Consider the following 88,159-nt stretch of genomic DNA (forward strand, 5'->3'; position numbering starts at 1 on the left):
CAGCGCGAGGTCGTCGCCGAGCCGCTCGTGCCGCACCACGTCGGCGTCCCACCAGGCCGGCTCCCCGGACTCCGCGGCCCCCTCGGCGCCCGCGATCATGAGATCGGCGACGAGCGCGTACGCCTCGGTCCACGCCTTCTCCGCCTCGACGCTCCAGGCCGCCCCCGAGGCGTGCGCGAAGGCGGCGATCAGGCTGGTCCCGACGGCGGCGTACAGCGCGGGCGCGGCGAGGAACTTGCGGTGGTCGCGGCCCAGATGCCCGAGGTACTCCGCGAGGGCCGGATCCTCCAGCCGCGTCACCACCTGGGTGAGCGCGGCGAAGAGCCGGTCGCGCTGCGGCCGCATGTCCTCGGGGAAGAGGTCGCGCACGCCCGGGTTGTGCCAGAAGAGGTGCGAGTAGAAGTACGTGACCGCGTGTTCGGCCCGTCTCTCGACGACGGCGAACGTACTCCTGAGCAACTGAGGGTCCACTCGGGAGAATCTAGGCCACCCGCCTTCACGACATCGCCACATCTCCGCCGCAAGGGCGCGTCCTGCGGCTGAGGTCGGGCGCCGGCCGGCCTCGCGGTGCCGTCGCCGGCCGGTCCCGCGGTGCCGTTCCGTCCGCCCGGACGGGAGCTGTTCAGCGGGCCCGTGGCGGTGGCGCGGAGCCGTCGGGCGGTGGGTCGCGGTGTACCGCGGGGGAACCTGCCGGGGGGTCGTGCGCGGCCGGGCCGGATAGTGTCGGGGCCATGCACGACCAGCCCCCCGCGCCCGCGCCCGAGCTCTTCACCTGGGAGTTCGCGAGCGATCCGTACCCCGCCTACGCCTGGCTGCGGGAGCACGCGCCCGTGCACCGGGCGACCCTGCCCAGCGGGGTCGAGGCGTGGCTGGTGACGCGTTACGCGGACGCCCGGCAGGCCCTGGCCGACCAGCGGCTCTCCAAGAACCCGGCGCACCACGACGAGCCGGCTCACGCCAAGGGGAAGACCGGGATCCCCGGGGAGCGCAAGGCCGAGCTGATGACGCATCTGCTCAACATCGACCCGCCGGACCACACCCGGCTGCGGCGGCTCGTGTCGAAGGCGTTCACCCCGCGCCGGGTCGCGGAGTTCGCGCCGCGCGTCCAGGAGCTGACCGACCGGCTCATCGACGGGTTCGCGCGGGAGGGGAGCGCCGACCTCATCCACGAGTTCGCCTTCCCGCTGCCCATCTACGCCATCTGCGACCTGCTCGGCGTCCCGCCGGAGGACCAGGACGACTTCCGGGACTGGGCCGGGATGATGATCCGGCACGGCGGCGGTCCGCGCGGCGGGGTCGCGCGCTCGGTCAAGAAGATGCGCGGCTATCTGGCGGAGCTGATCCACCGCAAGCGCGGGGAGCCGGGCGACGACCTCATCTCCGGGCTCATCCGGGCCTCCGACCACGGGGAGCACCTCACCGAGAACGAGGCCGCGGCGATGGCCTTCATCCTGCTCTTCGCGGGCTTCGAGACCACGGTCAACCTGATCGGCAACGGGATGTACGCGCTGCTGCGGCACCCCGGCCAGCGGGAGCGGCTGCAGACCTCGCTCGCGGCGGGCGAGCGGGGCCTGCTGGAGACCGGTGTCGAGGAACTGCTGCGCTTCGACGGGCCGGTGGAGATGGCGACCTGGCGGTACGCCATGGAGCCGCTGACGATCGGCGGGCAGGAGATCCCGGCGGGCGATCCGGTGCTCGTCGTGCTCGCCGCCGCCGACCGCGACCCGGCGCGGTTCGCCGGGCCGGACACGCTCGACCTCTCGCGGCGCGACAACCAGCACCTCGGGTACGGACACGGCATCCACTACTGCATCGGTGCCCCGCTCGCCCGGCTGGAGGGCCAGACCGCGCTGGCCACGTTGCTGACCCGGCTGCCCGATCTGCGACTTGCGGCCGATCCGGCCGATTTGCGCTGGCGGGGCGGGCTCATCATGCGCGGATTGCGCACGCTTCCGGTGGAGTTCACCCCCTTGTGAACTGACGGGGCGTCATAACTGTGATATTTACGTGATCTCCGCTGCATCGACTTGTGACAGACGTTCGAATGCCGCTACGTTCACCGTCGTCTCAAGCAGTCAGGCGAAAGGCACTCCGTATGCGCTCCGGGAACGGACGACACCGCAGACCCAGGCAGGCCCCCGCGATCATCGTGGCCGCAGGCGTGACGGGTTCGGCCCTCGCGCTGCCACTGCTCGGCGCAGGGTCCGCCTCCGCCGCCGACGCGGCCACCTGGGACCGGGTCGCCGAGTGCGAGTCGGGCGGCCTGTGGAGCGCCGACTTCGGCAACGGGCTCTACGGCGGGCTCCAGTTCACCCAGGAGACCTGGGAGACCTACGGCGGCACGGCCTACGCGTCCCGTGCCGACCTGGCCAGCCGCTCCCAGCAGATCGCGGTCGCCGAGAAGGCGCTCGCCGCGCAGGGCACGGAGGTCTGGGCCACCTGCGCCCCGATCGCCAAGCTGACGAACGACGGCGCCGCCCCCGAGGTCGACCCGGGCACGAGCCCCGCGCCGACCACGCCGACCGCGCCCGCCAGCCAGGCGAAGCCGGGCGCCGCCAAGCCGGCCGGGACCGCCGCCACTCCCGGGGCGCCCTCCACCTCCACCACGCCGGAAACGCCCGATGCATCCGTTACGCCCGGTACGTCGGACTCGACGGGCGACCCGGGCTCCGTCGCCGGCGAGGCGGCCGGCCCGGGCAACGGCAAGCACCGCGGCGAGGCCGCCCGCGAAGAGGGCAATGCGGGCGAGGGGCAGGAAACCGGACGTCACGCCTCGCCGGCTGACGGACAGCCAGGCGGGTCGGCCGGCGAAGCCGGTTCGGAGGAATCGGGCACCACGGACACTTCGGGCGAATACACCGTCCAGCCCGGCGACAGCCTCTCCGAGATTGCACGGGAGAACGAGCTGCCCGGCGGCTGGACCGCCCTCTACGACGCCAACCGTCAGACGGTGGGCGCCGACCCGAACCTCATCCTGCCTGGTCAGAGCCTCGACCTGAGTGAGGAACCCGTGGAAACCCAGGGGTAGTTCGAGGACTTATGTCCGTTCTGTCCAAGTGAGACATGAGTCTCTTCGTCCCGCTTGGCGTGTCCTGTCCGCAAAGTTTGCTCCGATCGCCCCTCACCTGCGTAAACACCCCTCATGGGGGAGCAGGGAGGGGCGATTTGGCCGTTTTGGCCTTCTTTGAACTTCGTGAGGTCTGTGTCTACGGTCGGGACCGCTCGCCACCGCGGGCCCCGTCGACCGGTAACGCCGAATCCTGCCGCCGGCCGAGGGGAACAGTCGTCGCGCAAGCGCCGTAGGCAGGAGCGGGGGACCCAAGGTAAGTGCCGGTCCCGGCCGTTGAGACAGACGGCCGGAATCCCGGCTCGGGGTGAAGCCGCGTGCTCGTCACGTGGCCGGGCAACTCACATGGCCCGAACCCGACAGCTCACCTCGCAGGCGTCGGTGAGGAGAATTCCCATGCTGTTTTCCGCCAAGGGCAAACACCGCCGTTCCTCCAAGGCCACCCGCGCCATCGCTCTCGCCGGTGTGGCGGGCGTCGCCGTCGCCGCCCCGCTCATGACCGCCGGGTCCGCCTCGGCCGCGACCGCCTCCGAGTGGGACGCCGTCGCCCAGTGCGAGTCCGGTGGCAACTGGTCCATCAACACCGGCAACGGCTACTACGGCGGCCTGCAGTTCTCGGCCTCCACCTGGGCCGCCTACGGTGGCACCGCCTACGCGGCCAGCGCCGACCAGGCGTCGAAGTCCCAGCAGATCGCGGTCGCCGAGAAGGTCCTGGCCGGCCAGGGCAAGGGCGCGTGGCCGAGCTGCGGCGTGGGCCTGTCCGGCGCCGCGTACACCGGTGGCACCGCCGAGAGCGCCCCGGCGCCGGAGCGCAAGGCCGAGCAGCCGACCACCCGCAGCCAGCAGCGCACGGCCCCGAAGGCGACGCCGAAGAAGGCCGAGTCGAAGAAGACCGTCACCACCCCGACCGGCAAGAAGGTCAAGAAGGGCGACGGCGAGTACAAGGTCGCCGCCGGCGACACCCTGAGCAAGATCGCCGCCGCGCAGAAGGTCAAGGGCGGCTGGGAGAAGCTCTTCGAGCTCAACAAGGACGTCGTCGAGGACGCCGACCTGATCTACCCGGGCCAGCAGCTTCACCTGAAGTGACCCCGGCGGCCCGTGTGAGTCCGGCGGCTCACCCGGGTCCTGTGACCCTCCCGCGGTGACCACCCCGGCCCGGTGCGCCCTCCCCCGTGCGCGCCGGGCCGGGGTTCTTTGCGTTACCGATCGGTAGCTTCGGGTCCCTTCGCCCCTTTATGCATGCCCTCGGGTCCTTTTTCGTCCCAGGGGGCGGGCGCCCGGCTGGCCGGAGCCTCCGAGCCGGTTAGGCTCTTGTCGCAAGGCCAAGCGACCCTGCACGGCTCTTGCGTCACATCTAGCGTCACATCCCAGAAGGAGATGCTCGTGCCGTCCATCGACGTCGTCGTAGCCCGGGAAATCCTGGACTCCCGAGGCAACCCCACGGTCGAGGTCGAGGTCGGCCTCGACGACGGCAGCACCGGCCGTGCTGCCGTTCCGTCCGGCGCCTCCACCGGTGCGTTCGAGGCTCTCGAGCTCCGCGACGGTGACCCCAACCGCTACCTCGGCAAGGGTGTCGAGAAGGCCGTCCTCGCCGTCATCGAGCAGATCGGCCCGGAGCTCGTCGGCTACGACGCCACCGAGCAGCGCCTGATCGACCAGGCGATGTTCGACCTGGACGCCACCCCGGACAAGTCCTCGCTCGGCGCCAACGCCATCCTCGGCGTCTCCCTCGCCGTCGCGCACGCCGCCTCCGAGGCCTCCGACCTGCCCCTGTTCCGCTACCTCGGCGGCCCGAACGCGCACCTGCTGCCCGTTCCGATGATGAACATCCTGAACGGCGGCTCGCACGCCGACTCCAACGTGGACATCCAGGAGTTCATGATCGCGCCGATCGGCGCGGAGTCCTTCTCCGAGGCCCTGCGCTGGGGCACCGAGGTCTACCACACCCTCAAGTCCGTCCTGAAGACCAAGGGCCTGTCCACCGGTCTCGGCGACGAGGGCGGCTTCGCCCCGAACCTGGACTCCAACCGCGCCGCGCTCGACCTCATCCTCGAGGCCATCAAGCAGGCCGGCTACGTCCCCGGCAAGGACATCGCGCTCGCCCTCGACTGCGCCGCCTCCGAGTTCTACAAGGACGGCAAGTACGAGTTCGAGGGCAAGGCCCGCTCGGCCGCCGAGATGACCGAGTACTACGAGGAGCTCGTCGCCGCGTACCCGCTGGTCTCCATCGAGGACCCGCTGTTCGAGGACGACTGGGCCGGCTGGAAGGCCATCACCGAGAAGCTCGGCTCCAAGGTGCAGCTGGTCGGCGACGACCTGTTCGTCACCAACCCCGAGCGTCTGGCCCGTGGCATCGAGGAGGGCTCCGCGAACGCCCTCCTGGTCAAGGTCAACCAGATCGGCTCGCTGACCGAGACGCTGGACGCCGTCGAGCTGGCCCAGCGCAGCGGCTTCAAGTGCATGATGTCCCACCGCTCCGGCGAGACCGAGGACGTCACCATCGCCGACCTGGCCGTCGCCACCAACTGCGGCCAGATCAAGACCGGCGCCCCGGCCCGCTCCGAGCGCGTCGCCAAGTACAACCAGCTGCTGCGCATCGAGGAGATCCTCGACGACGCCGCGGTCTACGCGGGCCGCAGCGCCTTCCCGCGTTTCAAGGGCTGACGGCTTCACACCCGGCAGTTCCGGCCGTCCCCGCACTCGGTCCCGTACCGTGTGCGGGGACGGCTCTGCTTCCGCTACCGGGAAGCGCGCCCGGACGGAGCCCGGAACAGGGGAGGCGCAGACCATGGCAGCGAAGGACCGGGACCGGTTCTCGACCGCGACCCGGATCAGGCTGCTCGGCGAGCAGACCGCCGCCCGCGTCTACCGTTCCCAGACACGCCGCCAGGCGCGCCGCTCCCGGCTCACCGGCCGCGCGGCCTTCCTGGCCCTGATCGTCTGCTCGCTCGTGGTGGCGCTCGCCTACCCGATGCGGCAGTACGTCTCCCAGCGGAGCGAGATCGCCGACCAGGAGCGCCAGGCCGCCGAGGCCGCCGACCGGGTCGAGCAGCTGAGGGACGAGAAGGCCCGGCTCCAGGACCCGGCGTACGTCCGCCGCCTCGCCCGCGAGCACCTGCACTACGTCGTGCCGGGCGAGACCGGCTTCACCGTCAACGACCCCGACGCCGAGCGGGCCCGCCGCACCGAGCAGGGCGAGGCCGGACAGCCCTGGTACTCCCATCTCTGGGAGGGCGTCGACCACGCCGACGCGGCCCGCTGACCCCACGACGCGAGACAATGGCACCGCGCCGCGGCGCCCCGCGCGCCCGTCCGCCGGTCGCCCGACCACCGCACCGCACCGAACCGCCCCCGACGAGAAGACAGACGCAGGCATGCAAACGCCCCCTCCGCAGACCGCACGCACCGAGCCCACCGACGCGGACGTCGCCGCCTTCCAGGACCAGCTCGGCCGCCCGCCCCGGGGACTGCGCGCCATCGCGCACCGCTGCCCCTGCGGCAACCCGGACGTCGTCGAGACCGCGCCGCGGCTCCCGGACGGCACCCCCTTCCCCACCACGTACTACCTGACCTGCCCCCGCGCGGCCTCGGCCATCGGCACGCTGGAGGCCAACGGGGTCATGAAGGAGATGCAGGCCCGGCTGGGGACCGATCCGGAGCTCGCCGCCGCGTACCGGGCCGCGCACGAGGACTACATCGCGCGCCGTGACGCCATCGAGGTCCTGGAGGGCTTCCCGAGCGCCGGCGGCATGCCGGACCGGGTGAAGTGCCTGCACGTCCTCGTCGGACACTCGCTGGCCGCCGGCCCCGGCGTGAACCCGCTGGGCGACGAGGCCCTCGCGATGCTGCCCGAGTGGTGGGCCAAGGGCCCCTGCGTCACGCCGTGCGCCGACAAGGACGCGGAAGAGGAGGGGAAGTGACCCGGGTCGCGGGCATCGACTGCGGTACCAACTCCATCCGCCTGCTGGTCGCCGACGTCCACCCCGAGACGGGTGAACTGGTCGAGCTGGACCGGCGGATGACGATCGTGCGCCTCGGCCAGGGCGTCGACCGGACCGGCCGGCTCGCCCCGGATGCCCTGGAGCGCACCTTCGCCGCGTGCCGCGCCTACGCCGAGGTGATCCGGGAGCTCGGCGCCGAGAGGGTCCGCTTCGTGGCCACCTCCGCGTCCCGCGACGCCGAGAACCGCGATGAGTTCGTCGCCGGGGTCAAGGACATCCTGGGCGTCGAGCCCGAGGTGATCACCGGCGACCAGGAGGCCGAGTTCTCCTTCACCGGCGCCACCGGCGAGCTGTCCGGCACCGAGAAGTACCTGGTCGTGGACATCGGCGGCGGCTCCACCGAGTTCGTCGTCGGCAACCGCCACGTCGAGGCCGCCCGGTCCGTCGACATCGGCTGCGTCCGGCTGACCGAGCGGCACGTCCGCAGCGATCCGCCGGACGCCGCGGAGGTCGACGCGATCCGCGCGGACGTCCGGGCCGCCCTGGCGCTGGCCGAGGAGACCGTCCCGATCGCCGCGGCCGGGACCCTCGTCGGACTGGCCGGCTCGGTGACCACCGTCGCCGCGATCGCGCTGGGTCTGGAGGAGTACGACTCCGAGCGGATCCACCACTCCCGGATCTCCCGGGAGCAGGTCGCGGCCGTCGTCGAGCGGCTGCTCGCCTCCACCCACGAGGAGCGCGCGGCGATCGCCGTCATCCACCCGGGGCGGGTCGACGTCATCGCCGCCGGGGCGCTGGTCCTGCTGGAGATCATGGAGCGGACCGGGGCCCGCGAGGTCGTCGTCAGCGAGCACGACATCCTGGACGGGATCGCTCTCTCCGTGGCATAACGGGCGCCCGCCGACGCGGCCCGGGAGGGCCCGCGGGGAAAGTTCGTGAAGTTCTTCACAAGGAAAAGAGTCCCCGTGGGGGCCGCAGAGGGCCATTCGGGCCTCCACGGGCCCTGCGGGGACTCTTTCGTAGGTGCGGGGGCCGCTTCGCACCATGTTTCCATCGCGTGAACGCACCCTGTGGTTCAGCGTTAACGAGTGCTCTCCAGGCCAGTTCACAAGGGGTGAACAACGTCCGCCCCGACCCCGTGGTTCCTTTGCTGCCCATGACCTGGGTCACGTGGGGCGCGGAGTGTAGCAGAGGTACCCGGAGAGCTTGTGAAGGGGCGCACGAGCGACCCCCCTCGGAGGGGTGGATACTCGATGGCATGAGCACCACGGAGCGTCCCAGGATCCTCGTAGTAGGCGGTGGGTACGTAGGCCTGTACGCAGCTCGACGCATTCTCAAGAAGATGCGTTACGGAGAGGCGACCGTCACGGTCGTCGACCCGCGCTCGTACATGACGTACCAGCCCTTCCTCCCCGAAGCCGCCGCAGGCAGCATCTCCCCGCGTCACGTCGTCGTCCCGCTGCGACGCGTCGTGCGCGGAGCCGAGGTGCTCACCGGTCGCGTCACCACCATCGATCAGGACCGCAAGGTCGCCACGGTCGCGCCGCTCGTCGGCGAGGCCTACGACCTGCCCTTCGACTACCTGGTCATCGCGATGGGCGCGGTCTCCCGCACCTTCCCGATCCCCGGCCTCGCCGAGCAGGGCATCGGTATGAAGGGTGTCGAGGAGGCCATCGGCCTTCGCAACCACGTCCTGGAGCAGCTCGACAAGGCTGACTCCACGACCGACGAGGAGGTCCGCCGCAAGGCGCTGACCTTCGTCTTCGTGGGCGGCGGCTTCGCCGGCGCGGAGACCATCGGCGAGGTCGAGGACATGGCCCGCGACGCGGCGAAGTACTACACCAACGTGAAGCGCGAGGACATGCGCTTCATCCTGGTCGACGCCGCCGACAAGATCCTTCCCGAGGTCGGCCCGGAGCTGGGCCGCTGGGGCAAGGAGCACCTCGAGGGCCGCGGCATCGAGATCTACCTCTCGACGTCCATGGACTCCTGCGTCGACGGCCACGTCGTGCTGAAGAACGGCCTCGAGGTCGACTCCAACACGATCGTCTGGACCGCCGGCGTGAAGCCGAACCCGGCGCTCGCCCGCTTCGGCCTCCCGCTCGGCCCCCGCGGCCACGTGGACGCCCAGCCGACCCTCCAGGTCACCGGCACCGACTACATCTGGACCGCGGGCGACAACGCCCAGGTTCCGGACCTCGCCGCCCGCAAGGCCGGTGTGGAGAACGCCTGGTGCCCGCCGAACGCCCAGCACGCGCTGCGTCAGGCGAAGGTCCTCGGCGACAACGTGGTCTCCGGCATGCGGGGCTTCCCGCAGGCGGAGTACAGCCACGCGAACAAGGGCGCGGTGGCGGGCCTCGGCCTCCACAAGGGCGTCGCGATGATCGTCATGGGCAAGATGAAGATCAAGCTCAAGGGCCGTCTCGCCTGGTACATGCACCGTGGCTACCACGGTCTGGCCGTGCCCACCTGGAACCGCAAGATCCGCGTCTTCGCCGACTGGACCCTCGCGATGTTCCTCAAGCGCGAGGTCGTCTCCCTCGGTGCCATGGAGACGCCGCGCGAGGAGTTCTACGAGGCGGCCAAGCCCGCCCCCGCTCCGGCCGCCGCCGCGAGCCAGGAGAAGGCCAAGGCCTCCTAGCCCTCCCGTGGTACCAGCAGGACCCGCATGACCGTAAATGCCGAAGGGTCGTCCGCCATCCGTGGTGCGGACGGCCCTTCGGCATGTCCGCCCGGGTGTTTTGCCGACTCGTTGCGCTGGTTCGGGACTGCTTCAGCCTACGGAGGGTGTTTACGTGGTGACGAGCATTTCTGGGGCACGACATCACGGAGGTGTGCACCATGGCCGACGCCGCATCGCGGCTGACGACACTCGCCGAGGACCTGCTCGGCGTCCCGTTCCCGGTCCGCCTGCGGGCCTGGGACGGCAGTGAGGCCGGCCCCACGGGCGGCCCCGTCCTGATCGTCCGGCAGCGCCGCGCACTGCGCCGGCTGGTCTGGCGGCCCGGCGAACTCGGTCTGGCCCGCGCCTGGGTGTCCGGCGAGATCGACGTCGAGGGCGACCTGTACGAGGTCCTGGACCGGCTGGCCGGACTGGTCTGGGAGCGCGGCGAGGAGGCCAGGAGCGCCCTGGAGTCCGTCCGCGACCCGAAGGTGCGGGCCGCGGCCGGCGGCCTGCTGAGACTCGCCGGACTCCTGCCGCCCCCGGCTCCGCCCGCCGAGGAGATCCGGCGGCGCACCGGCTCCCGCCACAGCAAGCGGCGCGACAAGCAGGCGATCAGTCACCACTACGACGTGGGCAACGACTTCTACGAACTGGTCCTCGGCCCCTCCATGGTCTACTCCTGCGCCTACTGGACCGAGGGCGGCACCCTGGAGGACGCCCAGCGCGACAAGCTGGACCTCATCGCGCGGAAGCTGGACCTGAAGGAGGGCGACCGGCTCCTCGACGTCGGGTGCGGCTGGGGCTCCATGGCCGTCCACGCGGCCCGCGAGTACGGCGCCCGGGTCGTCGGCGTCACCCTCTCCCGCGAGCAGGCCGTCTACGCCCGCAAGCGGATCGCCGAGGAGGGCCTGACCGACCGGATCGAGATCAGGGTCCGGGACTACCGCGACGTCATGGACGGCCCGTTCGACGCGATCTCCTCGATCGGCATGGCCGAGCACGTCGGCGCGGTCCGCTACCGCGAGTACGCCGACACGCTGTACGGCCTGCTGAAGCCGGGCGGCCGGCTGCTCAACCACCAGATCTCGCGCCGCCCCGAACCGGACGAAGCCGCCTACCACGTCGACGAGTTCATCGACGCCTACGTCTTCCCCGACGGTGAGCTGGCCCCGATGGGACGCACCCTCACGCTGCTGGAGGACGCCGGCTTCGAGGTCCGCGACGTGGAGGCGCTGCGCGAGCACTACGCCCTCACGCTGCGCCGCTGGGTCGCGAACCTGGAGAGCGACTGGCCCCGGGCGGTGCGGAGCACCTCGCCCGGCCGGGCGAGGATCTGGCGGCTCTACATGGCCGCCTCCGCCGTCTCCTTCGAGCGCAACCGGATCGGCGTGAACCAGTTCCTGGCGGTCCGGACTCCGGGGCAGGGCACCTCCGGTGTGCCGTTGCGCCCCCGGGTCTGGGACGAGAGGCGTTAGGGCGGCGCGCGTACGAGGAAGGGCCGGGTCCCCGTCGCGGGGGACCCGGCCCTTCCTCGTGCCGGCGGAGCCGTCACTCGGCCTTGATCGCGGCCAGCATGTTCAGCTTCGCCGCGCTGCGGGCCGGCCACAGGGAGGCCAGCACACCGACGAGTCCGGCCAGCACCAGGAAGACGGCGATCCGGTCCCAGGGCAGCACCAGGGCGTAGTCCGGCAGGCTGCTCTTCAGGGTCTCGCCGATCGCCCAGCCGAGGAACGAGCCCAGCCCGATGCCGACCACCGCGCCGAACAGCGAGATGACCACGGCCTCCAGCCGGACCATGCGCTTCACCCGGCGCCGGTCCAGGCCGATCGCCCGCAGCATGCCGATCTCCTGCTGACGCTCGAAGACCGACATGGCCAGGGTGTTCACGACGCCCAGCACCGCGATGATCAGGGCCATCGCCAGCAGGCCGTACATGATGTTCAGCATCATGTTGATGACGCCGCCGAACGAGTCGCGGATGTCCTTCTGGTCCATGACCGTCATGGCCGGGTTGTCGCCGAGGGCCGTCACGACGGCCTTCTCCGCCGCGGCGGACGGGCCGCCGTCCATCTTCACGAAGATCTGCGGGATGTACGGCTTGGGGTCGTGCCGGTTGAGGATCTCGCTGTCGAGGACCAGCGGCGAGACGAACTCGCTCTCCTCGAAGATCGCGCCGACCTTCAGCTCGCCCTTCTTCTTGTCGGAGAACTCCACCGGCAGGGTCGAGCCGACCTTCCAGCCGTTGTTCTCGGCGGTCTTGTCGGCGACCGCGACCCGGCCGTCGGCCAGGGAGCCCAGCGAACCGGCGACCACATGGAGGTTGAGGACCTTCTCGACGTCACCCGGGGTGACACCGGAGACGGACGCGAAGTCGTCCTTCAGCTGGACCCAGCCGGCCTGCTGCGGCGAGACCGCCGTCGCGCCCGGGGTCTTCTCCACGGCGTCCAGCGCGGCCTGGTTGAGGCCCTCGCCGCTGGCCATGGTGATCATGTAGTCGGCCTTGATCTGGTCGGTCGTCATCCGGTCCACGGCCGAGCCGACCGTGGCACCGAGCACGGACAGACCGGTGACCAGGGTGAGGCCGATGGCGAGCGCGGAGGCCGTGGCGCCGGTGCGGCGCGGGTTGCGGACCGCGTTCTGCCCGGCCAGCGAGCCGGCCACGCCGAAGGGCTTCAGGACCGGCCGCGTCAGCGCGATCACCGGGCGGGAGAGCAGCGGGATCAGCACGATCACACCGATGAGGCAGAGGAAGGCCCCTCCGGCGATCAGCATCCGGCCTTCGTCGCCGCCCTTGCCGGCGCCCAGGACGATGGCGAGCGCACCGGCACCGGTGACGATCGCGCCGATGGTGTTGCGGACGACCAGGGACTTGGTGGTGGCGACCGCGTGGACGCTGCTCATCGCGGCGACCGGCGGGATCTTCGCGGCCCGGCGGCCCGGCAGCCACGCGGCCAGCATCGTGATCAGCACGCCGACGGCGAGGGCCGAGACCAGCGGGGTGGTGCCGACGACCAGTTCGCCGTCCGGGACCTTGAGACCGAAGGCGTTCATACCGGCCCGCAGGGCCACCGCGAGACCGATGCCGAGCCCGAAGCCGACGACGGACGCGACGAGTCCGACCAGACCGGCCTCGGCCAGCACGGACCGGGTGATCTGCTTGCGCGAGGCGCCGACGGCGCGCATCAGCGCGAGCTCCTTGGTGCGCTGGGCGACCAGCATGGTGAAGGTGTTGGAGATCAGGAAGACGCCGACGAAGAGCGCGATGCCGGCGAAGCCGAGCAGCATCTGGTTGAGCGCGCCGAGGCCGGACTCGATGTCCTTGGCCTGCTGGTCGGCGAGGGCCTGGCCGGTCTGGGCGTCGGCCGAGTCGCCGACGACCTTCCGCACGGCGGTGAGGATCTTCTCGTCGTCCGCGCCCGGCTTGCCGGCGACGGTGATGTCGTAGAAGAAGCCGGGGCGGAGGTACAGCTTCTGCGCCTTGGCGGTGTCGAACAGCACGAGGCTGCCGCCGGCGTTGACCGCGCCGTCCTCGGTGGTGAAGACACCGGCGAGGGTGTAGGTCTCGACCGGGCCGTTGGTGGCCACGCGGACGCGGTCGCCGACCTGGTAGCCGCCCTTGTCGGCGGTCTCCTTGTCGAGGGCGATCTCGTCGTCCTCCACCGGGCCGGTACCGGCGGTGAAGGCGTACGAGGCGTCCTCGCCGTTCCCGCCGGGGGCGAAGTTGCCGCCCTTGTTGGACCAGCCGGAGCCGATCAGCTTGCCGGCCTTGTCCGGGACGCCGGCGAAGCCGCTGACCCGGCCGGTGGCCGTGGCGACGCCGTCGATCGCGGCGATCTTCTGCCGGGTCTGCTCGGACAGGCCCGGCGTCTTGCCCGGGTCGGCCTGGTTCGCCGCGGCGCTGACCGAGACGGCGACGTCGTCGTAGCTCTTGGCGGACTGGTTGCGGAAGGCGCCGGAGAGCGTGTCGGTGAAGACCAGCGTGCCGGAGACGAAGGCGACGCCGAGCATCACGGCGAGCACGGTCATCAGCAGCCTGGCCTTGTGCGCGAGCACGTTGCGCAAGGCGGTACGGAACATGGTGGGTGTCCTGGAGTGGGGCCGGCCGCGAGGCGCCGGGGCGCGTCGGGCGGGGGCGGAGGAGGGCGAGGGGGGAGGACGGCGCCGCCGGGAAGGAGCCGCGCGGGCGGGGCTCCGGGCCGCGGCCCGGGACGGGCGCGGCGGGGTGGCGGCGTGGCCTCAGCTCGTACGGCCCTTGGCGTCGAAGGCCTTCATGCGGTCGAGCACGCCGTCCGCCGTCGGGGCGATCATCTCGTCGACGATCCGGCCGTCCGCGAGGAAGACGACGCGGTCCGCGTAGGAGGCGGCGACCGGGTCGTGGGTGACCATGACGACCGTCTGGCCCAGTTCGCGCACCGAGTTCCGCAGGAAGCCCAGCACCTCGGCGCCGGAGCGCGAGTCCAGGTTTCCGGTGGGCTCGTCACCGAAGATGATCTCGGGCTTGGAGGCCAGGGCACGGGCCACGGCGACACGCTGCTGCTGGCCGCCGGAGAGCTGCGCGGGACGGTGGCCGAGCCGGCCGGACAGGCCGATCATGTCGATGACCTGCTCCACCCACTGCTTGTCGGGCCGGCGGCCCGCGATGTCCATCGGCAGGGTGATGTTCTCCAGCGCGGTGAGCGTCGGGAGCAGGTTGAACGCCTGGAAGATGAAGCCGATCTTGTCCCGGCGCAGCTGCGTCAGCTGCTTGTCCTTCAGGGTGCCGAGCTCGGTGTCGCCGATGCGGGCCGAGCCGGAGCTGAAGGAGTCCAGCCCGGCGACGCAGTGCATCAGGGTGGACTTGCCGGAACCGGAGGGGCCCATGATCGCGGTGAACTCGGCCTGCCGGAAGTCCACGGTGACCCGGTCGAGTGCGACCACCTGGGTCTCGCCCTGTCCGTAGACCTTCGAGAGATCCGTGGCGCGGGCTGCCACCGCGGTGGCGCGGGGCACGGTGGTGGTGGTCTTCACGAGGAGGGACTCCTGTCACTTCGGCTGTTCGGGAACCACTCCATCGTGTCGGTCGTTCCGGCCCGGGTCGTCCGTCCACGTGCCCGTTCCCGGGGCAGCCTGGAGTCGCATCGGGGGGCCGCCCTGTCCTCCTGAGGTATGACGGGAACCCCGAGTGGTCCTCCGGGAGTGCTCCCCGACCGGGTACCCCGTGGGGGAGTGCGCCACGGGGCGGCGACTTTCCGTCATTCCGAGGTGTACACCTTTGCGCCTGCGAGCCCCGTCACAGTTTGCCGATGGGGCCCCCACCTGCACTGACACACCCTCAGACCTCAATAAAATAAGACAACATCGGGCCGCTGTTCGGCTGAACGGGGGAGGCATCCCGATAGGCTCATGTGCCAACGCGGCGACGCACGCCATGCCCGGATGGTGGAATGCAGACACGGCGAGCTTAAACCTCGCTGGCCTTCGGGCCGTACCGGTTCGAGTCCGGTTCCGGGCACAGCTCCCCCTCGTCCCGCCCTCGGGCTCGCCGTGATCGTGAAAAAGATCCTCCCCGAGCACTAGGGTGATTCTTTTGCTTCCGCATTACTCTTGACGCAAGGCTGCGCAGTGCGGCCATGGAGGAGTGAGATGAGGAGCAGTAACCCGGTCTTCTCGCGACGGGGGTTCAGCCGCGACCACGGCCCCGCCGGCTTCAACGCGCAGCAGCCGCAGGCCGGGGGCCCCGCCGTCGGGACGAACCCGTATGCCCAGGGCACCGGCAACCCCTACGCGACGAACCCGTACGCGACGCAGGACACCCAGTACGCCGCCCCGCCGCAGACCCGCGGCGACGTGATGACGATCGACGACGTCGTGAGCCGTACGGCCATGACGCTCGGCACCGTCGTGGTCACCGCGGCCCTGTCGTGGTTCCTGCTTCCGGTCGACGAGGCCAACATCGGCAAGTCGTACGGCATCGCCATCGGCGCCGCCCTGGTCGCCTTCGTCCTGGCCATGGTCCAGTCGTTCAAGCGCAAGGCCTCGCCGGCGATCATCCTGGCCTATGCCGCGTTCGAGGGCGTCTTCCTGGGCGTCATCTCCGCCGCGGTCTCGACCTACATCTCGCCCGGTGTGGTCGCGCAGGCCGTGCTCGGCACGATGGCGGTCTTCGCCGGCGTGCTGATCGCCTACAAGATGCGCTGGATCCGCGTCACCCGCCGCTTCTACGGCTTCGTGATGGCGGCGGCGATCGGCTTCGTCCTGCTGATGGCCGTCAACGCGCTGTTCTCCCTCTTCGACGGCGCCGGCGACGGCCTGGGCTTCCGCAGCGGCGGCCTGGGCATCCTCTTCGGCGTGATCGGCATCATCCTCGGTGCCTGCTTCCTCGCCCTGGACTTCAAGCAGGTCGAGGACGGCGTGACCTACGGCGCCCCGCGCGAGGAGTCCTGGCTGGCGGCCTTCGGCCTCACCATGACCCTGGTGTGGATCTACCTGGAGATGCTGCGCCTGCTGTCGATCCTGCAGGGCGACGACTGACGCACCCGCGGGCGGCCCGGTCGCCCCGTGAGCGCGTGAGCGCGTGAGCACATGACGAAGGGCCCGCCCGGCATCCGCCGGTCGGGCCCTTCGGCGTACCGGGGCGCGGGGGAGCGCGGGCCGGCTGCCAGGGTGGTGGGGGCGGGCGGCGCGGGGGCGGCGGGTGAGCGGGTCTGCGGCCGGACGCCCGAAGGCCCGCCCGGGGTGCTGCCGGGCGGGCCTTCGAGCCCTGAAGGGGACGGGGTGCGGGTGTCCGCCGGCTTCGGCGGCTTCCCGGTCAGAGCAGCCGGCGGGCCGCTCGACGAAGGTCGTACTCGTGGACGATCGCCTTCGCGTGGCCGTACGCGAGGTCGTGTGCCCCCCGGAGCCAGCTGACCTTCTCCTCGAAGCGGACGAGAGAAGGGCCTTCCTCGACGGTGCGAAGCCAGTCGGAGACTTCACGACCGGTGCAATGGGGGATGCGGGCGAGCAGGTTGCGATGGGTCTCTTCGGAGAAAGCGTGGGACATCGGCGCCTCCGGACGCGTGTTGCCGTGTGCTCCTTCCCGTCACCGTGCCTGACCGTTCGCCCGTTGGCAACAGTCCCTGGAGGGCGCGTAGGGTCGCGGAGTGCTTGATACGAGTGAACTGAACGCCGTCGTCGAGCGGTTCGCCGACCGCCTGCGGGCCGCCCCGCAGAGCCGCCTCCAACGCGGCGCCGCCGCCGAAGGACTGGAGCTGGCAAGGCAGTTGGCGCTGCGCGCGCAACGGATCGAGGAGCCGGACGGCCCCCGCCGGGTCATCCCGGACGCGGGGGTCTTCGCCGTCGCGGACCAACTCGTGGTCGCCGGGCACGATCTGGCCGAAATCCTGCGAACGGCCCCGGCCGATTCCCGGGAGAGGGAACGGGACGAGGCCGTGGGGCTGGTCCGTGAGGCGGAGCGCCGGGCGGGGCTGTAACCGTCCGCCCGGAGTGCGCGGCGCGGTGTGCGGCGGCCGCGCGCTGCGTCGCGCCGGTGCGTCGCGCCGGTCAGAGCGAGGCGATGACCCGGTCCGCCAGGATGTAGACGTTCTCGGTGTCGCCACAGGAGAAGGTCAGGGCGTAGGCGCCGGAGATGCCCGAACCGCCCAGCAGGACCGGGGTGTGGCCCGCGCGCAGGGCCTCGGCGAGGCGCTCGGCGGTCTCGCGGTGGCCGGGGGTCATGCAGAGCGTGGTGCCGTCGGCGAAGACGTACACGTCGAGGGTGCCGAGCGGTCCGGGGCGGACGTCGGTCAGCGCGGTGGCCGTGTCGGCGAGCTCCTCGAGACGGGCCACCGTGCGCTCGTGGTCGGTCACGACGGGTGTCTGCACCGGCACGAAGTCGGGGTGCGAGGGGTGCCGGCGGCGGGCGGCGGCGAGCTCCGGGGAGTCCTCGGCGTACTCGGTCAGCTCGGGGAACTCCTCCAGGACGCTCTCGGCGGCGACCCCGTCGAGCGCGGCGGCCTCGGCCTCCATCGCCTCCAGCGCCATCGCCTCCAGGCCCACGAAGTCGGCCTGACGCGGCACGAAGAAGGGGGTGTCCTCGCCGGAGCCCGACAGGCCGCCGAGCAGCGAGGGGGCGTCGGCGGAGTCCCGGGCCTCCTGGGCGGCCCAGAAGGCGCGCGCCTCGGCGAGCTCCCGCTCCCGCTCCTCGGCCAGCGCCTCGGCGACCGCGGCGCGTATCTCGGCGGCGGGCGACTGCCGGGCGTGCGGCACGGAAACGCCGTGTGCGGTGGCGAGTTCGCTACGCAGAGCGGCGACCTGCTTACGGAGACCGTGGGCAGCGTGCAGGGCGGCGGCGCCCACGGCCGTGGCGGCGGCCGTGGTCACCAGCAGGGCAAGAGACATGGCGCTCACTGACGTACTCCCGATTCCGAGTCGATCCCCCGACTTCCTACATCAGCTTGGCCTGAGGGTGTGCCTCCTGTCAGTGCATTACGTCACGAATTGGACAGGTATTTGTGCCCGGTGTTTAGTCCCGATGTGGCCGTGACCTGCAGAAACGACTCTCCCCCGGGACGTAGGTCACATCCTGGGGGAGATTCGGTCACGGCTGGGACGCGGGGCGGTTGGAATCCCCGCAGGCAGGCCATGGGAGCGCTGCCGGTGCCCGACCGCACCGAACCACCCACGACCGCCCCCGACAACGGAGCGCAGGTGCCGCCCTCGTGCCTCGGGCGACCCCTACCCTCCGCTCCGGCTCAGCTCAGCCGCTCGTTCTGTCGGGTCGCGCTGGGCTTCGCCACCGCTGCGGGCAGGTGCCGCCCTCGTGCCTCGGGCGACCCCTACCCTCCGCTCCGGCTCAGCTCAGCCGCTCGTTCTGCCGGGTCGCGCTGGGCTTCGCCACCGCTGCGGGCAGGTGCCGCCCTCGTGCCTCGGGCGGCCCCTACCCTCCGCTCCGGCTCAGCTCAGCCGCTCGTTCTGCCGGGTCGCGCTGGGCTTCGCCACCGCTGCGGGCAGGTGCCGCCCTCGTGCCTCGGGCGACCCCTACCCTCCGCTCCGGCTCAGCTCAGCCGCTCGATGACCATCGCCATGCCCTGGCCGCCGCCCACGCACATCGTCTCCAGGCCGAACTGCTTGTCGTGGAACTGCAGGCTGTTGATCAGCGTGCCGGTGATGCGGGCACCCGTCATGCCGAAGGGGTGGCCGACGGCGATGGCGCCACCGTTCACGTTCACCTTGTCCAGGTCCAGACCCAGGTCCTGGTACGACGGGATCACCTGCGCGGCGAACGCCTCGTTGATCTCGGCCAGGTCGATGTCGCCGATGGTCAGACCCGCGCGCTTGAGGGCCTGCTTGGAGGCCTCCACCGGGCCGAGGCCCATGATCTCGGGGGACAGGCCCGAGACGCCGGTCGAGACGATGCGGGCGAGCGGCGTCAGGCCGAGCTCACGCGCCTTCGTGTCGGACATGATCACGAGCGCCGCGGCGCCGTCGTTCAGCGGGCAGCAGTTCGCCGCCGTCACCAGACCGTCGGGGCGGAAGACCGGCTTGAGGCCCTGGACGCCCTCCAGGGTGACGCCGGCGCGCGGGCCGTCGTCCGCGGAGACGACCGTGCCGTCCGGCGTCGTCACCGGGGTGATCTCGCGCTCCCAGAAGCCGTTCTTGATGGCCTGCTCGGCGAGGTTCTGCGACCGGACGCCGAACTCGTCCATCTCCTGGCGGCTGATGCCCTTCAGGCGCGCCAGGTTCTCCGCGGTCTGGCCCATGGCGATGTACGCGTCCGGGACGATGCCGTCCTCGCGCGGGTCGTGCCAGGTCGAACCCTCGGACTCGGCGACCGCGGCCGTACGGGCCTCCGCCTCCGCGAAGTACGGGTTGTGCGTGTCGGGCAGCGAGTCGGAGTTGCCCTTCACGAAGCGCGACACCATCTCGACACCGGCCGAGATGAAGACGTCGCCCTCGCCCGCCTTGATGGCGTGCAGCGCCATGCGGGAGGTCTGCAGGGACGACGAGCAGTAGCGGGTGACCGTGCAGCCGGGCAGGTGGTCCATCCCCATCTGCACGGCGACGATGCGGCCCAGGTTGTTGCCCTGCTCGCCACCGGGAAGACCACAGCCGAGCATCAGGTCGTCGATGTCCCGCGGGTCCAGCTCGGGGACCTTGGCGAGGGCGGCCTGGACGATGGTCGCGGTGAGGTCGTCGGGGCGCAGGTCCTTCAGGGAGCCCTTGAAGGCCCGGCCGATGGGGGAGCGGGCGGTCGAGACGATGACGGCTTCGGGCATCACGGCTCCATGAGGGTTCTGGGGTGCGGTTCTGGCAGGACTGAAGGGGAAGTTACCTGTACGTATCGCCTCGGTCACCGTGCAGACGGTGTGATGCCCGACTCTTTTCTAAGCGAGCGCTCACTTTGTCGGGCGGGGGCGGCCCTCCGCCCGACCCCGCCGCCCCTCCGGCGGGCGCGCCCCGTCACGGGTGGTGGGCGTCCGCCTCCGAGGGTGCCGGCTCGGGCGCCGCCTCGGGCAGGCGCCGCCGCCTGCGGTGCTTGAGCAGGGCCCACGGCGCCCGGGCGCCCGTGACCTCCGTGCCCGCCTCCCGCGCGGCCTCCGCGGCGGCCTTCGCCACCGGCAGCATGTTCTCGTGGCGGTCCGGCTCCAGCCGGTCCGTGTCCGGCCACACGCCCAGCGCCGCGCACAGCGTCGGGAGCATCGCCATCGACGCCGTCGCGTACCCCTCGGCCGAGGGGTGGAAGTTGTCCACCCCGAACATCTCCCGCGGGTTCGCCGCGAACTCGGGCCCCAGCAGGTCGCCCAGGGAGACCGTCCGGCCGCCCTGCTCCACCACCACGATCGTCTGCGCGGCCGCCAGCTGCCGCGACACCCGGCGCGCCAGCCAGCGCAGCGGCTGGTAGACCGGCTCGATGGTGCCCAGATCCGGGCAGGTGCCGACGATGACCTCCGCACCCGCCGTCCGCAGCCGCCGCACCGCCGTCGCCAGGCACCGCACCGACTCCGTCGCCGGCATCCGGTGCGTGACGTCGTTCGCCCCGATCATGATCACGCACACGTCCGGCGGCCCCGCCGGAGTCGCCAGCAGCAGGGAGACCTGGCGCTCCAGGTCGTCCGAGCGCGCGCCCGGCAGCGCCACGTTCCGCAGGACCACCGGACGCTCCGCGACCGCGGCCAGTCCCGAGGCCAGCAGCGCCCCCGGCGTCTGCCCCGACCGGCGGACGCCCTGGCCCGCCGCCGTCGAATCACCCAGAAGGGCCAGCCGCAGCGGCGCGGAGGCGGGGTCCGAGGACCCGAACGAGCGCCCGTAGAGACCTTCCGCCCCGGGAGGCAGCGGTGCGACCCCCCCTCCCACCGACCTCTTCGCCAACTGGACCTCGGCCAGCAGGACGCCCACGGCGGCCACTCCGAGCAGCCCGATGCTGCCGCCGCCGTATGCCGCGCCCGCCGCGATCCGCCGTGCCACCCTCGCCCTCGACATGGGGGCAGTCACCTCCTTGAAGCCGTTCAGGATCTAACTGCCCCGTAACCCGCTCCGACTACGCATACGCTGGCTGCACCATTACGGAGACCCCGGAGATTACGGTGCAATTCCACGACTCGATGATCAGCCTCGTCGGCAACACCCCGCTGGTGAAGCTCAACAGCGTCACGGCCGGCATTCAGGCAACCGTCCTGGCCAAGGTCGAGTACTTCAACCCCGGCGGTTCGGTCAAGGACCGGATCGCCATCCGCATGATCGAGGCGGCCGAGGAGAGCGGCGCGCTCAAGCCCGGCGGCACGATCGTCGAGCCGACGTCCGGGAACACCGGTGTCGGCCTCGCCATCGTGGCCCAGCAGAAGGGCTACAAGTGCATCTTCGTGTGCCCCGACAAGGTGTCCACGGACAAGATCAACGTGCTCCGCGCCTACGGTGCCGAGGTCGTCGTCTGCCCGACGGCCGTCGACCCCGAGCACCCCGACTCGTACTACAACGTGTCGGACCGCCTCGTGCGGGAGACCCCGGGCGCCTGGAAGCCCGACCAGTACTCGAACCCGAACAACCCGCGCTCGCACTACGAGACCACCGGTCCCGAGCTGTGGGAGCAGACCGACGGGAAGATCACCCACTTCGTCGCGGGTGTCGGTACCGGCGGCACGATCTCGGGCACCGGCAAGTACCTGAAGGAGGCCAGCGGCGGCCGCGTCGAGGTCGTCGGCGCCGACCCCGAGGGCTCGGTGTACTCGGGCGGCTCGGGCCGGCCGTACCTCGTCGAGGGCGTCGGTGAGGACTTCTGGCCCACCGCCTACGACGCGTCCGTCACGGACCGCATCGTCGCCGTGTCCGACAAGGACTCCTTCCAGATGACCCGCCGCCTCGCCAAGGAGGAGGGCCTGCTCGTGGGCGGCTCCTGCGGCATGGCGGTCGTGGCCGCGCTGGAGGTCGCCAAGGACCTCGGCCCCGACGACGTCGTGGTGGTGCTGCTGCCGGACTCCGGCCGCGGCTACCTCTCCAAGATCTTCAACGACGAGTGGATGGCCGACTACGGCTTCCTGGAGGACACCGAGTCCGCCACCGTCGCCGACGTCCTGCGGCACAAGTCCGGCGGCATGCCCTCCCTGGTGCACATGCACCCGGAGGAGACGGTCGGCCAGGCCATCGAGGTCCTGCGCGAGTACGGCGTCTCCCAGATGCCCATCGTCAAGCCGGGCGCGGGCCACCCCGACGTCATGGCCGCCGAGGTCGTCGGCTCGGTCGTCGAGCGCGAGCTCCTCGACGCGCTGTTCACCAAGCGCGCCTCCCTGGAGGACCCGCTGGAGCGCCACATGAGCGCGCCGCTGCCGCAGGTCGGCTCCGGCGAGCCCGTCGCCGACCTGATGTCCGTGCTCGGTGCGGCGGACGCGGCGATCGTGCTGGTCGAGGGCAAGCCGACGGGCGTCGTCAGCCGCCAGGACCTGCTCGCCTTCCTCGCGAACGGTGGCGTCAAGCACACCGTGAAGTAGCGCGACGCGGCCCGCGCGGGTGTGTTCGCGAAACCGGTACGAGGGCGACACGTACCCGCAGCACCCGCTTAACACGCGTCCGGCACATTGGTGGATGTCGGCGTCAAGGACAACGGAGCGGCTCCCGGACCTCCTGACGACGCCGCGGACGCGGAGACCGGCCCTGACCCGGGTTCGTGTCCCTCGCGGGGACCGCCGTCGTCCCGCCCCCCAGCGATGGGGGTGCGGCGGCCCCCGCGCAATCCACCGTGCCGCCCACCCCCCGCGGGGTGGGCGGCACGTCTGTCAGAAGTCCTCGTCCCGGTCCGTGCGACGGCCCGGGAGCCGGTCCCGGAGACCGTGGACGGCGTTCACCCCCACGATGCCCACCCAGGCCACGATCAGGCCCTCCAGGTCCGCCTGGGCCGCCGCGATCGCGGAGAGCGGGACGGCCAGCACGAGCGAGACGATCCCGAACCCGTAGCGCTCGCCGAAGCCCTCGACGCGGCCGGCGGCCGGCGAGCGGCCGCCCCGGGCCGCCGAGGTCTGCTGCTCGGCCAGCCGGCGCCGCACCCGGCGGTCGATGGTGGCGTCCAGACTCTGCTCGACCTTGCCCAGGAAGGACTCGATCAGCGCGGTCTCGTATTCGGTCCCCAGCTCGCGGCGGGCGTGCAGGGTGGCGTCCAGCTCGTTCTTGAGCTCTTCGGTGCGGGCGGGGTCGCGGGAATCCATGCTCGTCACCGTACGGACGGGCGGCACCGGAGTCAGTGGGGCTATCCCCCGGTTCTTCTTGCCCTGCTGCATATCCTCATGCAGAGTTCGGGGTAGGTGAATAAACCGAAGGGGGACGGTGTGAGCGACAGCCCGGCCGGACGGCTGCAGGCGCTCTTCGAAGGGCATCGGCTGACACCGACGCAGCGGCGGATCGCGCACTGCATGGTGCGTCGTGCCGCCGACGTACCCTTCCTGTCCAGCGTCGAGCTGGCCGATCTGGCCGGCGTCAGCCAGCCGTCCGTCACCCGCTTCGCCGTCGCCCTCGGGTTCGACGGCTACCCCGCCCTGCGCCGTCATCTGCGCGAGGTCGCGCCGGAGGAGAAGAAGGCCGAGGAGCGCGCGGAGTACAACGAGTACCAGCAGGCGGTCCTGGCCGAGATCGAGAACCTCCGCCATCTCGCCGGACTGCTCGCCGACCCCGCGCCCGTGGAGCGCGCCGGACGACTGCTCGCCGCCTCCCGGCCGCTGCCCGTGCTCGGGCTGCGCGCCGCCTCCTCGCAGGCGCGCGGCTTCGCGTACTTCGCCGCCAAGGTCCACCCCGACGTCCGGCTGCTCGACGAGGGCGGCTCGATGCTCACCGACCGCGTCGACGCGGCGGTGCGGGCCGGGGCGACGGCCCTGATGTGCTTCGCGCTGCCCCGCCATCCCAGAGAGGTCGTGGAGGCGCTGGAGTACGCGCGCGCGGCCGGTCTGACCGTGGTGACGGTCGCCGAGTCGGCCTTCGCGCCCGTGGCCGCGCACAGTGATCTGCTCATCCCTGCCGCCGTCGGCACCGGGCTCGCCTTCGACACGGCCTGTGCCCCGATGCTGCTCGGCCGGGTCCTGCTGGAGGCGATGGCCGACGAACTCCCGGACGCGCAGGCGCGACTGGAGGAGTTCGACACCAAGGCGGCTGCGCGGGGCCTGTTCGTGGAGTGACCCCGCGGACGCCGCCTCAGACCTCCAGCTCGTTCTCGATCTTCTTCAGCTGGTGGCGGGCCATGGCGAGGTTCGCCCGGTCCTTGCTCAGCGCCAGGTAGAGGAACAGGCCGTTGGTGCCACGCCCCTTGAGCAGCCGGATCAGGTGGTACTGGCCGTTGAGGGTGATGAGGATGTCCTCGATGTCGTCGTTGAGACCGAGCATCTCCATCGTCCGGACCTTGGCGCGGACCACGTCGGTGTTGCCCGCCGCGGCGACGTTGAGGTCGAGTTCCTTGCCCCCGCCGATGGTGCCGAGGGCCATGCCGCTGGTGTAGTCGACCAGGGCGGCGCCGATCGCGCCCTCGATCGACGCGGCTTCCTTCAGGGACGTCTCGGTGTTCGCCATGAGTGTCGCACTTCCTTCTTTTCGTGTTCGTTTTCCGTGAGGTGTTGCCGGGGAGTGGTCTTGTCAGGGGTCAGGGGAGGTCCTTGCGTTCCAGCGCCTCGTCGACGAGCTCCCCTATCCGGGCACTGGAACGGCGCGCCTCCAGGTGGAGCCGCCCCACGTTGATGCGTGGCTCCGCGAGCAGGGTGAGGACCGCCGAGCCGCCCGCCGCGTACGTCGCGACGTAGCCGTGTTCGCCGCGCACCAGGAGCTCGCGGAAGCCGCCCTGGCCGGTGGAGTCGGTCAGCCGCAGCGCCACGCCCAGGGCCGCCGCGGTCAGCGCCGCCACGCTCTCCGCCTCGCCGTCGACCGTGTCCTGGGCGAGCACCAGGCCGTCGGCGCTCGCCGCGAGGGCTCCGGTGAGCTGGGGGAGGCGGGCACGGAGCCGTCTCAGCTCACCGAGCACCTCGGCTTCTGCGGTCATCAACTGTCTCCTCTCGGCGCGCATGCGCAGGGCACGCCTCATCACAGACTTGCCTCCAGGGCGTCACGGAGCCGGCGCAGCAGGGCGATGTCCGGGTCGGCCGCCACCTCTCCGACCCAGGACGGCAGGGTCGGCGGCGGTGCCGGTAACGGGTCCAGCGGGGTCACGACGAGGCCGGCGGCTGCGAGTCGCCGGACGTCCAGCAGGGTGTGGAAGGCGGGCCGGCCGAGCATCCGGGCGATGTCCGCCGGGGTCCGCCTGCCGTCGGCGGCGGCCAGCAGGGTGCGCTGGCGCGCGCTCACCGTCTGGCCGGGGGCCGCGGCGCGGGGCAGGACCGGGGCGGCGTCGACGGACGCGTACGGCCATACCTGGTCGAGCAGTTCGCGGCGGCGCACGCTCTCGCGCTCGATGGCCTCCGTGGAGACCGGCCGCACCGAGCCGAACCAGTGGCCGACGCCGTACCGGAAGCGGGTCGGGCCGCTGCCGGGGGCCAGGGCGAAGAAGGCGGCGTCGAAGACGGCTCCGAGGTGGCAGATCTCCAGTTCGCCGCCGTGCAGGCGGCCGCTGTCGACCAGGAAGCGGCCGACCTCGCGGCGGGCCCCGGCCCGGTCCACGGCCTCGTCCCAGCCTTCGCGGGGGAGCCGGCCGCCCGCCGTCAGCAGGACGTCGAGTCCGGGCGCCGCGGGGCTCTCCGCGTGGACCACCCGGCCGTCGATGAGGTAGAGCGTGCCGTGGTCGCGCAGCAGGGCTCCGGTGGCGCGCTCCGCGGCCAGCCGCACGAGCATCGGGGATACGGTCATCCGAGGACCAGTCTCTCGGCGAGGTCGCGCAGCCGTATCCGCGCCAGCGCCAGGTTCCCCGCGTCGCGGTCGAGCCACAGGTGCAGGAAGACGCTGCTGTCGAAGGCCGTCTCCACGAAGCGCAGGACGTGGTAGCCGCCGCGGCTGGTGACGATCAGGTCCTCGACCGGCGGGCCCTTGGGTAACTCGGCCGCCGTCTGCGGGTCCTCGCCGCTCGCGAAGGAGTCGTACTCCGCTGCCGCGCGGGCCAGTTCGGCGGTCTCGGCGGCGGTGGTCTCGTGGTCTCCGACCGGTGAGTCGCCCGCCGTGCCGAGTGCGAGGCCGCTGGTCCAGTCGACCAGGGAGGCCCCGCGAGCGCCCGGCAGGGCCATCGCCTCCAGCAGGCACTCATCGATTCCGGGCACGCGGGTTCCCCTCCCGATGCGGCGTGCGGGTGTACGGCAGTGACGGAGACGTTACTCAACGTTCCTGCCGTGGGGAGGAGTTCTGGCATTTTCCATCGGAACATGCCGCAGGCTGATTGAATGCGCTCCGCACATGAGCGGACTCGCCCGTGCGCCCCCGCGCGCGCCGGGGTGGGCGCCGTGAACGCGCCCTCACACGGCGGTCAGCCGCGGCGCTCCACGGCGGCCGCGACGTCCGTCAGGTCCTGGGCCACCGCCCTGCGCACCGCGCGGGCGCCTAGGCCGCCGAGCAGCCTGGCGAGCAGGCCGGTCGCGGCTCCGCCGGCCGGAGTCGCCGAGAACGTCATTCGTACCATCGTGGCCCCCGTCCCCGCGGGCCGGAGCGTGAACTCCGTGACGTAGTGCATGCCGTGCGAGTGCGCCTCCGTGACGTACCGGTCGGGCGGCTCGCTGGCCGTCACGTGCATCTCCTCCGTGGCCTCCTTGCCGAACATCGTGCGGGTCTCGCGCCAGCGGGTGCCGACCCCGAAGCCGCCCTCCGTGAGCACCTCGACGCGGTCCACCCCGCTGAGGACCCGATCCATGCCCTTCAGGTCGGTCAGCGCCTCCCAGACGGGTCCGGGAGTGGCCTCGATCCGGCGTTCGACGACGACGCTCTTGGTGGTCATGGCTTCATCGAACCACCGGGGCGGGGCGAGCGCTCCCGTTGCTACGGCAGCAGTGCGTCCGGCCGCTCGCCGCCGGACTCGGCGACGATCTCCCGCAGCGTCTGCGCCCGGCGCACGGTCGTGAAGGCGACCTCCTTGCCGTCCGCGTCCGCCGCCGTGCCCGCCTCGGCGACGGTGAAGCCGTGGACGGCGGGCCGGGGCAGGCTGTTGTAGGCGTAGTGGTGGGCGAAGTAGTACGCGCCGGTGTCCGGGACGGCGACCACGTCGTCCGGCCGGAGGAGCGGCAGGGCGCGTCCGGTGGCGAGCAGGTCGCCGGCGAAGCACGCGGGACCGGCCACGTCCTGGACGGTCTCCTCGCCGGCGCGGGGCCGGCCCTCGGCGTCGTACGCGAGGACCCGCAGGGGCCAGGACCCGGGGTCGTAGACCGTCCTGGTGGCGACCTGGACCCCGGCGTGGGTGACGGCGATGGGGCGGGATCCGGACGTCTTGGTGTACTCGACCCGGGCCAGGATCGTGCCGTGCTTGGCGAGCAGGGAGCGGCCGAACTCGGTCACCAGGCCGTAGCGCCCGTCGAACAGCCCCGGCACGGTGGCGGCGAGCAGCCGTGCGTACTCGGCGTACGTCGGCGTCTCCTCGTCCGAGGCGAAGTTCACCGGCAGGCCGCCGCCGATGTCGATCGTGTCGACCTGCCGCCGGCCGGCCCTGCCGTTGATCTCCTCGGCCAGCGCGTGGACGGCGCCGACGCCCTCGGCCATCAGGGCCAGCGGCATGCCCTGGGAGCCGGAGTGGGTGTGCAGCCGGCTCAGCCACGGCCGGTCGAGGGAGGCGCGGACGACGGCCTCGCGGGCGCCTTCGTCACGGAGTGCGACACCGAACTTCGAGGTGGCGGTGGCCGTCGACAGCGCACCGATCGAACCGCCTCCCACCTGCGGGTTCACCCGTATTCCGACGGGGCTCGCGGTCGGCGCGGCGGCGACGAGGGCGTCGATCCTGGCCAGTTCCTGGAGGTTGTCGGCGTTCACGGCGATCCCGAGGGCGAGGGCCTCGCGCAGCTCCCCGGTGGTCTTGGCGGGGGAGTCGAGCACGGTGCGGGACGGCGGGACGCCGGCCGCGCGGGCCAGCGCGAGCTCGCCGGGGCTGGCGACCTCGGCGCCGAGGCCGCAGGCGTCCAGCAGGCGCAGTACGGGCACGAGCGGGGCCGCCTTGACGGCGAAGGCGTGCAGCACGGGCGCGTCGGTGACGGCGGCGAAGGCGTCGGTGAGGGCGGCGGCGGAGGCGCGGATCCCGGCCGTGTCGAGGAGCGCGACGACGGGTTCGGCGGGGGAGAGGAGACCTTGTACGACGGCCGCGCGGACGGCCTGATCACGACGGTCGGAAGCCATGAGCCCCATCCCATCACCTGGCCGGGTGCACCGCAGCTGTTGACTACAAGTATTCAGCAGGCCAGGATGTGAATATCTACATCACAAGACGGTCGGTGATCGTCTCGTCGTTGTGCCGGAGGAGGCATTCCCGATGTCAGGACCCCGCCCCGTACGGGCCCCGCGCGGTACGGAACTGAGCACCCTGGGATGGCAGCAGGAGGCCGCCCTCCGGATGCTGCAGAACAACCTCGACCCCGAGGTCGCCGAGCACCCCGACAAGCTCGTCGTCTACGGCGGCACCGGCAAGGCCGCCCGTGACTGGCGCTCCTTCGACGCGATGGTGCGCACGCTGCGGACGCTGAAGCAGGACGAGACGATGCTCGTCCAGTCCGGCCGTCCCGTCGGCGTCATGCAGACGCACGAGTGGGCGCCGCGTGTGCTCATCGCCAACTCCAACCTGGTCGGCGACTGGGCGAACTGGGAGGAGTTCCGCCGCCTGGAGCAGCTCGGTCTCACCATGTACGGCCAGATGACGGCCGGTTCGTGGATCTACATCGGCACCCAGGGCATCCTCCAGGGCACCTACGAGACCTTCGCCGCCGTCGCCGCGAAGAAATTCGGCGGCACCCTCGCGGGCACGATCACCCTGACCGCCGGCCTCGGCGGCATGGGCGGCGCCCAGCCGCTCGCCGTCACGATGAACGACGGCGTCGCGATCTGCATCGACGTCGACCCGCGCGCCATCGAGCGCCGCATCGAGCACCGCTACCTGGACGTGAAGGCCGACGACCTCGCCCACGCCCTCCGGCTCGCGGTCGAGGCCCGGGACGCGCGCCGCCCGCTCTCCATCGGCCTCCTCGGCAACGCGGCCGAGCTGCTGCCGCAGATGCTCGCCGAGGGCGCCCCGATCGACATCGTGACCGACCAGACCTCGGCGCACGACCCGCTCTCCTACCTCCCGGTGGGCGTGGCCTTCGAGGACATGGCCGACGCCGCCGCCAAGGACCCGGCCGGCTTCACCACCCGCGCCCGCGAGTCGATGGCGAAGCACGTGGAGGCCATGGTCGGCTTCATGGACGCCGGCTCCGAGGTCTTCGACTACGGCAACTCGATCCGCGGCGAGGCGCAGCTGGCCGGCTACGACCGCGCGTTCGCCTTCCCCGGCTTCGTCCCGGCCTACATCCGCCCGCTGTTCTGCGAGGGCAAGGGCCCGTTCCGGTGGGCCGCGCTGTCGGGCGAGGCCTCGGACATCGCCAAGACCGACAAGGCGATGCTGGAGCTCTTCCCGGAGAACGAGTCGCTGCACCGCTGGATCAAGATGGCCGGCGAGCGCGTCCACTTCCAGGGCCTGCCGGCCCGCATCTGCTGGCTCGGCTACGGCGAGCGCGACAAGGCCGGCGAGCGCTTCAACGAGATGGTGGCCGACGGCACCCTCGCCGCGCCGCTGGCCATCGGCCGCGACCACCTCGACTGCGGTTCGGTGGCCTCCCCGTACCGCGAGACCGAGGCCATGCTCGACGGCTCCGACGCGATCGCCGACTGGCCGCTGCTGAACGCCATGGTCAACGTCGCCTCCGGCGCCTCGTGGGTCTCCCTGCACCACGGCGGCGGCGTCGGCATGGGCCGCTCCATCCACGCGGGCCAGGTCACGGTGGCCGACGGCACCCCCCTGGCCGGGGAGAAGATCCGCCGCGTCCTGACGAACGACCCCGGCATGGGCGTCATCCGCCACGTCGACGCGGGCTACGACATCGCGGAGGAGGTCGCGGACGACAAGGGCGTGCGCGTGCCGATGCGCGAGGACGGCTCTGCGTGAGCGAGACCTTCCACGCCATGTGGCGGTCGCTGCGGCCCCTCGGCCGCAGCGACGCCTCGGGCGGATACCGCCGCTACGCCTGGACCGGCGCCGACCAGGACTGCCGGCTGTGGTTCCGCATGCAGGCGGAGGCCCGCCGGCTGAACTACGAGGTCGACCGCAACGGCAACCAGTGGGCCTGGCTCGGCGACCCGGAGGCCGGTGACGCCGTCGTCACCGGCTCCCACCTGGACTCGGTGCCCGACGGCGGAGCCTACGACGGCCCCCTCGGCGTCGTGTCCGCCTTCGCCGCGCTCGACGAACTGCGCTCCCGCGGCGTCCGGTTCAGCCGCCCCTTCGCGATCACCAATTTCGGTGACGAGGAGGGCGCCCGGTTCGGGCTCGCCTGCGTCGGCTCCCGGCTCACCGCCGGACAGCTGACCAAGGACAAGGCGTTCGAGCTGCGGGACGCGGACGGGATCAGCCTCCCGCAGGCCATGGAGGCCGCCGGGTACGACCCCGACACGATCGGCGCCGACCCCGAGCGGCTCGCCCGGATCGGTGCCTTCGTCGAGCTCCACGTCGAGCAGGGCCGGGCCCTGGACCTCTCCGGCGACCCCGTCGGCATCGCCTCCGCGATCTGGCCGCACGGCCGCTGGCGGTACGACTTCGCCGGTGAGGCCAACCACGCCGGCACCACCCGCCTGGTCGACCGCCGCGACCCGATGCTCAGCTATGCCGAGACCGTCCTCGCCGCCCGGCGCGAGGCCGAACTCGCGGGCGCGGTGGCCACGTTCGGCAAGATCGCGGTCGAGCCGAACGGCGTCAACGCCATCCCCTCCCTCGTCCGCGGCTGGCTCGACGCCCGCGCGGCCGACCAGGACGCCCTCGACACGGTGATCGCCGGCATCGAGACCGCCTCCCGCGCCCACGCCGCCCGGAACGGCATCGACCTCACCGTCGTCCGGGAGTCCTTCACCCCGGTCGTCGAGTTCGCCCACGCCCTGCGGGACGAGCTGGCGGGCATCCTGGGGGAAAGGACCCCGGTCCTCGGCACGGGCGCGGGACACGACGCCGGGATCCTCTCCGGCTCGATCCCGACCGCCATGCTGTTCGTACGGAACCCCACGGGCGTCTCGCACTCCCCGGCCGAGGCCGCGGCCGAGGACGACTGCGTGGCCGGGGTCCTCGCACTCGCCGACGTACTGGAAGGGCTGGCGTGCAGCTGACGACCTACTGGGCGGAGTACGCCTGGCTCGACACCAACGTCGAGCCGGGCGTGGCCCTCGACGTGACGGACGGCCGGATCAGCGCCGTGCGCAAGGGGGTCGGAACACCCCCGCCGGGCGCGGTCGCGCTGCGCGGCCTGACGATCCCGGGCCTCGCCAACGCGCACTCCCACGCCTTCCACCGGGCCCTGCGCGGCACGGTCCAGGTCGGCTCCGGAACCTTCTGGACCTGGCGCGACGTGATGTACAAGATCGCGTCCCGGCTCACCCCGGACTCGTACCACGCGCTCGCCCGGGCGGTGTACGCCGAGATGGCGCTGGCCGGCATCACGGCCGTGGGCGAGTTCCACTACCTCCACCACGCGCCCGGCGGCACCCCGTACGCCGACCCCAACGCGATGGGCGAGGCACTGATCGCGGCGGCGGCCGAGGCGGGCATCCGGATCACCCTCCTCGACACGGCGTACCTCTCCTCCGGCTTCGGCGCCGCCCCCGACCGGCACCAGCTCCGCTTCTCCGACGGGACGGCGGACGCCTGGGCCGAGCGGGTGTCCCTGCTGAAGGACCGCGACGGGGACGACGTGCGGATCGGCGCGGCCGTCCACTCGGTGCGGGCCGTCCCGGCCGACCAGCTCGCCACGGTCGCCTCCTGGGCCGCCGAGCGGGGCGCGCCGCTCCACGTCCACCTCTCCGAGCAGACCGCGGAGAACGACGCCTGCCTGGCGGCCCACGGCCGGACCCCGACCCAGCTCCTCGCCGACCACGGCGTGCTGGGCCCGCGGACCACCGGCGTCCACAACACCCACCTCACCGACACCGACATCGCGCTGATCGGCTCGTCGGCCACCGGCACCTGCATGTGCCCGACGACGGAGCGGGACCTCGCGGACGGCATCGGCCCCGCCGTCGCACTCCAGCGGGCCGGCTCCCCGCTGTCGCTGGGCAGCGACAGCCACGCGGTCATCGACCTCCTGGAGGAGGCGCGGGCCATGGAACTGAACGAGCGCCTGCGCTCGCGCACCCGCGGGCACTGGACCGCCGCCGCCCTGCTGACGGCGGCCACCGAGGACGGTCACGCCTCCCTCGGCCGGCCCGACGCGGGCCGGATCGAGCAGGGCGCGCTCGCCGACCTGACGACGATCGCCCTCGACTCGGTCAGGACAGCGGGACCGGTGCCGCGTCTGGCAGCCGAGACGGCGGTATTCGCAGCGTCGGCAGCGGACGTCCGGCACACGATCGTGGGCGGCCGTCACGTCGTACGGGACGGGGCGCACCAGTCCGTGCCGGACGTGCCCCGGGCCCTCGCGGACTCGATCGCCGCCCTGCGCGGCTGAAGGAGACACCCCTCACCATGAACGGCCCCGCGGCAACGAACAGTCCGGTGGCGAGCTCCGCCCCCACCAGTGCGAAGAGCACCGTGGCGACGGCCGCCACCGCCATCGTCAACATCGCGAGTCTGGTCACCAACGATCCCTCCCTCGGTGATGGAACGCCCCTGGGTCTGATCCAGGACGCGGCCGTCGTCATCGAAGGCGACCGTGTCGTCTGGGTCGGTGAATCCAGAAAAGCACCCGCCACTGACAACCGGGTCGACGCCGCCGGCCGGGCGGTGATCCCCGGATTCGTCGACTCCCACTCGCACCTGGTGTTCGCGGGCGACCGCACGGCCGAGTTCAACGCCCGCATGTCCGGCCAGGCGTACGCGGCGGGCGGCATCCGCACGACGGTCGCCGCGACCCGGGCGGCCTCGGACGCGGACCTGGAGCGCAACCTCACCCGCTACCTGGCGGAGGCCCTGCGCCAGGGCACGACCACCTTCGAGACCAAGTCCGGCTACGGCCTCACGGTCGAGGACGAGGCGCGCGCCCTGCGGATCGCCGCCGCCCACACCGACGAGGTGACCTACCTCGGTGCCCACATCGTCTCGCCGGACTACGCCGACGACCCGGCCGGGTACGTGGCCCTGGTCACCGGCGAGATGCTCGACGCCTGCGCCCCGCACGCCCGCTGGGTCGACGTCTTCTGCGAGAAGGGCGCCTTCGACGGCGACCAGGCGCGCGCGATCCTGACCGCCGGCAAGGCGAAGGGCCTGCACCCGCGGGTGCACGCGAACCAGCTCTCGTACGGCCCCGGCGTGCAGCTCGCCGTGGAGCTCGACGCCGCGAGCGCCGACCACTGCACGCACCTGACCGACGCGGACGTCGACGCGCTGGCGCAGTCCGCGACCGTGGCCACGCTGCTGCCCGGCGCCGAGTTCTCCACCCGCGCCGAGTGGCCGGACGCCCGCCGGCTGCTGGACGCGGGCGCGACGGTGGCCCTCTCCACGGACTGCAACCCCGGCTCGTCCTTCACGTCCTCCGTGCCGTTCTGCATCGCGCTCGCGGTCCGGGACATGCGGATGACGCCGGACGAGGCCGTCTGGTCCGCCACCGCAGGCGGCGCCGCGGCGCTCCGCCGCACCGACGTCGGCCGGCTGACACCGGGCGCGTACGCCGACCTGGCCGTCCTGGACGCGCCCTCGCACGTCCACCTCGCCTACCGGCCGGGCGTGCCGCTGGTGGAGCAGGTCTGGCGCCGCGGGGTCCGCGCGGTCTGACCGGGCCGCGCGACGGCCGGGGTGACGCCCGGGGTGACGCCCGCACACGCGGAAGGGCCCGTTCCGGAGAACGGGCCCTTTCCGCGGGACTCTCTTCGGCGGGCGGCCGCCCGGGACGGTCCTGTCCCGGGGCCGCCGGGGGAGTCACTCCTCCAGCGTCAGGCCCTTGCGCAGCCGGGCGAGGGTGCGGTTGAGGAGCCGCGAGACGTGCATCTGCGAGATGCCGAGCTCCTCGCCGATCTCCGACTGGGTCCGGCCGGCGACGAAGCGGAGCGAGAGGATGCGCCGCTCGCGCGCGGGCAGTGCGGCGATCAGCGGCTTGAGGGACTCGACGTACTCGATGCCCTCGATGCCGTGGTCCTCGTAGCCGATGCGGTCGGCGAGCGAGCCCTCGCCGTCGTCGTCCTCGGCCTGGGCGTCCAGCGAGCTCGCCGTGTAGGCGTTGCCCGCCGTCATGCCCTCGACGATCTCCTCGCGGCTGCGGCCGAGTTCCTCGGCGAGCTCGCCGACGGTGGGCGCGCGGTCGAGCTTCTGGGCCAGTTCGTCACCGGCCTTGGCGAGGTCGAGGCGGAGTTCCTGGAGCCTTCGCGGGACGCGCACGGACCACGAGGTGTCGCGGAAGAAGCGCTTGATCTCGCCGACGATCGTCGGCATCGCGAAGGTGGGGAACTCGACGCCGCGGGTGAGCTCGAAGCGGTCGATCGCCTTGATGAGGCCGATCGTGCCCACCTGGATGATGTCCTCCATCGGCTCGCTGCGGGTGCGGTACCGGGAGGCGGCGAACTTCACCAGGGCCAGGTTGAGTTCGACCAGGGTGTTGCGGACGTACGCGTACTCGTGCGTGCCCTCCTCGAGCGCGTCGAGGCGGGCGAAGAGCGTCTTGGAGAGCGCCCGCGCGTCGACGGGTCCGACCTCGTCGAAGGGGGGCATCTCGGGAAGACCCTCGGGAAGGGTCTCGGAAAGGCCGGGGGCGGGGGCCCAAGTTGCTGCCGACGGCGCGTCGGGGGTGCGCGGGGCGTCGAGCCGGGGTGACATGGTCTCCTCCATCGTTCCTTCTCGCTGCGGTTTGCGGCGCCTCCAAAGCCGGCCGTCTCGAATGTTCCGCTACTAGCCCTACCCGGTCGGCAGGGTCGGTCGCAAGTGTCAATTGTCCGATTTGTAGGGATGTGTGGTGGAGTTCGGCTACCGGAGTGAGCCTCGAACTTGTATGGTTCTACGCACGTCAACGGGCATCCGCGACAGCGAGAAGAGGCACGGGCATGGACCGCCAGAGCGTCGGCAGCACGCAGCCGGGACGGCTGCGGGTCGAGGTTCGAACCGAGGGGGCGAGCGAAGTGCTCACCCCGGTGGGTGAGCTCGATCACCACACCGCCGAACTGTTGCGTATGCCACTTGAAAGGGCTCTCGCCGCCGGCCGCTCACGGCTCGTGGTCGACTGCTCACGGCTCGACTTCTGCGACTCCACCGGGCTCAACGTGCTGCTCGGTGCCCGGCTGAAGGCCGATGCCGCCGGGGGAGGCGTCCACCTGGCCGGCATGCGGCCCGTCGTCGCCCGGGTCTTCGAGATCACCGGTGCGGACGTCGTCTTCACCGTGCACGACTCGCTCGCCGCGGCGCTCCCCGGCTGAGCGGGTGTTTTCGGGAAACAGCCGGGCAGAAGAGCCCGGGTCGGGTGAGTTGTCCGGTGATATCGGATGAATCGGTGAGGTGAAGCGCTGATGGACACTGCTGCTGGGGGCAGGGAGGTCGAGGAGGTCGCGGGCCCGGTGTCGGGCGTCGCCGCCGATCTCGACGTACGGACGCTCGCGCTCGGCGCGACCAGTGGCACCGTTCCACTCGCCCGCGACTTCACGCGGTCGGCCCTCTACGCGTGGGGCTGGCTCCCCGCCGCGACCGCGGAGGCCCGGGCCGCCGCCGAGGACGTCCTGCTCGTCGTCTCCGAACTGGTCACCAACGCCTGCCTGCACGCCGAGGGCCCCGAGGAGCTGTGCGTCCGGCGCAGGAACAAGGTGCTGCGCCTGGAGGTCACCGACCGGGGCGCCGGCCAGCCCGCGCCCCGCGCCCCGCACCGTGCCGGACGGCCGGGCGGACACGGCATGTTCATCGTGCAGCGGCTCTGCCTCGACTGGGGCATCGAGCGCATCCCCGGTGCCCCCGGAAAGACCGTCTGGGCCGAACTCGCCTCTCCCGCGTAACTCCTGTCGGGGTGTCAGGGTGGGTCGCACCCGCCTGACGCCCGTCGCGGACGGCGGTACGCACCGCGTGTCCGACCGCTCCCGCGCCCCGGCGCCTTCCGCGCGCCCTCGCGTGCCCCGACGGCGGCGACCCCGCCCCGCACCCCCTTCCGGCCCCATCGGCCGCTCCCGCCCCGGACAGGCGTGTGCCCCGCGCGGGCACGGTCCGACGGCGTCCACTTCGCCCGTCCCCGTGTCTTCCCTCTGCAACGCCCCAGGCGTACCTTGACGCCCAATCTGATGTACCGTCAGTAACTTTGCGGTGAGGGGTGCTTGAGGTGCCGTACCGGAGGAGAACAGCTTTCGCGCTGGCAGCGGCGGCGGGCTCGGTGGTGCTGGCCTCCGCCCCCGCCGCCCAGGCCGCCGTCGTCGACGTCGACTACGCCTGCGAGACGAAGATCGGCCCCAAGGGCGCCGTCTCGCCCGTCGACATCACGGCCGTCAGGAGCGGCAGCGGCTACACGGTCACGATGTCCTTCGAGAAGGGCGTCTCCGACAGTCCCGTCGAGCTGCCGAAGGGCGTCATGACCCCGCGCGCGGAACTCCGGCTCGGCGGCGCGGAACAGGGGACGCTGAAGGTCACGGGCACGCCCAACACCGCGGCGATCCCGCCCGACACCCCGATCAGGATAGGGAAGCTGACGGGCACGTACACGCCGAAGAAGAGCGGCAAGGTCACCTTCACCGCAGGGGTGCTCACCGTCCACGCCCTCGGCATGGACGCGGCCGTCTGCACCCCGAGGAACAACCCGAAGCCCGCCCTCGAACTCCAGGTCACCGCCGCGGGCGGGTCCTCCTCGGACTCCGGCGGCTCGTCCGGCGCTCCTCAGTCCTCCGGCGGCGGGGAACTGCCGAAGACCGGCCCGCTCGACTCCGCGACGGCGCTCGGCACCCTCGGCGGCACCGTGCTGCTCACCGGCGCGGCCGGGGTGCTCTGGCTCACGCGGCGCCCGGCGCGTTGATGCGGGGCGCCTGGGCCGGGCTCGGGGCCGCCGCCGCCACGCTGCTGGGAGCGGTCGCGGCGGCGCCGGCCCCGCAGTGGAGCGCCGGACCGGCCGAAGGGCGGCCGTACGTCTACCTGGAGGGCGCCGCCGGCAGCGTCCTGCAGGACACCCTGTCCGTGACGAACCCGGGCGCGCGGCCGCTCACGGTGCGCCTGAGCGCCCGGGGCACCCCCGTCGCCTTCGCCGTGCGGACGGTGACCGTGCCGGCCAGGACCCGTGCCGACGTGCCCTTCGCCGTGACCGTGACCGCCGCCACCCCGCCCGGCGAGCACACGGGCACCCTGCTCGCGACCTCCGGCGGACGGGAGAGCCGGGTGCCGTTGCATCTGCGGGTGAGCGGGCCGAGCCTGGCGGCGCTCACCGTCGAGGACGTGACGACGGACCGCTCGGGGACGCTGCGCTACACCCTGGTGAACCGCGGCAACACGGTCCTGACGCCCCGCGTCGCGGTACGCGCCGACGGCGTCCTCGGCACCGTCCTCGACCGGCCCTCCCGCGCTCTGCCCGTCACCCTGCGCCCCGGCGAGCGTTCCGTCCGCACCGAACCCTGGCCCGATCGGCCGGCCCTCGACTCCGTCACGGTCCGGCTGAGCGTCACGGCCCCGGGCGCCCCGCAGGCGATCGCCCGGACCGAGGCCGTCTTCGTCTCCGGACCCGCGTGGGCGACCGGCACGGCGGCACTGCTCGCGGCGGTCGGAGCGGCCGCCCACGCGGCCCGAAGGCGCCGCGCCCGGCCGGGCCCGACGCCCGGGGACCCGGTGGAGGAACGCGCGCGGGCCGAGGCGACGGCGGGAGCGAACCGATGAGGGGCGAGCGCGACGGAAGCGAACGGCGCGACGGGCGCGACCGGGCGTACCTCCCCGGCGGAGCCGTCGCCAGGTCACGGGCCGACTCCCGGGCCGGCGTGGCCTTCTGCCTGCTGCTCGCCGCGCTGGTGCTGAGTCTCCTGCCCGCCATCCGGGCCGGTGCCGCACCCGCCCCCGGCCCGACCGTCGCCCTCTCGCAGGCGGAGGGGGGCACGGGCGGCGAGATCACGGTGAGCGGATCCGGCTGGAAGCCCGGGGCACTGCTCATGCTGCTGATCTGCGGCCAGTCCGCGCCGGGCAAGGGCGTCATCGGCGGCACCAACTCCTGTGCCAACACGGCCGGCCGGGCCGCCACCGTCGACGCCAGGGGCGCCTTCAGCCGGAAGATGCCGGTCGCCGAACCTCCCAAGCCCTGCCCCTGTGTGGTGCACGTGGCCGGCGTCACCGGCCAACAGGACGCCGTGGACGTGACGTTCACCGTCGCCGGGCATCCGGTCGCACCGCTGCCGGAGGCTTCCGGAGACGGCCGGCTCGCCGTGCTCGCCTCGGTCCGCCTCGACGGATCCAGCGGCGTCCTCGTGTGGTTCGGCGCGCCCGCCGGGCGGGAGGTCGTCTTCACCCTCGGCAACCTCGGCCAGACCCCGGTCAAGGACCCGGTCTTCCAGGTCGGCACCAGCCACGGCGTCTTCTCGCCGCAGTACGAGGAACGCCAGTGGCGCGGCACCATCCGGCCGGGCGGGAAGGCGACGATCAGGCTGCCCGTCGAACTGACCGCCGGCGCGCACGGCGACTACCAGGTCTCGGTCCGGTACGCGGGCAAGGTCCTGGTCGAACAGCCCTGGGGCGTCGGCCGGCCCTGGGGCGTGACGCTGTTCTGGGTGCTGCTCGCCGTGGTCGTCCCGGCGGCGCTCTTCCGGATCGGCATGGCGGTGGTGGACCGGGTGCGCCCGACCCGTGCCGGCCCCGTCGCCCGGCCCGCCCCGGCCGCCGGACACCGCCGGCTCCGCACCCCCCGGCGCGCTCCCCGCCCCGTCCCCGCAGGGGACGACGACAGCACCACGGTCCTGCCGTGGTTCACCCCGGACTCCGCACCGTCAGAGAACAGCCCGACGACGAAGGGACATTCGTGAGCACGCAACGGAGGATGAGCGCGGCGGGAGTCGCGCTGATGCTCGGCGGCGCGGGGATCCTGCTGACCGCCGGCCCCGCCCAGGCGGCCGAGGTCTCGTACAGGACCGAGTGCATACCGCCGTCCATCTCCGGCCTTCCGCCGGTGCAGGGCACCACCAAGGTGCAGATCACCGCGCCGGCGGAGGCGAAGGTCGGCGACGAGGTCGAGGTGGTCTGGAAGACCGTCGAGGCCGCGTCCAAGAACCCCGACGTCCTCGACCTGGAGAAGGACACGGTCAAGCCCACCGGGACGATCAAGGTGGGCGGCGCGGCGAGCGCCACGCTGACCGTCGAGGGGCCGCGGCAGAACCCGGCCATCCCGAAGAACAGCCCGATGATCCTGCCGGACATGAAGGGCAAGCTGAAGCTGGAGAAGGCGGGCGAGATCACGCTGACCCCGGACAAGTACACGATCAACGTCTCGAAACCGCTGTCGACGGACACCAAGTGCTCGCCGAAGGAGACGCCGGCGGCCGGTGCCACGATCAAGGTCTCGGCGGGCGGCGGCGGCGGTTCGTCCGGCGGTACGACGTCCTCCGGCGGTACGACGTCCTCGGGCGGCACCACCTCGTCCGGCGGCACGACGTCCTCCGGCGGTACGACGTCCTCCGGTGGCACCACCTCGTCCGGCGGTACGACGAGCGGTGGCGGGTCGACCGCCGGCGGCACCTCCGGCGGGGGCGGGGGGCAGACCGACTTCAAGGGCAAGGAGGTCGCGGTCCAGTTCGCCTGCCAGTCGCCGGGGCCGGCGAGCATCACCTCCAAGGTGACGATCGACGCCAAGAAGAACGGCGGGAGCTTCGACCTGACCGTCAGGACCGCCAAGGGCGTCATGGACAGCCCCGCCCCGCTCCCCGCCGGGGCGCTCAAGCCCTCGATGGCGGTCAGGATCGGTGGCGCCGACAGCGGCACCGTCACCGTCACGGGACCGGCGAACTCCACCCCGCTGGAGCAGGGCAAGCCGGTCGACCTGCCGGACATGAAGGGCACGTACAAGCCGGGCGCGAGCGGCAAGTCCACGCTCAGCCCCGGCACGCTGACCATCAACGTGTCGCTGGGCGGTTCGCCGATCGTGATCCCCTGCCAGGTCAGGGGCAGCGTCCAGGCCTCCCTCGAACTCGACACGTCCAAGCAGGAGGGCGGTGCGGCCGGCGGCGGCGACGCGGCCGCGGGCGGCGGCTCCGGCTCGGCCGGAAGCTCCGGAGGGCTCGCCGCCACCGGCGCGGAGGACGAGGGCGCCCTGCGCGCGCTCGCCCTGGTCGCGGGCACGGTGATCCTGCTCGGCGGGGCGGTGTTCACCTTCACCCCGTGGGCGCGCCTGCGGAGGTGACGTCCGGCGCGGAACGGCGGAGGGCCGCCGCACCGAATCCGGTGCGGCGGCCCTCCGTGCGTACGGCTCGGTCCGTCGGGTGCGTCAGTGGACGCTGCCCATGAGTCCCTGGACCTTCTTGCGGTACATGTAGATCGCGAAGCCCGCCAGGACCGCGAGTGCGGCCTGCATGGCGATGATCCCCGTGCCGTTGAGGTCCACACCGGCCAGCGAGAGCAGACCCGTGGTGCAGTCACCGGCGGTGACGGCGAGGAACCAGACACCCATCATCTGGGAGGCGTACTTCTGCGGCGCCATCTTCGTCGTGACGGAGAGGCCGACCGGGGAGAGGCACAGCTCACCGATGGTCTGGATCATGTAGATCGTGACCAGCCACATCGGGGAGACCTTGGTGCCGTCGCCCGCCATGTTCATCGGGACGATGAAGACGAAGAAGGACGCGCCGACGAGGACCAGACCCATCGCGAACTTCACGATGGTGTTCGGCTCCTGGTTCTTGCGGGCCAGCCACAGCCACAGCCAGGCGAAGACCGGGGCGAGCGCCATCACGAACAGCGGGTTCAGCGACTGGTACCAGGTGGCCGGGAAGCCGAAGCCGAACACGGTGTCGGCGGTCTTGTCGTCCGCGAACAGCGACAGGGTCGAACCACCCTGGTCGTAGATCATCCAGAAGACGGCGGCGGCGACGAAGAACCAGATGTAGCCGGTCATCTTCGACTGCTCGGTCTTGTCGAGGTCCTTGTCCCGCTTGATGCGGACGAGGACGGCGACCGGGATGATCAGACCGGCGAGGGTGATCGGGACGAGCGCCCAGTTCAGGGTGTAGACACCGAGAGCGATGACGACGCCGTAGAACGCGGCGGCCAGGGCGAAGACCAGGGCGGCCTTGACCAGGATGCCCTTGCGCTCGGCCGGGGACAGCGGGTTCGGGACGATGTTGCTCTTCGGGCTGAGGTTCCGGGTGCCGATGAGGAACTGGACGAGGCCGAGACCCATGCCCAGCGCGGCGAGCGCGAAGCCGAGGTGCCAGTTGACCTTCTCGCCGACGGTGCCGACCACGAACGGGGCCACGAAGGCACCGAGGTTGATGCCGACGTAGAAGAGCGTGAAGCCACCGTCACGGCGCGGGTCGTCCGGGCCGTCGTAGAGGTGGCCGACCATCGTGGAGATGTTGGCCTTGAGCAGACCGGAGCCGGCGGCGACCAGCGCCAGGCCGACGAAGAACATCGCCTGACCGGGGATGGCCAGCGAGGCGTGGCCCGCCATGATCACGAAACCGGCGATGGTGACGGTCTTGCGGGCGCCCCAGACGCGGTCGCCGAACCAGCCGCCCGGCATGGCCATGAGGTAGACCATCGAGACGTACACCGAGTAGATGGCCGTCGCCGTGGCCGCCGTCATGGCGAGGCCGCCACCCTGGCTGCCCGTAGCGGCGTCCGCGCCGCCGGAGACCAGGTACAGAACGAGAAGGGCCCGCATGCCGTAGTAGGAGAAGCGCTCCCACATCTCGGTCATGAAGAGGGTGGCCAGGCCGCGGGGGTGGCCGAAGAACGTCTTCTCGGAACCAACGGTTCCGGTGGAAGTCGTCGTCAGGCTGGACGCCATGTCGATCCTTGCTCTGTCGGGACGCGCGCCTTGTGAGCGTGGTGCGCCCGGTGGGGGAGGCCGGCACCGGCGGGAGCGTTCGCCTCCCGCCGGGATCCACGCCCCGGAAGCGTCGGTGCGCTCCGGGACCCGGCCCACAGGTCGTTCACCGTCTCCGAGGTCGGCTGTGCCCACCTCGTGCAGAAAAGAGACCCTTGGCGTGTGAAGCGAGCCAAAGGTCCCCGATTACCGCTACTGACGTCTCGCCACCATACGACACGACAGTGCCTGAAATGGAAGGACTTGAGAGATGGATCACAGGTGAAATAGGAACCACGGGGCATTGATCGAAGGTCATCAGCAGGATGGCATCCCTGATCCGGAGGGGATCGTCCGGGGCGGTGGATCACGCCCCGGCGCGTGGGCCGTGCGGACTACCATCAGCTCATGACCCGAGTACTGCTGGCCGAGGACGACGCATCCATCTCGGAACCGCTGGCCCGCGCCCTGCGGCGCGAGGGGTACGAGGTCGAGGTGCGGGAGGACGGGCCCACCGCCCTCGACGCCGGACTCCAGGGCGGAGTGGACCTCGTCGTACTCGACCTGGGGCTGCCCGGAATGGACGGCCTGGAGGTGGCCCGGCGGCTCCGCGCCGAGGGTCACACGGTGCCGATCCTGGTCCTGACGGCACGCGCCGACGAGGTCGACACCGTGGTCGGTCTGGACGCGGGCGCGGACGACTACGTCACCAAGCCCTTCCGCCTCGCCGAGCTGCTCGCCCGCGTCCGGGCCCTGCTCCGGCGCGGCGCCACCGAGCCGGTGGCGGCCCCCGCGACGCACGGCGTCCGCATCGACGTCGAGTCGCACCGCGCGTGGATGGGCGACGAGGAGCTCCAGCTCACCGCGAAGGAGTTCGACCTCCTGCGCGTCCTGGTCCGCGACGCGGGCCGGGTGGTCACCCGCGACCAGCTGATGCGTGAGGTCTGGGACACCACCTGGTGGTCCTCGACCAAGACCCTCGACATGCACATCTCCTGGCTCCGCAAGAAGCTCGGCGACGACGCGGCCAACCCGCGCTACATCGCCACGGTCCGCGGCGTCGGCTTCCGCTTCGAGAAGAGCTGACCGGCAGCCGGATGAGCCGACCGGAGCCGGATGAGCCGACCGGGGGCCGGCGGGCGGCGCGGGGCCGTCCTCGTACGCCGCGTCCGCCCGCCGGAGCGCCGTAGGCTCGTCGGGTACCCCGTACCCCCGGCCCGGAGGGCAACGTGCGCCGCCGTCTGATCAACTCCACGCTCGCCGTGGTGCTCGTCGTCATCGCCGTGTTCGGGGTCTCCCTCGTCATCGTCGAGACGCGCACCATCTCCAGCAGCGCCCAGGAGAGCGTGGACTCCGAGGCCCTGCGACTGGTCTCCATCGTGGACAGCCGGCTCATCGGGGGCGAGCCCGTCAACCCCGACATCCTCGCCGAGCAGAGCGGTGCCAAGCGGTACGCCGAGATCACCATCCCCGGCCGCGACCGCATCGAGATCGGCACGCGGCCCGGCGGCAGCGTCATCCGCTCCACCGCCGAGGGCGAGCGCGGCGAGCGCGTGGTCGTCGAGGAGTCCCGGGCCACCGTCACCGCCGAGGTCGGGCGCACGCTGCTGATCATCGGCGCCGTGGCCCTGCTCGCCGTCGTGGCCGCCGTGCTGCTCGCCGTGCGCCAGGCGAACAGGCTGGCCTCGCCGCTCACCGACCTCGCCGAGACCGCCGAACGGCTCGGCTCCGGCGACCCCCGTCCCCGCCACAAGCGGTACGGGGTGCCCGAGCTGGACCGGGTCGCGGACGTCCTGGACGCCTCCGCCGAACGGATCGCCCGGATGCTCACCGCCGAGCGCCGGCTCGCCGCGGACGCCTCCCACCAGCTCCGTACGCCCCTCACGGCGCTCTCCATGCGCCTGGAGGAGGTGGCCCTCTCCGACGACCTCGACACCGTCAAGGAGGAGGCGACGATCGCCCTCACCCAGGTCGAGCGGCTGACCGACGTCGTGCAGCGGCTGCTGACGAACTCCCGCGACCCCCGGACGGGCTCCGCCATCGCCTTCGACCTCGACGAGGTCATCAAGCAGCAGCTGGAGGAGTGGCGCCCCGCGTACCGCAGCGCGGGCCGGGCCATCGTCCACTCCGGCAAGCAGGGCATGCGTGCCGTCGGGACCCCGGGGGCCGTGGCCCAGGTCCTCGCCGCCCTGATCGAGAACTCGCTCATGCACGGCGGCGGCACCGTCGCCCTGCGCACCCGGGTCACCGGCAACCAGTCCGTGATCGAGGTGACCGACGAGGGCCCGGGCGTCCCCGCCGACCTCGGCGCGCGGATCTTCGAGCGGGCGGTCAGCGGCCGCAGCTCCACGGGCATCGGCCTCGCCGTCGCCCGCGACCTGGCGGAGGCGGACGGCGGCCGGCTGGAGCTGCTCCAGCAGCACCCTCCGGTGTTCGCGCTGTTCCTCGGCCGCGAGGTCAGCGGCCGCAAGGACGAGACGGCGCAGCGCCCGGTCCGCTGAGCACGGCCGTCAGGATCGTCCCGGGCCGCCCCGGGACGGCACGGTCCCGGGCGAGGTCAGACGCGGTCGGGCTGCTTGTGGGGCGCCTGCCGCGGCGCCTGCTCCAGGAACGATTCCGCGGTCTGCACGGCCTCGCGCGCCGGGAGCGTGCGGAAGACCCAGGTCCGGTACGACCAGAAGCGGAAGAGCGTCGCGACGGCGATGCCGAGGAACTTGAAGACGTTGCTCTGCAGCGGGGTGTCCCAGCCGAAGCCGTACGTCGCGGCGTACAGGATCCCGTTCTGGATCACCAGGCCGATCACGCTGAACAGCAGGAAGAGCGTCAGCTCCTTGGTCCGGCTGCTCTTGTCCCGGTCCTTGTACGTGAAGTACCGGAAGCCGAGGTAGTTGAAGCCGATCGCGACGACGGTCGCGATGATGCTCGCGCGGACGACCGGCACGTCCGTCAGGTGCCGTACGAGGTTGAACACCCCGAGGTCCACCAGGAGCCCGACACCACCGACCGCGCCGAACTTGGCGAACTCACGCGTGAGCCGGTCGAGCCGCGCGCGCAGTGCGCTTCGTTCACCCATAGTGATCGTTCAGCCCCGTCCGTTCGGATATGTCGACCCAGCCATGCTAACCAGCGTCCCTGTCACCTGCCTGTGGACGTGGCAAACCACGGGAAAAGGCCGCCCGCATGTGCCAAAGCACAGCCGGATGAGGCTCACCGTCTCGTGCGGATACCCTAAGAGGGTGACGTTCCCGGTAGTAGGCATGGTCGGTGGCGGTCAGCTCGCCCGTATGACCCACGAGGCGGGCATCCCTCTCGGCATCAGGTTCAAGCTCCTCAGTGACACCCCGCAGGATTCGGCGGCGCAGGTGGTGAGCGAGGTCGTCATCGGCGACTATCGCGACCTGGCTACGCTGCGTGACTTCGCTCGCGGCTGCGACGTGATCACCTTCGATCACGAGCACGTCCCGACCGAACACCTGCGGGCCCTGGAAGCGGACGGCATCCCCGTCCGCCCCGGGCCCGACGCGTTGGTGCACGCCCAGGACAAGGGGGTGATGCGCGCCCGGCTCGACGAGATCGGCGTGCCGAGCCCCCGGCACCGCATCGTGGCCGACCCGGCCGACGCGGTGGCCTTCGCGCAGGAGGTGGGCGGGTTCCCGATCATCCTCAAGACGGTGCGCGGCGGCTACGACGGCAAGGGCGTCTGGTTCGTCCGCAAGGAGGAGGACGCCCGCGACCCCTTCCTGGCGGGTGTCCCGGTCCTCGCGGAGGAGAAGGTCGACTTCGCGCGCGAGCTCGCCGCGAACATCGTCCGCTCGCCGCACGGTCAGGCCGTGGCCTACCCCGTCGTCGAGTCCCGGCAGGTCGACGGCGTCTGCGACACGGTCATCGCGCCGGCCCCCGACCTGTCCGAGGAGCTGTCCGGCCAGGCCCAGGAGCTGGCGCTGCGGATCGCCAAGGAGCTCGGTGTCGTCGGCCACCTGGCCGTCGAGCTCTTCGAGACCACCGACGGACGCATCCTCGTCAACGAGCTCGCGATGCGCCCGCACAACTCCGGCCACTGGACCCAGGACGGCGCGATCACCTCGCAGTTCGCCAACCACGTCCGGGCCGTCCTCGACCTCCCGCTCGGCGACCCGCGTCCGCGCGCGCCCTGGACGGTCATGTGCAACGTGCTCGGTGGCGACTACCCCGACATGTACTACGCGTACCTGCACTGCATGGCCCGCGACCCCCAGCTCAAGATCCACATGTACGGCAAGGACGTGAAGCCCGGCCGTAAGGTCGGCCACGTCAACACCTACGGCGACGACCTGGACGACGTGCTGGAGCGCGCGCGCCACGCCGCCGGCTACCTGCGAGGAACGATCACCGAATGAGCAGCAGCCCCGACACCACCCCCGTCGTCGGCATCGTCATGGGTTCGGACTCCGACTGGCCGGTGATGGAGGCCGCGGCGCAGGCCCTGGACGAGTTCGAGATCCGCTACGAGGTCGACGTCGTCTCCGCGCACCGCATGCCGCGCGAGATGATCGCGTACGGCGAGGAGGCCGCGGGCCGCGGTCTGAAGGCGATCATCGCGGGCGCGGGCGGCGCCGCCCACCTGCCCGGCATGCTCGCCTCCGTCACCCCGCTGCCGGTGATCGGCGTGCCCGTTCCGCTGAAGTACCTCGACGGCATGGACTCGCTCCTGTCGATCGTCCAGATGCCGGCCGGGGTTCCGGTGGCCACGGTCTCGGTCGGCGGGGCGCGCAACGCCGGCCTGCTCGCCGCGCGGATCCTCGCCGCCCACGACCCCGACCTGCTCGCCAGGATGCGGGAGTTCCAGCAGGAGCTGAACGACCAGGCGACCGAGAAGGGCAAGCGGCTGCGGGCCAAGGTCGAGGGCGCGGAGTCGTTCGGCTTCGCCAAGTGACCGCCGGCGGCGCGGCCGGGTCTGGTCCCGCCCGGGAGCGTCTCGCCGAGGCGCTCGAACTGCTCGCGGACCACCCTGTCGTGGACGGTCACAACGACCTGCCCTGGGCGCTGCGCGAGCAGGCCCGATACGACCTGGACCGCCTCGACATCGGCGCCGACCAGACCGGGTCGCTGCACACGGACCTGGCGCGGCTGCGGGCCGGCCGCGTCGGCGCGCAGTTCTGGTCCGTGTACGTGCCCTGCCGGCTCACCGGGGACGACGCGGTCAGCGCCACCCTGGAGCAGATCGACGCCGTCGACCAGCTCCTCGCGCGCTACCCGGCGGAACTGGCCCCCGCGCTGACCGCCGACGACATGGAGGCGGCGCGCCGGGAGGGCCGTATCGCCTCCCTGAAGGGCGCCGAGGGCGGCCACTCCATCAACGACTCCCTCGCCACCCTGCGGGCCCTGCACACGCTGGGCGTCCGGTACATGACGCTCACCCACAACGACAACACCGCGTGGGCGGACTCGGCGACGGACGCGCCGGGTGTCGGCGGGCTCTCCGCCTTCGGTCACGAGGTCGTCCGTGAGATGAACCGCGTCGGCATGCTGGTCGACCTCTCGCACGTGGCCGCGACGACGATGCGGGCCGCGCTCGCGACCTCGGCCGCGCCGGTCGTCTTCTCCCACTCCTCCTCGCTGGCGATCTGCGACCACCCGCGGAACATCCCCGACGACGTGCTGGCGCAGCTCCCGGCCAACGGGGGTGTGGCGATGGCCACGTTCGTGCCGAAGTTCATCCTCCCCGCGGCGGTGGAGTGGACGGCCCGCGCCGACGAGAACCTGCGCGCGCACGGCCTGCACCACCTCGACACCACCCCGCGGGCGATGAGGATCCACCGCGCCTTCGAGGAGGAGAACCCGCGTCCGGTCGCCACCGCCGCGACCGTCGCCGACCACCTCGACCACATGCGCGAGGTCGCGGGCATCGACCACGTCGGCATCGGCGGCGACTACGACGGCACGGCCTTCACGCCGTCCGGCCTCGACGACGTCGCGGGCTACCCGAACCTCGTGGCGGAGCTGCTGACACGCGGCTGGTCGCGTGCCGACCTCGCCCAGCTGACGTGGTCGAACGCGGTGCGCGTGCTGCGCGACGCCGAGGCGGTCTCGCGCGAGCTGCGGGCGACGCGAGGACCGTCGAACGCGACGATCGAGTCGCTCGACGGCCCCGGCTCCCCGGACTCCGCCGACTCCCCGGACGGGCAACCGTCCTGACGGTCCGACAGCAGAAGGCCCCGCCCCGGCGGGGCCTTCCGCGCGTCCCGGACCCGTCGCCCGGACGGAGCAATCCACCGAGACCCGGCCGGACGGCGGTGGCACGGTGGCCGTACTGCCCCGCGCCTTCGGCGGGGTGGTACTGCATCGCCGAGTTCGGAGTAACACATGGCAGGTCTGCTAGACGATCCCCACACCCTCTCCGCTGTTCCTGCCGCCGCCGGCGAGCTCGGCCCCCCTGAACCACCGCCACCCCTCGACGAGCAGGCACGCGCGCGGGCCCTGCTCGCGGGGCAGCCGGTCCTCGAGGGGCGCACGGAGTTCCCGGCGGGACTCGACCCGGAGGACTTCCCGCCGGCCCGGGCGGAGGAGGCGGGGGCCCAGTTCTGGTCCGTGCGCGTCGGACCCGACGAAGGGGTGGTGGGGGCGCTGCGCCGGATCGACGCGATCCGCGCCCTGGTGGCGGCCTGTCCCGAGGACCTGCGTCTCGCGCACACCACCACGGAGGTCGCGGCCGCCGTCGACCACGGGCGGGTGGCCGTGCTGCTCGGCCCGGTGAGCGCCGACGCGATCGGCGGCTCGCTCGCCACGCTCCGGGCCTACCACGCGCTCGGCGTACGGGCGGTGACGCTCGCCGGCTTCGACCCCTTCGTACGCGACGCGGTACGGGAGATGAACCGTCTGGGCCTGGCCGTGGACCTGTCGGGCGCGGCCCCCGACACCGTCCGGGAGGTCTTGGCCGTGGCGAAGGCCCCGGTCCTGATGACCGAGGCCGACCCGGAGTCGCTGCCGGACGACGTCCTGCGCCTGCTGGGCGCGAACGGCGGGGTCTGCATGGTCCCGGTCGCCGAGGACCCGGCCGTGACGGCCGACGTCCTGGACCGCGTCCACACGCTGGCCGGCCCGCACGGCGTGGGCATCTCCCACCCGAAGGACCGGGCGCAGGGCTACGTTCCCCTCTTCGCGGAGCTGCTCCGCCGGGGCTGGACGGCCCCGGACCTGGTCCTGCTGTCCCACGCCAACGCCATCCGCGCGCTGCGCCAGACGGAGTTCCGCTCCCGCGCGACCCGTCTCCGCGCCGCCTGACCCGTCCCCGCTCCGGCAGGGAAGGGTCCGGAACACAGCCGGTGCCCCGGGCGTCGCCGCCCGGGGCACCGGTTCGTCTCGCGGGGTCCGCACCCGCGGGACTCACGCCCGCGGGCGGCCCATCGCCCGGTACACCCAGCCCGCCTCGCGCCACCGGCCCGCGTCCAGCGCGTTGCGGCCGTCGAGGATCACCCGGGCCCGCACCGCCGCGCCGAGCTCCGCGGGGTCCAGCGCGTCGCGGAACTCGCTCCATTCCGTCAGGTGCAGCACCACGTCCGCGCCCCGCACCGCCTCCAGCGCCGACCCGGCGTAGCCCAGCGTCGGGAACAGCCGGCGCGCGTTGTCCATGCCCTTGGGGTCGTAGACCGTCACCTGGCCGCCCTGCAGGTGGATCTGGCCCGCAACGTTGAGCGCCGGCGAGTCGCGTACGTCGTCCGAGTCCGGCTTGAACGTCGCGCCCAGCACCGCCACCCGCTTGCCGAGGAACGATCCGCCGCCGAGTGCCTCGCGCGCCATCTCGACCATCTGGCCGCGCCGCCGCATGTTGATGGAGTCGATCTCACGCAGGAACGTCAGCGCCTGGTCCGCGCCGAGCTCGCCCGCGCGGGCCATGAAGGCACGGATGTCCTTCGGCAGGCAGCCGCCGCCGAAGCCGATCCCGGCCCGCAGGAACTTCGACCCGATCCGGTCGTCGTAGCCGATCGCCTCGGCCAGCTTGGCGACGTCGCCGCCCGCCGCCTCGCAGACCTCCGCCATCGCGTTGATGAAGGAGATCTTCGTCGCGAGGAAGGAGTTCGCCGCCGTCTTCACCAGCTCCGCCGTCGGGAAGTCGGTCACCACGAACGGCGAGCCCTCCCCGACGGGTCCGGCGTACACCTCGCGCAGCAGCTTCTCCGCCCGCTCGCTGCGCACGCCGGCCACCACCCGGTCCGGGTGCAGGGTGTCCCGTACGGCGAAGCCCTCGCGCAGGAACTCCGGGTTCCAGGCGAGCTCGACCCCTTCCGGCAGCAGCTCCGCCAGTCGCTCCGCCGAGCCGACCGGCACCGTCGACTTGCCGACGACCAGCGCGCCCGAGCGCACCACGCCCGCCAGCGAGGCGAAGGCGGCGTCCACGTAGGACATGTCGCAGGCGTACTCGCCGTGCTTCTGCGGCGTGTTCACACAGACGAAGTGGACGTCGCCGAAGGCGCCGATCTCCTCCCAGGAGGTCGTGAAGCGCAGCCGTCCGGTCGAGCCCTCGATGCCGTCGACGTGCCGGGCCAGCAGGTCCTCCAGACCCGGCTCGTACATCGGCACCCGGCCCGAGGCCAGCAGCTCGACCTTCTCGGGCACGACGTCGAGACCGAGGACCTCGAAGCCCAGTTCCGCCATGGCCGCTGCGTGTGTTGCGCCGAGGTAGCCGGTGCCGATCACGGTGATCTTGAGGGCCATACGGGACTCCATGTGCGTGCAGGCGGAAAATGCCTGCACGAGCATAGTCGGGCCCCGCGAGCGGGGGTTCCCGCCCTGTCGGGAACCCCACCTGGTCGCCGGCCCGCGCAGGTTCTAGCATTTGAGTTACTTAACGGTAGTTAACAGTCAAGGGGAGCTCCAGATCATGGGCAAGGACTTCGACCTGTATCGCCTGTCCGAGGAGCACGACATGCTCCGGGAGACGGTCCGTGCGCTGGCGGAGGCGAAGATCACGCCGTTCGCCGCCGCGGTGGACGAGGAGGGGCGGTTCCCCCAGGAGGCGCTGGACGCGTTGGTGGCGGCGGATCTGCACGCGGTGCACGTGCCGGAGACGTACGGGGGTGCGGGCGCGGACGCGCTGGCGACGGTGATCGTGATCGAGGAGGTCGCGCGGGCGTGCGGCAGCTCGTCGCTGATCCCGGCGGTGAACAAGCTCGGGTCGCTGCCGGTGGTGCTGTCGGGTTCGGAGGAGCTGAAGGCGAAGTACCTCGGTCCGCTGGCCAAGGGGGACGCGATGTTCTCCTACGCGCTGTCGGAGCCGGACGCGGGTTCGGACGCGGCGGGCATGAAGACGCGTGCGGTGCGGGACGGGGACTTCTGGGTCCTCAACGGGGTCAAGCGGTGGATCACCAACGCCGGGGTGTCGGAGTTCTACACGGTGATGGCGGTCACCGACCCGGAGAAGCGGTCCAAGGGCATCAGCGCGTTCGTGGTGGAGAAGTCCGACGAGGGCGTCTCCTTCGGTGCGCCGGAGAAGAAGCTCGGCATCAAGGGCTCCCCGACCCGTGAGGTCTACCTGGACAACGTGCGGATCCCCGCGGACCGGATGATCGGCGCGGAGGGCACCGGGTTCGCCACCGCGATGAAGACGCTGGACCACACCCGGATCACGATCGCCGCCCAGGCCATCGGCATCGCGCAGGGCGCCCTCGACTACGCCAAGGGCTACGTCCAGGAGCGCAGGCAGTTCGGCAAGCCGATCGCCGAGTTCCAGGGCGTGCAGTTCATGCTCGCCGACATGGCCATGAAGCTGGAGGCGGCCCGGCAGCTCACCTACGCGGCCGCGGCGAAGTCCGAGCGGGTCGACGGCGACCTGACCTTCTTCGGTGCCGCCGCCAAGTGCTTCGCCTCCGACGTCGCGATGGAGGTCACCACCGACGCCGTCCAGCTCCTCGGCGGCTACGGCTACACCCGTGACTACCCCGTCGAGCGCATGATGCGCGACGCCAAGATCACCCAGATCTACGAAGGCACCAACCAGGTCCAGCGCATCGTCATGGCCCGCAACCTCCCGTAGCGGAGAGGTGGCCGGGGGGCGCGACGGCGTCCCGCCGGCCGACCGGCCCCGCACGCGCGAAAGGGGCTCCCCGTCCCGGGGAGCCCCTTTCGCGTGTCGTCCCTCCGCGCCCGCGGGCGGTCAGCGGTCCGAGGTGACGGTCACCTTCTCGTCGTTCTGGATCTGCTGCACCAGCTGCTTCACCTTCGGCATGTCCCACTTCAGGGAGCCCTGCGGCGCCGTGCCGGAGATCGGCATGTTCATGGACTTGCCGTCACCGCCGTTGATGCCCTTCATCGCGAAGAACATCTTGCCGAGGTCGTACAGCGACATGTCCTTGTCCACGATCAGCGTGTCCAGGCCCGCGCCCAGCGTCGGGTAGAGCTTGAACGGGTTGAGGATCGTGCCCGGCGTCGCCGCCTGGTTGGCCAGGGCCGAGAGGAACTTCTGCTGGTTCTTCGTCCGGGCCAGGTCCGACTGCGCGAACGCGTACCGGGTGCGGACGAAGGCCAGGGCCTGCTCGCCGTTGAGGGTCTGCTCGCCGGCCTGGAAGTCGGCGCCGGAGTTCTTGTCCTTGAACCCCTTCTCGATGGTCATGTCCACACCGCCGAGCGCGTCCACGATGTTCGCGAAGCCGGCGAAGCCGATCTCCGCGTAGTGGTCGATGCGCAGGCCGGTGTTGAACTCCACCGTGCGCACGAGCAGCTCGGGGCCGTCCATCGCGTAGGCCGCGTTGAGCTTGGTGGCGCCGCGGGCCGCGTACTTCTTGCCGGACTCCGAGCCCACGAAGGAGGGGATGGTGACCCAGGAGTCACGGGGGAGCGAGATCATCGTGTTCCCGCTGCCGCAGGCCGCGAGGATCATCATCGAGTCGGTCCGCTTGCCGGCGGCCGAGCCGGTGTGCAGCTTCTTCTTCTCCTCGGCCGACATGCCCTCACGGCTGTCGGAGCCGACGATCAGGTACGTCGTGCAGTCGCCCTCGGCCGGCCGCTCGATGACCTTGGAGAGGTCGACCTCGTTGCGCATCCGGGAACTGGCCCAGGCGTACGTCCCGATGCTCCAGCCGAGCACCGCGACGACCAGCACGATCGAGCCGATCTTGATCCGGCGCCGCCAGTCGGGGGCCGGACGGCCCGGCTGCGGGGCCGGGTAGCCGGGACCGGCCGGGGGCTGCTGCTGACCGCCGCCGTAGCCGCGCTGGCCGTAGACCTGGCCCGTGTTGTACCCGGAGTCGTACCCCTGGCCGCCGGGGGCCTGCCCGTAGCCGTCGTCGTACTGCGGCCGCTGCTGCGGCTGCTGGGGGACCTGGGGGCGCTGCACGTGGCGCATCACGCGGGCACCCTCGGGCTCGGCGCCGCCGTAGCCGCGGTCGCGATCGTTGCTCCGCCCATCGGGCCAGTCATTCATGCGGTCCAGTGTGCAGGCCGCTCCGGGGGCACCGACAGGGTGGGTGGAGTATCGGGTCGAGGCCGTTGCCAAGCTGATGCAAAGGGGACGGCACCGGTACCCGGCATAAGGTGGAGGGCATGACAGATCAGGGCGATATTCCGGGCAAGCCCACCTCCGCGTCCCGCACCACCCTCAGCCACATCATGACGAGCCACGACACGAACCTGCTGGGTACGGTGCACGGCGGCGTGATCATGAAGCTCGTCGACGACGCGGCGGGAGCCGTCGCCGGACGCCACTCCGGCGGCCCGGCCGTCACCGCCTCCATGGACGAGATGGTGTTCCTGGAGCCGGTACGGGTGGGCGACCTCCTCCATGTGAAGGCCCAGGTGAACTGGACGGGCCGCTCCTCCATGGAGGTCGGCGTCCGGGTCATGGCCGAGCGCTGGAACGAGTCCACCCCGGCCCAGCAGGTCGGCTCGGCCTACCTGGTCTTCGCCGCGGTCGACGCGGACGGCAAGCCGCGGGTGGTCCCGCCGGTGGTCCCCGAGACCGAGCGGGACAAGCGCCGCTACCAGGAGGCCCAGATCCGTCGCACCCACCGACTGGCCCGCCGCCGCGCCATCAAGGAGCTGCGGGAGCGCCGCGCGGCGGAGGGCTACGAGGACTGAGCCGCGGGGCCCCGCCCGGCCCCCCGCGCTGCCGGGAGGCCCGGGCGGCGCACCCCGCCGCCCGGTCCGCGGCCGGGATCACGCCGAGGGGTGTCCCGGCGGGACACCCCTCACGGACACACCACCTGGTCCCCGGTCACCGCGTCGAAGCGACCCGTGGGCTTCTCCTCGGCTCGCACCGCGGTCACCCTCCGGTAGTCCGTGCCGGCCGTCACCCGCATCGTCGCGCCCTGCCCCTTCACCGCCTTCAGCTCCGCCCCCGGCAGCGCGGCCGCCAGCGACTTCGCCGAGCGGTCCCAGCGCGGGTCGTACTCGATCCGGGTCCGGCCGAGCTCCGGCCCGCCGCCCGTGCGCGGGGCGCGCGTGGTGTCGAAGCCCGTGGCGCGCAGGGCGTCGTCCACCCTGCGGCCCAGGCCGTCCGTCCGCGTCCCGTTGTAGACCTGCACGCGGATCGTCTTCGGCGCCACGTCCACCACGACCGTCCGGGCCGGCTTGGCGTCCGCCTTCCGCGGGGTCAGCGGCCGGTCGTCGCGCAGCGCCTCGAAGAGCCGCTGCGCCTCGGGGGCGTCCCACTTGACCGTCGAGCCGATGCCCTTGACCGGGAAGCTCATGTCCCCGATCGGCACGGACACGAACTCCGACGAGGCCGGGGTGAACCCCCGCATCGCCTTGGCGAGCGACAGCAGCTGCTCCGAGCCGAAGCCCTGGTCCGCGCGCACCGAGTTGAGCATCGTCGTGGCGACCTCGCGGAACCGCACCGGGTTGAGCAGCACCCCGCTGCTGGTCGTCTGGTGGATCAGCGCGGCGAGGAAGCGCTGCTGGCGCTGCATCCGGGCGATGTCCGCCGCGCCGTCGACATGGCGCGAGCGCACGTACTGGAGGGCCTGCCCGCCGTTCAGATCGTGGGGGCCGGCCGCCAGGTCGAGGCCGGTGTACGGGTCCTTCATGGGGCGCGGTGTGCAGATCCTCACCCCGCCGACCGCGTCGACGGTCTTCATGAAGCTGGTGAAGTCGACCTCCAGATAGTGGTCGATCTTGACACCCGTCATGCCCTCGACGGTGCGCACGGTCAGACCGGGGCCGCCCTCGGCATAGGCGGCGTTCAGCTTCACCGGGTGCGCGTGGTGCCGCCTGCCCGTGGTCGCGTCGACGTGCTCGGGCAGCTCGGCGTACGAGTCCCGCGGCAGGCTCACCACGCTCGCCCGCTCCCGGTCCTCGGAGATGTGCACGAGCATCAGGGTGTCGGTGCAGTGACAGGGCGCCCCGCCGAGCCGGTAGGCGCGCCGTTCCCCGGGGGTGATCCGGTCGCGCCCGTCGGTGCCCACGACCAGCACGTTCATGCCGTTCCCCGCCCGGGGCCGGTTCTTCATGTCTTTGAAGGGGTCGACCCGGTTGATCCCGGTGTCCAGCCCGGTCACCAGGGCGTGCCCGATGCCCCCCGCGCCGAGGACCAGCACGGACAGGGTCGTCGCCATCCGCAGGCCCCACCGTGGCCGCACGGTCCGTCTGACGCGGCGGCCCGGTGCGGTGCGCACGGCGGCCGGTCGAGGACGGGGCGGGCGGGGCGGTGGGGGCACCGGGGGACACCTCCGCGGTGTGACGAGGGAACCGTGAGCACCGTAGGCCCATACGATCAGCGCCAGCGCGCACCGGCTGCCGCGGCGCGCGACCGTGTCCCCCATTCGCGGTAACGTGGCGCGCGTACCGCTGTCCCTGGGGGACCACCCCCGGACCCCAAGGAAGTCATGCCCTCCGCCCTGCCGCCCGTCTCCGTGATCATGCCGGTCCTCAACGAGGAGCGGCACCTGCGCAACTCGGTCCGCCACATCCTTGAGCAGGAGTACGACGGCGAGATGGAGGTGGTGATCGCGCTCGGGCCGTCCACGGACCGCACCGACGAGATCGCCGCCGAACTCGTCCGCGAGGACCCGCGCGTCCACACCGTCCCGAACCCGACGGGCCGTACGCCCGCCGCGCTGAACGCGGCGATCAAGGCGTCCCGCCACCCGATCGTGGTCCGCGTCGACGGGCACGGCATGCTGTCGCCGAACTACATCGCGACGGCCGTCCGGCTGCTGGAGGAGACCGGGGCGCAGAACGTCGGCGGCATCATGCACGCCGAGGGCGAGAACGCCTGGGAGGAGGCCGTCGCCGCCGCGATGACCTCCAAGGTCGGCGTCGGCAACGCGGCCTTCCACACGGGCGGCGAGGCGGGCCCGGCCGAGACCGTGTACCTGGGTGTCTTCCGGCGCGAGGCGCTGGAGCAGCAGGGCGGCTACAACGAGGAGTTCATCCGCGCCCAGGACTGGGAGCTGAACTTCCGGATCCGCGAGGCGGGCGGCCTGATCTGGTTCTCGCCGGAGCTGCGCGTCCAGTACCGGCCGCGCCCGAGCGTGCGCGCGCTGGCCAAGCAGTACAAGGACTACGGCCGGTGGCGCCATGTGGTGGCCCGCTACCACCAGGGTTCCATCAACCTCCGCTACCTGGCCCCGCCGACCGCGGTGTGCGCCATAGCGGCCGGCCTGATCGTGGGCGTCGCGGTCACCCCGCTCGGCTTCGTCCTCCCGGCGGGCTACCTCGCGGCGATCACCGCGGGCTCGATCCCGGCCGGCAAGGGCCTGTCGCCGAAGGCCCGTCTGCAGATCCCGGTGGCCCTGGCGACCATGCACATGTCCTGGGGCTACGGCTTCCTGACGAGCCCGCGCTCCCTGGCGCGGAAGGTCATCGCGAGCCGGCGTCCGGCCGTGCGGACGACACAGGTCTGACCCTCCGGCCGGTCCGGTCCCGGTACGGCCCGCGGCCGTTCGCGGGGCGCCGGAGACGGCGACGGCCGGACCTTCCGGGCCCGGCCGTCGCGTCGTCGGCAGGGAGCCGTCAGCTCTTCCCGGTCTTCCCGTCCCACTTGTAGACGGAGTAGACGTCCATGCAGTCCACCTTGTCGTCCGCGCCGTCCGGCAGGTCGCCCGCCTCGTGCGCCGGCTTCTTGTAGGTGGAGCCCTCGCGCCAGTCACCGCCGATGACGAGCGTGATGTTCTCCGTCTTGGCGTCGGCCCGTACCGCCGAGTCGGGCAGGCCCAGGGCCTTGGCGACGGACTGCGCGTCGGACTTCGCCTGGTCGCCGCCCGACGTCGGGTACTTGACCACCGAGTCCGTGCGGGGCTCGGGGGTCCGCGAGGCCTCCGCCTCGGTGAAGCCCTTGCCCTGGAGCGTCGAGGCGATCGAGCTGGCCCGCCGCTCCACGGCCGCCCGGCCGCCGGTGCCGGTGCCGTTGACGACCGTGACGTCGAGCGAGCCGGGCGGGGCCGCGGCCGGGCCCTTCGGCTTAGCGGTCGCCGTCTTGCCGGGGTCCTTGTCGCCGTTCTTGTCGAGGGCGACGTCGTCGCGGACCATCGCCCACATCTTGTCGGCGGACGCCGGGACCATCTGGAGCCACTCGTTCGGGCGGGGCGGGTAGGCCACCGTGGGAATCGTCGCCGTCGTGAGCCGGTCGATCTTCACGTTCTTGAGCTGCATCGACAGGTCGAAGAGCTTCTTCACCGTGCGGATCTCGTCGGAGACCTGGAGCGCCTTCGTGGCGGTCTCCGCCAGCCCCATGAGACGCCCGGTGTCGGTCCAGGCGTTCTGCTCCTGGAGCCTCTTCATCATGCCGTTCATGTACATGTGCTGGGCCTTGGCGCGGTTCTGGTCGCTGCCGAACGCGTGCCGGGTGCGCAGCCACTGGAGCGCCTGCTCGCCCTTGATCTCGGTGGTGCCCTTCGGCAGCTGCAGCCCGGAGCCGCCCTTCACGACCGCGTTCGACTTGTCCCACACACCGGTCTTCACACAGACCGGGACGCCGCCCACCTCGTCGGCCATCGACACCACACCGGCGAAGTCGACCATCATCCAGTGGTCGATGTAGACCCCGGCGAGGCTCTCCCAGGTGGTCAGGGTGCAACCGGGGCCACCGCGCTGCAGTGTCTCGTTGATGGGCCGGTTGTTCGTGGCCGGGTAGGGCGTGCCGTCCTCGGCCGTGCACTTAGGGATCGGGACGACCGTGTCGCGCGGAATGGAGATGATGCTCGCGTTCTTGCGGTCCGCCGAGATGTGCAGCAGCATCTGGACATCGGCGAGGGGCTTGCGGTCCCGGTCGTTCTTGCCGCCGCCCAGCGCCACGTTCTTCGCGTCGGCGCGGCTGTCGGAACCGATCAGCAGGATGTTGAGCGGGGTGTCGCCGAGCGCGTTCGGCTCGGCCTTCTTCACGCCGCTGTCGCCGCCGGCGCGGCTGCCGCCGCGGATGTTGCCGTTGAGGTGCTGGTAGTAGAGGTACCCGGCACCGGCCGTCGCGAGTATCAGGATCGACAGGGTCGCGGCGGTCCAGCGGAGTATCTTGCGTTTCCCGCTCTTCCTGCCCCGCCCGCGCGGTCCCTTGCGCCGGTGGCTCGTCCGGCCTTCGCCGGAGTTCCGGTCACCGCCGCCGTCGGCGTCGGCGTCGCCGTCGGTCCGGCGGGCGTCCCCCGTGGAGTCCGCGCCGCCCTCGTCGGCGTAGAGACTCTCGTCCCACCCCAGATCGCGGGCGGGCGGAACGCCTCCACGCGTCCCCGTCCCCTCCCTACGTACGCTGCTCTGTCCCACCCCTGGTCCCCCTCGTCTCAGGCGTGTGCCACGGCCCGGAGTTTCCGGGTCACTGGGCGCACACCGTCTTGTCGGCTTCCACCTTGTCGACGTCCGGCGCCTTTGCCGGACCGGTGATGGGCACCCCCGCGCCCTTGAAATCGGCTCCGAGAACCAGCGACATCGGCTCACGCTCCCCTGCGTCCACGGTGCCCGGCTTCAGCGCCGTGGCGGGCAGGCCCATCATGTCGGCGAGCTTCCGCGCCTGGTCGGCCTGGTTCGGTGCGTAGGTGAGCGTCGTCTTGGCCGCCTTCTCGGGGGCGTTGGCCTTGTTCGTGGACCTGATGACGCCCTGGTCGTTCTGGAGCCATTCGATCGTCTTCTGCGCCGCGCCCTGAATGCCACTGCCGTTGAAGACGTCGACACGGACGTCGGCGGCCTTGGCGCGCGGACCCTGGAGCAGCTTCGCCTCGGCCTGCGCCTGGGCGTTCTTCGTGTCCTGCTGCTTCTTCTTGACCTCGGTGAACGAGATGTCGTTCTTGATCATGTCGAACACCTGCGGAGCCTTGTCCGGGTCGGGCACGACGGTGGCCCGCCTGTTCGGCGGCTCGTCGGGGTTGTCCTTGACCGGCACCGTCATGAAGCTGATGTTCTTCAGGTCGATCTTGCCGAGCTCCTTGGCCAGGCTGGTCAGCTTGATGGCGCTGCCTATCCCCTGGTCCACGGTGAGCGCCTTGGTCGCCGCGTCGGCGACCGTGTACAGCTTGGTCGGACTGTCGAGCGTGTCCTCCTTCAGCTGCCGGATCATGGACGCGAGGAACTGCTGCTGCATCTTGATCCGGTCCAGGTCGCTCTCGTTGCCGAGACCGTGCCGGTTGCGGAGGAACGCCAGCGCCTGCTCGCCCTGGATCCGGTGCTCGCCCTTGGGCAGGTTGAGCTTGGAGTAGGACTTGTCGTTGATGGGCTTGTTCAGGCAGACCTTCACACCGCCGACGGCGGTCGACAGCGTCTTGACGGCGTTGAAGTTCACCATCATGAAGTGGTTGATCTCCACGCCGCCCGTGAGCTTCTTGACGGTGCGCATCGTGCAGCCCGGGTCCCGGCCGTTCACGCCGAAGGACTCGTTGAAGCGCGTCTTCGCCGTCGAGCCGGGGATGACCTTGGTCGAACCGTCCGGCTGCTTCGTGGGGCAGTCCGGAATGTTGATCTTCATGTCCCGGGGGATGCTCACGGCCGTCGCGTTGGTGCGGTCCTCCGAGACGTGGAAGAGGAGCGTCGTGTCGGCGTGGCCGGTGACGTTGTCCCTGTTTCCGTAGCTCTCGTTGCCCTCGCCGGTGCGGACGTCGTTGCCGATGATCAGGATGTTGAGCGGCCCGTCCATCGACGAGTCGCCGGCGGCGTCACCGACGTCGATCGTCTTGAGGTTGCCGTCGAAGTGGTTGTACAGCGCGTACGCGGCCGTGGCGCCGGCCACCAGGACGACGGCCATGGTGCCGCCGGTCCACAGCAGCACCTTCTTCTTCCTGCCCGCCTTGGACCGGGCGGACTTGCCCCGGCGACGGCCCGGCGACGGCTGACCGCCGGCCGGCTCCGCGGCGCGACGACGCCGCTGCCCCGGTACGGGCGCATCCGTGGCGGTCCTGCCCCGCTCGCCGGTCCGGCCCGGCTCGGCGCCACGTCCCTGCGCGGGAGTGCGGCCGGGCTCCGCGGGCCGTCCCCGGCCGGGAGTTCTCGGACCCGGAGGGGTGGCACCGTGCGACCGGGACTGGGGTGCCGACTGCCCAGCGGAGTGGTTCAGTCGCAGTTCGTAGTTACCGGTCTGCGGGTTGAGTACCCACTGGTCGGCGGGGTCGATCTCGTCCGCCCGTCCACGGCTGTGCGCGTCCACGGTTACTTGAATCCTCCGTCGGTGCCACGCGAGGCGCCTTCCCCGTCGGCGCTCGGTCGTTCGATCCGTTGAGTGCGCGACGACTGGGTCGGCGCACCGGGTCGCGTCACACTATCCGCCCAGTTCAGCGCAGGGCGACGCCAGTGACAAATTCCACGCCCCTTACAACCGGGCAATTTGCCCAAACCTCATACGTCATCACCCTCCCCTTGGATTGCGCTTTACTCACCCCTCACGAGGAGCACACGCGCTCCGCCGCGTTCCGCCCCGAGTACGTCGGCGCGGGCGTCGGGGCGGGCGTCTGGGCGGTGGTGCCCGCACGCGGGGGAGCGGCCCGCCTCTCGCTCCCCGAGGTCACCGCCACCGGCTTGTCCTCCCTCAGCCGCTTGAAGAGTTGACTTGCCGCAGGCTGTACGAGTTCGTCCCGGTTCGCGTTGTATGCGTACGGCCGTCGCGGCACCGTCAGGAACTGCACCTTCTCCGTCGGCACGCTCCGCATCGTGCGCGCCAGGTCGTACAGGTCCCGCAGCGAGTCCAGCCCCGGGTCCGTCGTGATCGACCTGGTCGCCGCGTCCAGCACCGGGTAGAGCCGGGCCGGGTTCAGCAGGACGCCGTTGCTCTGCACCTTGCTGACCAGTGCCCCCAGGAACTGCTGCTGGCGGTCCATGCGCTCGGTGTCGCTGCCGTTGCCGAGGGACTTGCGGGCCCGCACGTAGCCCAGCGCCTGTTCCCCGTTGAGCGTGTGCTGCCCGGCCGGCAGCTTCAGGTGGGCGTCCTCGTCGTCGATCGGCTCCTTGAGGCAGATCCTCACCCCGTCGACCGCGTCCACCATCTTCTTGAAGCCCCGGAAGTCGATCACCATGTGGTGATCGATCCGGATCTTGGTCATCCGCTCGACGGTGCGGATCGTGCACGCCGTGCCGCCGAACTGGTACGACCAGTTGAACTGCGCGAACTGCTCCCGCGTCCGGCTGCCGTCCGGCTTCCGGCAGCTGGGCAGCTGCACCATCAGGTCCCGCGGGATGGAGACGGCGGTGACGCTGGAGCGCCCCGCCGCGATGTGCAGCAGGATCACGGTGTCGGACCGCTGGGTGCCCTTGTCCTGCCCGTACTTGGTGTTGCCGGCGCCCGCCCGGGTGTCGGAACCGATGAGCAGGATGTTCTGCGCCGAGCCGGCGGCGTGGGCCGGGCGCTCCTTCTCGTACCGGAGCAGCTCGTCCGCGGCCGTGGTGTCGGTGGTGATGTTGTTGTCCAGCTTGCGGTAGAACCACCAGCCGACACCGGCGGCGGCGAGGACGGCCACCGCGACCCCGAGCGCCGTCCAGCGCAGCCAGTGCCGCTTGCCGCGCGGAGCGTCCTCGGGGGTCCCGGTGCCGGTGCCACCTTCGGTGCCGGGCGTCCCGTCCTCGGCCGGGTCGTCCGGTGCGGGGGGCGTGCCAGCACTGTCCGTCACGTCTGGGTCCATCCTTCATGGCGTCGGCGGCGCGCCGGCCGCCGGTCGCAGTGGTAGACGGTCGAACCGGACGCTTGGTTGTGCGGAGGGCGATTCCTACCGCCGATCATGTACCGGAGGAGGCGCGCGGACCCGGGGACTCGGCGGGTCGCTGCGCCGTACGAGTGGTCCCCCGGGCCGTCACGCCACGGTCGCCGTCACGCCACGGTCGCCGTCACACCACGGTCGCGGTGACGCGCTCGCTCTCCACCCGCTTGTCGAGGGCCTCGGGTGCCAGCATGCCGAGGTTCCGGCAGAGCACGACGGACGCGCCGGCCGCCAACGGCGCGTAGAGCCCGGCGCAGACGCCGTCCCACGTGTCGTACGAACGTCCCGAGAGCAGGCGCGCGCCGGGTGCGAGGCCGAGCGTCCCGGCCTCCGCGCGCGCCCGGTCGACGAGCTGGGTGCCCGTCAGTTCCGTACCGTCGACCAGGAGGGCCGGAGCGTCCGCGTCGACGGGGACGAACGGGGCGAACCGGTCTCCCTGGCTCGGCACCTCGACCGCGTAGTCCGCGTATCCCGCGGGCGGCGCCGGGAAGCGGCGGCCCAGCGGTGCGAGGGAGAGCGCGATCCGGTCTCCCGAGCAGGCCAGGCCCGCTTCCAGGGAGTCGGGGCCGGCGACGACGTAGTCCGCGTCCGCCGGGTCGCCGCCCAGCTCGGCGGTCACGCCGACGGACGAACAGGCGAGCAGCCACACCGCTGTCTGCCAGTGCGCGGGCAGCAGCAGCGCGAGCCGGTCGCCGGGCGAGGCGGACATCTCGCCCTGGAGCAGATTCGCGGTCTTGGCCACCCAATTGGCGAAGGTGGCGACGGACAATTCCACGCGCTCACCGGTGGCGTCGTCGTAGAAGGTGACCAAGGGGCGGGCGGGGTCCGCGGCGAGCGCGGATCGCAGCAGGTCGGCGGGGGTGCGGTCGCTGGCGTTCACGCGGGCAAGCGTACGCGGGCGATACCGCGGGAGACCGCCGTACCGGTGACGCCGTCCTCCGGTCGGCCCGACGGACCGTCAGTTTCCGTGCGCCCTCCCGCCATGCGAAACGGCGCGCGGCTGCGGACGATCGCCACATGCGTGCCTACCTCTCTTCCTCGATCGCCGTCACCTGCGCGGCGGTGCTCGCCCTGCCCCTGACCCTCGCCACCCCGGCCGCGTCCCAGTCGCTCGGCCCGCCCGCGGCGAGTACGGGAGCGGAACCGGAGCTCGCCGGTTCCACCCAGTCCCTCCCGCTCGGACCGCTCGGGGGAGGTGAACGAGCGCTGGGCGGCGCCGCCGCCGGTGCGGCCCAGGGGCTGACCCGACGGGACGTCAGGCCCTTCTCCCTCGTGGGCGTGGTCTGGGACGACGCGCGGCGGGAGCTGCACGGCACCGTCGAGGTCCGCACCCGGGCCACCGGAACGGGCCTGTGGTCCGACTGGCAGGCCGTCGGCACCCACAACGAGGAGCACGGGGCCGACCCCGGCACCGCGGAGGGCGCGTCCGGCGCGGTCCGCGGATCCACCGCGCCGCTGTGGGTCGGCGACTCCGACGGGGTCGAGATCCGGGTCCGGCCGGAGCTGCCCGGGTGGCCGGACGCCGACGCGCACCCGGAGACGTACGAGGACCAGGAGACGTATGGGTACCCGGAGACGTACGGGTACCCGGAGACCTACGGGTACCCGGACGGCGAGGAGCGGCCGGAGGCGTACGAACACCCCGACGGCGAGGAGCAGCCGGCGGGCCGGGCCGCCGAGGACTCGGGACTCCCGGCCGGGATGCGTCTCGAACTCGTGGACCCCGGGCCGGAGCCGGGCGCCCCGCAGGACCGTGCGGGTGCGGCGACCCGGTCGTCCGCCGCCGCGGAGGCGGCCGGCTCCCCGGCGGACACCGGGCTCGCCCCGACCGGGGCGACCGAGATCCCGGCCCTGTCGCGGGCCCGGACGGAGGCCACCCTGGCCGCCGCGGCGGCGAAGCCGTACATCGGGCCCCGGCCGAAGATCATCACCCGCAAGGGATGGGGAGCCGACGAGAAGCTGCGGGAGCGGGGTTTCGTCTACACCAAGTCGGTCAAGGCGGCCTTCGTCCACCACACCGTCACCGGCAACCGCTACACCTGCAAGCAGGCGCCGTCCATCCTGCGCAGCATCTACCGCTACCACGTGAAGAGCAGCGGCTGGCGTGACTTCGGCTACAACTTCGCCGTCGACAAGTGCGGAAACATCTACGAGGGCCGCGCGGGAGGCGTGGCCAAGGCCGTCCTCGGCGCCCACACCCGCGGCTTCAACACCAACAGCATGGGCATCGCCGTCCTCGGCACCTACGGTTCGGCCTCCCCGCCGGCCGCCGCGGTGAACGCCGTCGCGCGTCTGACGGCGTGGAAGCTGGGGCTCTACGGAGTGAATCCGAAGGGCACGACGTATCTCGTCTCCGGTGGTGGAAACCGCTACAAGAAGGGCAAGAAGGTCAAGTTCAACACCATCTCCGGTCACCGTGACGGGTTCGCCACGGAGTGCCCCGGCAAGCGCCTCTACAGCAAGCTCGGCACCGCCCGGACCACCTCCGCGAAGTACCAGGGACGACGCTGAGGAACCGGGCGCCTGAGCGTCTGCATAAACTGACCGGTCATATCGCACGGACGCGCGATATGACCGGCCCCGAAAACAGGAACCGGCCCCGCACAGGAAGCAGAGACGACAGGTGACAGAAGCGATTCTCCTGGTCGGTGGCAAGGGCACGCGCCTGCGGCCCCTGACGGTCAACACGCCCAAGCCCATGGTTCCGGCGGCAGGCGTCCCCTTCCTGACCCACCAGCTGGCGCGGGCCCGGGCGGCCGGGGTCGAGCACATCGTCCTCGCCACCTCGTACCTTGCCGAGGTCTTCGAGCCGCACTTCGGGGACGGCTCGTCGATGGGGCTGAGCCTGGAGTACGTCACCGAGGAGGAGCCCCTCGGTACCGGCGGCGCGATCCGCAACGTCGCCGAGCGGTTGCACTCCGGCCCGGACGACCCGGTCCTGATCTTCAACGGCGACATCCTGACCGGCCTGGACATCGGGGCGCTGGTCGCCACGCACGAGTCCTCGGGCGCGGACGTCTCGCTCCACCTCACCCGGGTCGACGACCCGCGCGCCTTCGGCCTGGTGCCGACGGACGCGACCGGCCGCGTCACCGCCTTCCTGGAGAAGCCGCAGACGCCCGAGGAGATCGTGACCGACCAGATCAACGCGGGGGCGTACGTCTTCCGCCGCTCGGTCATCGACACGATCCCGGCCGGCCGGCCGGTCTCCGTGGAGCGCGAGACCTTCCCCGAACTGCTGGCCACGGGCGCGCATCTGCAGGGCATGGTCGACTCCACCTACTGGCTCGACCTCGGTACCCCGCAGGCCTTCGTCCGCGGCTCGGCCGACCTGGTCCTCGGCCGCGCCCCCTCGCCGGCGGTCCCGGGCCGCTGCGGCGACAGCCTGACGCTCCCGTCGGCCCGGGTGGCCGCCGACGCCAAGCTGTCCGGCGGCACGGTCGTCGGAGCGGACGCGGTGATCGGCCAGGGCGCCCGCATCACGGGCTCCACCGTCCTGGCGGGCGCCGTGGTCGAGCCGGGAGCGGTGATCACCGACTCCCTGATCGGCGCCGGCGCACGCATCGGAGCCCGTGCGGTCCTGACGGGCGCCGTCATCGGCGACGGCGCGCACATCGGCGCGGACAACGAACTGCGCGACGGCGTCCGCGTGTGGTGCAACGCACAGCTGCCGGCCGGAGCGGTCCGCTTCTCCTCGGACCAGTAGAGACCACGTCACGGTCACCCACAGGGGCCACCGGCGCCGGCACTCCCGGTGACGGTGGCCCCCGTCGGTGCCGCGGACCCTCGGACCGCCGCGGACCCCCACCGGAGCGGCCGCCCCCGCACGGACCGGAACCGCGCGGCCGCGACCTCGCCGCCCACCCGACAGGGCCGCACCCGCCCCGTTAGGCTCGTAGCCATGGCCGGCCGCTTCGCTCCCCGTACCACCCGCACCACCGTGCGCGGAGGTCACGTCGGCGTCCCCGCCGCCCGCCCCGCGGGCGGTGCCACCTCCGCCGCCGGCTCCTCGGCCGGCACCACGCGCCGGTGGACACCGGCCGCCCCCACGGACCTCGGCCTCGTCCTCGGCCCCCTGCGCCGGGGTCCCGCCGACCCGACCTTCCGGGCGACCCCCGACGGCTCCTTCTGGCGGGCCACCCGGACGCCCGTCGGCCCCGGCACGCTGCGTGTCGCCCTCAACCGCGGCGAAGGGGTCGTGGAAGCCGAGGCGTGGGGACCCGGCGCGGACTGGCTCCTCGACGGCCTGCCGCAGCTGCTCGGCGCCGAGGACGAGCCCGCCGCCTTCACCCCGCGCCACCGGCTCCTCGCCGCCACCCACCGCCGCCGCCCCGGCCTCCGGCTGACCCGCACGGGCCTGGTGATGGAGTCGCTGATCCCGTCGATCCTGGAGCAGAAGGTCACGACGAACGAGGCCTACCGCGCCTGGCGCCTCCTCGTCCGCTCCTACGGCGAACCCGCGCCCGGCCCCGGGGCGCCGCAGCTCCACGTCATGCCCGACGCCCGCACCTGGTCCCTGATCCCCTCCTGGGAATGGCACCGCGCCGGTGTCGACGACAAGCGCGCCGCCACGGTGCTGCGTGCCGCGAAGGTGGCCCGCCGCATGGAGGAGGCCGCCCGGATGGAGCCCGAACAGGCCCAGCGGAGACTGGAGTTGATCCCCGGCATCGGCCCGTGGACCTCGGCCGAGACGATCCAGCGGAGCAACGGGGCACCCGACGCCGTCACCGTCGGCGACTACCACCTGCCCGGCATCGTGGGCTACGCCCTGGCCGGCGACCGCACCGCCGACGACGCGGCCATGCTGGAACTCCTGGCCCCCTACGCGGGGCAGCGCCACCGAGCGGCCCGGCTCGTCCTGCTCAGCGGCCGGACCCCGCCGCGCCGCGCGCCCCGGATGACCCCGGGCGACATCGCGGCGCTCTGACCGGCGGCCGCCCGGCCGGCCCGAAGAACGACGAGGCCGGGCCGACCGGCCCGGCCGCGGACGCCCGGCCGCGCCCCAGCGCCCCAGCGCCCCTCAACGCACCTCGACGAAGCGAGCCGTCTCCCGCGCGGGCCGCTCCTTCGGCGGCGCCGCGGCATGGCCGATCGCCACCGCGCCCATCGGGTCCCAGTCCGCCGGCAGTTCGAGGACCTCCCGCACGACCTCACGGCAGAACATCGTCGAGGACACCCACGCCGAACCGAGCCGCTCACCGGCGAGCGCCACCAGGAAGTTCTGCACGCCCGCGCCCGCCGCGACCACGAACATCTCGCGCTCGGCCGCGTCCCGGCGCGCGTCGCCGTAGTGGTGCGAACCGTCCATGACCAGGCACGGCACCGCCAGGTACGGCGCGTTGCGCAGCACGTCGCCGCGGCGCACGCGCCGGGCGATCGACTCCTCCGACCTGCCGTCCCGCCGCAGGTCCGCGATCCACGCGTCCCGCATCGCGTCGAGCAGCCGCGTGCGGGCCCCGGCCGACTCCAGCAGCACGAAGCGCCAGGGCGTGGTGTGGTGCGGGGCCGGTGCCGTGACGGCCGCGGCGACGGCACGCCGTACCGCGCCCGGGTCCACCGGCTCGTCGGTGAACTCGCGGACGGTGCGCCGCAGGGTCACCGCCTCGCGCACGGCCTCCGAGGTGCCCAGCCGGAACATGTCGTCGACGGAGTCCCGGACCAGCGACCGCGCGCCCTCCTTGCCCGACGGGTCCACGAGGTGGCCGAGCCCGCGGACGACCGCGACCGGCAGACCGGAGGCCTTGCCCTTCACCAGGTCGCCCGCCGCGGCGAGCTCGTCGGCGACGGCGACGATCGTCGCGCTGAGCGGGTTGCCGTGCGCGTCGGTGCCGCCGCGCAGGTCGTCGAGGACCCGCACCCCGGCCGCGCCGATCGCGACGTCCGTCAGACCGGTGCGCCAGGGGCGGCCGAAGGTGTCCGTGACGACGACCCCGACGTCGACGCCGAGCGCGTCGCGCAGTCCGTCACGCAGCCCGCGGGCCGAGGCGTCCGGGTCCTCGGGCAGCAGGAGGACCGTTCCGGCCGGGGTGTTGGAGGCGTCCACTCCGGCCGCGGCCATCACCAGGCCCTGCCGGTTCTCCACGATCCGCAGCGTGCCGCGGCGGGCGACCACCCGCACGGTCTCGGCGTCGATCGCCGTCTCGCGGTCGTCGGCGGCGACCACCCTGCCCTCGGCCTTGCTCACGATCTTGGAGGTGACGAGCAGGATGTCGCCGTCCTCGAGGCCCGGCGCGGCCGCGGCGATCAGCTCGGCGAGATCGTCTCCGGGCCGTATCTCGGGCAGCCCGGCGAGGGCCCGGACCTGGTACGCGTCACCGGCCGCCGGCACCTGGCCGGGGCCCGTGACGGGGTCTGCCGGGCCCGTGGCGGCCGTACCCTCCGGCGAGCCGTCCGTGGGACCGGTCATCCCCGGACCTCCGCCGCCAGCGCGAGCGCCTCGCGTGCCATCGCGGCGGTCGCGTCCACGTCCGTCATCATCAGCGGCACCGCCCGGCAGCGGATGCCCGCCGCCTCGACGTCCGCGACCGCGCCCTCGTCGACGGTGTCGACCAGCCAGCCGTCCAGCAGCCCCGAACCGTAGTGCCGTGCCACGGCCGAGGCCGTGGCCTCCACGCCGACCGCCGCCAGCACCTTGTCGGCCATGCCCCGCACCGGCGCGTCGCCGACGATGGGGGAGAGGCCCACCACCGGCACGTCCGCCTCGGCGATCGCCTCGCGGATGCCCGGCACGGCCAGGATCGTGCCGACCGACACGACGGGGTTGGACGGCGGGAACAGGACGACGTCCGCCTCGGCGATCGCCTCCAGGACGCCCGGGGCCGGCTTCGCGGCCTCGGCGCCGACCGGCACCACCGCGTGCGCCTCGACGGAGGCGCGCAGCTTCACCCAGTACTCCTGGAAGTGCACCGCCCGGCGCTCGCCGTCCACGTCGACGGCGACGTGCGTCTCGATCCGGTCGTCCGACATCGGGAGCAGCCGCACGCCCGGCTGCCAGCGGGCGCACAGCGCCTCGGTGACCGCGCTCAGCGGATAGCCGGCGCCCAGCATCTGGGTGCGCACGATGTGCGTCGCGAAGTCCCGGTCGCCGAGGCCGAACCACTCGGGTCCCACCCCGTACTCCGCGAGCTCCTGCTTCACCGTGAAGGACTCGCCCTCGCGGCCCCAGCCCTGCTCCTCGTCGATGCCGCCGCCGAGCGTGTACATCACGGTGTCGAGGTCGGGACAGACCTTGAGTCCGAAGAGATGGATGTCGTCACCGGTGTTGCCGATGACCGTGATCTCCGCGTCCGGCGCGGCCTGCTTGAGACCGCGAAGGAAGCGTGCACCGCCGATGCCACCTGCCAGAACCACAATGCGCATGCACAGCAGTCTGTCAGGCGGGCACGCCGTCCAGCGCCGCCGGGGCGCACTGCGCCCGGCGCGACTCGTGCATGGGCATCTCGGTGAGGCCCGGGTAGTACACGTGGAGGCTGATCGCCGGCTCCAGCGAGTCGTTGACGACCTCGTGGACGTACCCCGGCGCGAAGACGCGCTGCGCGCCTCCGGAGAGCGTCCGCACACCCCGGTCCGTACGCTCCGTCAGCTCGCCCTGCAGGACGGTCAGTACGCCGGACGAGGCGCCGTGGTCGTGCAGTCCGCTGCCCTGGCCGGGCACCCAGGAGAGCAGCCAGACCTCGTAGCCGGGTCCGGTGCGCAGCCGGTGGTACCAGCGGGTGGTGGCGTCGTACTCGACGTGGGGGGCCCACTGCGCGCGGTCGGCGGCGATGGCGCGGGCGAGACCGGCGAACTCGGCCACGGTCGTGGGGTGCTCACGAGCGGGCTGCAGGAGGTGCTGGACCTCGAGGATGTCGCCGGCGATCTGAAGGTCGCTGTCGCTGTTCATGGGTGCGGTGGTTCCTCGGCAGAAGCAGGAGTGCAGGTGCGGGGGGTGTCGCAGGTGATTCGCGGGGCACGCGGAGAGCGTGGAAGGGATGGACCGCGTGGGAGCTGGAGCGCTGACGGCATCAACAGCTGGAACAACAACAGCAACAGCGCGCCTGGACAGCGCTGCGGAACCCACCGGTGTGGGTCGCGAAGGGCGCTGAGGTCGCTGGCATGGCATCAAAGGTGGCGGGAGAGAGTCCCGACTGTCAACCCAATGACCGATTTGGGCGCAATGTTTCACCTCATCCGGTTGCAGCGTCCGGAGAAAGGTTTGTGCAGCCGTGAGGCGGGAGACATGGCGCAGCATCCGCGCCTTAAACGTGGTGGGGGTCCTGTGATCAGACTGTGATCTCGATCGCTTCCGCGGCGAGAGGGCAACAAGATCAACGCATCGGACGTCCTCCTCAGGGAAGGCGAGCGGTGCGGCCAGGCCAGTGGCATGTGTCAGGTTTTTGGTGATTTGAACACTTTCCGCATAGCCTTGGTTCCGCAGAGTGAATACCGGGCCCAATAGCAGATTCCGGCTTGACTCGCACAGAGCACAAACTTGTAATTTCACTCGTGTCGTTCGGCCGGGATCGAGGACGGCCACATCACGGGGACGCGAAGACGGACGAGGGGCGCACATGACCGAGTTGTTCCAGGAACTGCTGGTCGAGGACGCGGACGAGGAACTCGGCTGGCAGGAGCGCGCGCTGTGCGCCCAGACCGACCCCGAGTCCTTCTTCCCCGAGAAGGGCGGCTCGACCCGCGAGGCCAAGAAGGTCTGCCTCGCCTGCGAGGTCCGCTCCGAGTGCCTCGAATACGCCCTGCAGAACGACGAGCGGTTCGGCATCTGGGGCGGCCTGTCCGAGCGCGAACGCCGCCGCCTCAAGAAGGCCGCGGTCTGAGCCGGCCGCCCTCGCCGCTCACCCGGCCGTACCGCGCGGCAATCCGCGCACACCCGTACACAACGAACGGTCCGCCCCCTGTGCTCTGTCCACAGGCGGCGGACCGTTTTCATGACAGCCGTTAGTGTGGGGCCCCGTCCGAGACGCACCCACGCCCCCCTGCGGGCGACCCCCCCCGGCCGGAGGGCCCGTACCTCGATGTCCTCAACTCCTGAGTTCCCGCGACACGTCGTCACCGCCGTGCTCGTCTCCCACGACGGCGCTCGCTGGCTGCCGGACGCCCTCGCCGGGCTGCTCGCGCAGGAACGCCCCGTGCAGAACGTCGTCGCCGCCGACACCGGCAGCGCCGACGACTCCGCGCAGCTCGTCGCCGACGCCATCGGCGCCGACCGCGTGCTGCACCTCGCCCGCCGCACCGGCTTCGGCGCCGCCGTCGAGGAGGCCGCGCGCACCGCGCCGGTGCTCGGACCCGAGGAACTCCCCTACCTCAAGCGCCCCAGCGGCTGGGACCCGGTCAGCAGGACGTGGCGCGACGACGCCTACGACATGCCCGAACTCCCGCACGGCGAACCCGTGCAGTGGCTCTGGCTGCTCCACGACGACTGCTCCCCCGAGCCGGACGCCCTCGCCGAACTCCTGCGCGTCGCCGATTCGGACGCCTACGCCGCCGTCGTCGGACCGAAGCTGCGCGGCTGGTACGACCGCCGGCAGCTGCTCGAAGCCGGTGTCTCCATCGCCCGCAGCGGCCGCCGCTGGACCGGCCTCGACCGCCGCGAACAGGACCAGGGCCAGCACGACCAGGTCCGCTCCGTCCTGTCCGTGTCGAGCGCGGGCATGCTCGTGCGCCGCGACGTCTTCGAGGACCTCGGCGGCTTCGACCGGCGCCTGCCCCTGATGCGCGACGACGTCGACCTGTGCTGGCGCGCCCACGCCGCCGGCCACCGCGTCCTCGTCGCCCCCGACGCCGTCCTGCGGCACGCCGAGGCGTCCGCCCGCGAGCGCCGCACCGTCGACTGCGCCGGCCGCTCGGTCGCCAACCCGCACCGCGTCGACAAGGCCGGCGCCGTCTACACGCTCCTCGCCAACACCCGCGGCGCGGCCCTGCCCTACGTCCTGCTCCGGCTGGTCGTCGGCACCCTCCTGCGCACCCTGACCTACCTCGTCGGCAAGGTGCCCGGCCAGGCCGTCGACGAGGTCATGGGCCTCTTCGGCACCCTGCTGCGCCCCGAGCGGATCCTCGCCGCCCGCCGACGGCGCAAGAACCCCGCCGTCGCCCCGGACGAACTGCGCCCGCTCTTCCCGCCGCCCGGCGCCACCGTGCGCGCCGCCGCCGAGCAGGTCGTCTCCCACTTCGGCGGTTCCGACGCCGACTCCGGCGGCTCCCGTCACGGCGCCGTCGAGTCCGGGCCCGGCGGCGACGACGCCGACTTCCTGGAGGTCGAGCAGTTCGCCCGGCTGAAGAAGATCGCCGGCAAGCCCGGCCCCGTCCTCTTCCTGCTGCTCCTGCTGGTCTCCGTGGTCGCCTGCCGCGGCCTGTACGGCGGCGGTTCGCTCGCCGGCGGCACCCTGCTGCCCGCCCCCGACTCCGTCTCCGGCCTCTGGGCCCGCTACTCCGACGCCTGGCACGCCATCGGCACCGGCGGCACCCCGACCGCACCGCCCTACCTCGGCGTCCTGGCCGCGCTGTCCGCGCTGTTCCTCGGCTCCACCTCCTTCGCGCTGACCCTGCTGCTCGTCTGCTCGGTCCCGCTGGCCGGCTTCACCGCCTACTTCGCCGCCCGCGGCGTCGTCGAGTCCCGGCTGCTGCGCGCGTGGGGCGCCATCGCGTACGCCTTCCTGCCCGCCGTGACCGGAGCGCTCGCCACCGGCCGCCTCGGCACCGCCGTCCTCGCGATCCTGCTCCCGCTCATCGCGCGCGCGGCCGTCGCGGCCCACGGACTGCGCGGCGAGGAGCGCGGCAGCTGGCGCGCCACCTGGGCCTACACCTTCCTGCTCACCTTCGCGATGGCGTTCACCCCGATCGTCTGGCCGCTCGCCCTCGTCCTCGGCATCGCGGTCCTCGTCCTGCGCCGCGGTGACATCACCGCGTACGCCCTGCGCTTCCTGGCCGCCCTCGGCACCCCGCTCCTCGTCCTCGCCCCCTGGTCACTGAGCCTGCTGACCGGGCCCTCCGCCTTCCTGCGCGAGGCCGGGCTCGACATCCGGACGGGCACCGCCTCCGCCCTCGACCTGCTGGGCACCAGCCCCGGCGGCCCGGGCACCACCGGCGGCCTCCTCCTCATCGGCTTCGTGCTCGCCGCCCTGGCCGGGCTGCTGCGCGAGGAGCGGCAGTTCGCCGTCCGCGTCGCCTGGGCGGCCGCCCTCGCCGGCCTGCTGTTCGCCGTGCTGTCCAACGGCGCCGGCGGCACCGGCTGGTCCGGCCCGGCCACCCTGGTCTACGGCGCCGCGCTGCTCACCGCCGGCATGATCGGTGCCGAGGGCGGGCGCACCCGCGTCGCCGCGCACGGCTTCGGCTGGCGCCAGCCCGTCGCCGCGCTCATCGCCCTCGCCGCGGCCGTCGGACCCGTCGTCGCCGCCGCGACCTGGATGATCGCCGGTGCGGACGGCCCGCTGACCCGCCGCGACCCGATCCAGGTCCCGGCCTTCGTCGCCGAGGAGAGCGGCACCCGCGACCAGCCCCGCACCCTCGTCCTCGGCGGCACGCCCGGCGAGGTCGTCTACACCCTGGTCCGCGGCTCCGGCGGCCGCCTCGGCGACGCCGAACTGGCCGAGGCCGCCGGCAGCGACCCGCTCCTGGACAAGGTCGTCGGCCACCTGGTCGCCGGCTCCGGCGCGGACCAGACCGAGGAGCTCAGCGGCTTCGCGATCCGGTACGTCCTCGTACGGGACGGCGCGCCCCGCCAGATGGGCCGCGTCCTCGACGCAACGCCCGGCCTGAGCAGGCTCAGCCAGCTCGACGGCAGCGCCCTGTGGCGCGTCGACCGCGAGGTCGCGCGGGCCACGATCGTCCCCGCGGCCAAGTCCGGCGACGAGGCCGCCCGGCCGGTCGCCGTCGCGGCCGGTCCGGTCGAGGCTCACACCAAGATCCCGTCGGGTTCCGCCGGACGCGTGCTGCGCATCGCCGACCGGGCCGACGAACGGTGGACCGCCACCCTCGACGGCAAGGAGCTGCGTCGGACCACGCTCGACGGCTGGGCCCAGGGCTTCGAACTCCCCGCCGAGGGAGGCCGCCTCGACCTGACCTACGACGAGCCGCTCACCCACACCGCATGGATCTGGACGCAGGTCGGCCTCGCCGTCGTCCTGCTCGTCCTCGCCCTGCCGGGTCGCCGCCGGGAGATCGACGACGACCTCCCGGAGGAGGAGGCCGTCATCCCCGCCCAGGCCATGGAGGGCGACGGCCGTCGGGCCCGCCGTCTGCGGGCGGCCGCGGAGGCGGCCGCGGAGGCGGCCGAGGACGTCGCCGAGGAGCCGGCCCAGTCGCCGGCACCCGTCCCCGCACAGGCCACCGCGGAGCAGGCGTACGAGGCCGCGGACTGGGACGGCACCTACGACCCCGCGTACGCGCAGCAACAGCAGCAGCAGGAGTACGCCCAGCAGGGCTACTACCAGGAGTACCCGGCCGACCCGTACCAGCAGCAGTATCCGCACCAGCCCGCCCCGCAGGCCTACGAGCAGCCGCAGTACGACCCGCAGCAGCCGCAGTACGACCCGCAGTCCTACGACCCGTACGCGCAGCAGCAGTCGTACGAGCCCCAGGCCTACGACCCGCAGCAGCCGTACGACCCGTACACCTACGGATACGGCGACGGCCAGGGCCCCGAGACCCAGCAGCGTCCCGACGGGAGCAGCAACCAGTGAAGCGCACCACCCTCTCCCTGATCGCGGTCGCCACCGCACTCGCCGCCGTCACCGGCTTCGCCGCCCTGACCGCGCCGGACGGATCGTCCTCCGCCGGGGCCAAGGCCCCGGCCCGGCTGCCCGTGGAGCGCTCCAGCCTGCTGTGCCCCGCGCCGAGCACGTCCGAGGTGGCCGAGACCGTCTACACCTCCTACACGCCGGCCGGGAAGGACACCGCGGGCAAGACCGCCGCGGGCAAGACCGGCACGGGCAAGGCCGGAGCGGTCAAGGCCGAGCTGGCGCCCGCCCCGCTCGCCGCCGCCGCACCGGGCGAGACCCCGCCGAAGAAGCCGTCGACCGCCAAGGCCCCGGCCACCGTCACCCAGCCCGGCACCCCCGTCGGAGCCGAGGCGAACGGCGGCGCGGCCCCCGCCCTGACCGGCAAGGCCACCGGAACGCTCGCCCCCGGCTGGACGGTCCAGCAGACCACGATGGTCCCCGCCGGCGGCGCCCGCGGACTCCTCGGCGTCTCCTGCACCGCCCCCGACACGGACTTCTGGTTCCCGGCCGCCTCCACCGCCAAGGAGCGCCAGGACTACGTCCACCTGACCAACCCCGACGACACCGCCGCCGTCGCCGACATCGAGCTCCACGGACCGCAGGGCGCCCTCAAGTCGCAGCTGACCGAGGGCATCCCCGTCCCGGCGCACTCCAGCGTCCCGGTCCTCCTGTCCACCCTCACCGCCGAATCCCCGGCCGCCGACGTCACCGTCCACGTGACGACCCGCACCGGCCGGGTCGGCGCCGTCCTCGGCGTCGCGGACGACAAGGCCGGCAGCGACTGGCTGCCCGCGTCCGCCGACCCGGCCGGCAGCCTCGTGCTGCCCGGCATCCCCAAGGACGCGACCTCGGTGCGCCTGGTCGCGTACGCGCCGGGCGAGGACGACGCCGACCTGAAGATCCAGCTGGCCGGCCCGAGCGGCACGATCGTCCCGGCGAGCGCCCAGTCCCTGAACGTGAAGTCGGGCATGACCGCCGCCGTCGACCTGCCGGACCTCACCCGGGGCGAGGCCGGCTCCCTGCTGCTCACCCCGTCGGACCCGAAGAAGGCCACGCCCGTCGTCGCCGCCCTGCGGGTGGTCCGCGGCAAGGGCGACAAGCAGGAGATCGCCTTCATCCCGGCGGCCGCGGCGATCACCGCCCGCGCCACCGTCGCCGACAACCGCTCGGCCGGATCGACGCTCTCCCTGACCGCGCCCGGCGCCGATGCCACCGTCAAGGTCACCGCCTCGGCGGGCACGCAGGGCGGCACGCCGGTCACGAAGACCGTCACCGTCAAGGCGGGCACGACCACGGCGATCACGCCCCCGGTCCCGGAGGGGCTGAAGGGCACCTACGCGCTGACCGTCGAGCCGGTCTCCGGCGGGCCGGTCCACGCGTCGCGCACGCTGGCGCTGCCGGAGAAGGGCATCCAGATGTTCACGGTCCAGACGCTGACGGACGACCGGGGCACGGTCGAGGTCCCGTCGGCGCGGCAGGACCTCTCCGTCCTCGACGACTGACACGAGGCCCCCGGCCCCGCCGCGGCGGGGCCGGTGCGGGGCCGGCGGCCCCGGTGCGGGGCGCCCCGCACCGCCCGGACGGCGCCCGGGGGCTCAGTCCTGCCCGTAGCGGGGGTCGACCGACTCGGGGGAGAGGCCGAGCAGCTCCGCCACCTGCTCCACCACGACCTCGTGGACCAGCAGCGCCCGCTCGTCGCGGCTCTTGGAGCGGATCTCGACGGGCCGCCGGTAGACGACGACCCGGGCGGGCCCGTCCTTCGCCGCGGGGGCCGAACCGCCCAGCGGCACCGACTCGCCCGGCACCGAGGGCGGCACGTCGAGCACCAGGAACTCCACGTCCGCCAGTTGCGGCCAGCGCCGCTCCAGGCGCTCCACGGAGTCCAGGACCAGGTCCCGGAAGCTGTCGGCCCGGCTCGTGGACAACGGGACCTGCGGCGGCGCGACCGGGCCTCGCATCCCGCGGCCGTGGCGGTCGCGGCGGCGCACCCGGGGTTCGCCCGCCCCCGGGCGCGCGTCCGCGGGGCGGGACTCCGCCGGACGGGACTCGCCCGGGTGAGAATCCGCCGATTGCGGCTCGGCCGGGCGGGAGGAGGGGCGCGGCGGCACAGGACTGTCCATCACTGACGCAGCGTAACTCTCCTCGGTGCTCACGGACCGTGGAGGACCCCGCCCCGTCCGTGTCCGCCCGCGGTCCCGTGCGGTGGACCGTCCGCCCGAGCTGTCCTTTGTTGAGCGTTCCGGCCAAGCACGGGCTCGATCCGATGGATGTCCGCGATCGGCCATCTGGCGGTCCTTGACCGGATTGTTTCCGAAGGATGTCCGAATCGGCTCCGGTCCCCGCCTGCGGCCCCGTTCTCCCCCGCAGGTCAGGAGGGACGCCCGATGATCGGTCGTGTCGGACCTCACAACGCGACACGGTGGAGTGACCTGAGGGAGAGTCGTCGCGGCCCGCTCAAGAGTGCGGTACCGTCCAACGTCGTGAGCCCTGTACGTCGCTGTTCGCGCACCGCGTGCGGCCGCCCTGCCGTCGCGACACTGACGTACGTCTATGCCGACTCGACTGCGGTCCTCGGCCCGCTCGCCACCTATGCCGAGCCCCACTGCTACGACCTGTGTGCCGAACACAGCGAGCGTCTGACCGCCCCGCGCGGCTGGGACGTCGTGCGGCTCACCGACGGGTCGGCCCCGACCCGCCCGAGCGGCGACGACCTCGAAGCCCTCGCCAACGCCGTACGCGAGGCGGCCCGCCCCCAGGAGCGGGCGGCCGAGGCGGGCGGCAAGGGCGGCCGCGGTGGCGACCCGATGGAGATCGGCCGCCGCGGGCACCTGCGCGTCCTGCGCTCCCCCGACTCCTGACCGGACTCCCGGAACCTCCTTTTCACGCCGGTACCGACCCCTCGGTCTGCGGTCCACGGACCGTGCCCGGGTAGTTTGGGCGCTCCGTACACGCGCCGCATACGCGTGCCGAGAACTCAGAAGGGTTGTTCCGTGGCTGCTGATCTGTCGCAGATCGTGAAGGCGTACGACGTCCGCGGGGTGGTGCCGGATCAGTGGGACGAGACGCTCGCGGAGCTCTTCGGCGCCGCGTTCGTCCGGGTGACGGACGCGGACGCGATCGTCATCGGTCACGACATGCGCCCCTCGTCGCCCGGCCTGTCGTCCGCCTTCGCGCGCGGCGCGGCCCGCCTCGGCGCGGACGTCACCCTGATCGGGCTCTGCTCGACGGACCAGCTGTACTTCGCGTCCGGGCAGCTGAACCTGCCGGGCGCCATGTTCACCGCCTCGCACAACCCCGCCCAGTACAACGGCATCAAGATGTGCCGGGCCGGCGCGGCCCCCGTCGGCCAGGACTCCGGCCTCGCCGACATCCGCGCCCTCGTCGAGCAGTGGTCGGAGCAGGGCGCGCCCGAGGCCGCCGCCACCGCCGGCACGGTCACCGAGCGCGACACCCTCGACGACTACGCCGCCCACCTCAAGGGGCTCGTCGACCTCACCGCGATCCGCCCGCTCAAGGTCGTCGTGGACGCCGGCAACGGCATGGGCGGCCACACCGTCCCCACCGTCTTCGCGGGTCTCCCGCTGGACCTGGTGCCGATGTACTTCGAGCTGGACGGCACCTTCCCGAACCACGAGGCCAACCCGCTCGACCCGAAGAACATCGTCGACCTCCAGGCCCGCGTCCGCGCCGAGGGCGCCGACCTCGGCCTCGCCTTCGACGGAGACGCCGACCGCTGCTTCGTCGTCGACGAGCGCGGCGAGCCGGTCTCCCCGTCCGCGATCACGGCCCTCGTCGCCGCCCGCGAGCTGGCGAAGACCCCCGGCGGCACGGTCATCCACAACCTGATCACCTCCTGGTCCGTCCCGGAGGTCGTGCGCGAGAACGGCGGCACCCCCGTCCGCACCCGCGTCGGCCACTCCTTCATCAAGGAGGAGATGGCGAAGACGGGCGCGATCTTCGGCGGCGAGCACTCGGCGCACTACTACTTCAAGGACTTCTGGAACGCCGACACGGGCATGCTGGCCGCGCTGCACGTCCTCGCCGCCCTCGGCGGGCAGGACGGCACGCTGTCGGCGCTGACCGCCGCGTACGACCGCTACAGCAGCTCCGGCGAGATCAACTCCACCGTCGCCGACCAGGCCGCCAGCGCCGCGAAGGTGAAGGCCGCGTACGCCTCCCGCGACGACGTCACCCTCGACGAGCTCGACGGCCTGACGGTGACGGCCGAGGACTGGTGGTTCAACCTCCGCGCCTCCAACACCGAGCCGCTGCTCCGGCTGAACATCGAGGCCCGCGACGAGGCCACCATGGCCAAGCTCCGCGACGAGGTCCTGGCCCTGGTCCGCGCGACCGACTGACGCCGCTCTCCCGCCGGGGAACGGGCCGGGCGCCGAGCCGCGCGGCCCGCCCCCCGGCGGTAGGCTGACCTGGCCCAAAGGGCAGCACCACCACCGTTTGTTCGAAGGGACCACCTCATGCCGCTCGAAGCCGGCCTCCTGGAGATCCTCGCCTGCCCGGCCTGCCACGCGCCGCTGGACGACCGCACGGCGGACGAGACCCCCGAGCTCGTCTGCACCGGCGACGACTGCGGCCTGGCCTACCCGGTCCGCGACGGCATCCCGGTCCTCCTCGTCGACGAGGCCCGCCGCCCGGCCCAGTAGCCGCCGGCGGCGGGTGTCACCGCGCCCGTACGGGGCCCGCCGGGCGGACCCCGTACCGCCGCGAACCCCGTACCCCCGCGACCCGCACACCGAGGTCCGGCACGGGGCCGACCGCACCCGACGGACCTCCCGCCCGGCCACTGGCCGTGGCCCCCGCGACACACCGGCCCGGCCGCGGTCCCGCGGCCGCACCACGCTCCATCCGGCACCACCCAGCTCCGCAGCTTCGCAACCGGCCCGTACGCCCCGCACCCTGCCCCGCCCCGGAGGCCCCATGCTGGACGAGACCCTCCTCGACGCACCGGAAGCCCTCGCCCTCGCCGACCGCCGCGGCCTCCTGCGCGGCGCCGCCGAAGCGGGCGCACGGGTACGGACCGCCGCCCGACACGCCGCGGAGGCGGGCATCGCCGACCTCCGGCCCGAAGGACGGCCCCGCGCCGTCCTCGTCGCGGGCCCCGGCACCGCGGCCGCCGGTGTCGCCGACCTGGTCGGCGCCCTCGCCGGCGCCTCGGCCCCCGTCATCCGCCTCCAGCCCACCGGCGTCGCCCCCGTGGCCGGCGCCCTGCGCTGGGCGCTCCCCGGCTGGGCGGGCTCCGTCGACCTGCTCCTGATGCCCACCACCGACGGCTCCGAGCCCGGCCTCGCCCTGCTCGCCGAGCAGGCGTACCGCCGCGGCATCACCGTCGTCGCCGTCGCCCCGCAGAGCTCGCCCCTCACCGAGGCCGTCAACGGCTCCCACGGCATGTTCGTCCCGATGGCCACCGCACCGTACGAGAGCCCCGACGAGTACACCGAGGTCCTCGCCGTCGGCCCCGGCGCCCTGTGGGCCCTGTTCACCCCGCTGCTCGCGCTGCTCGACCAGGTCGGCCTCCTCGAAGCACCGCCCGAGGTCCTGGAGAAGGTCGCCGACCGCCTCGACCGCACGGCCGAGCGCTGCGGCCCGGCCATCGCCACCTACAGCAACCCCGCCAAGACGCTCGCCGCCGAGCTCGCCGACTCGCTGCCGCTGATCTGGACCGAGGGCGACGCCGCCGCCCCCGCGGGCCGCCGCTTCGCCGCCGTCCTGGCCGAACTCGCCGGCCTGCCCGCCCTCGCGGCCGAACTGCCCGAGGCCCTGCCCGCCCACGGCGTCCTCCTCGCCGGCGACTACGCGGCCGGCGCCGACCCCGACGACTTCTTCCGCGACCGCGTCGAGGAACCCCAGGCCCTGCGCGCCCGCGTCGTCCTGATCCGGGACCGGCCCACCGGCGGCCTCACCGCCGCCCCCGCCGCCCGCGAACTCGCCCTCAGCCACGACACCGCCATCAGCGAACTCGAACCGGAGGAGGGCACCGAGCTGGAGGCGCTCGCCGAACTCCTCGCCGTCACCGACTTCGCCGCCGTCTACCTCTCCCTGGCGTCGGCCGGCATCGCGCCGCCCGCCTGACGCCCGCACCGCCTTACGCGCACGAGAAAAGCTGGAAGGCTCCATGGACCGCCTCGTCAACACCGTCCGCCCCTACGCCTGGGGCTCCACGACGGCCATCCCGGCACTGCTCGGCATCGCCCCCACCGGCGAGCCGCAGGCCGAGATGTGGATGGGCGCCCATCCCGGAGCCCCCTCCGGCACCGGGCGCGGGCCCCTCAACGAGCTCATCGACGCCGACCCCGTACGCGAACTGGGCGCACCCGCCGTCGAGAAGTTCGGCCCCCGCCTGCCCTTCCTCCTCAAGCTGCTCGCCGCCGGATCGCCGCTCTCGCTCCAGGTCCACCCCGACCTCGCCCAGGCACAGGCCGGCTTCGCCGCCGAGGAGGCGGCCGGCATCCCGATCGACGCCCCCCAGCGCAACTACAAGGACCCCCACCACAAGCCCGAGCTGATCTGCGCCCTCACCCCCTTCCACGGCATGTGCGGCTTCCGGCCCCCGACCGAGGCCGCCGACGCCCTCGCAGCGCTCGGCGTCGACTCCCTCAAGCCGTACGTCGACCTGCTGCACGCCCACCCCGAAGAGGCCGCGCTGCGCGAGGTGCTGACCGCGCTGCTGTCCGCCGACCGCGAGGAACTGGCCCCCACGGTCACCGAGGCCGCGACCGCCGCCGCCCGGCTCGGCGGCGCCCACGCCCCGTACGCCGTACTCGCACACCACTTCCCGAACGACCCCGGCGTCCTCGCCGCGATGCTGCTCAACCACGTCCGGCTCCAGCCCGGCGAAGCCCTCTACCTCGGGGCCGGCGTACCGCACGCCTACATCGACGGACTCGGCATCGAGATCATGGCCAACTCGGACAACGTGCTGCGCTGCGGCCTCACGCCCAAGCACATCGACGTGCCCGAACTCCTCGCGGTCACCCGCTTCGAACCGGGCGAGCCCGCCGTCCTGCGCCCCGAGGCGTCGCCGTCCGGCGAGGAGCTCTACGAGATCCCCATCGACGAGTTCCGGCTCTCCCGCTTCGTCCGGGCCGAGGGCGCCGCCCCCACCGACGTCACCGCCCGCACACCGCAGATCCTGCTGGCCGTCGCGGGCCGCCCCCGCGCCGGCGACGAGACCCTCGCCCCCGGCGAGTCCGTGTTCGTGCCGGCCGGTGAAGAGGTCGCGCTGTCCGGACCGGGGACGGTCTTCAGAGCCACCGTCGCGGCCTGATGCAAGAATGTGCGGCCGGATCACCGGACCGGGTCACACGATCCGATCGCGGGACGGGACCGGACCGCACCACGGCACAGCCGGAGCATCGACGAAGGGAAGTCGTACACCCATGAGCGCGTCAGGCGGAACCAGGGCGATCGTGGCGGCACTCGCCGCCAACCTCGCGATCGCGGTAGCCAAGTTCGTGGCGTTCCTCTTCAGCGGTTCGTCCTCGATGCTCGCCGAGAGCGTCCACTCCCTGGCCGACTCCGGCAACCAGGGCCTGCTCCTGCTCGGCGGCAAGAAGGCCAAGCGCGAGGCCACCCCCCAGCACCCCTTCGGCTACGGCCGCGAGCGCTACATCTACGCCTTCCTCGTCTCGATCGTCCTGTTCTCCGTCGGTGGCATGTTCGCCATCTACGAGGGCTACGAGAAGATCAAGCACCCGCACCCGATCGAGGCCTGGTACTGGCCGGTGGGGGTCCTCGTCTTCGCGATCATCGCCGAGTCGTTCTCCTTCCGCACGGCCATCAAGGAGTCCAACGAGATCCGCGGCGGCCTGTCCTGGACGGAGTTCGTCCGCCGGGCCAAGGCCCCCGAACTCCCCGTCGTCCTGCTGGAGGACCTCGGCGCGCTCGTCGGCCTCGTCCTCGCCCTCGGCGGCGTGGGCCTGGCGCTCGCCACCGGGGACGGCGTCTGGGACGGCATCGGCACCCTGTGCATCGGTGTCCTCCTCATCCTCATCGCCCTCGTCCTCGCGGCCGAGACCAAGTCGCTGCTCCTCGGCGAGTCCGCCGGCGTGGACCAGGTGAAGCAGATCGAGGCCGCGGTCGTCGACGGCCGGACGGTGACCCGCATCATCCACATGCGCACCCTCCACCTCGGCCCCGAGGAACTCCTGGTCGCCGCGAAGATCGCCGTCGAGCACGACGACACGGCCGCCGAGGTCGCCCGCGCCATCGACGCGGCCGAGGCGCGCATCCGTGCCGCCGTCCCGATCGCCCGCGTCATCTACCTGGAGCCGGACGTCTACGACGAGAAGGCCGCCGCGGCCGGCCCCGACCCCGCCGCCACCCCCGGCGGCGAGGGCCCCGACACCGGCCACTGACCTCGTCGCCCACGGCGTCCCCCAGGCCCCCGGACCTCCTGGTCCGGGGGCCTTCCGGTGCCCGCGACGAGCCCGCGACGGCACCTTCCGGGCCGCTGTCGAGGCCGGAACCGGCCGAATCCCGGCCCCGGGCGGACTGTGGGTCGCTCGGCCGATCGGTGTAGATTCGAGAACAGCCAGACGTCGCTGCTGATGGCGGTCGGGCGGCCCACGGGGCCGACCGAGGGAGAGAGGGCCTCCGACGACTGCACCCCGGGAACACCGGGCATTCGTATGCCCGCACGTCCCCGAGCTGCGGTGTCAGGCGCTTCAACCGAACCCTCGCAACCGATCCACGAGGAGCAGCCCAGTCATGACGACTGTCGCCAACCAGCAGGACTTCAAGGTCGCCGATCTGTCCCTGGCGGCCTTCGGCCGCAAGGAGATCACCCTCGCCGAGCACGAGATGCCCGGTCTGATGTCGATCCGCCGCGAGTACGCCGAGCAGCAGCCGCTCGCCGGCGCCCGCATCACCGGCTCGCTGCACATGACCGTGCAGACCGCCGTCCTGATCGAGACCCTGGTGGCCCTCGGCGCCGAAGTCCGCTGGGCCTCCTGCAACATCTTCTCCACCCAGGACCACGCCGCCGCGGCCATCGCCGTCGGCCCGAACGGCACCCCCGAGGCGCCGGCCGGCGTCCCGGTCTTCGCCTGGAAGGGCGAGACCCTGGAGGAGTACTGGTGGTGCACGGAGCAGGCCCTGACCTGGCCGAACACCCCCACCGGCGGCCCGAACATGATCCTGGACGACGGTGGTGACGCCACCCTCCTCGTCCACAAGGGCGTCGAGTTCGAGAAGGCCGGCGAGGCCCCGGACCCGTCCACGGCGGACTCCGAGGAGTACGGCTACATCCTCACCCTGCTGAACCGCACGCTGTCCGAGTCCCCCCAGAAGTGGACCCAGCTCGCGTCCGAGATCCGCGGCGTGACGGAGGAGACCACCACCGGTGTCCACCGCCTCTACGAGATGATGACCGAGGGCACCCTGCTCTTCCCGGCCATCAACGTCAACGACGCCGTCACCAAGTCGAAGTTCGACAACAAGTACGGCTGCCGCCACTCCCTCATCGACGGCATCAACCGCGCCACCGACGTCCTCATCGGCGGCAAGACCGCCGTGGTCTTCGGCTACGGCGACGTCGGCAAGGGCTGTGCCGAGTCGCTCCGCGGCCAGGGCGCCCGCGTCATCGTCACCGAGATCGACCCGATCTGCGCCCTGCAGGCGGCGATGGACGGCTACCAGGTCGCGACCCTCGAGGACGTCGTCGAGACGGCCGACATCTTCATCACGACCACCGGCAACAAGGACATCATCATGGCCGCCGACATGGCCAAGATGAAGCACCAGGCCATCGTCGGAAACATCGGCCACTTCGACAACGAGATCGACATGGCTGGCCTGGCCAAGATCGACGGCATCGTCAAGGACGAGGTCAAGCCCCAGGTCCACACCTGGAAGTTCCCCGACGGCAAGGTCCTGATCGTCCTCTCCGAGGGCCGTCTGCTGAACCTGGGCAACGCCACGGGCCACCCGTCCTTCGTGATGTCGAACTCCTTCGCGGACCAGACCCTGGCCCAGATCGAGCTCTTCACGAAGCCGGAGGAGTACCCGACCGACGTCTACGTGCTCCCGAAGCACCTCGACGAGAAGGTCGCCCGCCTCCACCTCGACGCGCTGGGCGTGAAGCTCACGACCCTCCGCCCCGAGCAGGCCTCGTACATCGGCGTCAAGGTCGAGGGCCCGTACAAGCCGGACCACTACCGCTACTGATGCCACGGCCGACGGAGCGCGTGCACTGACACGCGCCCGTCCCCGGCACCCGTAGAGGAATCAGGCAGGCCCCCGCACCCCCGTGCCGGGGGCCTGCCTCGTCCCCAGGGGCCGCCTCACGCGGCCCCACCCCCCAGGAAGCACACCGAGGACCCATGCCCCGCGGCCGCTATTCGCTCCACGACCCGCACGATCACACCCCCCTCGGTGAAGAGCACTTCCACTGCGCGCCCGGCCCCTCCGGCTGGCGGTACGTCTCGCAGACCACCACCCCCACGGGCGACCACGCCGGCTCCGTCGACCTGGCCGTCGACGAACTCGGCCGCCCCATCCGCCTCGAACTGCACGCCGCGAGCTGGCAGGTCCGCGGCGCGGCCCTCGACGGCGTCACCTGGGTCCGTACGGACCCCACCGGAACCCACGCCACCGAAGGCAATGTGCGCGCCCACGCCTTCACCGGCACGTCCCCGGCGTTCCTCGTCGCGCTCACGCGACTCCTGCGTCTCACCCCCGCTTCCCCCGCGACCCGCGTCCGGCTCGTCGCCTTCACGGATCCGGTGCTCGCCCCCCTCACGGTCGACCAGTCCTGGTCGCTGGTGAAGAGTGAAGCGCACACCACTGACAACGGCCCGCTGACCGTGGACGAGTACCGGGTGGACAGCCTGGACACCGGGGAGCGGCACACGGTGCACATCGCCGGGGACGTGGTCCTCTCCGCCCCCGGCATCGAACTCGAGGACCTGGAGTCCCCGCCGTCCGTCTTCCCCGAGGTCTCGTCCGAGGGCTTCGACCAGGACCACTCCGAGGAGTTCCCGGAGCCCGGCCCCTCCGAGGACTAGGGCCTGTCGTCAGGGGCCGAGAAGATCGCCCGGACAGGACCTAGGCGGGCGGGGCGAAGCCCGTCGCGGGAGCCGCCGGTCCGTCCTCGGACGCCGGCCCGGCGACCGGAGTCCCGGCCGGATCCCCGGCCGGAGCGGCCGGCACCGCCCCCGGTGCGACGTCGCGCGGCCCGGGCGCCGTGAACCCCGAGCCTCCACCACCGGGCACCACCCCGGTTCCGGCCGCATCCTTGCCACCAGGACCCACCGACGCCGCCGCGGCCCCCGGTCCCACGACTCCCGCGGCCCCGGGCAGTGCCCCGGCCGGCCGTCCCGACACACCCACCGGTCCCGTCGCCGCGAAGGCGCGCCGGGCGTCGCGCGCCTGGCGCTCGCCGACGACACCCGCCAGATACCCCGCCGCGGGAACCCCCGGCGGCGGAGGCGTCCCGGTCCGCGCCACCAACTCGTCCGCCAGCCGCTCCGCGAGCCGTTGCCCGACGGCCGGGTCCAGCTGCCGCATCCGCGTCAGGTACTGCCGGATCTCCAGCCACAGCGAGTCCGGCACCGCCGAGAGGTCCAGCTCCGTGAACCGCCCCACCAACCACGGCGGAGGCGGCGGAACGGCCGCGGTCCGCCCAGCCGGCAACCGCTCGCGCACGACCAGCGTCCCGGCGAAGACGTCCCCGACCCGACGCCCGCGCGCCGACACGAGCGAGGCGATGCAGGCGACGGTGCCGAACGTCATCAGGATCTCCACGACCCCCATCGCGCCGCGCACCAGCGCGTGCCGGAACCGGATCGGGCCGCCGTCGTCCCGCACCACCCGCAGTCCGCAGGCCAGCTTGCCGAGCGACCGCCCGTGCGACAGGGTCTCCACCGCGATCGGCGCCCCCACCAGGACCAGCAGGAAGCAGGCGATGGAGACGGCCGTCCGCGCGGCCTCGTCCAGCGAGGCCGTCGCGACCGTGAGACCGACACCGATCAGCAGATACGCGGCCCACACCACGACGAGATCCAGGAGCAGCGCCAGCGCCCGACTCGGCAACCGTGCCGGCTGCAAGCCCAGTACGACGGCGTCCCCCGTCACCACCCCGCTCACGGTGCCCACCCTTCTCCGGCCTTCCCGACCCCTCGGTACGACAGTCTGCCAAGCTGACCCGCAGCGCGCCGCAGTAGTACGGACCCGTACGCACCAGTGCCTGGAGCAGCAGCCGAATCATGGACCTCGATGTCTACGTGACCGCCCACCGCGCCGAGTGGGACCGCCTCGACCACCTCCTGCGGCGGGGCGGCAGGCTCACCGGCGCCGAGGCCGACGAGCTCGTCGCCCTGTACCAGCGCACGGCGACCCACCTCTCGCTCATCCAGTCCAGTGCTCCGGACCCGATGCTCACCGCCCGGCTCACCCAGCTCGTCGCCCGCGCCCGCGCCACGGTCACCGGCACCCGACGTTCCTCGTGGCGCGACGCGGCGGCCTTCCTGACCGCCGGCTTCCCGGCCGCCGTCTATCGCTCCCGCCACTGGTGGGTCCCCACGGCGGTCCTCTCCACCCTGGTCGCCGTGCTCATCGGCTGGTGGATCGGCACCCACCCGGAGGTGCAGGCGGCGATCGGCGCCCCCGCGGACCTGCGCGAGATGACCCGGCCGGGCGGTCGGTACGAGACCTACTACTCCAGCCACCCTGCGGCCTCCTTCGCCGCGCAGGTCTGGACGAACAACGCCCAGGCCGCCGCCATGTGCCTGGTGCTGGGCGCGTTCCTCGGGCTCCCGGTGATCGGGATCCTCTTCGTGAACATGCTGAACCTCGGTGTCGGCATCGGCCTGATGACCTCGGCCGGCCGCCTCGACGTCTTCCTGGGCCTGATCCTTCCGCACGGCCTGCTGGAGCTGACCGCCGTCTTCGTCGCCGCCGGCACCGGACTGCGTCTCGGCTGGACCCTGATCGACCCCGGCCCCACGACCCGCCGTGCGGCACTCGCCGAGCGGGGCCGCGCCGCGGTCGGCATGGCCATCGGCCTGGCCCTGGTCCTCTTCCTGTCCGGCCTGATCGAAGGCTTCGTCACCCCGTCCGGTCTCCCGACCTGGGGGCGCATCGGCATCGGCGTGGCCGCTGAACTGGCATTCCTCGCCTATGTCTGGATCCTGGGAGGCCGCGCCGCCCGGGCCGGCGACACGGGCGACGTCGAGGAGGGCGACCGCAGCGCGGAGCTGCCCATCG

Annotated in this window: 76 protein-coding genes, 1 tRNA gene and 1 riboswitch (2 of these 78 cut by a window edge); of the genes, 48 read left to right on the top strand and 29 right to left on the bottom strand. The window is 72.4% G+C overall.

Annotated features, from left to right (window positions below; all coding sequences use genetic code 11):
- Nucleotides 1–471, bottom strand: partial view of a globin domain-containing protein gene (locus ACE1OA_RS20730; RefSeq protein WP_386544553.1) — the 5' portion only. It extends 741 nt beyond the left edge of the window; 471 of the gene's 1,212 nt are visible here — the first part of the coding sequence; its start codon is at nucleotides 469–471; its stop codon lies off the left edge, out of view.
- 260 nt (nucleotides 472–731) lie between these two features.
- Between ACE1OA_RS20730 and ACE1OA_RS20735 the strand changes: the two genes are divergently transcribed.
- The 9 genes from ACE1OA_RS20735 to ACE1OA_RS20775 all read left to right on the top strand — a co-directional run bounded on the left by ACE1OA_RS20735 (nucleotide 732) and on the right by ACE1OA_RS20775 (nucleotide 11,148).
- Entirely contained in the window at nucleotides 732–1,976 is a 1,245-nt protein-coding gene (locus ACE1OA_RS20735) for a cytochrome P450 family protein (protein WP_432753198.1), read from the top strand.
- Nucleotides 1,977–2,095: 119 nt separating this feature from the next.
- Complete coding sequence (locus ACE1OA_RS20740; protein ID WP_432753199.1) at nucleotides 2,096–3,028, top strand: transglycosylase family protein; 933 nt, start codon at nucleotides 2,096–2,098, stop codon at nucleotides 3,026–3,028.
- 257 nt (nucleotides 3,029–3,285) lie between these two features.
- A riboswitch (cyclic di-AMP (ydaO/yuaA leader) is annotated at nucleotides 3,286–3,460 on the top strand.
- Nucleotides 3,461–3,463: 3 nt separating this feature from the next.
- Nucleotides 3,464–4,153, top strand: a complete 690-nt coding sequence (locus ACE1OA_RS20745; RefSeq protein WP_356605832.1) for a transglycosylase family protein — start codon at nucleotides 3,464–3,466, stop codon at nucleotides 4,151–4,153.
- 291 nt (nucleotides 4,154–4,444) lie between these two features.
- Nucleotides 4,445–5,731, top strand: coding sequence for a phosphopyruvate hydratase (eno, locus tag ACE1OA_RS20750; RefSeq protein WP_147978293.1), 1,287 nt, complete (start codon nucleotides 4,445–4,447; stop codon nucleotides 5,729–5,731).
- Nucleotides 5,732–5,855: 124 nt separating this feature from the next.
- Nucleotides 5,856–6,329 (top strand): FtsB family cell division protein, encoded by a 474-nt coding sequence (locus ACE1OA_RS20755; RefSeq protein WP_356605836.1) that lies wholly within the window; start codon nucleotides 5,856–5,858, stop codon nucleotides 6,327–6,329.
- 112 nt (nucleotides 6,330–6,441) lie between these two features.
- Nucleotides 6,442–6,987 (top strand): DUF501 domain-containing protein, encoded by a 546-nt coding sequence (locus tag ACE1OA_RS20760; RefSeq protein ID WP_356605838.1) that lies wholly within the window; start codon nucleotides 6,442–6,444, stop codon nucleotides 6,985–6,987.
- Nucleotides 6,984–7,898 carry an exopolyphosphatase gene (locus tag ACE1OA_RS20765; protein ID WP_432753200.1) on the top strand — a complete coding sequence of 305 codons (915 nt, stop codon included), beginning with the start codon at nucleotides 6,984–6,986 and terminating at the stop codon, nucleotides 7,896–7,898. Before ACE1OA_RS20760 ends, ACE1OA_RS20765 begins: the two co-directional genes overlap by 4 nt.
- Nucleotides 7,899–8,266: 368 nt before the next feature.
- Nucleotides 8,267–9,649, top strand: a complete 1,383-nt coding sequence (locus ACE1OA_RS20770) for an NAD(P)/FAD-dependent oxidoreductase (RefSeq protein ID WP_356605842.1) — start codon at nucleotides 8,267–8,269, stop codon at nucleotides 9,647–9,649.
- A 200-nt stretch (nucleotides 9,650–9,849) separates the two neighbouring features.
- Nucleotides 9,850–11,148 carry a class I SAM-dependent methyltransferase gene (locus ACE1OA_RS20775; RefSeq protein ID WP_386544546.1) on the top strand — a complete coding sequence of 433 codons (1,299 nt, stop codon included), beginning with the start codon at nucleotides 9,850–9,852 and terminating at the stop codon, nucleotides 11,146–11,148.
- Nucleotides 11,149–11,221: 73 nt separating this feature from the next.
- On the opposite strand, the gene ACE1OA_RS20780 is transcribed toward ACE1OA_RS20775, so the two are convergent.
- Both ACE1OA_RS20780 and ACE1OA_RS20785 read right to left on the bottom strand, forming a co-directional pair.
- Entirely contained in the window at nucleotides 11,222–13,750 is a 2,529-nt protein-coding gene (locus ACE1OA_RS20780; protein WP_384869325.1) for an ABC transporter permease, read from the bottom strand.
- A 159-nt stretch (nucleotides 13,751–13,909) separates the two neighbouring features.
- Nucleotides 13,910–14,680: an ABC transporter ATP-binding protein gene (locus ACE1OA_RS20785; RefSeq protein WP_356605848.1), complete on the bottom strand. Its 771-nt coding sequence runs from the start codon at nucleotides 14,678–14,680 to the stop codon at nucleotides 13,910–13,912.
- A gap of 402 nt (nucleotides 14,681–15,082) precedes the next feature.
- Here ACE1OA_RS20785 and ACE1OA_RS20790 point away from each other — a divergent pair.
- Together ACE1OA_RS20790 and ACE1OA_RS20795 are read left to right on the top strand one after the other, a co-directional pair.
- Nucleotides 15,083–15,164: transfer RNA gene (locus ACE1OA_RS20790), tRNA-Leu, on the top strand.
- 131 nt (nucleotides 15,165–15,295) lie between these two features.
- Nucleotides 15,296–16,183 carry a Bax inhibitor-1/YccA family protein gene (locus ACE1OA_RS20795; RefSeq protein ID WP_356605850.1) on the top strand — a complete coding sequence of 296 codons (888 nt, stop codon included), beginning with the start codon at nucleotides 15,296–15,298 and terminating at the stop codon, nucleotides 16,181–16,183.
- 277 nt (nucleotides 16,184–16,460) lie between these two features.
- On the opposite strand, the gene ACE1OA_RS20800 is transcribed toward ACE1OA_RS20795, so the two are convergent.
- A complete protein-coding gene (locus ACE1OA_RS20800; RefSeq protein WP_356605852.1) occupies nucleotides 16,461–16,691 on the bottom strand; it encodes a DUF4287 domain-containing protein in 231 nt (76 codons plus the stop codon).
- A 100-nt stretch (nucleotides 16,692–16,791) separates the two neighbouring features.
- Here ACE1OA_RS20800 and ACE1OA_RS20805 point away from each other — a divergent pair, with 100 nt between their 5' ends.
- Nucleotides 16,792–17,121, top strand: a complete 330-nt coding sequence (locus tag ACE1OA_RS20805) for a hypothetical protein (RefSeq protein ID WP_356605854.1) — start codon at nucleotides 16,792–16,794, stop codon at nucleotides 17,119–17,121.
- A gap of 70 nt (nucleotides 17,122–17,191) precedes the next feature.
- Here the strand turns inward: ACE1OA_RS20805 and ACE1OA_RS20810 are convergent, their stop codons facing one another.
- From ACE1OA_RS20810 to ACE1OA_RS20820, 3 genes are all read right to left on the bottom strand, one after another.
- Entirely contained in the window at nucleotides 17,192–18,028 is an 837-nt protein-coding gene (locus ACE1OA_RS20810; RefSeq protein ID WP_356605856.1) for a hypothetical protein, read from the bottom strand.
- A gap of 656 nt (nucleotides 18,029–18,684) precedes the next feature.
- Nucleotides 18,685–19,905: an acetyl-CoA C-acetyltransferase gene (locus ACE1OA_RS20815; protein ID WP_356774632.1), complete on the bottom strand. Its 1,221-nt coding sequence runs from the start codon at nucleotides 19,903–19,905 to the stop codon at nucleotides 18,685–18,687.
- 184 nt (nucleotides 19,906–20,089) lie between these two features.
- Complete coding sequence (locus ACE1OA_RS20820; protein WP_356605860.1) at nucleotides 20,090–21,109, bottom strand: SGNH/GDSL hydrolase family protein; 1,020 nt, start codon at nucleotides 21,107–21,109, stop codon at nucleotides 20,090–20,092.
- 104 nt (nucleotides 21,110–21,213) lie between these two features.
- Here ACE1OA_RS20820 and ACE1OA_RS20825 point away from each other — a divergent pair, with 104 nt between their 5' ends.
- Nucleotides 21,214–22,611 (top strand): cystathionine beta-synthase, encoded by a 1,398-nt coding sequence (locus ACE1OA_RS20825; RefSeq protein ID WP_356605862.1) that lies wholly within the window; start codon nucleotides 21,214–21,216, stop codon nucleotides 22,609–22,611.
- A 285-nt stretch (nucleotides 22,612–22,896) separates the two neighbouring features.
- On the opposite strand, the gene ACE1OA_RS20830 is transcribed toward ACE1OA_RS20825, so the two are convergent.
- Nucleotides 22,897–23,322, bottom strand: a complete 426-nt coding sequence (locus ACE1OA_RS20830) for a hypothetical protein (RefSeq protein WP_356605863.1) — start codon at nucleotides 23,320–23,322, stop codon at nucleotides 22,897–22,899.
- Between the two features lie 120 nt (nucleotides 23,323–23,442).
- Between ACE1OA_RS20830 and ACE1OA_RS20835 the strand changes: the two genes are divergently transcribed.
- Nucleotides 23,443–24,282: a MurR/RpiR family transcriptional regulator gene (locus tag ACE1OA_RS20835; RefSeq protein ID WP_356605865.1), complete on the top strand. Its 840-nt coding sequence runs from the start codon at nucleotides 23,443–23,445 to the stop codon at nucleotides 24,280–24,282.
- A 16-nt stretch (nucleotides 24,283–24,298) separates the two neighbouring features.
- On the opposite strand, the gene ACE1OA_RS20840 is transcribed toward ACE1OA_RS20835, so the two are convergent.
- The 6 genes from ACE1OA_RS20840 to ACE1OA_RS20865 all read right to left on the bottom strand — a co-directional run bounded on the left by ACE1OA_RS20840 (nucleotide 24,299) and on the right by ACE1OA_RS20865 (nucleotide 28,387).
- A complete protein-coding gene (locus ACE1OA_RS20840; protein ID WP_147978276.1) occupies nucleotides 24,299–24,670 on the bottom strand; it encodes a hypothetical protein in 372 nt (123 codons plus the stop codon).
- Between the two features lie 70 nt (nucleotides 24,671–24,740).
- Nucleotides 24,741–25,133 (bottom strand): roadblock/LC7 domain-containing protein, encoded by a 393-nt coding sequence (locus ACE1OA_RS20845; protein ID WP_384869332.1) that lies wholly within the window; start codon nucleotides 25,131–25,133, stop codon nucleotides 24,741–24,743.
- A gap of 41 nt (nucleotides 25,134–25,174) precedes the next feature.
- A complete protein-coding gene (locus ACE1OA_RS20850; protein ID WP_356605868.1) occupies nucleotides 25,175–25,933 on the bottom strand; it encodes a transcriptional regulator in 759 nt (252 codons plus the stop codon).
- Nucleotides 25,930–26,337: a hypothetical protein gene (locus tag ACE1OA_RS20855; RefSeq protein WP_356605870.1), complete on the bottom strand. Its 408-nt coding sequence runs from the start codon at nucleotides 26,335–26,337 to the stop codon at nucleotides 25,930–25,932. The genes ACE1OA_RS20850 and ACE1OA_RS20855 overlap by 4 nt, the downstream gene beginning before the upstream one ends.
- A 203-nt stretch (nucleotides 26,338–26,540) precedes the next feature.
- Complete coding sequence (locus ACE1OA_RS20860) at nucleotides 26,541–27,005, bottom strand: SRPBCC family protein (RefSeq protein WP_356605872.1); 465 nt, start codon at nucleotides 27,003–27,005, stop codon at nucleotides 26,541–26,543.
- A 41-nt stretch (nucleotides 27,006–27,046) separates the two neighbouring features.
- Entirely contained in the window at nucleotides 27,047–28,387 is a 1,341-nt protein-coding gene (locus ACE1OA_RS20865; protein WP_432753201.1) for a diaminopimelate decarboxylase, read from the bottom strand.
- A 133-nt stretch (nucleotides 28,388–28,520) separates the two neighbouring features.
- Here ACE1OA_RS20865 and hutU point away from each other — a divergent pair, with 133 nt between their 5' ends.
- From hutU to hutI, 4 genes are read left to right on the top strand one after another with little or no spacing between them, the layout of a single operon-like run.
- Entirely contained in the window at nucleotides 28,521–30,185 is a 1,665-nt protein-coding gene (gene hutU, locus ACE1OA_RS20870) for a urocanate hydratase (RefSeq protein ID WP_356605876.1), read from the top strand.
- A 17-nt stretch (nucleotides 30,186–30,202) separates the two neighbouring features.
- Nucleotides 30,203–31,393: an allantoate amidohydrolase gene (locus tag ACE1OA_RS20875; RefSeq protein WP_432754083.1), complete on the top strand. Its 1,191-nt coding sequence runs from the start codon at nucleotides 30,203–30,205 to the stop codon at nucleotides 31,391–31,393.
- Complete coding sequence (locus tag ACE1OA_RS20880) at nucleotides 31,384–32,727, top strand: formimidoylglutamate deiminase (RefSeq protein ID WP_356605878.1); 1,344 nt, start codon at nucleotides 31,384–31,386, stop codon at nucleotides 32,725–32,727. Before ACE1OA_RS20875 ends, ACE1OA_RS20880 begins: the two co-directional genes overlap by 10 nt.
- A gap of 17 nt (nucleotides 32,728–32,744) precedes the next feature.
- Nucleotides 32,745–33,989 (top strand): imidazolonepropionase, encoded by a 1,245-nt coding sequence (gene hutI / locus ACE1OA_RS20885; RefSeq protein WP_386544561.1) that lies wholly within the window; start codon nucleotides 32,745–32,747, stop codon nucleotides 33,987–33,989.
- A 144-nt stretch (nucleotides 33,990–34,133) separates the two neighbouring features.
- Here the strand turns inward: hutI and ACE1OA_RS20890 are convergent, their stop codons facing one another.
- On the bottom strand, nucleotides 34,134–35,036 hold the full coding sequence (locus ACE1OA_RS20890) for an RNA polymerase sigma factor SigF (RefSeq protein ID WP_432753202.1): 903 nt from the start codon (nucleotides 35,034–35,036) through the stop codon (nucleotides 34,134–34,136).
- A 212-nt stretch (nucleotides 35,037–35,248) separates the two neighbouring features.
- Between ACE1OA_RS20890 and ACE1OA_RS20895 the strand changes: the two genes are divergently transcribed.
- The 6 genes from ACE1OA_RS20895 to ACE1OA_RS20920 all read left to right on the top strand — a co-directional run bounded on the left by ACE1OA_RS20895 (nucleotide 35,249) and on the right by ACE1OA_RS20920 (nucleotide 40,533).
- Nucleotides 35,249–35,617: an STAS domain-containing protein gene (locus tag ACE1OA_RS20895; protein WP_147978267.1), complete on the top strand. Its 369-nt coding sequence runs from the start codon at nucleotides 35,249–35,251 to the stop codon at nucleotides 35,615–35,617.
- A 90-nt stretch (nucleotides 35,618–35,707) separates the two neighbouring features.
- Nucleotides 35,708–36,184: an ATP-binding protein gene (locus ACE1OA_RS20900; protein WP_356605884.1), complete on the top strand. Its 477-nt coding sequence runs from the start codon at nucleotides 35,708–35,710 to the stop codon at nucleotides 36,182–36,184.
- Between the two features lie 317 nt (nucleotides 36,185–36,501).
- Nucleotides 36,502–37,185: a peptidase gene (locus ACE1OA_RS20905; protein WP_356605886.1), complete on the top strand. Its 684-nt coding sequence runs from the start codon at nucleotides 36,502–36,504 to the stop codon at nucleotides 37,183–37,185.
- Entirely contained in the window at nucleotides 37,185–38,033 is an 849-nt protein-coding gene (locus ACE1OA_RS20910; protein ID WP_386544559.1) for a COG1470 family protein, read from the top strand. The genes ACE1OA_RS20905 and ACE1OA_RS20910 overlap by 1 nt, the downstream gene beginning before the upstream one ends.
- The gene (locus tag ACE1OA_RS20915) at nucleotides 38,030–39,163 is read left to right on the top strand and encodes a hypothetical protein (protein ID WP_356774624.1); all 1,134 of its coding nucleotides are present in this window, start codon (nucleotides 38,030–38,032) and stop codon (nucleotides 39,161–39,163) included. The genes ACE1OA_RS20910 and ACE1OA_RS20915 overlap by 4 nt, the downstream gene beginning before the upstream one ends.
- Nucleotides 39,164–39,177: 14 nt before the next feature.
- On the top strand, nucleotides 39,178–40,533 hold the full coding sequence (locus tag ACE1OA_RS20920) for a hypothetical protein (protein WP_432754084.1): 1,356 nt from the start codon (nucleotides 39,178–39,180) through the stop codon (nucleotides 40,531–40,533).
- Nucleotides 40,534–40,617: 84 nt separating this feature from the next.
- Here ACE1OA_RS20920 and ACE1OA_RS20925 read toward each other — a convergent pair whose 3' ends face one another.
- Nucleotides 40,618–42,138, bottom strand: coding sequence for a peptide MFS transporter (locus tag ACE1OA_RS20925; protein WP_356605892.1), 1,521 nt, complete (start codon nucleotides 42,136–42,138; stop codon nucleotides 40,618–40,620).
- Between the two features lie 426 nt (nucleotides 42,139–42,564).
- On the opposite strand from ACE1OA_RS20925, the gene ACE1OA_RS20930 reads away from it, so the two are divergent.
- Nucleotides 42,565–43,242, top strand: a complete 678-nt coding sequence (locus tag ACE1OA_RS20930; protein WP_147978263.1) for a response regulator transcription factor — start codon at nucleotides 42,565–42,567, stop codon at nucleotides 43,240–43,242.
- 143 nt (nucleotides 43,243–43,385) lie between these two features.
- The gene (locus ACE1OA_RS20935; RefSeq protein WP_356605894.1) at nucleotides 43,386–44,657 is read left to right on the top strand and encodes an ATP-binding protein; all 1,272 of its coding nucleotides are present in this window, start codon (nucleotides 43,386–43,388) and stop codon (nucleotides 44,655–44,657) included.
- A gap of 56 nt (nucleotides 44,658–44,713) precedes the next feature.
- Here the strand turns inward: ACE1OA_RS20935 and ACE1OA_RS20940 are convergent, their stop codons facing one another.
- The gene (locus ACE1OA_RS20940; RefSeq protein WP_356605896.1) at nucleotides 44,714–45,229 is read right to left on the bottom strand and encodes a GtrA family protein; all 516 of its coding nucleotides are present in this window, start codon (nucleotides 45,227–45,229) and stop codon (nucleotides 44,714–44,716) included.
- A gap of 163 nt (nucleotides 45,230–45,392) precedes the next feature.
- On the opposite strand from ACE1OA_RS20940, the gene ACE1OA_RS20945 reads away from it, so the two are divergent.
- The 4 genes from ACE1OA_RS20945 (at nucleotide 45,393) to ACE1OA_RS20960 (ending at nucleotide 49,416) form a co-directional block, all read left to right on the top strand.
- Nucleotides 45,393–46,532 (top strand): 5-(carboxyamino)imidazole ribonucleotide synthase, encoded by a 1,140-nt coding sequence (locus ACE1OA_RS20945; protein WP_147978260.1) that lies wholly within the window; start codon nucleotides 45,393–45,395, stop codon nucleotides 46,530–46,532.
- Nucleotides 46,529–47,068: a 5-(carboxyamino)imidazole ribonucleotide mutase gene (gene purE / locus ACE1OA_RS20950; protein WP_356605898.1), complete on the top strand. Its 540-nt coding sequence runs from the start codon at nucleotides 46,529–46,531 to the stop codon at nucleotides 47,066–47,068. Before ACE1OA_RS20945 ends, purE begins: the two co-directional genes overlap by 4 nt.
- Nucleotides 47,065–48,330 (top strand): dipeptidase, encoded by a 1,266-nt coding sequence (locus ACE1OA_RS20955; protein WP_432753203.1) that lies wholly within the window; start codon nucleotides 47,065–47,067, stop codon nucleotides 48,328–48,330. Before purE ends, ACE1OA_RS20955 begins: the two co-directional genes overlap by 4 nt.
- A gap of 168 nt (nucleotides 48,331–48,498) precedes the next feature.
- Nucleotides 48,499–49,416, top strand: coding sequence for a membrane dipeptidase (locus tag ACE1OA_RS20960; RefSeq protein ID WP_356774618.1), 918 nt, complete (start codon nucleotides 48,499–48,501; stop codon nucleotides 49,414–49,416).
- A gap of 102 nt (nucleotides 49,417–49,518) precedes the next feature.
- Here the strand turns inward: ACE1OA_RS20960 and ACE1OA_RS20965 are convergent, their stop codons facing one another.
- Complete coding sequence (locus ACE1OA_RS20965; RefSeq protein ID WP_356605904.1) at nucleotides 49,519–50,847, bottom strand: UDP-glucose dehydrogenase family protein; 1,329 nt, start codon at nucleotides 50,845–50,847, stop codon at nucleotides 49,519–49,521.
- 166 nt (nucleotides 50,848–51,013) lie between these two features.
- Here ACE1OA_RS20965 and ACE1OA_RS20970 point away from each other — a divergent pair, with 166 nt between their 5' ends.
- Nucleotides 51,014–52,165 carry an acyl-CoA dehydrogenase family protein gene (locus ACE1OA_RS20970; protein WP_432753204.1) on the top strand — a complete coding sequence of 384 codons (1,152 nt, stop codon included), beginning with the start codon at nucleotides 51,014–51,016 and terminating at the stop codon, nucleotides 52,163–52,165.
- 120 nt (nucleotides 52,166–52,285) lie between these two features.
- Here ACE1OA_RS20970 and ACE1OA_RS20975 read toward each other — a convergent pair whose 3' ends face one another.
- Complete coding sequence (locus ACE1OA_RS20975; protein ID WP_432753205.1) at nucleotides 52,286–53,551, bottom strand: LCP family protein; 1,266 nt, start codon at nucleotides 53,549–53,551, stop codon at nucleotides 52,286–52,288.
- Nucleotides 53,552–53,670: 119 nt separating this feature from the next.
- Between ACE1OA_RS20975 and ACE1OA_RS20980 the strand changes: the two genes are divergently transcribed.
- Complete coding sequence (locus tag ACE1OA_RS20980) at nucleotides 53,671–54,204, top strand: acyl-CoA thioesterase (RefSeq protein ID WP_356609415.1); 534 nt, start codon at nucleotides 53,671–53,673, stop codon at nucleotides 54,202–54,204.
- Between the two features lie 110 nt (nucleotides 54,205–54,314).
- Here ACE1OA_RS20980 and ACE1OA_RS20985 read toward each other — a convergent pair whose 3' ends face one another.
- Nucleotides 54,315–55,685 carry an LCP family protein gene (locus tag ACE1OA_RS20985; RefSeq protein ID WP_356609421.1) on the bottom strand — a complete coding sequence of 457 codons (1,371 nt, stop codon included), beginning with the start codon at nucleotides 55,683–55,685 and terminating at the stop codon, nucleotides 54,315–54,317.
- Between the two features lie 264 nt (nucleotides 55,686–55,949).
- Between ACE1OA_RS20985 and ACE1OA_RS20990 the strand changes: the two genes are divergently transcribed.
- Nucleotides 55,950–56,969 carry a glycosyltransferase family 2 protein gene (locus tag ACE1OA_RS20990; protein ID WP_384874803.1) on the top strand — a complete coding sequence of 340 codons (1,020 nt, stop codon included), beginning with the start codon at nucleotides 55,950–55,952 and terminating at the stop codon, nucleotides 56,967–56,969.
- Nucleotides 56,970–57,078: 109 nt separating this feature from the next.
- Here the strand turns inward: ACE1OA_RS20990 and ACE1OA_RS20995 are convergent, their stop codons facing one another.
- The 4 genes from ACE1OA_RS20995 to ACE1OA_RS21010 form a co-directional block, all read right to left on the bottom strand.
- Nucleotides 57,079–58,818 (bottom strand): LCP family protein, encoded by a 1,740-nt coding sequence (locus ACE1OA_RS20995; protein WP_432753206.1) that lies wholly within the window; start codon nucleotides 58,816–58,818, stop codon nucleotides 57,079–57,081.
- Nucleotides 58,819–58,867: 49 nt separating this feature from the next.
- Nucleotides 58,868–60,685 (bottom strand): LCP family protein, encoded by a 1,818-nt coding sequence (locus ACE1OA_RS21000; protein ID WP_356609409.1) that lies wholly within the window; start codon nucleotides 60,683–60,685, stop codon nucleotides 58,868–58,870.
- A gap of 232 nt (nucleotides 60,686–60,917) precedes the next feature.
- Nucleotides 60,918–62,138 (bottom strand): LCP family protein, encoded by a 1,221-nt coding sequence (locus ACE1OA_RS21005; protein WP_432753207.1) that lies wholly within the window; start codon nucleotides 62,136–62,138, stop codon nucleotides 60,918–60,920.
- A 214-nt stretch (nucleotides 62,139–62,352) separates the two neighbouring features.
- Nucleotides 62,353–63,105: a TIGR03089 family protein gene (locus ACE1OA_RS21010; RefSeq protein ID WP_386543891.1), complete on the bottom strand. Its 753-nt coding sequence runs from the start codon at nucleotides 63,103–63,105 to the stop codon at nucleotides 62,353–62,355.
- Between the two features lie 137 nt (nucleotides 63,106–63,242).
- On the opposite strand from ACE1OA_RS21010, the gene ACE1OA_RS21015 reads away from it, so the two are divergent.
- From ACE1OA_RS21015 to ACE1OA_RS21025, 3 genes are all read left to right on the top strand, one after another.
- The gene (locus ACE1OA_RS21015; RefSeq protein WP_384874812.1) at nucleotides 63,243–64,736 is read left to right on the top strand and encodes an N-acetylmuramoyl-L-alanine amidase; all 1,494 of its coding nucleotides are present in this window, start codon (nucleotides 63,243–63,245) and stop codon (nucleotides 64,734–64,736) included.
- Nucleotides 64,737–64,848: 112 nt separating this feature from the next.
- Nucleotides 64,849–65,931 (top strand): sugar phosphate nucleotidyltransferase, encoded by a 1,083-nt coding sequence (locus tag ACE1OA_RS21020; protein WP_384874815.1) that lies wholly within the window; start codon nucleotides 64,849–64,851, stop codon nucleotides 65,929–65,931.
- Between the two features lie 195 nt (nucleotides 65,932–66,126).
- Complete coding sequence (locus ACE1OA_RS21025; RefSeq protein WP_384874818.1) at nucleotides 66,127–67,152, top strand: DNA-3-methyladenine glycosylase family protein; 1,026 nt, start codon at nucleotides 66,127–66,129, stop codon at nucleotides 67,150–67,152.
- 93 nt (nucleotides 67,153–67,245) lie between these two features.
- Here ACE1OA_RS21025 and ACE1OA_RS21030 read toward each other — a convergent pair whose 3' ends face one another.
- From ACE1OA_RS21030 to ACE1OA_RS21040, 3 genes are read right to left on the bottom strand one after another with little or no spacing between them, the layout of a single operon-like run.
- Nucleotides 67,246–68,631 carry a coenzyme F420-0:L-glutamate ligase gene (locus ACE1OA_RS21030; RefSeq protein ID WP_384874821.1) on the bottom strand — a complete coding sequence of 462 codons (1,386 nt, stop codon included), beginning with the start codon at nucleotides 68,629–68,631 and terminating at the stop codon, nucleotides 67,246–67,248.
- A complete protein-coding gene (gene cofD, locus ACE1OA_RS21035; protein ID WP_356780270.1) occupies nucleotides 68,628–69,584 on the bottom strand; it encodes a 2-phospho-L-lactate transferase in 957 nt (318 codons plus the stop codon). Before cofD ends, ACE1OA_RS21030 begins: the two co-directional genes overlap by 4 nt.
- Before the next feature lie 13 nt (nucleotides 69,585–69,597).
- Complete coding sequence (locus tag ACE1OA_RS21040; protein ID WP_147978246.1) at nucleotides 69,598–70,107, bottom strand: cysteine dioxygenase; 510 nt, start codon at nucleotides 70,105–70,107, stop codon at nucleotides 69,598–69,600.
- 667 nt (nucleotides 70,108–70,774) lie between these two features.
- On the opposite strand from ACE1OA_RS21040, the gene ACE1OA_RS21045 reads away from it, so the two are divergent.
- From ACE1OA_RS21045 to ACE1OA_RS21055, 3 genes are all read left to right on the top strand, one after another.
- Nucleotides 70,775–71,038, top strand: a complete 264-nt coding sequence (locus ACE1OA_RS21045) for a WhiB family transcriptional regulator (protein ID WP_015033978.1) — start codon at nucleotides 70,775–70,777, stop codon at nucleotides 71,036–71,038.
- A gap of 198 nt (nucleotides 71,039–71,236) precedes the next feature.
- On the top strand, nucleotides 71,237–74,899 hold the full coding sequence (locus ACE1OA_RS21050; protein ID WP_432753208.1) for a glycosyltransferase family 2 protein: 3,663 nt from the start codon (nucleotides 71,237–71,239) through the stop codon (nucleotides 74,897–74,899).
- Nucleotides 74,896–76,440, top strand: a complete 1,545-nt coding sequence (locus ACE1OA_RS21055; RefSeq protein ID WP_432753209.1) for a DUF5719 family protein — start codon at nucleotides 74,896–74,898, stop codon at nucleotides 76,438–76,440. Before ACE1OA_RS21050 ends, ACE1OA_RS21055 begins: the two co-directional genes overlap by 4 nt.
- Nucleotides 76,441–76,533: 93 nt before the next feature.
- Here ACE1OA_RS21055 and ACE1OA_RS21060 read toward each other — a convergent pair whose 3' ends face one another.
- The gene (locus ACE1OA_RS21060; protein ID WP_384874831.1) at nucleotides 76,534–77,058 is read right to left on the bottom strand and encodes a metallopeptidase family protein; all 525 of its coding nucleotides are present in this window, start codon (nucleotides 77,056–77,058) and stop codon (nucleotides 76,534–76,536) included.
- A 264-nt stretch (nucleotides 77,059–77,322) separates the two neighbouring features.
- On the opposite strand from ACE1OA_RS21060, the gene ACE1OA_RS21065 reads away from it, so the two are divergent.
- The 8 genes from ACE1OA_RS21065 to ACE1OA_RS21100 all read left to right on the top strand — a co-directional run bounded on the left by ACE1OA_RS21065 (nucleotide 77,323) and on the right by ACE1OA_RS21100 (nucleotide 85,959).
- A complete protein-coding gene (locus tag ACE1OA_RS21065; protein WP_356780275.1) occupies nucleotides 77,323–77,796 on the top strand; it encodes a DUF3499 domain-containing protein in 474 nt (157 codons plus the stop codon).
- A 132-nt stretch (nucleotides 77,797–77,928) separates the two neighbouring features.
- Nucleotides 77,929–79,296: a phosphomannomutase/phosphoglucomutase gene (locus tag ACE1OA_RS21070; RefSeq protein ID WP_356609389.1), complete on the top strand. Its 1,368-nt coding sequence runs from the start codon at nucleotides 77,929–77,931 to the stop codon at nucleotides 79,294–79,296.
- Between the two features lie 117 nt (nucleotides 79,297–79,413).
- Nucleotides 79,414–79,599: a Trm112 family protein gene (locus tag ACE1OA_RS21075; RefSeq protein WP_356780279.1), complete on the top strand. Its 186-nt coding sequence runs from the start codon at nucleotides 79,414–79,416 to the stop codon at nucleotides 79,597–79,599.
- 274 nt (nucleotides 79,600–79,873) lie between these two features.
- On the top strand, nucleotides 79,874–81,025 hold the full coding sequence (locus ACE1OA_RS21080) for an SIS domain-containing protein (RefSeq protein ID WP_356780281.1): 1,152 nt from the start codon (nucleotides 79,874–79,876) through the stop codon (nucleotides 81,023–81,025).
- 43 nt (nucleotides 81,026–81,068) lie between these two features.
- Nucleotides 81,069–82,220, top strand: a complete 1,152-nt coding sequence (gene manA / locus ACE1OA_RS21085) for a mannose-6-phosphate isomerase, class I (protein WP_356609383.1) — start codon at nucleotides 81,069–81,071, stop codon at nucleotides 82,218–82,220.
- 112 nt (nucleotides 82,221–82,332) lie between these two features.
- The gene (locus tag ACE1OA_RS21090) at nucleotides 82,333–83,310 is read left to right on the top strand and encodes a cation diffusion facilitator family transporter (RefSeq protein ID WP_356609381.1); all 978 of its coding nucleotides are present in this window, start codon (nucleotides 82,333–82,335) and stop codon (nucleotides 83,308–83,310) included.
- A gap of 352 nt (nucleotides 83,311–83,662) precedes the next feature.
- A complete protein-coding gene (ahcY, locus tag ACE1OA_RS21095) occupies nucleotides 83,663–85,120 on the top strand; it encodes an adenosylhomocysteinase (RefSeq protein ID WP_356609379.1) in 1,458 nt (485 codons plus the stop codon).
- A 155-nt stretch (nucleotides 85,121–85,275) separates the two neighbouring features.
- Nucleotides 85,276–85,959 (top strand): hypothetical protein, encoded by a 684-nt coding sequence (locus tag ACE1OA_RS21100; RefSeq protein ID WP_356780286.1) that lies wholly within the window; start codon nucleotides 85,276–85,278, stop codon nucleotides 85,957–85,959.
- A 40-nt stretch (nucleotides 85,960–85,999) separates the two neighbouring features.
- Here ACE1OA_RS21100 and ACE1OA_RS21105 read toward each other — a convergent pair whose 3' ends face one another.
- Nucleotides 86,000–87,040 (bottom strand): RDD family protein, encoded by a 1,041-nt coding sequence (locus ACE1OA_RS21105; protein ID WP_386543907.1) that lies wholly within the window; start codon nucleotides 87,038–87,040, stop codon nucleotides 86,000–86,002.
- 119 nt (nucleotides 87,041–87,159) lie between these two features.
- On the opposite strand from ACE1OA_RS21105, the gene ACE1OA_RS21110 reads away from it, so the two are divergent.
- Nucleotides 87,160–88,159, top strand: partial view of a stage II sporulation protein M gene (locus ACE1OA_RS21110; protein WP_384874843.1) — the 5' portion only. The gene runs 8 nt beyond the window's last position; only the first 1,000 of its 1,008 coding nucleotides appear in the window; its start codon is at nucleotides 87,160–87,162; the stop codon falls past the right edge of the window.

Source organism: Streptomyces sp. JL2001, assembly GCF_050917515.1.
In the GTDB taxonomy this organism is placed as follows: Bacteria; Actinomycetota; Actinomycetes; order Streptomycetales; family Streptomycetaceae; genus Streptomyces.

Excerpts from the sequence above, each read along its gene's own strand:
- ACE1OA_RS20735 (WP_432753198.1), top strand. The coding sequence starts at position 732 with ATGCACGACCAGCCCCCCGCGCCCGCGCCCGAGCTCTTCACCTGGGAG.
- ACE1OA_RS20740 (WP_432753199.1), top strand. The coding sequence starts at position 2,096 with ATGCGCTCCGGGAACGGACGACACCGCAGACCCAGGCAGGCCCCCGCG.
- ACE1OA_RS20745 (WP_356605832.1), top strand. The coding sequence starts at position 3,464 with ATGCTGTTTTCCGCCAAGGGCAAACACCGCCGTTCCTCCAAGGCCACC.
- eno (WP_147978293.1), top strand. The coding sequence starts at position 4,445 with ATGCTCGTGCCGTCCATCGACGTCGTCGTAGCCCGGGAAATCCTGGAC.
- ACE1OA_RS20755 (WP_356605836.1), top strand. The coding sequence starts at position 5,856 with ATGGCAGCGAAGGACCGGGACCGGTTCTCGACCGCGACCCGGATCAGG.
- ACE1OA_RS20760 (WP_356605838.1), top strand. The coding sequence starts at position 6,442 with ATGCAAACGCCCCCTCCGCAGACCGCACGCACCGAGCCCACCGACGCG.
- ACE1OA_RS20770 (WP_356605842.1), top strand. The coding sequence starts at position 8,267 with ATGAGCACCACGGAGCGTCCCAGGATCCTCGTAGTAGGCGGTGGGTAC.
- ACE1OA_RS20775 (WP_386544546.1), top strand. The coding sequence starts at position 9,850 with ATGGCCGACGCCGCATCGCGGCTGACGACACTCGCCGAGGACCTGCTC.
- ACE1OA_RS20780 (WP_384869325.1), bottom strand. The coding sequence starts at position 13,750 with ATGTTCCGTACCGCCTTGCGCAACGTGCTCGCGCACAAGGCCAGGCTG.
- ACE1OA_RS20795 (WP_356605850.1), top strand. The coding sequence starts at position 15,296 with ATGAGGAGCAGTAACCCGGTCTTCTCGCGACGGGGGTTCAGCCGCGAC.
- ACE1OA_RS20800 (WP_356605852.1), bottom strand. The coding sequence starts at position 16,691 with ATGTCCCACGCTTTCTCCGAAGAGACCCATCGCAACCTGCTCGCCCGC.
- ACE1OA_RS20810 (WP_356605856.1), bottom strand. The coding sequence starts at position 18,028 with ATGTCTCTTGCCCTGCTGGTGACCACGGCCGCCGCCACGGCCGTGGGC.
- ACE1OA_RS20815 (WP_356774632.1), bottom strand. The coding sequence starts at position 19,905 with ATGCCCGAAGCCGTCATCGTCTCGACCGCCCGCTCCCCCATCGGCCGG.
- ACE1OA_RS20820 (WP_356605860.1), bottom strand. The coding sequence starts at position 21,109 with ATGTCGAGGGCGAGGGTGGCACGGCGGATCGCGGCGGGCGCGGCATAC.
- ACE1OA_RS20830 (WP_356605863.1), bottom strand. The coding sequence starts at position 23,322 with ATGGATTCCCGCGACCCCGCCCGCACCGAAGAGCTCAAGAACGAGCTG.
- ACE1OA_RS20840 (WP_147978276.1), bottom strand. The coding sequence starts at position 24,670 with ATGGCGAACACCGAGACGTCCCTGAAGGAAGCCGCGTCGATCGAGGGC.
- ACE1OA_RS20845 (WP_384869332.1), bottom strand. The coding sequence starts at position 25,133 with ATGACCGCAGAAGCCGAGGTGCTCGGTGAGCTGAGACGGCTCCGTGCC.
- ACE1OA_RS20850 (WP_356605868.1), bottom strand. The coding sequence starts at position 25,933 with ATGACCGTATCCCCGATGCTCGTGCGGCTGGCCGCGGAGCGCGCCACC.
- ACE1OA_RS20860 (WP_356605872.1), bottom strand. The coding sequence starts at position 27,005 with ATGACCACCAAGAGCGTCGTCGTCGAACGCCGGATCGAGGCCACTCCC.
- ACE1OA_RS20865 (WP_432753201.1), bottom strand. The coding sequence starts at position 28,387 with ATGGCTTCCGACCGTCGTGATCAGGCCGTCCGCGCGGCCGTCGTACAA.
- hutU (WP_356605876.1), top strand. The coding sequence starts at position 28,521 with ATGTCAGGACCCCGCCCCGTACGGGCCCCGCGCGGTACGGAACTGAGC.
- ACE1OA_RS20875 (WP_432754083.1), top strand. The coding sequence starts at position 30,203 with ATGTGGCGGTCGCTGCGGCCCCTCGGCCGCAGCGACGCCTCGGGCGGA.
- hutI (WP_386544561.1), top strand. The coding sequence starts at position 32,745 with ATGAACGGCCCCGCGGCAACGAACAGTCCGGTGGCGAGCTCCGCCCCC.
- ACE1OA_RS20890 (WP_432753202.1), bottom strand. The coding sequence starts at position 35,036 with ATGGAGGAGACCATGTCACCCCGGCTCGACGCCCCGCGCACCCCCGAC.
- ACE1OA_RS20895 (WP_147978267.1), top strand. The coding sequence starts at position 35,249 with ATGGACCGCCAGAGCGTCGGCAGCACGCAGCCGGGACGGCTGCGGGTC.
- ACE1OA_RS20900 (WP_356605884.1), top strand. The coding sequence starts at position 35,708 with ATGGACACTGCTGCTGGGGGCAGGGAGGTCGAGGAGGTCGCGGGCCCG.
- ACE1OA_RS20910 (WP_386544559.1), top strand. The coding sequence starts at position 37,185 with ATGCGGGGCGCCTGGGCCGGGCTCGGGGCCGCCGCCGCCACGCTGCTG.
- ACE1OA_RS20915 (WP_356774624.1), top strand. The coding sequence starts at position 38,030 with ATGAGGGGCGAGCGCGACGGAAGCGAACGGCGCGACGGGCGCGACCGG.
- ACE1OA_RS20920 (WP_432754084.1), top strand. The coding sequence starts at position 39,178 with ATGAGCGCGGCGGGAGTCGCGCTGATGCTCGGCGGCGCGGGGATCCTG.
- ACE1OA_RS20925 (WP_356605892.1), bottom strand. The coding sequence starts at position 42,138 with ATGGCGTCCAGCCTGACGACGACTTCCACCGGAACCGTTGGTTCCGAG.
- ACE1OA_RS20930 (WP_147978263.1), top strand. The coding sequence starts at position 42,565 with ATGACCCGAGTACTGCTGGCCGAGGACGACGCATCCATCTCGGAACCG.
- ACE1OA_RS20940 (WP_356605896.1), bottom strand. The coding sequence starts at position 45,229 with ATGGGTGAACGAAGCGCACTGCGCGCGCGGCTCGACCGGCTCACGCGT.
- purE (WP_356605898.1), top strand. The coding sequence starts at position 46,529 with ATGAGCAGCAGCCCCGACACCACCCCCGTCGTCGGCATCGTCATGGGT.
- ACE1OA_RS20960 (WP_356774618.1), top strand. The coding sequence starts at position 48,499 with ATGGCAGGTCTGCTAGACGATCCCCACACCCTCTCCGCTGTTCCTGCC.
- ACE1OA_RS20965 (WP_356605904.1), bottom strand. The coding sequence starts at position 50,847 with ATGGCCCTCAAGATCACCGTGATCGGCACCGGCTACCTCGGCGCAACA.
- ACE1OA_RS20970 (WP_432753204.1), top strand. The coding sequence starts at position 51,014 with ATGGGCAAGGACTTCGACCTGTATCGCCTGTCCGAGGAGCACGACATG.
- ACE1OA_RS20975 (WP_432753205.1), bottom strand. The coding sequence starts at position 53,551 with ATGAATGACTGGCCCGATGGGCGGAGCAACGATCGCGACCGCGGCTAC.
- ACE1OA_RS20980 (WP_356609415.1), top strand. The coding sequence starts at position 53,671 with ATGACAGATCAGGGCGATATTCCGGGCAAGCCCACCTCCGCGTCCCGC.
- ACE1OA_RS20990 (WP_384874803.1), top strand. The coding sequence starts at position 55,950 with ATGCCCTCCGCCCTGCCGCCCGTCTCCGTGATCATGCCGGTCCTCAAC.
- ACE1OA_RS21015 (WP_384874812.1), top strand. The coding sequence starts at position 63,243 with ATGCGTGCCTACCTCTCTTCCTCGATCGCCGTCACCTGCGCGGCGGTG.
- ACE1OA_RS21025 (WP_384874818.1), top strand. The coding sequence starts at position 66,127 with ATGGCCGGCCGCTTCGCTCCCCGTACCACCCGCACCACCGTGCGCGGA.
- ACE1OA_RS21030 (WP_384874821.1), bottom strand. The coding sequence starts at position 68,631 with ATGACCGGTCCCACGGACGGCTCGCCGGAGGGTACGGCCGCCACGGGC.
- cofD (WP_356780270.1), bottom strand. The coding sequence starts at position 69,584 with ATGCGCATTGTGGTTCTGGCAGGTGGCATCGGCGGTGCACGCTTCCTT.
- ACE1OA_RS21040 (WP_147978246.1), bottom strand. The coding sequence starts at position 70,107 with ATGAACAGCGACAGCGACCTTCAGATCGCCGGCGACATCCTCGAGGTC.
- ACE1OA_RS21045 (WP_015033978.1), top strand. The coding sequence starts at position 70,775 with ATGACCGAGTTGTTCCAGGAACTGCTGGTCGAGGACGCGGACGAGGAA.
- ACE1OA_RS21050 (WP_432753208.1), top strand. The coding sequence starts at position 71,237 with ATGTCCTCAACTCCTGAGTTCCCGCGACACGTCGTCACCGCCGTGCTC.
- ACE1OA_RS21060 (WP_384874831.1), bottom strand. The coding sequence starts at position 77,058 with ATGGACAGTCCTGTGCCGCCGCGCCCCTCCTCCCGCCCGGCCGAGCCG.
- ACE1OA_RS21065 (WP_356780275.1), top strand. The coding sequence starts at position 77,323 with ATGATCGGTCGTGTCGGACCTCACAACGCGACACGGTGGAGTGACCTG.
- ACE1OA_RS21075 (WP_356780279.1), top strand. The coding sequence starts at position 79,414 with ATGCCGCTCGAAGCCGGCCTCCTGGAGATCCTCGCCTGCCCGGCCTGC.
- ACE1OA_RS21080 (WP_356780281.1), top strand. The coding sequence starts at position 79,874 with ATGCTGGACGAGACCCTCCTCGACGCACCGGAAGCCCTCGCCCTCGCC.
- manA (WP_356609383.1), top strand. The coding sequence starts at position 81,069 with ATGGACCGCCTCGTCAACACCGTCCGCCCCTACGCCTGGGGCTCCACG.
- ACE1OA_RS21090 (WP_356609381.1), top strand. The coding sequence starts at position 82,333 with ATGAGCGCGTCAGGCGGAACCAGGGCGATCGTGGCGGCACTCGCCGCC.
- ahcY (WP_356609379.1), top strand. The coding sequence starts at position 83,663 with ATGACGACTGTCGCCAACCAGCAGGACTTCAAGGTCGCCGATCTGTCC.
- ACE1OA_RS21100 (WP_356780286.1), top strand. The coding sequence starts at position 85,276 with ATGCCCCGCGGCCGCTATTCGCTCCACGACCCGCACGATCACACCCCC.